89 protein-coding genes, 3 tRNA genes and 1 riboswitch (2 of these 93 cut by a window edge) are annotated in these 115,343 nt (G+C 41.1%); of the genes, 74 read left to right on the plus strand and 18 right to left on the minus strand.

Annotation, left to right across the window (positions count from 1 at the left end):
* From ABVC65_RS03500 to ABVC65_RS03515, 4 genes are all read left to right on the plus strand, one after another.
* A protein-coding gene (locus ABVC65_RS03500) for a hypothetical protein (RefSeq protein ID WP_353582607.1) crosses the window boundary here: on the plus strand, positions 1 to 805 show its 3' portion. Its footprint begins 452 nt before the window's first position; 805 of the gene's 1,257 nt are visible here — the last part of the coding sequence; the start codon falls outside the window, past its left edge; the stop codon is at positions 803 to 805.
* A 514-nt stretch (positions 806 to 1,319) separates the two neighbouring features.
* A complete protein-coding gene (locus ABVC65_RS03505; protein ID WP_116692690.1) occupies positions 1,320 to 1,793 on the plus strand; it encodes a helix-turn-helix transcriptional regulator in 474 nt (157 codons plus the stop codon).
* 39 nt (positions 1,794 to 1,832) lie between these two features.
* Positions 1,833 to 2,621: a zeta toxin family protein gene (locus ABVC65_RS03510; RefSeq protein WP_353582608.1), complete on the plus strand. Its 789-nt coding sequence runs from the start codon at positions 1,833 to 1,835 to the stop codon at positions 2,619 to 2,621.
* A gap of 803 nt (positions 2,622 to 3,424) precedes the next feature.
* Positions 3,425 to 4,669: a hypothetical protein gene (locus ABVC65_RS03515; protein WP_353582609.1), complete on the plus strand. Its 1,245-nt coding sequence runs from the start codon at positions 3,425 to 3,427 to the stop codon at positions 4,667 to 4,669.
* 680 nt (positions 4,670 to 5,349) lie between these two features.
* On the opposite strand, the gene ABVC65_RS03520 is transcribed toward ABVC65_RS03515, so the two are convergent.
* The 3 genes from ABVC65_RS03520 to ABVC65_RS03530 all read right to left on the minus strand — a co-directional run bounded on the left by ABVC65_RS03520 (position 5,350) and on the right by ABVC65_RS03530 (position 8,521).
* Positions 5,350 to 6,180, minus strand: coding sequence for a carbohydrate ABC transporter permease (locus ABVC65_RS03520; RefSeq protein ID WP_353582610.1), 831 nt, complete (start codon positions 6,178 to 6,180; stop codon positions 5,350 to 5,352).
* Entirely contained in the window at positions 6,180 to 7,124 is a 945-nt protein-coding gene (locus tag ABVC65_RS03525) for a carbohydrate ABC transporter permease (RefSeq protein WP_353582611.1), read from the minus strand. The genes ABVC65_RS03520 and ABVC65_RS03525 overlap by 1 nt, the downstream gene beginning before the upstream one ends.
* A 143-nt stretch (positions 7,125 to 7,267) precedes the next feature.
* Complete coding sequence (locus ABVC65_RS03530) at positions 7,268 to 8,521, minus strand: ABC transporter substrate-binding protein (RefSeq protein ID WP_019261463.1); 1,254 nt, start codon at positions 8,519 to 8,521, stop codon at positions 7,268 to 7,270.
* A 311-nt stretch (positions 8,522 to 8,832) separates the two neighbouring features.
* On the opposite strand from ABVC65_RS03530, the gene ABVC65_RS03535 reads away from it, so the two are divergent.
* The 7 genes from ABVC65_RS03535 (at position 8,833) to ABVC65_RS03565 (ending at position 18,111) form a co-directional block, all read left to right on the plus strand.
* The gene (locus ABVC65_RS03535; protein WP_353582612.1) at positions 8,833 to 10,464 is read left to right on the plus strand and encodes a glycoside hydrolase family 31 protein; all 1,632 of its coding nucleotides are present in this window, start codon (positions 8,833 to 8,835) and stop codon (positions 10,462 to 10,464) included.
* A 94-nt stretch (positions 10,465 to 10,558) separates the two neighbouring features.
* A complete protein-coding gene (locus ABVC65_RS03540) occupies positions 10,559 to 11,671 on the plus strand; it encodes a LacI family DNA-binding transcriptional regulator (protein WP_353582613.1) in 1,113 nt (370 codons plus the stop codon).
* A 46-nt stretch (positions 11,672 to 11,717) separates the two neighbouring features.
* Complete coding sequence (locus tag ABVC65_RS03545; RefSeq protein WP_353582614.1) at positions 11,718 to 12,452, plus strand: hypothetical protein; 735 nt, start codon at positions 11,718 to 11,720, stop codon at positions 12,450 to 12,452.
* Positions 12,439 to 15,240 carry an HAD-IC family P-type ATPase gene (locus tag ABVC65_RS03550; RefSeq protein ID WP_435528275.1) on the plus strand — a complete coding sequence of 934 codons (2,802 nt, stop codon included), beginning with the start codon at positions 12,439 to 12,441 and terminating at the stop codon, positions 15,238 to 15,240. The genes ABVC65_RS03545 and ABVC65_RS03550 overlap by 14 nt, the downstream gene beginning before the upstream one ends.
* Positions 15,241 to 15,394: 154 nt before the next feature.
* Entirely contained in the window at positions 15,395 to 16,897 is a 1,503-nt protein-coding gene (locus ABVC65_RS03555; protein WP_353582919.1) for an L-serine ammonia-lyase, read from the plus strand.
* A 260-nt stretch (positions 16,898 to 17,157) separates the two neighbouring features.
* Entirely contained in the window at positions 17,158 to 17,565 is a 408-nt protein-coding gene (locus ABVC65_RS03560; RefSeq protein ID WP_004112263.1) for an FKBP-type peptidyl-prolyl cis-trans isomerase, read from the plus strand.
* 66 nt (positions 17,566 to 17,631) lie between these two features.
* Positions 17,632 to 18,111 (plus strand): GreA/GreB family elongation factor, encoded by a 480-nt coding sequence (locus tag ABVC65_RS03565; protein WP_004112265.1) that lies wholly within the window; start codon positions 17,632 to 17,634, stop codon positions 18,109 to 18,111.
* Between the two features lie 165 nt (positions 18,112 to 18,276).
* Here the strand turns inward: ABVC65_RS03565 and lexA are convergent, their stop codons facing one another.
* The gene (gene lexA / locus ABVC65_RS03570) at positions 18,277 to 18,996 is read right to left on the minus strand and encodes a transcriptional repressor LexA (RefSeq protein ID WP_004112267.1); all 720 of its coding nucleotides are present in this window, start codon (positions 18,994 to 18,996) and stop codon (positions 18,277 to 18,279) included.
* Positions 18,997 to 19,167: 171 nt separating this feature from the next.
* Between lexA and ABVC65_RS03575 the strand changes: the two genes are divergently transcribed.
* From ABVC65_RS03575 to nrdR, 3 genes are read left to right on the plus strand one after another with little or no spacing between them, the layout of a single operon-like run.
* The gene (locus tag ABVC65_RS03575; RefSeq protein ID WP_016821296.1) at positions 19,168 to 19,536 is read left to right on the plus strand and encodes a LysM peptidoglycan-binding domain-containing protein; all 369 of its coding nucleotides are present in this window, start codon (positions 19,168 to 19,170) and stop codon (positions 19,534 to 19,536) included.
* Positions 19,537 to 19,581: 45 nt separating this feature from the next.
* On the plus strand, positions 19,582 to 19,773 hold the full coding sequence (locus ABVC65_RS03580) for a hypothetical protein (RefSeq protein WP_004122321.1): 192 nt from the start codon (positions 19,582 to 19,584) through the stop codon (positions 19,771 to 19,773).
* 53 nt (positions 19,774 to 19,826) lie between these two features.
* Entirely contained in the window at positions 19,827 to 20,276 is a 450-nt protein-coding gene (gene nrdR / locus ABVC65_RS03585) for a transcriptional regulator NrdR (protein ID WP_004116911.1), read from the plus strand.
* Positions 20,277 to 20,350: 74 nt separating this feature from the next.
* Here nrdR and ABVC65_RS03590 read toward each other — a convergent pair whose 3' ends face one another.
* Entirely contained in the window at positions 20,351 to 22,627 is a 2,277-nt protein-coding gene (locus ABVC65_RS03590; RefSeq protein ID WP_101887886.1) for a HelD family protein, read from the minus strand.
* Between the two features lie 229 nt (positions 22,628 to 22,856).
* Between ABVC65_RS03590 and mraZ the strand changes: the two genes are divergently transcribed.
* The 16 genes from mraZ (at position 22,857) to tuf (ending at position 43,375) form a co-directional block, all read left to right on the plus strand.
* On the plus strand, positions 22,857 to 23,630 hold the full coding sequence (gene mraZ / locus ABVC65_RS03595) for a division/cell wall cluster transcriptional repressor MraZ (protein WP_004122312.1): 774 nt from the start codon (positions 22,857 to 22,859) through the stop codon (positions 23,628 to 23,630).
* Between the two features lie 11 nt (positions 23,631 to 23,641).
* On the plus strand, positions 23,642 to 24,703 hold the full coding sequence (rsmH, locus tag ABVC65_RS03600; RefSeq protein WP_353582920.1) for a 16S rRNA (cytosine(1402)-N(4))-methyltransferase RsmH: 1,062 nt from the start codon (positions 23,642 to 23,644) through the stop codon (positions 24,701 to 24,703).
* Positions 24,703 to 25,335 carry a hypothetical protein gene (locus tag ABVC65_RS03605; protein ID WP_353582615.1) on the plus strand — a complete coding sequence of 211 codons (633 nt, stop codon included), beginning with the start codon at positions 24,703 to 24,705 and terminating at the stop codon, positions 25,333 to 25,335. Before rsmH ends, ABVC65_RS03605 begins: the two co-directional genes overlap by 1 nt.
* The gene (locus tag ABVC65_RS03610) at positions 25,335 to 27,428 is read left to right on the plus strand and encodes a peptidoglycan D,D-transpeptidase FtsI family protein (protein WP_353582616.1); all 2,094 of its coding nucleotides are present in this window, start codon (positions 25,335 to 25,337) and stop codon (positions 27,426 to 27,428) included. The genes ABVC65_RS03605 and ABVC65_RS03610 overlap by 1 nt, the downstream gene beginning before the upstream one ends.
* 28 nt (positions 27,429 to 27,456) lie before the next feature.
* The gene (locus ABVC65_RS03615) at positions 27,457 to 28,701 is read left to right on the plus strand and encodes a UDP-N-acetylmuramyl peptide synthase (RefSeq protein ID WP_353582617.1); all 1,245 of its coding nucleotides are present in this window, start codon (positions 27,457 to 27,459) and stop codon (positions 28,699 to 28,701) included.
* 93 nt (positions 28,702 to 28,794) lie between these two features.
* The gene (locus ABVC65_RS03620; RefSeq protein ID WP_353582921.1) at positions 28,795 to 30,525 is read left to right on the plus strand and encodes a UDP-N-acetylmuramoyl-tripeptide--D-alanyl-D-alanine ligase; all 1,731 of its coding nucleotides are present in this window, start codon (positions 28,795 to 28,797) and stop codon (positions 30,523 to 30,525) included.
* Positions 30,522 to 31,625: a phospho-N-acetylmuramoyl-pentapeptide-transferase gene (gene mraY / locus ABVC65_RS03625; protein WP_004112289.1), complete on the plus strand. Its 1,104-nt coding sequence runs from the start codon at positions 30,522 to 30,524 to the stop codon at positions 31,623 to 31,625. Before ABVC65_RS03620 ends, mraY begins: the two co-directional genes overlap by 4 nt.
* A gap of 95 nt (positions 31,626 to 31,720) precedes the next feature.
* Complete coding sequence (gene murD, locus ABVC65_RS03630) at positions 31,721 to 33,298, plus strand: UDP-N-acetylmuramoyl-L-alanine--D-glutamate ligase (protein ID WP_353582618.1); 1,578 nt, start codon at positions 31,721 to 31,723, stop codon at positions 33,296 to 33,298.
* Positions 33,285 to 34,613, plus strand: coding sequence for an FtsW/RodA/SpoVE family cell cycle protein (locus tag ABVC65_RS03635; protein ID WP_353582619.1), 1,329 nt, complete (start codon positions 33,285 to 33,287; stop codon positions 34,611 to 34,613). Before murD ends, ABVC65_RS03635 begins: the two co-directional genes overlap by 14 nt.
* 132 nt (positions 34,614 to 34,745) lie before the next feature.
* Complete coding sequence (locus ABVC65_RS03640; RefSeq protein ID WP_353582620.1) at positions 34,746 to 35,972, plus strand: UDP-N-acetylglucosamine--N-acetylmuramyl-(pentapeptide) pyrophosphoryl-undecaprenol N-acetylglucosamine transferase; 1,227 nt, start codon at positions 34,746 to 34,748, stop codon at positions 35,970 to 35,972.
* A gap of 2 nt (positions 35,973 to 35,974) precedes the next feature.
* Positions 35,975 to 37,486: a UDP-N-acetylmuramate--L-alanine ligase gene (gene murC, locus ABVC65_RS03645; RefSeq protein ID WP_353582621.1), complete on the plus strand. Its 1,512-nt coding sequence runs from the start codon at positions 35,975 to 35,977 to the stop codon at positions 37,484 to 37,486.
* 88 nt (positions 37,487 to 37,574) lie between these two features.
* Entirely contained in the window at positions 37,575 to 38,708 is a 1,134-nt protein-coding gene (locus ABVC65_RS03650) for a cell division protein FtsQ/DivIB (RefSeq protein ID WP_353582622.1), read from the plus strand.
* Between the two features lie 279 nt (positions 38,709 to 38,987).
* The gene (gene rpsL / locus ABVC65_RS03655; RefSeq protein ID WP_003813881.1) at positions 38,988 to 39,359 is read left to right on the plus strand and encodes a 30S ribosomal protein S12; all 372 of its coding nucleotides are present in this window, start codon (positions 38,988 to 38,990) and stop codon (positions 39,357 to 39,359) included.
* 3 nt (positions 39,360 to 39,362) lie between these two features.
* Positions 39,363 to 39,833 carry a 30S ribosomal protein S7 gene (rpsG, locus tag ABVC65_RS03660; RefSeq protein ID WP_004112309.1) on the plus strand — a complete coding sequence of 157 codons (471 nt, stop codon included), beginning with the start codon at positions 39,363 to 39,365 and terminating at the stop codon, positions 39,831 to 39,833.
* 42 nt (positions 39,834 to 39,875) lie between these two features.
* The gene (gene fusA, locus ABVC65_RS03665) at positions 39,876 to 42,005 is read left to right on the plus strand and encodes an elongation factor G (RefSeq protein ID WP_004112311.1); all 2,130 of its coding nucleotides are present in this window, start codon (positions 39,876 to 39,878) and stop codon (positions 42,003 to 42,005) included.
* 170 nt (positions 42,006 to 42,175) lie between these two features.
* On the plus strand, positions 42,176 to 43,375 hold the full coding sequence (tuf, locus tag ABVC65_RS03670; RefSeq protein WP_004122287.1) for an elongation factor Tu: 1,200 nt from the start codon (positions 42,176 to 42,178) through the stop codon (positions 43,373 to 43,375).
* A gap of 336 nt (positions 43,376 to 43,711) precedes the next feature.
* Here tuf and ABVC65_RS03675 read toward each other — a convergent pair.
* A tRNA-Lys gene (locus ABVC65_RS03675) sits at positions 43,712 to 43,785 on the minus strand.
* 147 nt (positions 43,786 to 43,932) lie between these two features.
* On the opposite strand from ABVC65_RS03675, the gene xseA reads away from it, so the two are divergent.
* The 6 genes from xseA to ileS all read left to right on the plus strand — a co-directional run bounded on the left by xseA (position 43,933) and on the right by ileS (position 50,172).
* On the plus strand, positions 43,933 to 45,279 hold the full coding sequence (gene xseA, locus ABVC65_RS03680; protein WP_353582623.1) for an exodeoxyribonuclease VII large subunit: 1,347 nt from the start codon (positions 43,933 to 43,935) through the stop codon (positions 45,277 to 45,279).
* Positions 45,280 to 45,380: 101 nt separating this feature from the next.
* Positions 45,381 to 45,689: an exodeoxyribonuclease VII small subunit gene (locus tag ABVC65_RS03685; RefSeq protein WP_004112318.1), complete on the plus strand. Its 309-nt coding sequence runs from the start codon at positions 45,381 to 45,383 to the stop codon at positions 45,687 to 45,689.
* Between the two features lie 49 nt (positions 45,690 to 45,738).
* Positions 45,739 to 45,811, plus strand: a tRNA-Arg gene (locus ABVC65_RS03690).
* A gap of 82 nt (positions 45,812 to 45,893) precedes the next feature.
* Positions 45,894 to 46,196, plus strand: a complete 303-nt coding sequence (locus ABVC65_RS03695) for a type II toxin-antitoxin system RelB/DinJ family antitoxin (protein WP_004124722.1) — start codon at positions 45,894 to 45,896, stop codon at positions 46,194 to 46,196.
* The gene (locus tag ABVC65_RS03700; protein WP_353582624.1) at positions 46,193 to 46,498 is read left to right on the plus strand and encodes a type II toxin-antitoxin system RelE/ParE family toxin; all 306 of its coding nucleotides are present in this window, start codon (positions 46,193 to 46,195) and stop codon (positions 46,496 to 46,498) included. Before ABVC65_RS03695 ends, ABVC65_RS03700 begins: the two co-directional genes overlap by 4 nt.
* A 263-nt stretch (positions 46,499 to 46,761) precedes the next feature.
* Complete coding sequence (gene ileS / locus ABVC65_RS03705) at positions 46,762 to 50,172, plus strand: mupirocin-resistant isoleucine--tRNA ligase (protein ID WP_353582625.1); 3,411 nt, start codon at positions 46,762 to 46,764, stop codon at positions 50,170 to 50,172.
* A 78-nt stretch (positions 50,173 to 50,250) separates the two neighbouring features.
* Here the strand turns inward: ileS and brnA are convergent, their stop codons facing one another.
* Positions 50,251 to 50,514: a type II toxin-antitoxin system BrnA family antitoxin gene (brnA, locus tag ABVC65_RS03710; protein WP_004122276.1), complete on the minus strand. Its 264-nt coding sequence runs from the start codon at positions 50,512 to 50,514 to the stop codon at positions 50,251 to 50,253.
* Complete coding sequence (locus ABVC65_RS03715; RefSeq protein ID WP_004112325.1) at positions 50,492 to 50,767, minus strand: BrnT family toxin; 276 nt, start codon at positions 50,765 to 50,767, stop codon at positions 50,492 to 50,494. The genes brnA and ABVC65_RS03715 overlap by 23 nt, the downstream gene beginning before the upstream one ends.
* A 465-nt stretch (positions 50,768 to 51,232) precedes the next feature.
* On the opposite strand from ABVC65_RS03715, the gene ABVC65_RS03720 reads away from it, so the two are divergent.
* From ABVC65_RS03720 to murI, 5 genes are all read left to right on the plus strand, one after another.
* Entirely contained in the window at positions 51,233 to 52,120 is an 888-nt protein-coding gene (locus ABVC65_RS03720) for an ABC transporter permease (protein WP_060787298.1), read from the plus strand.
* On the plus strand, positions 52,117 to 53,124 hold the full coding sequence (locus ABVC65_RS03725) for an ABC transporter permease (protein ID WP_353582626.1): 1,008 nt from the start codon (positions 52,117 to 52,119) through the stop codon (positions 53,122 to 53,124). The genes ABVC65_RS03720 and ABVC65_RS03725 overlap by 4 nt, the downstream gene beginning before the upstream one ends.
* Positions 53,125 to 53,266: 142 nt before the next feature.
* On the plus strand, positions 53,267 to 55,006 hold the full coding sequence (locus ABVC65_RS03730) for an ABC transporter substrate-binding protein (RefSeq protein WP_116692259.1): 1,740 nt from the start codon (positions 53,267 to 53,269) through the stop codon (positions 55,004 to 55,006).
* A gap of 16 nt (positions 55,007 to 55,022) precedes the next feature.
* A complete protein-coding gene (locus tag ABVC65_RS03735) occupies positions 55,023 to 56,645 on the plus strand; it encodes an ABC transporter ATP-binding protein (RefSeq protein ID WP_353582627.1) in 1,623 nt (540 codons plus the stop codon).
* A 53-nt stretch (positions 56,646 to 56,698) separates the two neighbouring features.
* A complete protein-coding gene (murI, locus tag ABVC65_RS03740; protein ID WP_353582628.1) occupies positions 56,699 to 57,481 on the plus strand; it encodes a glutamate racemase in 783 nt (260 codons plus the stop codon).
* 77 nt (positions 57,482 to 57,558) lie between these two features.
* Here murI and ABVC65_RS03745 read toward each other — a convergent pair whose 3' ends face one another.
* On the minus strand, positions 57,559 to 58,263 hold the full coding sequence (locus ABVC65_RS03745; RefSeq protein WP_353582629.1) for a vitamin K epoxide reductase family protein: 705 nt from the start codon (positions 58,261 to 58,263) through the stop codon (positions 57,559 to 57,561).
* 81 nt (positions 58,264 to 58,344) lie between these two features.
* Between ABVC65_RS03745 and ABVC65_RS03750 the strand changes: the two genes are divergently transcribed.
* A complete protein-coding gene (locus ABVC65_RS03750) occupies positions 58,345 to 59,232 on the plus strand; it encodes a PHP domain-containing protein (RefSeq protein WP_353582630.1) in 888 nt (295 codons plus the stop codon).
* Positions 59,233 to 59,240: 8 nt separating this feature from the next.
* Here the strand turns inward: ABVC65_RS03750 and ABVC65_RS03755 are convergent, their stop codons facing one another.
* On the minus strand, positions 59,241 to 59,465 hold the full coding sequence (locus ABVC65_RS03755) for a DUF3107 domain-containing protein (RefSeq protein WP_004112344.1): 225 nt from the start codon (positions 59,463 to 59,465) through the stop codon (positions 59,241 to 59,243).
* 82 nt (positions 59,466 to 59,547) lie between these two features.
* Entirely contained in the window at positions 59,548 to 61,101 is a 1,554-nt protein-coding gene (locus ABVC65_RS03760; RefSeq protein ID WP_353582631.1) for a phosphotransferase, read from the minus strand.
* A 151-nt stretch (positions 61,102 to 61,252) separates the two neighbouring features.
* On the opposite strand from ABVC65_RS03760, the gene ABVC65_RS03765 reads away from it, so the two are divergent.
* On the plus strand, positions 61,253 to 62,836 hold the full coding sequence (locus tag ABVC65_RS03765) for an ATP-dependent helicase (protein WP_353582632.1): 1,584 nt from the start codon (positions 61,253 to 61,255) through the stop codon (positions 62,834 to 62,836).
* Between the two features lie 114 nt (positions 62,837 to 62,950).
* Here ABVC65_RS03765 and ABVC65_RS03770 read toward each other — a convergent pair whose 3' ends face one another.
* Positions 62,951 to 64,777 (minus strand): zinc-dependent metalloprotease, encoded by a 1,827-nt coding sequence (locus ABVC65_RS03770; protein ID WP_004124765.1) that lies wholly within the window; start codon positions 64,775 to 64,777, stop codon positions 62,951 to 62,953.
* 219 nt (positions 64,778 to 64,996) lie between these two features.
* Here ABVC65_RS03770 and ABVC65_RS03775 point away from each other — a divergent pair, with 219 nt between their 5' ends.
* The 4 genes from ABVC65_RS03775 (at position 64,997) to ABVC65_RS03790 (ending at position 75,425) form a co-directional block, all read left to right on the plus strand.
* Complete coding sequence (locus tag ABVC65_RS03775) at positions 64,997 to 65,929, plus strand: S16 family serine protease (protein ID WP_353582633.1); 933 nt, start codon at positions 64,997 to 64,999, stop codon at positions 65,927 to 65,929.
* 621 nt (positions 65,930 to 66,550) lie between these two features.
* Complete coding sequence (locus tag ABVC65_RS03780) at positions 66,551 to 71,998, plus strand: Rib/alpha-like domain-containing protein (RefSeq protein WP_435528283.1); 5,448 nt, start codon at positions 66,551 to 66,553, stop codon at positions 71,996 to 71,998.
* A 275-nt stretch (positions 71,999 to 72,273) separates the two neighbouring features.
* Positions 72,274 to 73,992 carry a SpaH/EbpB family LPXTG-anchored major pilin gene (locus ABVC65_RS03785; protein ID WP_353582635.1) on the plus strand — a complete coding sequence of 573 codons (1,719 nt, stop codon included), beginning with the start codon at positions 72,274 to 72,276 and terminating at the stop codon, positions 73,990 to 73,992.
* 296 nt (positions 73,993 to 74,288) lie between these two features.
* On the plus strand, positions 74,289 to 75,425 hold the full coding sequence (locus ABVC65_RS03790; RefSeq protein WP_353582636.1) for a class C sortase: 1,137 nt from the start codon (positions 74,289 to 74,291) through the stop codon (positions 75,423 to 75,425).
* Positions 75,426 to 75,991: 566 nt separating this feature from the next.
* Here ABVC65_RS03790 and ABVC65_RS03795 read toward each other — a convergent pair.
* A tRNA-Val gene (locus tag ABVC65_RS03795) sits at positions 75,992 to 76,065 on the minus strand.
* 148 nt (positions 76,066 to 76,213) lie between these two features.
* Here ABVC65_RS03795 and ABVC65_RS03800 point away from each other — a divergent pair.
* From ABVC65_RS03800 to ABVC65_RS03825, 6 genes are all read left to right on the plus strand, one after another.
* Entirely contained in the window at positions 76,214 to 77,758 is a 1,545-nt protein-coding gene (locus tag ABVC65_RS03800) for a DivIVA domain-containing protein (protein ID WP_353582637.1), read from the plus strand.
* A gap of 46 nt (positions 77,759 to 77,804) precedes the next feature.
* A complete protein-coding gene (gene recO / locus ABVC65_RS03805; protein WP_353582638.1) occupies positions 77,805 to 78,539 on the plus strand; it encodes a DNA repair protein RecO in 735 nt (244 codons plus the stop codon).
* 110 nt (positions 78,540 to 78,649) lie between these two features.
* Positions 78,650 to 78,752, plus strand: a riboswitch (TPP riboswitch).
* A 35-nt stretch (positions 78,753 to 78,787) separates the two neighbouring features.
* Entirely contained in the window at positions 78,788 to 79,408 is a 621-nt protein-coding gene (locus ABVC65_RS03810; RefSeq protein WP_353582639.1) for an ECF transporter S component, read from the plus strand.
* Positions 79,409 to 79,598: 190 nt separating this feature from the next.
* Positions 79,599 to 80,522, plus strand: coding sequence for an ABC transporter substrate-binding protein (locus tag ABVC65_RS03815; protein WP_016827343.1), 924 nt, complete (start codon positions 79,599 to 79,601; stop codon positions 80,520 to 80,522).
* A gap of 159 nt (positions 80,523 to 80,681) precedes the next feature.
* The gene (locus tag ABVC65_RS03820; RefSeq protein WP_353582640.1) at positions 80,682 to 81,911 is read left to right on the plus strand and encodes a phosphotransferase enzyme family protein; all 1,230 of its coding nucleotides are present in this window, start codon (positions 80,682 to 80,684) and stop codon (positions 81,909 to 81,911) included.
* Positions 81,912 to 82,015: 104 nt separating this feature from the next.
* On the plus strand, positions 82,016 to 82,810 hold the full coding sequence (locus ABVC65_RS03825; RefSeq protein ID WP_004112377.1) for an isoprenyl transferase: 795 nt from the start codon (positions 82,016 to 82,018) through the stop codon (positions 82,808 to 82,810).
* Positions 82,811 to 82,837: 27 nt separating this feature from the next.
* Here the strand turns inward: ABVC65_RS03825 and ABVC65_RS03830 are convergent, their stop codons facing one another.
* A complete protein-coding gene (locus ABVC65_RS03830) occupies positions 82,838 to 83,236 on the minus strand; it encodes an MTH1187 family thiamine-binding protein (RefSeq protein ID WP_353582641.1) in 399 nt (132 codons plus the stop codon).
* A gap of 170 nt (positions 83,237 to 83,406) precedes the next feature.
* Here ABVC65_RS03830 and ABVC65_RS03835 point away from each other — a divergent pair, with 170 nt between their 5' ends.
* The 13 genes from ABVC65_RS03835 (at position 83,407) to ABVC65_RS03895 (ending at position 100,237) form a co-directional block, all read left to right on the plus strand.
* On the plus strand, positions 83,407 to 84,927 hold the full coding sequence (locus ABVC65_RS03835) for a glycine--tRNA ligase (protein ID WP_116692238.1): 1,521 nt from the start codon (positions 83,407 to 83,409) through the stop codon (positions 84,925 to 84,927).
* Positions 84,928 to 84,996: 69 nt separating this feature from the next.
* Complete coding sequence (dusB, locus tag ABVC65_RS03840; RefSeq protein ID WP_014554709.1) at positions 84,997 to 86,151, plus strand: tRNA dihydrouridine synthase DusB; 1,155 nt, start codon at positions 84,997 to 84,999, stop codon at positions 86,149 to 86,151.
* A gap of 226 nt (positions 86,152 to 86,377) precedes the next feature.
* Positions 86,378 to 87,580, plus strand: coding sequence for a cell division protein FtsZ (gene ftsZ, locus ABVC65_RS03845; protein WP_004124823.1), 1,203 nt, complete (start codon positions 86,378 to 86,380; stop codon positions 87,578 to 87,580).
* A gap of 24 nt (positions 87,581 to 87,604) precedes the next feature.
* The gene (locus ABVC65_RS03850) at positions 87,605 to 88,075 is read left to right on the plus strand and encodes a cell division protein SepF (RefSeq protein WP_004124825.1); all 471 of its coding nucleotides are present in this window, start codon (positions 87,605 to 87,607) and stop codon (positions 88,073 to 88,075) included.
* Positions 88,076 to 88,260: 185 nt separating this feature from the next.
* Positions 88,261 to 88,557, plus strand: coding sequence for a YggT family protein (locus ABVC65_RS03855; protein ID WP_004124829.1), 297 nt, complete (start codon positions 88,261 to 88,263; stop codon positions 88,555 to 88,557).
* A 173-nt stretch (positions 88,558 to 88,730) separates the two neighbouring features.
* Positions 88,731 to 90,047, plus strand: coding sequence for a DivIVA domain-containing protein (locus tag ABVC65_RS03860; protein ID WP_004115636.1), 1,317 nt, complete (start codon positions 88,731 to 88,733; stop codon positions 90,045 to 90,047).
* Between the two features lie 48 nt (positions 90,048 to 90,095).
* Positions 90,096 to 90,590: a signal peptidase II gene (locus ABVC65_RS03865; RefSeq protein WP_016808726.1), complete on the plus strand. Its 495-nt coding sequence runs from the start codon at positions 90,096 to 90,098 to the stop codon at positions 90,588 to 90,590.
* Positions 90,583 to 91,515, plus strand: a complete 933-nt coding sequence (locus tag ABVC65_RS03870) for an RluA family pseudouridine synthase (protein WP_353582642.1) — start codon at positions 90,583 to 90,585, stop codon at positions 91,513 to 91,515. Before ABVC65_RS03865 ends, ABVC65_RS03870 begins: the two co-directional genes overlap by 8 nt.
* A 52-nt stretch (positions 91,516 to 91,567) precedes the next feature.
* The gene (dnaE, locus tag ABVC65_RS03875) at positions 91,568 to 95,119 is read left to right on the plus strand and encodes a DNA polymerase III subunit alpha (RefSeq protein WP_004137938.1); all 3,552 of its coding nucleotides are present in this window, start codon (positions 91,568 to 91,570) and stop codon (positions 95,117 to 95,119) included.
* A 61-nt stretch (positions 95,120 to 95,180) separates the two neighbouring features.
* A complete protein-coding gene (locus ABVC65_RS03880) occupies positions 95,181 to 95,876 on the plus strand; it encodes a hypothetical protein (RefSeq protein ID WP_019261428.1) in 696 nt (231 codons plus the stop codon).
* 153 nt (positions 95,877 to 96,029) lie between these two features.
* Positions 96,030 to 97,367, plus strand: a complete 1,338-nt coding sequence (gene glnA / locus ABVC65_RS03885; protein ID WP_004112411.1) for a type I glutamate--ammonia ligase — start codon at positions 96,030 to 96,032, stop codon at positions 97,365 to 97,367.
* A gap of 399 nt (positions 97,368 to 97,766) precedes the next feature.
* Positions 97,767 to 98,723 (plus strand): nucleoside hydrolase, encoded by a 957-nt coding sequence (locus tag ABVC65_RS03890; RefSeq protein ID WP_004112414.1) that lies wholly within the window; start codon positions 97,767 to 97,769, stop codon positions 98,721 to 98,723.
* A 110-nt stretch (positions 98,724 to 98,833) separates the two neighbouring features.
* Positions 98,834 to 100,237: an MFS transporter gene (locus ABVC65_RS03895; protein ID WP_019261427.1), complete on the plus strand. Its 1,404-nt coding sequence runs from the start codon at positions 98,834 to 98,836 to the stop codon at positions 100,235 to 100,237.
* Between the two features lie 118 nt (positions 100,238 to 100,355).
* Here the strand turns inward: ABVC65_RS03895 and hrpA are convergent, their stop codons facing one another.
* Together hrpA and ABVC65_RS03905 are read right to left on the minus strand one after the other, a co-directional pair.
* Positions 100,356 to 104,423: an ATP-dependent RNA helicase HrpA gene (gene hrpA, locus ABVC65_RS03900; RefSeq protein ID WP_353582643.1), complete on the minus strand. Its 4,068-nt coding sequence runs from the start codon at positions 104,421 to 104,423 to the stop codon at positions 100,356 to 100,358.
* A gap of 28 nt (positions 104,424 to 104,451) precedes the next feature.
* Positions 104,452 to 105,153 carry a class I SAM-dependent methyltransferase gene (locus ABVC65_RS03905; protein WP_020761723.1) on the minus strand — a complete coding sequence of 234 codons (702 nt, stop codon included), beginning with the start codon at positions 105,151 to 105,153 and terminating at the stop codon, positions 104,452 to 104,454.
* A 169-nt stretch (positions 105,154 to 105,322) separates the two neighbouring features.
* Between ABVC65_RS03905 and hflX the strand changes: the two genes are divergently transcribed.
* From hflX to ABVC65_RS03945, 8 genes are all read left to right on the plus strand, one after another.
* Positions 105,323 to 106,792, plus strand: coding sequence for a GTPase HflX (hflX, locus tag ABVC65_RS03910; RefSeq protein ID WP_032838927.1), 1,470 nt, complete (start codon positions 105,323 to 105,325; stop codon positions 106,790 to 106,792).
* 133 nt (positions 106,793 to 106,925) lie between these two features.
* Positions 106,926 to 107,888 carry an L-lactate dehydrogenase gene (locus ABVC65_RS03915; protein WP_004112440.1) on the plus strand — a complete coding sequence of 321 codons (963 nt, stop codon included), beginning with the start codon at positions 106,926 to 106,928 and terminating at the stop codon, positions 107,886 to 107,888.
* 158 nt (positions 107,889 to 108,046) lie between these two features.
* Complete coding sequence (locus ABVC65_RS03920; protein ID WP_353582644.1) at positions 108,047 to 109,393, plus strand: SufS family cysteine desulfurase; 1,347 nt, start codon at positions 108,047 to 108,049, stop codon at positions 109,391 to 109,393.
* Positions 109,394 to 109,459: 66 nt separating this feature from the next.
* Positions 109,460 to 110,107, plus strand: coding sequence for a Fe-S cluster assembly sulfur transfer protein SufU (gene sufU / locus ABVC65_RS03925; protein ID WP_020761148.1), 648 nt, complete (start codon positions 109,460 to 109,462; stop codon positions 110,105 to 110,107).
* A 33-nt stretch (positions 110,108 to 110,140) separates the two neighbouring features.
* On the plus strand, positions 110,141 to 110,617 hold the full coding sequence (locus tag ABVC65_RS03930; RefSeq protein ID WP_004122133.1) for a metal-sulfur cluster assembly factor: 477 nt from the start codon (positions 110,141 to 110,143) through the stop codon (positions 110,615 to 110,617).
* A gap of 13 nt (positions 110,618 to 110,630) precedes the next feature.
* The gene (locus tag ABVC65_RS03935) at positions 110,631 to 111,293 is read left to right on the plus strand and encodes a hypothetical protein (RefSeq protein WP_004124857.1); all 663 of its coding nucleotides are present in this window, start codon (positions 110,631 to 110,633) and stop codon (positions 111,291 to 111,293) included.
* Positions 111,294 to 111,573: 280 nt separating this feature from the next.
* The gene (locus tag ABVC65_RS03940) at positions 111,574 to 112,200 is read left to right on the plus strand and encodes a type IV toxin-antitoxin system AbiEi family antitoxin domain-containing protein (RefSeq protein ID WP_004124866.1); all 627 of its coding nucleotides are present in this window, start codon (positions 111,574 to 111,576) and stop codon (positions 112,198 to 112,200) included.
* A gap of 187 nt (positions 112,201 to 112,387) precedes the next feature.
* Positions 112,388 to 113,047 (plus strand): DUF3800 domain-containing protein, encoded by a 660-nt coding sequence (locus ABVC65_RS03945; RefSeq protein WP_016828863.1) that lies wholly within the window; start codon positions 112,388 to 112,390, stop codon positions 113,045 to 113,047.
* A gap of 225 nt (positions 113,048 to 113,272) precedes the next feature.
* Here ABVC65_RS03945 and ABVC65_RS03950 read toward each other — a convergent pair whose 3' ends face one another.
* Positions 113,273 to 113,920: a DUF4125 family protein gene (locus tag ABVC65_RS03950; protein WP_032836473.1), complete on the minus strand. Its 648-nt coding sequence runs from the start codon at positions 113,918 to 113,920 to the stop codon at positions 113,273 to 113,275.
* On the minus strand, positions 113,920 to 115,343 hold the 3' portion of the coding sequence (locus ABVC65_RS03955) for a DUF4037 domain-containing protein (protein ID WP_020761178.1). The gene runs 637 nt beyond the window's last position; 1,424 of the gene's 2,061 nt are visible here — the last part of the coding sequence; its start codon lies beyond the right edge, outside the window; its stop codon occupies positions 113,920 to 113,922. The genes ABVC65_RS03950 and ABVC65_RS03955 overlap by 1 nt, the downstream gene beginning before the upstream one ends.

Genomic DNA, 115,343 nt, shown 5'->3' on the forward strand with positions numbered 1-115,343 from the left:
TCCAGTAGAGCCAACTTTGGCGGAGAAGCAGAAGAAGGCTATTGCTGATGTTTATACTGCTAAGCAGAAGGTTGATCAAACTAAGAATGATTTCGCTCATACTCATGAGACTTTTGTTGATGCTGCTAAGAAGTTGAAGGCTGCTAAGGCTGAGCTTGCGGAAGCTCAGGCTAAGTTGGATGCTGCTTTGGCTGCTGTGGAAGATTTCAAGGCTTCTGGTGTTAAGGATGATGCAAAGCTTGAGCGTCTTGTGACTGCTTACAATCGTGCTGTGGCTCATGTGAAGCGAGTTAATGATATTGTTCTTGCTGCCAAGAGCAAAGCTTACGGAGAAGCTCAGGAAGCTAACGATAAGGCTCAGGGTGCTTATAATAAGGCTGTTGAGGCTTACAAGGCTGCTTATAATCATGCTGTTGAGTTGAATGTGAATCCTGATCTTCTTCCAAAGATCACGCTTGTAGATCCAGCTTCTGATGCTTTCCCAGAGCTTTCTGAGGCTAAGAAGATTTATGATGATGCTTTGAGTGGTAAGTTTGGTGCTGCTGCTCAGAAGGCTGTTCAGAAGGCTGAAGCTAAGGCTAAGGCTGAGGCTGGTAAGAATGCTCCAGCTGCTGCTGCAAATGGTGCTGCTGCTCCAGCCGCTGCTGGTAAGGCTGCTGCTAAGGGTGAGCTTGCTAAGGGTGGCAATGGTCATGGTAAGGCTGGCGAGAAGCTTGGTAATGCTGGTGTTGGTGTTGCTTTGACTGCTTTGGCTGCTTCTATGCTTGCTGGTATGGGTGCTGCTGTTCGCAAGATGCGTCACTAAACTAAAAGCACGTTAAGTGTTATCGGTGAGCGTGCTGCGTATTTTTCAGTGCGCTCACTTCTATGATTTTGCTCTCAGCTGTGGTAGTTTTCTTTGATTTCTGTCGCAAGTTTTCTTACAGGATTGCATTACTGGTTTTTACTGTTTTGCTTAATTTCCTTTTTTCGCAGTGGATTCTGGTGATGCTGGTTTTGTGAGTTGACTGTTGAGGGTAATTAGCAGTGCTGTTTTTGCTAGGGACAGTAATAGTGCTGTGATTATTAAGGGCTTGGAGATAGATGCTACTAGGGGCGTCAACTCTCCGAGCCTTTTTGTTTTCTTTAAATCTTTTATTTTCAATTATTGAGCAATTTAATATTTTTGTACGTGTTGTGAGAGTTTAAAAATTTTGTAAAGAATTTGCACCAAAATTGGTGCCTAAATGTTTTTTGTTATATGCTTATATCATAAATAAAGCTTAAATCTTAATTTTGAATTAATTGTTATTGCAGATTTTTTATAAAAGGGCGTATATATGGTTTCTGTGAATATTCGAGCACTACGTCGCTCAAAAAAATTAACTCAACAAGAGTTAGCTGAAGCATTAGGAGTATCTCGTAATAGCATTGTGCGATACGAAAATGGTACAAGTGCTATTTCAACTAGGTTAATAGATAAGATTTGTAATAAATTCAAGGTTTCTCTTTTTGATATCGTACATGAAAAAGAATTATCTGCATCTGATAAATACGATTTGAATATGAAGATTGAAGTTTTAAAGGAGCGTGGCGCACTTTTACTGGCTCGTTTATATAAATACGAGGATAGTATGAATATACAATTTGATGATTCTTCTAATGCATGGATTGCAATTAGTGATGATTTATCAGATGTAATTAATACAAAGATTTATACATCTACAAATTTTGAAGATATAAATCGTTATATCGGATATTTAGATGGCATAGAACGCTTGCTTGAATACGTAAGTTGCAATAAAAATAGTTAACAATCGTATAGAAAAAATATGGGTAAGTGTGATTTTGCTATGGTTATAGAAGATTTTAGCGAAGAGTATTTTACTCACTGTTTGTTAAGAAATTTACGTTCTTTACAAATGTATAAGCATGCAGATTTGCATCCTAAGGCGGTTTTACTGGGTGGACAAAGTGGTGCTGGCAAAACGACCATTCATGTAATAAAACAAAAAGAATTTAACGGTAACATAATAATCCTTGATGCTGATAGCTATAGGACTCAACACCCTCATTATTGCGAGTTGCTTGATAAATACGGTAAAGAAAGTGTTAAATATACGAGTGCTTTTTCCGCAAAAATGGTGAGAAGCCTAATTGATGAGTTAAGTTCTAAAAAATATAATCTCATAATTGAAGGTACTTTGCGCAGTGTTGAAGTTCCTAGCAGTACTGCGAAAATGTTGATAGATCGTGGTTACCGTGTTTCTCTTGCTGTCATCGCAACAAAACCTGAATTGTCATGGATCAGTACGCTGATTCGCTACAGGGAAATGTATTTGGAAGATCCTAAAAGTGCTAGGGCAACTCCTAAGGATCATCACGACAATATTGTGAATAATATAGTAGATAACTTGTTGAAATTAGAAAAATCGAAAATATTTGACAGGATTCAGATTTACAAGCGAGACGAAAAATGTATATATGATTCTGATTCGTATAAAAATAGTCCAAATATTACAGCAGCTAGTGTTCTTAAGGAAGTACTTTTTGGCAAGAAAACTATTGATGAGCAGAAGTTGATTTGTCACGCTAAGGATAGGTTGAAGGAATTAGACAAGTTGATAGATAAAAATTTGTAGTATTTGCAGAAGCTTGCATTAGTGTGGTTGATTTGCGCTAGTGGTTATTTTGTAGTGTTTTTGTTTTATTGTGCGCTTGTGCGTAATTGGGTTGAATTTTGCGTAAGATGTGTTACGTTGTTTGCGCGGATTAGCCGCGCTCACGTCTTCGCCGCACGTAAAGTCCACTGGACTTTACGTTTAAGCGGCTCAGCGCTCCGAATTGCCTTCGCGCGCTACGCTTTAAGCGCGAAGTTGTAGATTCGCCCGATATTGTTTATTTTTGCCTGTGTTTGTGTATTTTTGCCCGCATTTGTTTCTATTTTGCTCAAAAAGGGAACAAACGCGGGAATCTAGTTGTGTGTGGGATTGCCTTGTAGCATGGCATTTCGTTTGATGTTGGCTTGACGTCGGTTTGGCGTGGTGTCGGCGTGTTGCGTGTGTGATGTGTGTGGAATGTTGATTTTTCAATGGTTTTATAGTGTTAGTGTTCTTGCTTGAGTAGTTTCCTGAGAAAAGTCTGGGAAAATTCTTTAAAAACCTTGAAACAATGTGTTTTTACGGTTTTATTAGTGTTAATCCACAAATATTATGGTGAAAATAGTTTTTATTGTGGATTAGTTTGTGTGTAACATTATTTTTTTCTGTTTGTTTTGTGTGGTTGCCTCTTGACTTTTTTAAACGGGGGGGGGGTATGTTAATAAGCAAACGCTAGCTGCTCCTAGTTTTGGCTGGTGTTTAAACCACTATTCACGTGTTGTGGATTGTGGAGCAAATTTTTCTCTGCGCCCCTAACGCAGAGGAGAAGAAGAAAGGAAATTAAAATGATGAATAAGAAGGCTATCGCTGCTTTCGCTGCTGGCGCTACTTTGCTTGCCGGCTTCGCAATGGCAACCCCAGCAATGGCTGCTACAACCTGCCCAGTGCCTGCACCACTCAAGAGTGCTGCTAAGACTGCTGCTGATGCTGCTTACACTGCTTACCATAATGCTCAGGTTGTTCTTGAAGGTATGACAGTTTCTCCAGCTCCTGCAAAGGATTCTGAGGCTGAACATTATACTGTTAAAGTTTTGGCTACTGGCTTGTTGAAGAATAATGCTGATTCATCTGAAGTCTCACATGATTTGTATGAGAGGGTTCAGAAGTATGTGGATGCTTACAATGCTCATTTAACTTCCAAGGCTGCTTATGATGATCAGAATACTAAGGTTGAGAACCTTAAGGCTGAGTGGATTAAGGCTAAGGATATTCTTGAGAATTGCGCTAAGCCAGATCCAACTAAGGATGAGCTTAATCGTGCTGAGATTAAGAAGGTTTACGACGCTAAGCAGGCTAAGGATAATAAGGAAGATATCCTTAATAAGAAGCAGAAGGCTTTCGATGATGCTTTCAAGGCTTTGAATGCTGCTACTGCTGAGGCTAAAGCTCGTCAAGCTGCTGTTGATGCTGCGCAAGCTGCTATCGATAAGTTTGAGGCTTCTGGCGTGACGGATTCTGCTACTCTCCAGAAGTTAAACGATGCTCTTAAGCGTGCTCAGGCTCATCGTGATCGTGCCTTTAAAGCCCTTGGAGATGCTCAGAAGGCTTACGATGATGCTTTGAAGGATGTTAAGAAGGCTGTTTCTGATTACAATGATGCTTTAGCTTATTACAAGGCTGTTTACAATGAGGCTGTTGCTATGGGTATTAACCCAGATGATTTGCCACCAGTTGTGACTGATGATCCTTTGGATCCAAAGTTCCCAACCGTTCCAGATGCTCGTGATCTTTACTCTAAGGCTTTGAGTGGTAAGTTTGGTAAGGATGTTCAGCAGGCGGCTCAGAAGGCTGAGGCTGGTAAGAATGCTCCAGCCGCTGCTGGCGCTCAGGGTGCTGCTGGTGCAGCTGGCGCTGCCGCTGGTAAGGCTGGTGCCGCTGCTGCTAAGGGTGAGCTTGCTACCAAGGGTGGCAATAGCCATGGTAAGGCTGGCGAGAAGCTTGGTAATGCTGGTGTTGGTGTTGCTTTGACTGCTTTGGCTGCTTCTATGCTTGCTGGTATGGGTGCTGCTGTTCGCAAGATGCGTCACTAAGTTAAAAGGCTTGCGTTGAGCGTGTGATACGCATGTTGTTTTTCTTCACGTGTATCACAAGCTTTCAAATAGTGGCTTGGGTTTCGTGTGGTTTGCCGAAAATTTCCTTTTCTTACCATATGGAGTTTGGGTTGCTGTTTGATTGTGCTTGATGCTTGTTGCTGGTTGGTGGTTTCCTGCTAGGGACGGGATTCTTCCTTCTGGTTTTAAGGGTTTGTTAGATTACTTCTAACAAACCCTTTTTATGTTTTGTGTGTTTTATGTAGTATTTTTGCTTCTTTTATCCCGCATTTGTTTCTATTTTGCTCAAATGGTAAACAAACTTGGGAAAATATTCCTTTAGGATGAACGTAAATTAGGTCAAATCTGGTATAAAGTGCGCAATAGTTCGCGTATATTATGAAACGCTTATTGTAATCAATGTTTTTGCTTATAGTCGAAAGCGCATCAATCTTTTAATATCTGATTTGGATCAAATATTAATAAGTACAGTGTCTCTATTCTCAAATGTACGGCTATGCTTAGAATTGATTTCTAAACTGTTTGCCACCGAAAACCAGTTACTTTGTACAACACATGTACTTATACATATAGCAGAAAATATGCACATGCACTTTTTATTAAAATTGATTATCTTCATTGATTATCCTAATTATGTAAAAACATTTAGCTATAAATATTTAGCCCTTTACTGATCCAGCTAAAAGACCAGAAACTATCCACTTCTGGCAGAAGCAGAAGAAAATAAACACTGGAATCAAAGCTAATACAGTCGTTGCCATGAACAAAGGCCAGTTTGTTGTAAATTGTTGTACAGCATTGTAAACCTGTAAGACAACAGTCTGTTTGTCTGTTGATGATAAGAACACGCTTGGTAAAAGAAAGTCATTCCAAGTGCCCATTGTTTGGAAAACAACTACGGCTACAATAATTGGACGTATAAGAGGCAGAACTATAGTCCAATATATTCGGAATGGTCCTGCGCCATCAATTTTTGCTGCTTCAAATAATTCTTGTGGAAGAGCTTTCATATAGCCAACAATAAGAAAATAGCAAAAGACGCAGCTACCCATATATAGCGCTACAAGACCTGTAAGAGTATCTGTTAAACCTATTGAAGATTCCATGCGGTATAAAGGCAATAAAGTCGCTTGTACTGGTATTGCAAATGTAATCATTAGGATTGACCCAATAATCATAGTAAAAAGAGATTTTTTCTGTACTACACCATAAGCTGCAAGTGATCCGATTAATACTTGCAAAATAACAGCAACAGTAGTCACAATAATTGTGTTTATAAATGCTTGAATGATTGTTCCATCTGCAAACGCATCTATGTAATTATTCCATAACCATTGTGTTGGTAGTTGCAATGGGTGTTTAATCATGTCGATAGGTGTTTTGAATGAACTAATTACAACGTAGTACAGGGGGACAGCGCATATTAGAGCAATTGTCCAAACAACTATAGTTCGAACTGTTTGAGATACGATTTTGTGACGCTTATTCATTATTGGAATCTCCTTGCAACTGTGCTTGATACCTTCATTTGGATTGCAATAACAATTACGCAAGCAATCGTGAATAATGTAGATAATGCTGATGCTAAACCAACGTCAGATTGTCCCATGCCGCGCATAATTATCGCTTGAGTTATGGTATTTGTGGAATGACCAGGACCTCCAGCGGTCAATGTGTATGGTAAGTCGTATATTTTCAAAGCAGTTGTCATCAATAAAAATGTTGAAACAACCATTCCTGGAATTAACTGTGGCAAAGTTATATGAACGAATCGCTGTAAACCATTCGCACCATCTACTCTTGCTTGTTCATAGAGATCTGCTGGAATTGCCTGAAGCCATGCGATGTATAAAGTAGCATGCCATCCAACTTGCATCCATACTGCTACGAACATTACGCAAAAACGTGCCCAGTTATCTTGAGAAAGCCATTGAATAGAAGGTAAGCCAAATGTGTGTAAAATTTGATTGGCGACTCCAGAATCTAAAGGAGAAAAAATGTATTGCCAAATTAGACCAATTACCGCTTGTGCTGGTACTCCTAGGAAGAAGAATAATGATCGCAAAAAACTCTTACCAATCATTGCTTGATTTAAAACAACGGCTAGAGGAATTGCCAGACATGTAACTACGATGGTAACGATGAATGAATACATCAATGTAAAAATTAATGCTGAAAGTAATGATGTGTCAGAAAAGACTTGTTGATACTTTTGCAAGCCGATGAAGTGAAAATTTAAATCATAGCCATTGAAATCAGTAAATGAGTAAAAAATTGATTGCATTAAAGGAATTAAAGTTAACACAATAAAAATAACCACTATTGGCAATAGGAACCAAAATGAAGTTAAATTATCTTTAAAGGCAGCTGAAGATACAGAAAACTTACGTCTTATTTGCTCAGAATTGCTGTTATTGTTTGGTGAACACCTCATAGTAATGCCCCCTCTATGATCTACAAATCTGCTATTGCTAACAGGATTACAGATGCAAATTACTCTCGTCAATGAAAACGGGTTGCACTCTGTAACAGATTTTACTGATTTAAAATTTCAGAGTGCAACCCATTCTGCTTATACTATTTCATCGAATTCCATTTATCGTCTAACAACTTAGTGAATTCTTTTGGAGTGATTTTTCCTTGAACTAGCTCTTGTTGACGAGATGCCATCTCTGTCATCATTGCGCTAGGAGACTTGGAGAAGTTCACCCAGTAGAATTTGTTATTTTGGAAATAATCTTTAATAACTCCGGCAAGTTCAGCAGGAGGATCTGCGCGATACTTATCAGATAATGACAAAGTTCCAGCATTCGTTGTGAACGTCTTAAGACCATCCTTGCTGTTCAAATATGCTAAGAATGTTTTTGCTGCTTCTTGCTGAGCTTTAGATGCTTTAGCTGCAATAGCGAATCCTTGGTCAGGACCACCATTAATCCACTGCTCTCCCTTCTGATAAGAAGGCATAGGAGCAACACCAAAATTAATTCCAGAGGCCTTAACATCTGCCAAATCCCAAGGACCAGAACGCATAACTGCAAGATTTCCAGTGACAAATTCTTGCTTTACCTGATCTGCTGTTAAGCCAATGCTCTTATGAGGAATGACTTTTGCGTCTATAGCTTTAGCCCATTCGCTCAATGCTGGAGTCCACTCTTTACTAAATGTTGAAGATCCGTTCCAGATTACTTCGTCTTGCTTATCATTTTTGTCAGAAGCATATTTACTTGCCAATAATGCCTCGAATGTGCCAGATGGTTGAGTGTTAAAATCTTCCAAGAAAGCGACTTTACCAGAATCATTAATCTTCTTGCCCATCGTAATAAAGTCGTCCCATGTCTTAGGGAATTCAGTGTATCCAGCTTGCTTCAAAATATCTTTGTTGTAAAACATTGCACCAACCCAAGCAGAAACTGGCATGCCATATGTTTTACCGTTATGTTGGAATAGCTTGAAGTTTGATTCATCAATTCCAGAGAAGAATTTTGATCCTGAAATATCCAGAGCTTGACCAGATTGCATTATGTCAGTGCGGTTATCCATTGTTAAATTGAAAATCGTCGGAGGAGTGCCGCCAGCTAGTCGAGTTTGCAGAGTTTGGATGTATTGCGTTGAATTTTGACCATATTGCGCATCAATCTTAATATTTGGATGTGCTTTTTGAAATGCTGAAATTACATTGCCTATCTGATTTTTCTTGAAGTAAGAATAAAACGAAATAGATACTTTTCCAGCAGAATTTCCATTGCCACATGCGCCCAATGGTAATAGCACTGTGGCGAGTGTCGCCAGTGCCACCGCCGTGCGCTTTAAATTTCGAAACCCACACCTCATTGTGATTTCCTTTCTTTGTGATAGCAAATTTTTTACCATCTTTTCAATACGTATTAGTACTGATAGGTACAGTATGGCACATATCTTATAAAAATGCAACTTAAATATAGTTATATGTGTTTTTAAAAAGATATATAACAAGCTTGAAAATAGTGATTTATTAAGGGATTTCGTTATTAATAATCAAGATGAATTTGTATGTATAAAGAATATTTTATATATATTAGACAATATCCATTATTAATATTATAGTAATAATACGTATTAGTAATAATTGAATGTATACAGATAATATTTTTTTAGGATGCAAGATGAACGTGGAAATTAGTCGCACAACGGATGTGCTAAATACAGCAGAGACAACAAAAACAAATGTAGTTTCAAACATGGCTTCAAACATAGCTGATAAATTTGTAACCACAATTAAACTGCTCGAAGGTGAGCGCTGGTGGGGTGGAACAGTAATTGATGGAATATATGAGCCGTTTGGAAAACAACTATTTACAAGAGATTTGTCTGAATGGACTCAAAAACTAAGAGAAGTTCCTGAAGCTTCAAATCAATCTTCTCCACTATTAATATCTACGTGTGGACGATATGTATGGTGCAAAGAACCTTTCAAATTTACATTTGAAGATAGAACTTTATCGATAAAACACTCTTCTTCATTAACTTTTAACAAAGTCGGGGATAAACTATCTGATGCTTATAAGTATGCTTGCAATAAATATTTTCCACCAAGCGATAGAAGTATACCTGCAGATCTTATTGATAAGCCGCAATATAATACTTGGATCGAAATGCCTTATGCTCCAACACAAGATAAAGTAGAAAATTATGCGCGTCAGATTCTTGAATCAGGAATGCCATCTGGAATCATTATGATTGATGACAAATGGTCACCTGATTATGGTGATTGGACATTTGATATTTCGCGTTTTCCAAAACCTCGTAAAATGATTGACTCATTGCACGAACAAGGCTTTCGTATAATGCTTTGGCTCGTGCCTTTCATTAGTCCTGATTCTGAAAATTTCCGTTATTTGGAAAAAGAAAATCTTTTATTGAGAAATGTAAATGGGGAAACAGCAATACGACGATGGTGGAACGGATTGAGTGCTGTTCTTGATTTGTCGCATCCAAAAGCAATCTCTTGGTTAGAAGAGAAGCTTGATGCTCTTAGACAAATAGGTGTTGATGGGTTTAAATTCGATGGTGGTGATTTTTATGAGTGTCATAACGATGACATTTCATACGAATCAATGACGTCTGCAGAATTTTGTGAGCGATGGGCGAAATTCGGGTTGCGCTACTCTTACAACGAGTTTAGAGCATGTTGGAAAATGGGTGGTCAGCCTTTAGCGCAGCGCTTACGAGATAAGCCACAATCGTGGGGGGTTGAAGGTCTACAATCGCTTATTCCAGAAATAATAGCTCAAGGTCTTATTGGTCACGCATTCACATGTCCAGATATGATTGGTGGAGGCGAAATTGAATCTATGCAAAATGCTAATAGTATAGATCAAGATTTCTTTATTCGGTATGCACAGATTGCAGCATTATGTCCTATGATGCAATTCTCTACTTTACCTCACCGTGTTTTAGATAAAGAGCATATGAAAGCTCTAATTTGTGCTATAAGAACAAGAGAAGCATATTTGCCGACGATACAAAAGTTTGCATTAAATGCTGCTAATACTGGTGAGCCAATAGTACGACCAATGTCTTACCACTACGATCATTGTGAAGATATAATTGATCAATTCTTACTTGGAGACAGAATTATAGTGGCTCCAGCTCTTAATAAATATCAAAAACAGCGTTCTGTTTATATTCCTGATGGAAGTTGGGAAAGTGATGATAAAATTATTTTTAATGGACCAACTACTATCATTGTTGATACGCCGTTGGATCGAATTCCAATATTCACAAAAAAAATGTAGAGTATATTTTGTATATAGTATATATTCTGTATATTTTGGGATTGATGGCAAGTAGTACAAAGGTTGTAATTGCTTAGCGATAGGTTGTAATGCAATGAGAATTTCACAAGACGGTTTTGCCTACAAAGCTCCTACAAGTAAAGATGTAGCGACTTTAGCCGGAGTTTCGCAAACAACTGTTTCGTTTGTTATTAATGATAAAAACGGGATTGCTCCTGAAACACGTAACCGTGTACTCAATGCAATGCGCACACTTAACTATCATCCTAACGCTGGCGCTCGCATTCTTCGAACATCTAAGACGAACATTATTGCACTATTTGCAGAGATGCGTAGCAATAAAGATGCAAATGAAACTACTCCTTACATAGATACCATAGTTCGTTATGCTGAAGAACATGGATATGATGTTATTCTTAACACAACTGCACATGATTCAAAGAGTATACAAAGATTAGCTAATAAGACACTTTGTGATGCTTTTATCCTTATGGATATTGAGACTAATGATCCTCGTATACCAGTAGTTTGCCAATTGACTCAGCCAACAGTGCTAATTGGAAGACCTAGAAATGCTCAGGGCTTGGATGTCGTAGATTTAGATGCTCGTATTGCAGGACGTATGGCAGTTGATGAACTATATGAGACAAATCATCATCATATTGCTGTAATAGGGGAGCCTGTGAGTAACCCGTACTCTATAGACTTTGAAGAGCCTGAAAACATGTTCTTTATTCACGAGTTCCATATGGCTATACGTCAAGAATGTGAAAAGCTTAATATTCCGTATTCTATAGTCCCAAGAAAATCTCCAGACTGGACAGGTTTTGTTGAATGCGCTGACAGATTATTGAAGTACAAAGATGATAGGCTTGGTATTATTGTTCGTCAGCCTAGTGTAGCTCAGTGGTTGTTATGGTATTTGAAAGAACGAAATATTCAGCCTGGGAAAGATTTATCGGTTATTGTGCATTGTTCTGATGATTATGCAGAGAGTTTCCCAACGCCTATTACTAATATTTCAACTGTTCCAAGAAAAGTTGCAAAGACTGCGATTCAACTAGTACTTCAGAGACTAGATAGTGAATCCAATCAACAGCATTCTGAATTTAAACAAAATAAGATTATTCCTAATTGCACTAATCGTGAGATACTTGTGGCTCCATCTAATATACATAGGCGAGCAACGACTGTTACATCATGGTAATACGCCTTTTAAGTATTTCATATGCAATTTGTGATATAAAAGTCTTATGTCTCTTATGCGCAAAACAAAGCACGTGCTTATGAATAAACTTAAACGCGTGATATGTTTATGTGCAGCTGCGTCGATTTCTCTATTGGCGGTAGCGTCTTTGAGTGGGTGTGAGCCTAAGAATCACGCGGTTGGGGATACGGGTAAGGCAGACGACATAGTTCACGATGGCATTGACGTAGAAGATATCAAGCTACTTATAGTTGGGTCAAAATCCGCATCTCTTGATTCCAAACTCCTTCATTTATGCGAAAAATCTGGTTTGAGTGCAGCTTATGCTTCTGTGTCTGATGTTAAGAACGCTAATGAGGCTGCAAGTGATGCGATTAAGTCTGCTTCCGAGCAGCCTGTTTCTATGATATTGATTAACAGCATCAATATTGATGCTTCAGATTCTACAGATTTAGGTGTTAAAAGCAATGCTGGTGGAGCACATGTAGATTTAAAGGCTCGTGAATCTTGGATTGATGCGCTTAAATATGCTCGTTTTGCTGGAATACCAGTAGCTCTTGTGAATCCTAAAAATCCTCCGAAGGATTCAACTTTGTATGCTGCAAAATTGTATATTTTCAAGGATTTAGACAATCAAGCTTTGTTTGAGTTTAATAGGGATAATAGGTCGAATGTAGATAAATTGGGAAAAATTCAACATTCATCTCTTCTAAAAATCGTTCAATCGTTAATAGATAATACGCCTCACAGCAGGGATGTGATTATAAATGACAAGAACTAGCGTAATTAAGAAAGATTTGCCAGAGACTTCGCGGAGGCTGCAGATGCGTGATTTGGATAATTTGCGTGACATAAGTGACATGTCTGATTTGCCTGATTTGCCAGAAGTTAACGAATCTGGTTTAAATGCAGATGAAGTTTCTTATGCTGTGGAAAATGGCGACGTTAACATTACGACTAATCGAACATCTAGGTCTGTGCTTTCTATTGTGCGTGCAAACGTGTTTACACTTTTTAACGCAATTATCTTTGTAGCAATGGTGGTTGTTCTCGCTACTGGATCTTGGAAAGATGCCGTTTTTGGTTTTGTTATTTTGATTAACACTGGTATTGGCGTTGTTACTGAGTTGCGTGCAAAACACACGCTTGATAGGCTTTCGATTCTTGTGGCTTCGCGATCGATTGTGCGACGGGGCGGCAAGAACGTTTTTATAAACCATTGCGATATTGTGCTTGGTGATTTGTTATGGGTTCGTGCTGGAGACCAGGTTCCTGCAGATGTGCAAGTGCTTGAATCTTGGGGTTTGGAGATGGATGAGTCAATGCTTACGGGCGAATCTGCAACTGTACGTAAAGCTGCAGAGGATCGCGTATATTCTGGCTCTACCGCTGTTTCTGGTGTTGCTTTGACTCGTGTTACGGCTGTGGGTGGCAACAGTTATGCTGCTAAATTGGCTGCTCAAGCAAAGGTTTACACTAAAACAATTTCGGATTTGAGCCGCGGAATTAACACGATTTTAAAGTGGATGACGATTGTTGTTGTGCCTCTTTGCGTCTTGCTTGTATGGTCTCAGATTAGTAAGGTTGGTGGTTTTGCGCTTGCGTGGCAAACTGGCCATTGGCGTAGTGCTGTGGTTTCTGCTGTCGCTGGTGTTGTTGGCATGATTCCAGAAGGTCTTGTGCTTTTAACTTCGCTTAATTTTGCTGTTGCTGCTATGCGCCTCGCTCGAAAGAAGACTCTGATACAAGAGTTAGAATCTGTGGAAACTTTGGCGCGAGTGGATTGTTTGAATTTGGATAAAACTGGCACTATTACGGATGGTGGAATCGCATTCGTAGGCGTGGATTTGCTTGATGACAATTTAAGTGATGTTGCAAAGCAGAGCAGCGCGGATGCTTTCGACTTGAATGATGGTTTGCGCGGTTTTGTAAATCAAGCTTTATTTGATTTGTCTAATGAAGAAAATCCAAATGCTACTGGTATAGCAATTATGGAAGGTCTTGGTAGTAAAGATACTTTTAGCAAAGGTCTTAATGATAAAAACGTTGAAAATCAGGGTGTTTCTTCTGGTTGCGTAATAAATAATCGTCTTCCGTTCTCGTCTTCTAGAAAATGGAGTGCTATTAATTACAAGCATAAAGATGGTAGTTTTGAAACTTGGTACATGGGTGCTCCAGAAGTTTTGGTTAGTGCGATTCGTGAGTTTCGTGATTGTTCTGACGGCAATTCTGATTCTAACTATTCTAATATGCGCTCGCATGAGCAGTTTGATCGTATTTTGCATCGCGTAAATGAATATGCTCAAAAAGGTGAGCGTGTGCTTCTCCTTGCTTTAGATGACAGCGATTCATGTGATTCTACTTTTTCTGATTCTCCTACTATTTCTTCTAATGCACGTCCTGTTGCCTTGGTTCGCTGTTCGGAGAAAATTCGTTCGGATGCTAGACAAACGCTCGCATGGTTTAGGCAGCAGGGAGTTAGATGCCGTGTTATTTCTGGCGATAATCCTATAACAGTTGCTGCAGTGGCTGAAAAAGTTGGATTAACTGGCGATTCTAAGCCTATTGCTATGGATGCTAGGAATCTTCCTAAAGATGTTAATCAGCTTTCTCAGGTGCTCGAGAATGTTGATGTTCTTGGTCGTGTTTTGCCAGATCAAAAGAAGGCGATTGTTCAGGCTCTGCATGCTAAGGGTCATGTTGTTGCTATGACTGGCGATGGTGTTAACGATACTCTTGCGCTTAAAGAAGCGGATTTGGGTGTAGCTATGGGGAATGCTGCTCCTGCAGCTAAGGCTGTGGCTCAAGTTGTGCTTGTTGATTCGCGTTTTTCGCATCTTCCAGACGTGGTTGCTAGGGGTCGTCAGGTTATGGCAAATATGGAGCGTGTTGCAGGATTGTTCCTTGTTAAAACTGTGTATTCTGCACTTATTTCGGCTGGTGTTGTTCTTCTTGGTCTTCACTTCCCGTATTTGCCTCGTCACATAACTTATATTGGCTCGTTAACAATTGGTATTCCAGCGTTTTTGCTGGCTTTGGCTCCTAATTCAAGACGTTATATTCCAGGGTTTTTGCATCGTGTTGTGCGTTTTGCGCTTCCTAATGGTGTGGCTGTTGCTATATCTGTGTTGGTTACGGCTGTTTTTGCTCCTATGATGTTGGCGCGTGGTTTAGATGCTTCTGGTGTGAGTGCTTCCAAGCTTATTGTTGGTGCAGCCAAGTCTTTGGGTGTGACTCGTAGTATTTGTGCGGTTGTTGTTTTTGCGCTTGGTGTAGTGGTTTTAGCTACTGTTTCTAAACCTATTTTTTCTTGGCGTGGAATAATGGTGTTGTGCTTTGCGCTGGCTGGTGTTGTGGGCGCGTTTATACCGTTTGTCGCTCATTTCTTTGATTTGCACATTCCAACTAATGGAAACGATATGTTTGTTATGATTTGTGCAGTAATGTTTGCCCTTGTTGTGTGGATGCTTTTACACTTATTTAGCAGACTAATCGTAAGTTGGTTAGATAACAGTCATTCTTCTGATATTTCTGCTGCAGATATTTCTATGGATGAAGATGCTGATTAGCTTTTATTAACTTTTATCAACTTTTATCAACTTTAGTTGGTTTTTGGGCTTTGTGTGCATTTTATTTTTATGTTGTATGCAACGTATATCGAATCGCTGCGTGTCGTGCCTTTGAAATTATGCTTACAATGTATATGTGTTCAGTATTTTAGAAATGTTTTCGATTGGTGTAGGACCTAGTTCTTCTCACACTGTTGGTCCTATGCGCGCTGCGAACGCTTTTGTTACCTCGCTGAAGGAAAGCGGAAAGCTTAATAGTGTTGCGCGAGTTCATGTTACATTGTACGGTTCTTTGTCTCTTACAGGTTTGGGTCATGGCACGGATCGTGCTTCTGTTGCTGGCTTGGAGGGTAATTTACCTGACGATGTTGATACAGAACACATGATGACTATTCGTGAATATTGTAAGAAAACTGGTACTTTGACTCTTGCTCATAGTCATACTATTGAATTTGATTACGATTCAGACGTGATTTTTGAAAAGTGGAAGCGCATGGTTGCACACCCTAATGGCATGAGGTTTGTGGCTTTCGATTCTCAAGGTGATACTGTTGACGAGCAAGTTTGGTATTCAATTGGGGGTGGTTTTATTCGCAAAGGTAACGCGAATGATGCAATGGTTGGGTTGCATGATCGCGTTTTAGATGATGCGAATAATGTTGATGATTCTAAGTCTGACTCGACAAATGATTCTGTAAATAGCGATTCTACGGCGGCTGGCGATTCTTCCGTAAATTCTTCCAATGATTCAACTGTTCCTTATCCTTTCTCGACTTGTAAAGAGCTTATTTCAATTTGCAAAAAAGAGCATAAGAATATAAGTGATATTGTTTGGCAAAATGAGCTTGCTTTGCATGAGGGAGATGCGCATTACGTTCGCTCCTATTTGCTACATGTGTGGAAGGTTATGAGCAAGTGTGTGGAAAATGGTTGTAATTCTAAACAGGAGATTCTCCCTGGAGGACTTGATGTTCCTAGGCGTGCTCCCAATATGTATGCGCGTCTTGCCGCTAATTCAGATATGCTTCGTCAGAATCATCGCAGGTCTGATTCAGTTTTAGAAAGCTCCGATTCTGCGTGGGTTAATCTTTTTGCACTTGCTGTTAGTGAGGAGAATGCTGGTGGTGGTCGTATTGTTACGGCTCCTACTAATGGTTCTGCCGGAATTATTCCAGCTGTTTTACAATATTATTGGCGGTTTGTAGATAGTGCTAGTGAAGATGGAATTGTAAGATTCCTTCTTGCTTCTGGCGCTGTTGGATACCTGTTTAAACGTAATGCTTCGATTTCTGGTGCAGAAGTTGGATGCCAGGGAGAAGTTGGTTCTGCGTGTTCTATGGCTGCTGCTGGATTATGTGAGGTGCTTGGCGGCACTCCTGAACAGGTTGAAAATGCTGCGGAAATTGGTATTGAGCATCATCTTGGTTTGACTTGTGATCCTGTTGGCGGTTTGGTACAGATTCCTTGCATTGAGCGCAATGCTATGGCTGCTAATACGGCGATTAATGCTGTAAGAATTGCTCTGCTAGGTGATGGTTCGCATATTGTTAGCCTTGATAATGCGATTAAAACAATGAAGGAAACTGGTCAAGATATGATGTCTAAGTACAGGGAAACATCTAAAGGTGGACTCGCCGTAAACGTTGTTGAATGTTAGATTGAATTTTAGATTGAATCCTAAATTAAATTTTGGATTAGATTAGGATTTAACTTAGGATTTAACTTTATATTATTGGCATAGGTAGCGGTTGAGTGCTAATCTAAATCACGCTATAAGATTACAGAACTGTTATAATGTTCGAATATAATGTTCGAAGTTTTTGGATAATGCTATTAAACATTAGTTGATTTTTGCAAATGTTTTAAGCATTTACATATGGCTGTAAGGGATTGGAAAAGGTTATAAAGGAGGGCAATATGGCACAGGATATGCCAGAAGTAGTTGCGGAATTTGGTACTACGCCAACGGTGACGTTCCCAGCGTCTGAGCCGCCAGCGGGGCTTAAGGTTGTTGAGTTAGTAGAAGGTAATGGTCCTTTAGTTCGCGCTGGAGATACTGTGACTGTTAATTATCATGGTGTTGTTTGGGGCGCGGATAAGCCGTTTGATTCTAGCTTTGATCGTCATAGGCCAGCAAGTTTTGGCATTGGTGTTGGTCAGGTGATTCAGGGGTGGGATCGTACTGTTCCAGGTCATAATGTTGGCTCTAGGCTTCTTGTTTCTATTCCGCCTGAGTATGGTTATGGTTCTCGTGGAGTTCCTCAGGCTGGAATTGGTGGTTCAGACACTCTTGTGTTTGTGATCGATATTATTTCTACGCGATGAATATTGCGTGTGATTGATTTTTAATTTGCTGTTTTATTCTTTGTTCTTTATTAAGGAGATTACAAAATGGCTGAAGAAAAAACGATTTTGTTGACTAAGGAAGCTTACGATAAGCTCAAGGAAGAATTGGCTCATCGCGAAGGCGAGTATCGTGATGAAATTACTGAACGTATTGCTGCTGCACGAGCTGAGGGTGATTTGTCTGAAAATGGCGGTTATCAGGCTGCTCGTGAGGAGCAGGGCAAGAATGAGGGTCGTATTAACGAGCTTATTGTTAAGCTTCGTAATGCTAAGATTCTCGAGGCTCCAGAAGCTGGCAGTGTTGGAAATGGTTCTCTTGTAACTTTGGAGCTTGCTGGCCGAGAAATGACTTATGTACTTGGATCTCGCGATATTGCTGTTGCTACAGATTACGATGTTATTAGTCCAGAATCTCCAATTGGTGCTGCAATAATGGGTGCTAAAGCAGGTGATACTGTTAGCTATTCTGCTCCAAATGGTCGTGAGATTTCTGTAACTATCAAGGATTCTCATCCTCTTGCATAATAAATTTTATGTGACAGGAAAGTTCATTTTTTAATCGCTGTGATTTTAAAGCTCTTATAGCTGCTAATCACAGCGATTTTTTTTTATTGTTTGTTTTACATATTGAGAGAGTATTTGTAATGTTTTGCGTTTGCTAGAAATTTAGTTCTAGTTCTGCTTAAAACGTTAAATTTTTCTTAAGATAGTAACAACTTTACCCATTATTTTTGCATGTGATCCATCAATAGGTGAATACGCTGGATTGTGTGGCATAAGCCAGACGTGACCATTGTCTTTTCTAAACGTTTTTACAGTAGCCTCATTATCTAGCAGTGCGGCAACTATATCTCCATTTGTTGCTTCATTTTGTTCTCGTACAACAACGTAATCTCCATCGCAGATTGCTGCATCGATCATTGAATCTCCATGCACTTCTAGCATAAATAGATTTCCGCTTCCAGTAAGTCTTTCTGGCAATCTCATAACATCTTCAACGTGTTGCTCTGCTGTTATAGGTGTTCCAGCTGCAATTCTCCCAACAAGTGGTACATCGTGTGAGTGAATCAATGAGTCGTTGTTGTATATGCTCACGTCTACTGCTGATTTTGTAATCAGTGTATGAGCTTTCTCCTTATTTTTCTTTAAGAAATCTCCAATAACCTCAATGGCACGCCCTTTATTGGCGCTTATTCTTATTAGTCCTTTCATTTCTAAGGCTCGCAATTGATGTTTTACGGAAGAAGGACTTCTTAAGCCTACAGCTTCGCCTATTTCTCTAAATGATGGAGGAAATCCATGTTCTTCAAGGCAATTTTGTATGGCATCCATGATTTTGCGCTGACGATCTGTTAGCGGTTCTGTGTTGTGCGCCGCGGAATCACTAATCTCGTTTGTGTTGATATTCATGGGGTCTCCTTTCGATGATTTTATTCTATGACAAACTCGCAAAAAAATCAAACATATGTTCGACACGCCGTTGCATCTTTAGAACAGATGTGTCAAGATTGATACACCTGTTCGATAGAACAAATGTTCATACGGATTTATATTGATTTAAATTTGTGAGAAAGGGTAATTATGTATAAGAGATCAAAAGCAACTGGTGCTTTATATAGTCAGTTTGCGAACAACGGTACTTGCGTAGATAAAACCTGTTTAAAGCGAAATAAGCATAGTAAATCTTTTATTAGATTTATTGTTTTTGTTGCTTTAGTGTGTTTTGCGTGGATTATTTTTACTCCAAAGCCAGCAGTTTCTGCAGTGTCAAAATCTTTTGTAACATACACTGTTCGTCCTGGAGATACTTTATGGAGTTATGCAAAAACTATAACAAACAAAGACGGTAATATTTCTGATTCTGTAGATTATCTCATGCAAATTAATAATTTAGATTCAGCAGATTTAGAAATAGGTCAGTCTATAAAAGTGCCGTTTATAGACGATTAATCAATGTAGATAATTTTATTCGATAGTTAAAATATGGAGGTTTATATGGATTGGACTTGCGAATGTGACTCGTATGATGAAGATTATAACAATGTTGTATTTATGGCTTCGTCGATATATGAAACAAGGGTACGAGTAGTTGCAGATATGGTTTTATATCCATCAATTCAGGTATTTATTGGTAAAATTTATCAAGAATATGGACAAAAATATGAAAAAATCGATTTATTTATATAACAAATATTAAAGCATATATAACATATTTTAATAATTTTTAGTATGCTAGATGTATGCATTGTCCTTTTTGTAAGAATTCCGATACTAAGGTTATCGATACGCGAATTAGTGAAGATGGATATTCGATTCGTCGCAGACGTGAATGCCAGATGTGTGGCAACCGCTTTACGACAGTTGAAACTACTCAGTTGCTCGTTATGAAACGATCTGGTTCAATTGAGCCATTCGACCGAGCAAAGGTGGTTGCTGGTGTAGGAAAAGCTTGCCAGGGTAGACCTATAGACTCTGAAGCTTTAAAGACGTTGGGAATGGAAGTTGAAGCTGATTTGCGTGCTCGCGGATTAGCGCAGGTTACATCTGAAGAAGTTGGAAAAGCAATATTGAAACCATTGCGAGAACTGGATGAAGTAGCTTATCTTCGTTTTGCTAGTGTATATCAGAACTTCGCTGGCTTGAAAGATTTTGAACAAGCCATTGAGGATCTTAAAAAGAGTAAGCAATAACCCTTCTTGTTTGACCCATATATTTCAATAGGTCAAACAATGTACTAGGTTATTCGGGTTTAGTGTTTTTATGTTTATTTTGAAAAATCAGCATCATCTTGTGTGCGCAAGATGACTAATCGCTGTGTTGGTCTTGTCATAGCAACGTACAGATTTGCTGCTGCTGTAAGCATAGATGCTGCCTCTTGTTCTATTTTAGAAGGTTGCATCAGAATTACGGCATCGTATTCTAATCCTTTAACGTCTTCAGGCGTGCAAACGCTAATCTGACTATCGTCTGAATTCTGTTGAAGTATACGATTGTATTCTTTATCGGAAAGATTTTTACGAAGAGTATCTTTAACGATTTTATCAGTATGGTCTAATAGTTCATTAGGAACTATTATCGCTACGCGACCACTTCCATCTTCTGATACGAATTCTTTAAACAAATCAATGCAATATTTTGAAAGTGTTCTATCTAGTTCATCTTGATGCTTAAGTGTATGGGTAACAAGAGAATCAGGAACAGATCGTACAGCATTAACTGTGGAAATGTACAATCCAGAGTTGTTTGCCACTTTTCCTGCAGCATCTGAAACTTCTTTAGGGTTACGATAATTAATGGTCAACTCGTAAAGATCCCAGTTTGCGTCTCCAAACAGTGAGCTCATATTCTTTTGCCAATGATGCGTTCCACCTAAAGCGGATGTTTGAGCAACATCACCAACGATTGTAAATGATCTAGAAGGGCAGCGGCGGATTAGCATTCGCCAATCCATTGCTGTAAGCTCTTGAGCTTCATCTACAACCACATGACCATAAGTCCACTCTCTATCTGACGCAGCAAGATTGGCTACCATGCTTGTATCGTCACCTTGAATGTTCTCTATGAGCATATCTGCGGTAACGATTCCATTTCCAATGCCATTTTGAGCAAGTGTTTCAGAAGCGTATTGCTGCTCCTCGAGCTTTTTGCGAGCATTTGCAGCATTTTGTGCCTCAACTTTTGGATCTGCACCTAGAAGCTCCATAGCCTCATCAAGAAGCGGTATATCAGAGCGAGTTAGAGGACTACCTTTTGGTCTAGTTAATACACAAATATCGTCTTCACTTAACCAAGGAGCATATATGCGAAGTTGTTCAGGTTTAGAAAACAGCTGGTCAATAAGCCACGTGGCAGTCATAGGGAGCCAAGCAAGATTCAGAGTAATCTTAAGTTTCTCTTCCATACGAAGCTGCGATGTAATATCGGATATTTCAGACTGCGAAGGAGTGTAATCTAACTGTTCTAGGTATCTATTTCTAAGTGAACTTATAACTGACTTTACGAAAGTTTTGCGAGCCTGATTATGAGGTTGGTGTGTTCGTTGAGCATCTGATTGTGCAAGCTCAATATCCTCTTTTTTGAGTTGCACAGCAAACCCGTTTATGCGTAGCGTTGGTAAATCTTTAGGAACACGTATTCTTGCACAAACAGCGTTCTGAATAACGTTTTTCATGCGATACATTCCCTTAAGCTTTGCCGCATGTGGAGTATCTTCTGCAACAGCATGAACATTTGGGATCAAATCAGAAATTGTTCTACTTACAACACCAGTTTCACCCAAAGAAGGCAAAACTTGATCTATATATCTTAAGAATGCCGAGCTTGGTCCTACAATCAGAACGCCTGATTTTTCAAGTTTTCTACGATGTGTATAAAGAAGATATGCTGCCCTGTGCAATGCTACAGCGGTTTTGCCAGTACCAGGTCCACCTTGTACAACAATAGTATGGTCAAGAGGAGCGCGAATAATGCGGTCTTGTTCAGCTTGAATAGTTGCAACAATATCCGTCATTTTTCCAGTTCTACGAGAACCTAGTGAAGCTAGTAAAGCACCTTCGCCTGTTAGAGTTCCCTGCTTAGAAGCCTTGTTTACCTCGTCTGCATGAATATCAAGAATCTCGTCTTCAACTCCAACAACCTCGCGGAATTTAAGAGTTATATGCCTACGCATAACGATGTTTCCATGGTGACGTGGCGTCGCCTCATAGAATGGTCGCGCAGCTTCTGCTCGCCAATCTGTAAGAATAGGATCGTGATTTTCACTGAGTAGACCAATCCTACCTATGTAGTGTCTTGTTCCTTCGCGATCGTCAAGTCTTCCAAACACAAGCCTGTCTTCTACGGCTCTAAGTTGAGTTAACCGATCCTCATACATTGTTGCAAATGAATCACGTTCGGTGCGCTGAGTAGGCGAACCGTGTGATCCTGCAGCTCGTACAGCGTCAAGTCTTGTACGAACCGTAGAGCGCAAGTCATCTAAGCGTCCGTAAGCGCAATCAACTGCTTGTTGTTCTTCGCTAAGTTGTGAGGAGTACGTAGACATTTGTGTCCGTTCTTCTTAAATGTTGAGCTAAAAACTAGGCGTTTAAGTATATCTCGAGGCTTATACACGGTATTTTCTAAGAAAGTTTTTGCGACGAATGCATAAAGTGGCACTTTTATGAAAAAAAATATTATTTTTTTATAAAAAGTGGGGATTTTTGGTGAGGAATGGGGTAAAATGGTGAACGATGTGCAAGTGGCATATTGCATGTTGAAAAGGAGGTGGAGTTATGGCTCGTAATAATGCGGATGATAATGCGCAGAATAAAGCCAATTCCTCCTTTATGCATGCTCAAAATCTCTCTGACAGTGATTCACAAAATATTGCTCAAGCTAATGCTCAGGAAATGCATATGCCAATGCAAAATCCTCAAGCGTACGCTCAGCCTTATTATGTGATGCCACAGATGTATCAGCCACAGCAGATTCCGCCAATGCAGCAGATTCCTTTTGCGCAACCCATTAGCCAGGCTCCATATTCGGCTTTTAATTCCACTCCTTTACCGAATAATGAAGATTCTCGTGGTAATGGCATAAGCAATCAGAATCAGCAACAGAATCAAACCCCAATTCTTCTTGGTACATATGCTCCAAAAATTGATGGAAAAGGTCGTGTAGCTTTACCAGCGAAATTTAGATCTCAATTAGGGAATGGTTTTGTTATGGCGCGCGGTCAGGAACGTTGCGTATACGTACTGCCAATGCAAGAGTTTCAACGTATTACAACGCAGATTCAGCGCACATCTATGAGCAATAAGTCTGCAAGAGACTATTTGCGAGTGTTTCTTTCTGGCGCTGTAGATCAAGAACCAGATAAGCAGGGACGCATAGTAGTTCCACCAATGTTAAGAGATTACGCAAATCTTGGAGACGAGATTGTTGTAATTGGTGTTGGCACTCGCGCAGAAATATGGAATAAGTCTGCTTGGAACGAATACCTTGCAGATCGTGAGCAAGATTATGCAGATATTGCAGATGATGTTCTTCCGGCGGTGATCCAATGAAAGGTGATCCGATGAAGGACTTATCTACAATACACGCACCAGTATTGCTCGACGATTGTGTAAATCTAGTATCTCCAGCGTTAAACCACAAGAATTCTGTTGTTGTGGATTGCACGCTGGGTCTTGCTGGTCATGCAACAGCTTTTCTTAAAGCGGCTCCTCTTGCAACGCTTGTAGGCATAGACAGAGATGGCGAAGCTCTTGAGCTAGCTACGAAAAGAATGCGTGAAGAAGGATTAGACGAACGTTTTATTCCAGTACATGCAGCATTTGATGAAGTCGACAAAGTTCTTGAAGATTTAGCAATCTACCATATTGATGCAGCATTTATGGATTTGGGACTTTCTAGCTTGCAAATAGACGAAGAAGATAGAGGATTCTCATATTCTCACAACACTGCATTAGATATGAGAATGGACACTACACAAAGCATAACAGCTGCGACTATTCTCGCGACTTATGATTCGCATAAGCTTGCGAATATTTTCCGAGAATATGGTCAAGAGCGTTTTTCTGGTCCAATAGCTCGCAAAATTGTTCAAGTTCGTGAAGAGACTCCGATTACCACATCTGGTCAGCTGGTTGAATTAGTTGATAACGTCATTCCTCGTTCTCATCGTGCTCCAGGAAACCCAGCTAAGAGAGTTTTCCAAGCTCTTCGCATTGAGGTTAATGGAGAATTAGACAAGCTTGCTAGGACACTACCAAAGTTGGCTCTGCGTTTAAATCAAGGTGGCAGGATTGTTGTTGAATCTTATCATTCGCTAGAAGATATTGCGGTTAAAAGATTCATGAACAATGGCTTAGAAGTAGATGTTCCAGCGAATATGCCTATTATTCCAGCAGATGCACAGCCTTTCTTTAAGTCGCTAACTAGAGGAGCTGTAAAAGCATCTAAGGAAGAAATAGCAAATAATACTAGGTCTTCGTCTGTTCGCTTGCGTGCAGTGGAACTGATTCGAGATATTCCAGAACGTTGGATTAAGGAATTTGAATCTATTTCTAAAGGTATTGAAGAATCATCTAATTCTTCGACTATACGATTTGCACATAAAAAAGGGGGTAGGTTCTAATGATTAAGCCATTAAAAAACCGTGCTCCTGGATTGTCTACTGTTACTGCAACAGCAGCTCCTGCAGGTCGTGTAAAAGAAAAAGTTGTTGGAGATTCAAGGAAAAATCGTGTTCTAAAATCCCTTCCATTGGTATTTAGCGCATCAGACCGCAGATCTTACACAGTAATGAACCGCTTGCATAAGGTTATAGAGTGGAGCAATACTCGTAAAGCGCCTCTTTTTAATGTGATTATTGTTGTTTTGTTCTTAGTAATCACTCCTACAACATCTCTATTGTTGCGCACAAAAATGGCAGAAATATCTTTTGAACAAGCTGCTACACAATCGAGTATTTCTAGGCTTCGTCAAGATGTAGAAACAGCTCAAACAAAATTAGATACTTTAGAGGCGGATCTTCCAGCAAAAGCGCAAACGATGGGAATGGTTCCGCAGCAAGGTGCAATAACCGTTGATTTAAGCGATTATGCAAATAAAAAGAAAGCTGAAAAAGCAATGCTTGATGCTAAGAAAGCTCAGACACAGGATAATGCTAAGAGTCAAAAGTCGCAGCCCAAACAGCAGACGAATGATTCACAACAATCTAAACAACAATCTAAACAGCAAAAACCAAAGGATAAGGAGAAACATTGATGAGCCGCCAAATCAAGCAACGTTTCGCCAAATATTCAGGCAAAGTTAATGGAGTTGTTAATTCTATTAAAGACAAAGTTAATAGAACAAGCAATTCCAGTGGATTTTCAAAAACCAGTAAGTCTCTAAAAGATGGTATTAGTCGCGTTTTTAGCTTACTGAAGCTGATTAAAAGAAAATCGCAATTTACAAGGTTTAAAAAGGCCAGCACATACAATGCGAATTCTTATGAGGCTTACGGATCCTATAATCGGTCTGCTGCTAATAAGACTGCTGCGATGAATAGCACAGTTTTTGCAAAGAAGTGCGTAATTGTTGCAATTATTTTTGCGTTTGTTGCAACATGTGCAATAGTAAAACTTAGTTTTATACAGCTTATTAATGCTCGTTCTACTGCTCAGGCGGCTCAAGCAGAACGTATTAGGACAAAACCAATTCTTGCTAGAAGAGGTCGTATTTTAGATACAAACGGTTCAGTTCTTGCTCAAAGTGTTGAAAGATACAATATAATTGCTGATCCTATGAATGCGCAGGCGTTTAAACCTACTCCTTGCACAAAACAAACTGCTGGTAATTGTCATTCGATTAATGGTAAGGATGTTGAAGGTACTGGTGCCGTGGCGGTGGCACGTCTTTTAGCTCCAATTCTTCATATGAGCTCTGTTGAAATCGGCGGAAAGATTTCTGGATTGGGTCGTTACGCAGTTATCAAGAGGAATGTGAAGCCTTCTGTTAAGCGTGCAATTGACAAACTCAACCTTTCTGGTTGTGTTTATGCAGAAAACAGTAGTGAACGAGTGTATTCAAGTGGTCCTATTTTGGGTGCCCTAATTGGTTCTGTCAAAGATGCCGAAGAAAGCTCTAGACCAGAGGCAAAGGGTAGAAGAGGCGAAATAGGTGAATCTGGATTAGAGCTTTCGCAAGATAAAGTTTTAACTGGTACAGATGGATATCAAAAGTATCAGGGAAACAATGTTGGAAATGAGAAAATTCCTGGCACTGTTAGCGAATATAAAGATGCTGTAAATGGTAATGACATAAAGTTAACCATTGACAGCGATGTAGATTGGTACGTTAAAAAAGTTCTTCTTGACGGAATGAAGCAGTACAAAGCTGGATGGGGAATTGCTGTTGTTCAGGATATTCGCACTGGTGAGATTCTTGCGTTAGAAGATACTGACGATATTAAAGCTGGTTCTTCAGCTGCTAGAGCATCTGTTTCTAAAGCGGTTGGCCAGATCTTTGAGCCAGGTTCTATAGGCAAAGTGTTTGCCATGGCTGGAATGGTTCAATCTGGTGCGCGTCAACTCAGCGACAAATTCTCAGTTCCAGGGACAATAGACAAACAAGGTCAGGTTTTCCATGATTCTCACAGTCATGGTATTGAACGTTTAACATTAGCTGGAATTTTAAAGGAATCTTCTAATGTTGGCATGATTTTAGCTGGCGAAAAATATCCTAATAACAAGCGTTATGAGTTTTTGTCTAAGTTTGGAATTGGGCAATATACTGGTTTAGGTTTACAAGGTGAATCTCCTGGTCTTCTTCCAAGCGTACAAGCATGGGATGGTCGTAAGCAAAACACTGTTTTGTTTGGTCAGGGTTATGCCACTAACGCTTTGCAAATTACTAATGCTATTGCGACTATTGCGAACAAGGGTGTAAGGCTCCAACAGTCAATAATCAAATCTGTAATAGATCCTCATGGACGTGTTTCAGAGCACAAGAGACCTCAGGCAACTCGCGTTTTGGATGAACATGTAGCATCGCAAATGTTGAATGCTATGGAAAGCACAGCGGAATCTTACAAGAACTTTATATCAATTAATGGATACCGTGTTGCTGCTAAGAGTGGTACTGCAGAAGTAGCGGGATTCGGTGGAGGATTAAGTTCTATCGTTGCAGATTGTGCTGGAGTCATTCCTGTGGATAATCCACGATTTGCTATTACAGTGGCATTAAGTAATCCTCAGGGAACTTTCGGCGTTGTTGCAGCAGCACCTCTTTTGAAAGCAATTGGAGAATTCTTGATGCAAAAGTATGATGTTCCAGTTTCTACTCCTCGTAGCAACCCTATTGCTGTAGAATGGTGATATACAACAAATAAGGGCGAGTGCGAGTATGAATGCTGTTGATGAATTTTCCAGAACCAGAGTGACGCTTGGTTTTGCTGCTGAACAGTATGGTTTTGAGGTAATTCCTTCCTTTGCATCTGGTGTGACTATTACATCATTAGCTTGTGATGTTAGAAGTGTTAAAACAGGTTGTCTTTTTGTTCCTTCATCTCGAGTAGATAAGAGACAATTAGAGGCTGCTAGAGATGCTGGAGCGTATGCTGCAATGGTTCCTCCAGAGTTTAGATCTGAAGCAATGAGTGTAGGCATTCCTCTGCTGGTATCTTCTAATAATCCAATAACTCTCGGTAAGCTAGCTTGTGATGTTAATTGCGATCCGTCATCTTTTATAGCAACTTTTGCAGTTGCAGGAGATAGTGATGATGAGATTTACGCAAATGTTATACGTTTGGCTGATTTTCTTCATATGCTCGGCAATCCAGTTGGTATTATTAGTGCAGCTGGGTCTAGCTCTCTTCAAAGAGAGTTAGATTTAGAGTATCCTATGGGAATAATTGATATACAGCATAACTTGTCTGTGTGTGTAGAAGATGGCGCTGCAGCTGTTGTAATAGCATTAAATTCTGCAACTCTTAGTAAAGATGCATTGCAGTCTGTTAACGTTGATGTCCTTGGAGTTGAAAGCAATAATGCTTTAGCAATGGCTGGAAGCCTTGACTTATATGCAAGCGACTCTTCTTATTCTGATCCTTACTCTAATACTTCAAAATTTGATAGTCATGCAAATCATGCAAGTCATGCAGATGATAATGCAGATAATCATTCATATAATAAAAAGAAGTATGATTCTGATACTACATTAAATCAGAATTCAAAATCGCAGCAAAAAGTCGAATCACTTAATTCCGATAGTGAATCTCATAGTGAATCCGATAGCGTATCTGATATTTCTTCTTATAGAACTTCTGCTAATAAATCTGATAAACATTACGAAAATAGTTTTATCAAAAATCAAAATGATGATTCCGCTATAGATGAAGAAAGTATGAAGTCCGCGCGACCAGTAATAAGTTTTTATACTCTTCAACAACGTTATGGGTTTGTAAGTCATGAAAGATCTTATTGCGTTATGCGTTCCCGTGAATCAGATGAGTTAGCTGCTTTAGCAGATCAGATTGGTGGCAAGGATGTTCACAAACATCTTTCTCTTTCAATAGCGATGGTTCTTGCAGCTGGAGTTAGAAGAGGAACTATTAAAAGCGCGTTACGAGTGTCTCATGAATTAAAGTAGTGTTAATTAAAGTAGTGTTCAGAAACGTGTTGATGATTAATAGATTTGTTGCAAAGCAAATGAAACCAATGTTGGGAAAATAACGAGGTTATGATGCAAAATAAGACTTTGGGCAATAATACAACGACCAATAATATGCGTATGATGCCTATGAGTGTTAGAGAAGTAGCTGCTGCGGTTAATGGCAGACTTTTTATAGGTGGTTGTTTAGTAAAAGAAAACCATAGTATTACTTCTGAGAAATTTTGCATAACAGATAATGATGTTGTTATTTCAGATAATGATGTTGTTATTTATGCAACAAGTGATTCTCGTAAAGTTGTGGATTCTTCCATATTTGTAGCAATACCAGGCGATCGTGTTGATGGTCATGATTTTGTTCAAAAAGCTGCAGAACTTGGTGCAAAAATTGCAATAGTGGAGCATTTTGTAAAGTTAGATGAGTCTAATAATAGTAAAATTGCTCAAATAGTTGTTAAAAATTCGGTTGAAGCTCTTGGACTTTTAGCAAAACACAATCTTGAGCGTCGCCGCGCGTTAAATACACCGTTTAGTATTATCGGCATAACTGGTTCAGTAGGAAAAACCACTACAAAAGATATGCTCAAGGCTCTTCTTTCAACGCTCGGTAACACTGTTGCGCCAATTGGATCTTTTAATAATGAAATTGGTTTGCCATTAACATCTTTGCAAGTAAATGAAAACACGAGATTCCTTATTGCAGAAATGGGAGCAAATCATGTTGGCGAAATCGCAAAACTGACCACAATAGCTCCTCCTGATTTAGCTGTTGTATTGAAGGTGGGTGTTGCGCATTTAGGTGAGTTTGGTTCTGTAGAAAGAATTGCTCAGGCAAAAAGTGAGATTGTTAGAGGTCTTGTTGCACACGGAATAGCAATTTTAAATGCTGATGATTTTCGAGTATCTGCAATGCGTTCTTTAGCTGATCAAGATAAATTGCGTTGGTTTGGTAAAAACACCAATACGGAAGGTGATTTTGACGCATCTAACAATGGCAATTACCAATTGTCTGCAAGTGATATTTCATTAGATGAAATGGGTTGTGCAGAATTTGTTCTTAATGAGAAGAATGAGGATAAGTTTAAAAACTCAGTTAGAGTCCATCTTGCTATACAGGGACAGCATAATGTTATGAATGCAATGGCTGCTTCTAATGTGGCAAGATATTTTGGAATGAATCTTGAGAGTATTGCTAAAGTTTTGCATGAAGTTTCGCATATTAGTCCGCATAGAATGCAGCTTTCTAAAATTTCTAACAATAATAATGTTTTTACGCTTATTGACGATTCATTCAATGCAAACCCTGATTCCATGAAGGCTGGAATTGATGGATTGTGTTCTTATGAAAATCATGACTTACATGATTTAAACGTTAATGCTGAAGAAGATCTAACAAGTAAAAAGAATAATATTTTTAGAATAGCAGTTCTTGGATCTATGTTAGAGCTTGGTTCTAATGAGAATAATATGCATGAATCAATAGGCGAATATGTTGCAAAGCATAATATTGATGCGCTAATAGCTGTTGGTTCTAAGTTTGATAAAAAATTAGATGAACTAGCTGGTTGCATTTATAAAGGTGCTAAAGATAATTGGCAGAATAAGAGCCTTGATGTTGAAAATGGCGTATATTTTGTTCATGATTGCACTGAGGCGGATAACGTTGTGTGGAACCTTGTGGCCGCGCATTCGAGTAGTGTTGTGTTATTGAAGGGGTCTCATGCTTCAGGCTTGAGCGTGTTAGCTGAACGCTGGTCTAAACTTAATGAGAGTCTTAATGAACATACGGAGGTTAACCTGTGATTGCGCTTATCGTGGGAATCGTGGTATCGCTGATTGTTACTATTGTCGGTACGCCGCTTTTAATCCGCTTAGTACACCGTTTAAATTACGGTCAGTACATTCGTCAGGACGGTCCACAATCTCATTTAGTTAAACGTGGAACTCCTACAATGGGAGGCGTTGTTATAAACCTTGCTGTTGTAGTTGGTTGGGCTGCTTCTGCTCTTTACAGATACTTCTCTGTTGGGCGTACTCCATCCTGGTCTGCGGTTCTTGTGCTTTTTGCAATGCTTTCTATGGGTTTCCTTGGGTTCATTGATGACTTTGCAAAAGTTCGTAAAAAACAGAATCTTGGTCTTTCGGTTCGTGCAAAGCTGATTGGTCAAATTATTTTTGCAAGCATTTACGCGCTTTTGGCTCTAATGCTACCAACTCAGTCTGGTATTGCTAGTGCTCAGGCTGGTATGAGCTTTATTGAAAAACCATTTCTTGATTTTTCAATGTTTGGGCAAGTCGTAGGAATTGTGGTTTTTATTATTTGGGTTAACTTCTTGATGGCGGCTTGGTCTAATGCTGTAAATCTTACAGATGGTTTAGATGGTTTAGCTTCTGGCTCTTCAATGATTGCTTTTGCTGGTTACGCTATGATTGCGTTCTGGGAAAGTTACCACGTTAAAGGTGGCGGTCATTTTGGTTTCTCGTACGCAGTATCTGACCCTCTTGATTTGACTATTATTGCTGTTTGCGCAGCTGTTGCCTGCTTTGGATTCTTATGGTACAACTCAAATCCTGCTCAGGTATTTATGGGAGATACGGGATCATTGGCATTAGGTGGTCTTTTTGCTGCTCTTTCTATAGCTACTCATACAGAGTTCTTAGCTGTTATTTTGGGCGGATTATTTGTTATAGAAGCATGTAGTGATGTAATTCAGGTTGGATGTTTTAAGCTTACGCATAAGCGAGTGTTTAAAATGGCTCCTATACACCATCATTTTGAGCTTGTTGGCTGGGCAGAAGGTAAAGTCGTTGTCCGTTTTTGGATGATTGAGCTTATGTTTGTACTGTCTGCATTGATGATGTTTTATGCGGATTGGGCTGGTCATTCTGGGTTACTGATTTAACGATTAGTTCTGACTTAACGATTAGTTCTGACTTAACGATTAGCATTGACTTAGTAATTGAGTATCTACTTGGTAATTGGTGAGGGTTAAATAGTATGAGCAGCGTTGCAGAAGATTGTTTGCTTAGGGAATTGTCGTTCCACAAGAAGTTCCCATTCAATAATGTTCTTGTGGCGGGTCTTGGTGTTTCTGGCATTGGTGCTGTAGAAGTGCTTAAATCCGTTGGTGCTACAGCGATTACTGCAGATGAGCGTAAGGAAGAGGCTCAGGTACACGATTTTTCCAAGATTGATTGGGATAATATAGATGCTGTTGTAACATCTCCTGTTTTTAATCCTCGTACACCTTTTATTCTAGAAGCGCAGAAGCGTAATATTCCAGTTATTAGTGAAGTGGAGCTTGCTTGGCTTGTTCGTGTAAACTCAGATAAAACCAATAATCCTGCACCTTGGGTTGGAATCACTGGCACGAATGGAAAAACTTCCACTACAGAGATGACTTCCGAAATGCTAACTGCTTGTGGTTTTGATGCTCCTGCAGTAGGAAATATTGGAAAATCGGTTTCTCACGCTGCTATGGAATCAGAACATGATGTTTTGTGTGTAGAATTAAGCTCCTTCCAGCTTCATTTTACTGATTCTATTAGATTGGATTGTGCAGCTATTACTAATATTGCTGCAGATCATTTAGATTGGCACGGTGGGCTTGAAGCTTACGCAAAAGACAAGTCTAAAGTTTTTAATGGGGTTAAAAAGGCTCTTGTTTATAATGCTCAGGATCCTAGAGTAAGTGAACTTGCAAGTAACGCTCAAGTAGAAGATGGTTGTAAGAAAATTGGCTTTACACTTGAACCTCCAGAATCTGGAGAAATAGGTATTGAAAATGGTTGGATTGTAGATAAGAGTGGTGTTGCTGGCGGAAAAGTTGGAGATCCAGTTAAATTAGTGGAGCTAAGGGATCTTAAGCATTTATGCGAACCAGATGGAAGCGTATATCCTCATCTTCTTGCAGATGCTTTGACTGCTTTAGCTCTTACATTAGGGTTGAATCCAGATGTTGAAAATGCTGTAAAAGCTTTGTGTAATTTTGCTCCGGGAGGTCACAGGATTCAAACTGTTGCAACTTTAAATGCTGACGATAATCTTCCTGAACACTCGATTCGTTTTGTAGATGATTCAAAGGCTACTAACGCTCACGCTGCAGCAGCATCTATTTCTAGTTTTGGTAAAAAATCTGTAATTTGGATCGCTGGGGGGCTTGCAAAAGGCGGTTGTTTTGAAGATCTAGTTAAAGATAATAGAAGTATTATAAAGGCTGCTGTTGTGATTGGTGTAGATCAAAAACCGATTATAGAGGCTCTTAATGCTAATGGAAAAGATATTCCAGTAACTATTGTTTCTCCAGATGGAACAGGTTGTGAGTCTTTTGATTATGCGGATGATTCTGTTCTTAAAAAAGTGGAAAACGATAAGACTATTAGCCCAGATTCTTCTCTAGGTCAAAAAGTTATTTCTACAGCAGTTGATGCTGCTGGATGCTATGCAAAACAAGGAGATGTTGTGTTGCTGGCTCCAGCGTGTGCATCAATGGATCAGTTTGTGTCTTATGCGGATCGCGGATCTCGTTTTGCTAAAGAATCTGAGCGATGGGTTAATAGTCATGAACGTGAATAGCAAAAAATCTAATACTAACAATGCTAATAAAAAGCCTTTGCGATTGTTTTCTTCTAGTAAAAAACAGCGTTCTACTAAATCGTCAAGAGCGTATGAAACTTTTAATGAAAACAGTCATGCTTTTAAACAATACGTTGGTATTCGTAGCATATTTAACCCATTATGGTGTTTGTATGGTTTAAGAATATCTGTTGCAATGCTTTCCGTTTTCGGCTTATTTATGGTTTTTTCAAGTTCCTCAGTGACGATGATTACTTATGGAGCAGGTCCTTGGGGTTCTGGAATAAGTCAATTAATTTATTGCATTATTGGATTTATTGGTTATTTGATTTTTTCTCGTCTTCCAGTCGATTTCTATAAAAGTAAGATTATTGTTATTTACGCAATATCTGTTTTTATGCAATTTTTGACTTTTGTGCCAGGAATTAGACATGAGGTTAATGGTAATGCTAGCTGGATTAAGATAGGTCCTTTTACAATGCAGCCTGCAGAAATAACCAAGTTAGCTATATGTATTTGGCTTCCTATGGCTCTTATATTGGCTAAAAAAGCTTATGAGCGTGTTCAAATGCGCGCATACATTCCGTCTGTAGCGGCTCTTGGAGTTTCATTGCTTCTTGTTGTTGCTGGTAAAGATCTTGGTACTGCGTTGATTATTCTTCTTATAGCCGTAGTCGCATTTTATATAGGAGGATTCCCTACAAAGTGGCTTGTTGTAGCTCTTGTATCTGCGTCTGCAGCTGTTTTATTGTTGGTTGTTACTAGTCAAAATCGTATGAGGCGTATTCTTGCGACTATCCATGGTTGTGATGCTAAGTCTATAAAAGGCGTGTGCTTCCAAGCTATTCATGCGCAATACGCTATGGCTTCTGGTGGTCTTATGGGTGTTGGCATAGGTAATTCTCGAGAAAAATGGAATTATCTACCTTATGCTCATAATGATTTTATTTTTGCGATTATCGGCGAAGAAATGGGATTCTTTGTAGCGTCTTGTGTGATTCTTCTTTATATTGTTATTGGATGGTGTTTGTTAACTTCCGCATTGCAATCTCATAGTAAGTTTGTTTCGATATCTCTTATAAGTATTGCTACATGGATTGTAGGTCAGGGTTTAATAAACATATTGGTTGTGGTTCAAGTTCTTCCTGTTATGGGTGTTCCTATGCCGTTTATTTCTGCGGGTGGTTCGTCTTTAGTTATGTGCTTGTTGAGTATTGGTGTTGCGGACTGTTTTATTAGAAGTAACCCTTATATTAAGCCTAGTGTTAATAGCAATATTAAGTCAGTTTCTAGTGAGGATGACAATAAACGTTAAAGTCTGGTTATTGTCTAATTGTTTAGTCTTAGATTAAAGTTTTAGATTAGGTTAGAAATTATTATAATTAGTGGTTTTAGATTGATTTAAATTTATTTTAGATTCACTCTAGCTTGAATGTAGGTGGTTTATATGGAAGATGTGAACTCTGATTCCTCTGTCGATAATGTCGATGAAGATTCTTTGCATGTTGTTTTAGCAGGGGGCGGAACAGCAGGTCATGTTAATCCTCTTCTTTCTGTAGCTAGCGCATTAAAAGATTTAGATGAATCTGTAAAAATTAGTGTTATTGGAACTAATGTTGGATTAGAAAAAACTCTTGTTCCACAAGCTGGTTTACCGCTTGATGTTATTGAGAAAGTTCCTTTTCCTAGAAAACCTAATTTATACATGTTTAAGTTTCCTTTTAAATGGGTTCGTGAAAAGAATAAGGTTCGTGAAATACTGAAAAAAAGACGCGCTGATGTTGTTGTTGGTTTTGGTGGTTATGCTTCTGCTCCTGTTTATTCGCAAGCTCACAGCATGAGACTGCCTATTGTTATTCATGAGCAGAATGCTCGTGCTGGAATGGCAAATAAACTTGGTGCGCGTTGGGCTAACATGATTGGTTGTGTTTATGATGGCACTGGTTTATGCTCAAAATTAGGTTCGTGTACAAAAGCGTTACGAGTCGGTTTGCCTCTTAGAAAAGCGATATCTGATTTATGCGCACAAATTACACAAGATTCTGATTTAGCCAGGGTAGAAGGTGCTAAAAAGCTTGGATTAGACCCAAGTAGACCTATTGTACTTGTTACAGGTGGGTCTTTAGGTGCTAAAAGTTTGAACGATTCTGTTTCTGTTGCTGCTGGCGATTTGCTTAAGTGCGCTCAAATAGTTCATCTTACGGGTTCTGGAAAGTCTAAAGAAGTTAAAGATAATGTTGCGCGAGTGGCTGGTCTTAATCAAATAAACGACGTTAAGCCAGAGCATGCAGGTTTAGGTGATTATCATATTTGTGAATATTTGGAGAGGATCGACTGGGCTTTTGCTTGTGCAGATTTGGTGATTTGTAGGTCTGGCGCTGGTACTGTTGCAGAAATATCTGCTATTGGTCTTCCTGCAATTTATGTTCCGCTGCCGATTGGTAATGGTGAGCAGCGTTTTAACGCACAGCCTGTTGTGGATGCAGGAGGAGCGATTATGGTTAGCGATTCTGATTTTACTGTTGATTGGATTCGTGACAATGTGTTGGAACTGATTGACAATACAAATCGTCTTGAACAAATGCGTGAAAAATCTTGGAAATATGGCATTCGTGATGCTGCGAGTGTAATGGCAAAATATATTCTTGATATTGCAAAAGAAAGCAGAAGATAATTATGGATATTAATATGAATCCTATGCGCTCAGCATTTGAAGCAGACCAGACTATATCTTCGTTAGGCTCTGTTCACTTTATTGGAATAGGCGGAGCTGGAATGAGCGTTTTGGCAGAAATGCTACACGAAGAAGGGGTAGAAGTAAGTGGATGTGATTGTCAAGAAAATGACCACACAAGACGCTTAGAAGAACTTGGGATAAATGTAAAAATAGGTCAAAGTGCAAGTCATGTAGAAAATGCCGATATTCTTGTGTATTCTAGCGCGATTAAGCCGAGTAATCCTGAAATTATTGCTGCTTATCAAAATGGTGTGAAACTTGTACACAGAAGTGACATCTTATCATTGCTTTTAAGTGCTAAAAGGGGAGTAACTGTTGCTGGAGCGCATGGCAAAACTACAACAAGCTCACTTTTAGCACATATTTTGCGAGTTTGTGGTAAAGGTGATCTAGCAGACCCGAGTTATGCGATTGGTGGATCTATTCAAGCACAAGATGGTGGTGAAATAGACGGAGGGCATGCTGGTAGCGGAATCGTTATGGTTGCGGAGGCGGATGAATCCGACGGCAGCTTTGAAAAATATAATCCGTATATTGCAATTGTTACAAATGTTGAAGCGGATCATTTGGATCATTATGGGAATGCGCAAAATTATCGCTCGGCTTTTGTTGAACATTTAAGCCATGCTCTTGGGCATATTGTGATTTGTGCAGATGATGATGGCGCTCGTGCCGTTTTAGATGCTTTAAGCGATGATTCTCTTAAAAAAACAATCGTTTACGCAAGTAATAAAGATAATGTTTCTTTGTTGAATGATCGAGTGAAAAGTTTTGTAAAATTTGCTTTTATTGAGCATGAAAGTGAAAAAACGGGTAGCGGAAGTGAATCGTTTGTTATTGAATTTAATGGCGATTTTATAGACGTTAATCTTATAATTCCAGGATTGCATAATGCTAGGAACGCATGTGCTGCTATTATTGCTGCGATGCTTTTAGGCATGAGCTCTAAAGATGCGGCAGATGGTGCTTCTAGTTTCCGTGGGGCTTCTAGGCGATTTGATATTCGTGGGTGTGTTAATGGAGTAACGGTTGTAGACGATTACGCGCATCATCCTACGGAAATAGATGCTCTTTTGCGCGCTGCAAGAAGAAGATATCCGAATGCTAGTATTCGTGTTCTTTTCCAGCCGCATCTGTTTTCTAGAACTCGCTCTTTTGCGCACGAATTTGCATCTGCATTATCTCTTGCAGATGACGTGATCGTCACTGGAATTTTCCCAGCTAGAGAAAAACAGGAAGATTTCCCAGATATTCACGCGTCAACTATTGTTGATGTAGCTAGGAAAGATGATATTACGTCTAATATCGAGGCAGTGGAAGATATGCGTGAAGGTGCTCTAAAATTGGCTAATCGAGCAAAAAATGGCGATGTGCTGTTTACTGTTGGAGCAGGAAGTATCACAGCTATGACATCTGTTATGCTTGAAGCATTGAGTTCCAAAAGTTTGTGAGTTTATAAGAGTTTATAAAACTTTATAAGTAAGAGTTTATAAAACTCTAAAGCAGATAAAAGTCGTAAGCTGATTTAAGAGGTAGTGTATGGGGCGTGTGATTTTTAGCAAGTCTGAAGGTCGTACTGTATCTAGTACGACTGGAAACGATGCGGAAAATCGTAACCTGATTTCTAAAAAATCATTGCGCAAAAAAGGTAGAACAGCAAAATCGAATTTAACTACATCTGATAGTTCTATTGAGTTTGTTACATCTTCCGTTCCTACAACTGCATCTAAATCTTCTGCGTCTTCTGTAACTGCAGAGTTTTCTGTATCGGGTGAATCTACAAAAAATAATACTTCTAAAAACACTTTTGTAGATGCTAGGAGACTTTCTGTAGTTGATTTTGTAAAACAGACTTTGCGTTCAACTAATGGACCATTGGGTATTGTTTCTAGGCCTAAAGTTATAGATTTCAGTGCTAGAGAAAAAGAAAAAAAGTTCGCTAGTTTACGTACGATTCTGTTGAGATTACTCTATAGTTTTCTGATAATTGCATCTATAACATTGCTATGTTGGATTCTATTCTTTTCTCCTGTATTTAGACTTAAGTCTGAAAATATTAGTATTCTTGGCTCTAACGAATGGGTTAGTGAGCAAAAAATTTCGTCTATTGCATCTAATCAGGTAAATAAATCGCTGTTTTTAGTGTCATCTCAAGAAATAATTGAGCAACTTAATAACATACCTGGTGTTACGGAAGCTAAGGTTTCAAAAAAATTCCCTCAAGGATTGCAAATAACGGTTAGGGCGCAAAAGCCTGCTGCGATGCTTAAATCTCACGGTAGTGAAAAATTAACAGCTGTTGACGTTAAAGGTAGAGTGCTTAATGCAGTTGAAAATGTTCCTACTATAGGCATTCCAGTTATTGAAGTTACAGACGTTCACAAGAGTTTGAGCAGTAAGGCTGTACGTGAGGCGTTGAAAATTGTAAGTTCTTTGTCTGAAGATTTTCGTTCACATGTAACGCGAGTTAGTGCCAGAACTCAGGATTCTGTTGAAACTGAGATTTCTTCCACTGTTTCTAATGTAGAAATTCATCGTGTAATTGTTTGGGGTGATTCTTCAGATTTAGATCTTAAAAAGGCGATTGTAGACGTGATTATCAATGATCCTAGCAAAATTGGAAACAGGCAACGTCTTGATGTTTCTGCTCCCGCGAGACCTATTTTAAAGTAGTTCGTTTAAGCGGATCTTATTTAAGCGTATTCTAATTGTCAAGCAAGGATGTATAATAGTAATTCGTGTGTGCCAACGGTGCGCCTTATGTTATAGGTGTTCTCGTTGGGATATCCCAAGTGCCAAGGATAGCGCGCAGTAATGCGTGGCTGGAGGCATGAGGGCCATCGGGCCGGTGGACTGTGGCTTTTACTCTTTTAACCGATTCATGGTTTAAGGTGTGCTGCAGTGTGGCGGTTTTCACCAAATAGAAGATAACAATGAATCGGAGAACTTAAGTTGCCTACGATTGAACAACTCGTCCGTAAGGGACGTCAGGCCAAGCCTAAGAAGTCAAAGACTTTGGCCTTGAAAGGTAGCCCGTTGCGTCGTGGCGTGTGCACTCGTGTGTACACCACCACTCCTAAGAAGCCAAACTCTGCGCTTCGTAAGGTTGCTCGTGTGCGCCTCAGCTCGGGTATTGAAGTAACCGCCTATATTCCAGGCGAAGGTCATAACTTGCAGGAGCACTCCATTGTGCTCGTGCGCGGTGGCCGTGTGAAGGATCTCCCAGGTGTGCGTTACCACATCGTGCGTGGTGCTCTCGATACCCAGGGTGTTAAGGACCGCAAGCAGGGTCGTTCCCTGTATGGAGCAAAGAAGGCGAAGTAAAACATGTCACGTAAAGGACCTGCAAAAAAGCATCAGCTGCTTCCTGATCCAATCTACGGCTCGACCGTCGTGGCTCAGTTGATTAACAAAATTCTTCTCGATGGCAAGAAGTCCATCGCAGAAAACATCGTCTACACTGCTCTTGAGCAGGTGAAGGCAAAGACCGAGCAGGAGCCAGTTTCTGTTTTGAAGCGCGCTCTCGATAACATTCGTCCAAGCCTTGAGGTTCGTTCCCGCCGCGTCGGTGGTGCAACCTATCAGGTGCCAGTCGAAGTTAAGCCTGCTCGTGCAAACACTTTGTCCTTGCGCTGGCTTACCGACTTCTCCCGCCTTCGTCGTGAGAAGACTATGGCTGAGCGTTTGGCTAACGAAATTCTCGATGCCTCCAATGGCTTGGGTGCTTCTGTAAAGCGCCGCGAGGATACCCACAAGATGGCAGAAGCAAACAAGGCTTTTGCTCACTATCGCTGGTAATCCACAAGATAATCGGTATCTTAAAGAGCTAAGGATATTAATATGGCACAAGATGTGCTTAACGACCTGAATATGGTTCGTAACATCGGCATCATGGCGCACATCGATGCTGGTAAGACTACTACCACCGAGCGTATTCTTTACTACACTGGTAAGAATTACAAGATCGGTGAAACTCACGATGGTGCATCCACCATGGACTTCATGGCACAGGAGCAGGAACGCGGTATTACTATTCAGTCTGCTGCAACCACTTGCTTCTGGCAGCGTCAGACTCATGACACTGATGATCGCTACCAGATCAACATCATCGATACGCCAGGACACGTTGACTTTACCGCAGAGGTTGAGCGTTCTTTGCGTGTTCTTGACGGTGCTGTAGCAGTGTTTGATGGTAAGGAAGGCGTGGAGCCTCAGTCTGAAACCGTTTGGCGTCAGGCAGATAAGTATAGCGTTCCACGTATTTGCTTCATTAACAAGATGGATAAGCTTGGCGCAGATTTCTACTATTCTGTTAAGACCATTAAGGAAAAGCTTGGCGCTAAGCCTCTCGTTATTCAGCTTCCAATCGGTGCTGAAAACGACTTCCTTGGTGTTGTTGACTTGATTCGTATGAAGGCTTACGTCTGGAATGACGTTAAGGACGATATGGGTGCCCACTACGACACCGTTGACATTCCTGCAGACTTGCAGGAGCGTGCAGAAGAATATCGTGCCGAGCTTATGGATCAGGTTGCAGAAGCTGACGAAGAGTTGCTTGAGAAGTACCTCGAATCTGGAGAGCTTTCTGAAGAAGAAATGCGCGCCGGTATTCGCAAGCTTACTATTGCTCGCGAAGCCTTCCCAGTAACTTGCGGTTCTGCATTCAAGGATAAGGGCGTTCAGCCAATGCTGGATGCTGTTGTTGACTTCCTTCCAAGCCCAGAAGATGTTCCATCTATTAAGGGCTTTGATCCAAGCGACGAATCCGTTGAAATTGACCGTAAGCCAGTAAATACAGATCCATTTGCTGCATTGGTCTTTAAGATCTCCACCCATCCATTCTATGGAAAGCTTGTGTTCGTGCGCGTTTACTCTGGTGAAGTTAAGCCAGGCGATTCTGTGTACGATTCCACCAAGTCCAAGAAGGAACGCGTTGGTAAGATCTTCCAGATGCACGCAGATAAGGAAAATCCTGTAGATTCTGCAGAAGCTGGAAACATTTACACCTTTGTCGGTTTGAAGAATGTCAGCACTGGTGATACTTTGTGCGACGAAAAGAACCCAATTTCTTTGGAATCCATGACATTCCCAGATCCTGTTATCGAGGTTGCTGTGGAGCCAAAGACGAAGGCAGATCAGGAAAAGATGAGCTTGGCTTTGGCTAAGCTTTCTGACGAAGATCCTACCTTCCAGGTTAAGACCGATGAAGAGTCTGGTCAGACTTTGATTTCTGGTATGGGCGAGCTTCAGCTCGACATTATTGTGGATCGTATGCGCCGCGAGTTCAAGGTTGAAGCGAATGTTGGTAAGCCACAGGTTGCTTATCGTGAAACCATTCGTAAGGCTGTTATGAACCAGGAATACACCCACAAGAAGCAGACTGGTGGTTCTGGTCAGTTCGCAAAGGTTTTGATGAACTTCGAGCCAATCGATCCAGAATCTGGCGAAGTCTATCAGTTCGTTAACGAGGTCACTGGCGGCCACATTACTAAGGAATTCATTCCTTCCATCGACGCAGGTGTGCAGGAAGCTATGGAATCTGGCGTTTTGGCAGGCTTCCCAGTGGTTGGCGTTAAGGCAACCGTTACCGACGGTCAGACTCACGACGTTGATTCTTCGGAAATGGCCTTCAAGATTGCAGGTTCCATGTGCTTCAAGGAAGCTGCTCCTAAGGCTCACCCAGTAATCCTCGAGCCAATTATGGCAGTGGAAGTTCGTACTCCAGAAGAGTACATGGGCGACGTTATGGGCGATTTGAACTCCCGTCGTGGAAACATTCAGTCTATGACAGACGCCACTGGCGTTAAGGTTATTGACGCTAAGGTTCCACTGAGCGAGATGTTCGGCTACATTGGTGATCTTCGTTCCAAGACTCAGGGACGTGCAATGTTCACCATGCAGATGGACTCTTACGCGGAAGTTCCAAAGGCTGTTTCGGACGAGATTATTAAAGCCCAGCGCGGCGAGTAAAAGCGCACGCTACTTCGGTGTTTTGTGTCCCTAGTCAACGCTAGAATTTCGTACGTTGACTGGGTTCTGGCACCGAAGTGGCACCTAACCCAGAAACCCAGTAAATATGTAGCGAGAGGCTTCACATAAGATTGTGAAGCAAACTACGAGACGTCCAGGAGGACAAACACATGGCAAAGGAAAAGTACGAGCGTACTAAGCCGCATGTTAACATTGGTACCATTGGTCACGTTGATCACGGTAAGACTACCTTGACCGCGGCTATTTCTAAGGTGCTGCATGGCGAGTATCCAGATCTGAACCCTCAGTATGACTTCGATCAGATCGACGCCGCTCCAGAAGAGAAGGAGCGCGGCATTACCATTAACATCGCCCACATCGAGTATCAGACGGATGCACGTCACTATGCTCACGTGGACGCCCCAGGCCACGCTGATTACGTTAAGAACATGATCACTGGTGCCGCTCAGATGGATGGCGCAATCCTCGTGGTTGCTGCTACCGACGGCCCAATGGCTCAGACCCGTGAACACGTCTTGCTTGCTAAGCAGGTCGGCGTTCCAAAAATTCTTGTTGCTTTGAACAAGTGCGATATGGTTGACGACGAAGAGCTTATCGACCTCGTTGAAGAAGAGGTTCGTGACCTCCTCGAAGAAAACGGCTTCGATCGCGATTGCCCAGTCATCCGTACTTCCGCTTACGGCGCTTTGCATGATGACGCTCCAGACCACGACAAGTGGGTAGAGACCGTCAAGGAACTCATGAAGGCTGTTGATGAGTACATTCCAACCCCAACTCACGATCTTGACAAGCCATTCTTGATGCCAATCGAAGATGTGTTCACCATCTCCGGTCGTGGTACCGTTGTCACCGGTCGTGTTGAGCGTGGTAAGCTCCCAATCAACACCCCAGTGGAGATCGTTGGTTTGCGCGATACCCAGACCACCACCGTCACCTCTATCGAGACCTTCCACAAGCAGATGGATGAGGCCGAGGCTGGTGATAACACTGGTCTTCTTCTCCGTGGTATCAACCGTACCGACGTTGAGCGTGGTCAGGTTGTGGCTGCTCCAGGTTCTGTGACTCCACACACCAAGTTCGAAGGCGAAGTTTACGTCTTGACCAAGGACGAAGGTGGCCGTCACTCGCCATTCTTCTCCAACTACCGTCCACAGTTCTACTTCCGTACCACCGATGTTACTGGCGTTATCACCTTGCCAGAAGGCATCGAAATGGTTCAGCCAGGCGATCACGCAACCTTCACTGTTGAGTTGATCCAGGCTATCGCAATGGAAGAGGGCTTGACCTTCGCAGTTCGTGAAGGTGGCCGTACTGTTGGTTCTGGTCGTGTGACCAAGATTCTTGCCTAGTATTTTTTCTAACTGAAGATATTAGTTAAGTCCTAGAAAAGACCCCATGAGGAAACTCGTGGGGTCTTTTTGTATTTTCTGTTGAAGAATTACACATAGATCGTTTGGTGTTGTTTGGTGTTGTTTGGTGTGTTTTTAATTTTTATTTTTTTTTTTATAGTTATCACAAAAATTATCACAACATTGTGTTTTAAATGTTATTGTACAAATGCTGAAAGCGTGTCTGAGATTCAGGCTTTTGTGGGAATATTGGGATAAATCGTATAAATCATATGTGAATAATGAAAAATCTAAATACGAAAAAACCCAAGCCGTAAAGCTTGGGTTTTCAACAAGTGCCCCCTCAGGGATTCGAACCCTGGACACGCTGATTAAGAGTCAGCTGCTCTAGCCAACTGAGCTAAAGGGGCGTTGGCGTTTTTCTTGAGCCGAGTAATAACTATACTCAGAATCACTTTATTTGCAAGTCACGGCGTGTCGTGTTTTGCGTATTTTTTCGGCATTTGTTTTGCGTATTTTAAACTCTTGTTGTCCATCTTCTAAAAGAAACTTAGTGTATGCCTTTGCTAAATATGACGCTTTTCAATCAAGATTCTGGCTATCCTCACAATGACAACGTTAGTCAAAATGAAGTTAGTCAAAATAGCTACGATAGTCAAAACAGTAGTGCTGCGCGCACGCTACCTTTGCGTGCAAGTGAAACAACTGCTGAAAATCCTTGGCCAGTAAGCGTTATAAGCCAAAAGTTCCATGGTGCTGTAGAAAAGTGGCCTGCGGCTTGGGTAGAAGGTCAGATTGTTGAAATCAATATGCGAAGGTCTACGTCTGGATACATAACGCTCAGAGACAGTAATGAAGACGTTTCAATCTCAATAATGGGCTTTAGCAAGTTTGTTCAGCAAGCTAAAGATTTGCGGCAGGGCGATAGAGTAGTTGTTCACGGCAAGGCGGATATTTGGGTAAAAGCCACTAGATTGAGCTTTGTTGCCGACGAAATTAGACGTGTTGGCGCTGGCGACTTAAAAGCGCAAATAGATGAGTTGCGTAAAAAGCTTAAAGGTGAAGGCTTGTTTGACGCGGAAAATAAAGTGCAGCTGCCTGAGTTTCCAAAGTGCATTGGTTTGGTGTGTGCGCCTCAAGCTCGCGCAGAGGGCGATGTTATTACAAACGTGAATTTGCGCTGGCCTGTAACGCGATTTAAGGTGGTTCACGCGCATGTTCAGGGCGTGCAATGCCCAGCGGACGTTATTGCGGCAATTAAGCAGCTAGACGCCGATCCAGAGGTTGATGTGATTATTGTTGCGCGCGGCGGTGGTAGCTTTGAGGATTTGATTGGGTTTTCGGACGAAGGCGTGGTTCGCGCTACGGCTGCTTGCGTAACTCCGATTGTTTCTGCGATTGGTCACGAAGATGATTGGACGCTTATTGATTTGGCTGCAGATATGCGAGCCTCTACGCCTACAGACGCAGCAAAGCGCGTTGTTCCAGATGTTAACGAGCAATGGCAGTTGATTGATAACGCTTTGCAACACGCGCGCATGAGGATTTCTGCGCGAGTGGACAATGAGATTCGACTTGTTGAAGGCTACGCGAACCGTCCTAGCCTTACTAGACCGAGCACTATGCTGGAGCCGCATGAGTTGTTTGTGCAACAGGCTGTTGAACGAATGAGGCATGGTTTGGTGCGGCTGCTTGACGACGCTAGTTTGACTGTTGAAAAGGCACATGCCAGTATTACGGCTCTTAGTCCGCAATCAACGCTTAATCGCGGTTACGCAGTCGTGCAAATTAGCGGCGGAAAAGTGCTTGACGATTCTAGTCATGTAAAAACTGGCGACGATATAACAGTTACTCTTAAAAGTGGCTTGATTACAGCTAATGTTACGTCTGTAGAAAAGTCGTAAAGTATAAAGCTGTAAAGTCGTAAGGTCTAAAGCTTTTAAAACTAAAAACGCAAAAATCTTAAATAAAAAATCTTAAATAAAAAATTAGAAAAAGGATGATTATGAGTGACGAAACAAAAGACGCAGGTGCAAAAGTTGACGCTATTAGCACGCTTAGCAGCGAAGAGCGAGCTGCGATTAACGCAATGCCTTACGAAGAGGCGCGCGAAAAGCTTGTGCAAGCTGTTAAAGCACTTGAGGCTGGCGGTTTGACTTTGGATCAGTCTATGCATCAATGGGAGCTTGGAGAGGCACTAGCAAAGCGTGCGCAGGGCTTGCTTGCATCGGTTCGCGCTAAGTTGGACGCTGCTCAGGCGGAGCAGTCTGCTACGGCTGCAACCGCTGGAACGCAATCAAATCTTGAATCTTGAGCATGTTATAGCGTGTAAACCACGCTATAGTGTATAATTGCCATTTGTTGCCTCGGTAGCTCAGTGGATAGAGCACCACTCTCCTAAAGTGGGTGTCGTCAGTTCGATTCTGATCCGGGGCACTTTTCTTATTTATTGCAAGTGTCATGCGTGTATATAATAGACATATATTGTATGTAATTATGACAATGGATGGTGTTTTTTATGGTTGTTTCAGCGGTCGCAAGAATTAATTTCAGAACAGATGAGAAAACTAAGCAAGATGCAGAAGTCTTATTTGATGCTTTAGGTCTTGATATGTCTACTGCTTTAAACATGTTTCTTAAGCAGGCAGTACGTGAACAAGCTCTACCTATTAGTCCGTCGCTCGTTACGTCTGTTCCCAACGAAGCAACGCTTAAAGCTATGAATCACGCTAATCAAATTATAGATGGCAAAATTTCTGAAGACGGCATTGTCTTTAGCAATGCTAATGAAGCTAAAGCATTTTTGGATAATATGTCATGAAAATTATTTTTGATACTCAATTCCAAACAGATTTACGGAAGTTGCTTCGAGAGAATACATCAATTAAACACGAATTAGAGGACTTAATTGACAGTATTTATGAATTTGAAGAAGTTCCTGAATCTTACAATCCTCACCAATTGAGCCATCCTCGTGGGATGTACAGCGGATATTGGGAATTACATTTGCAAGAAGGAAAATTTGATGTAATTCTCATTTATAATTATCGACATAATGTGCCTGTTATTAGGTTTGTGCGCATAGGATCTCATAATAATTTATTCCATAATGGGCATAAATGAGATTTTGAAAGTTGCTAATGTTAGGGGATAGTGTTAGATTGTTTCTAACTTAAGCGATGATCCGTTATCGGCGGGGAGTTTTCGGAAGAACGGCGAGTGTTCGTAAGATTCTCGCTTATTAGAACCGACGGGGTTGGCCCGTATAGCCAAACACGAGAGGCTGCAAGAGTTGCGTAAGCATCTTGTAGCAAGCGAGGTGGTACCGCGGCAATAACTGTCGTCCTCGCAGGGAAATATTCACCCTGTTGAGTGAGGAGAGCACAGTGAGCGAATCCACTAATCCAGCAACTAGCGCGTGCGCAAATACGTCTGCAAATCACGTATATCCGAAAGCAAATGTAACTGCATCAACGCAAGAAAATGCCGGCACGCAAGTTGCACCAAATCCTTCCTTCCCAAAGCTTGAAGAATCAGTTCTTCAATACTGGGATGCAAATAACACTTTCCGCAAGTCAATCGAATACCGCCCGTCCGGCAAAGGTAGCCAAAACGAGTTCGTGTTCTTCGACGGCCCTCCATTCGCAAACGGTCTTCCTCACTACGGTCACCTTCTCACAGGCTACGCAAAAGACGTTGTTCCGCGCTATCAGACTATGCGCGGTCGCAAAGTAAACCGCGTTTTTGGCTGGGATACTCACGGTCTTCCTGCAGAGTTGGAAGCGCAGAAAGAGCTCGGCATCGAGTCTGTTGATCAAATCGAAAAAATGGGCATCGCAAAGTTCAACGATGCTTGCCGCGCCAGCGTTTTGAAGTACACAAACGAGTGGCAAAACTACGTGCATCGTCAAGCGCGCTGGGTTGATTTTGAGCGCGGCTACAAGACGCTGAACATTCCATACATGGAATCCGTAATGTGGGCATTTAAGCAGCTTTACGATAAGGGCTTGGCTTATAAGGGTTACCGTGTGCTTCCGTACTGCCCAAAGGATCAGACTCCGCTCAGCGCACATGAGCTTCGTATGGATGCGGACGTTTACCAGAATCGCCAGGACACCACTGTTTCCGTGGCCGTTAAGCTTCGCGACGAAGCCGATGCTTACGCAGTATTCTGGACCACCACTCCTTGGACAGTTCCAACAAACTTTGCAATCGTAGTCGGCGCAGATATCGACTACGTGGAAGTTCGTCCAACTGAAGGCAAGTTCGCTGGCAAAAAGTTCTACATTGGTAAGCCTTTGCTTGGCTCCTACACTAAGGAACTTGGCGAAAACTACGAAGTTGTGCGCGAACTTAAGGGCGCTGAGATGGCCGGCTGGCGCTACTACCCAGTATTCCCTTATTTTGCAAGCGATTCTGCGCTTTCCGAGGGCGGAACTCCTGGTCCTAACGCTTTTACGATTTTTACAGCAGATTATGTTGATACCGCTGAAGGTACTGGTCTTGTTCACCAGGCTCCTTACGGCGAGGACGATATGAACACGCTTAACGCGCACGAGATTCGCAGCGTTGACGTGCTCGACGCAGGCTGCAAGTTTACAAGCGACTGCCCAGATTACGAAGGCTTGTACGTTTTCGACGCGAATTTGCCAATTTTGCGCAACTTGCGTGCAGGAGACGGTCCGCTTGCTCAAATGCCAGAAGATCAGCGCGCGTTGCTATTCCAAGAAAAAAGCTACGTGCACAGCTATCCTCACTGCTGGCGTTGCGCAACTCCGCTTATTTATAAGCCTGTTTCTAGCTGGTTTGTGTCTGTTACAAAGATTAAGAAGCGCTTGCTAGAGCTTAATCAGGAGATTAATTGGATTCCTGGAAACGTTAAGGACGGCCAGTTTGGTAAGTGGCTTTCTAACGCTCGCGACTGGTCGATTAGCCGTAACCGATTCTGGGGCTCGCCAATTCCAGTGTGGGTGAGTGACGATCCAAAGTATCCTCGCGTAGACGTTTACGGCTCATTGGATGAGCTTAAGGCTGATTTTGGCGATTATCCTCGCGACGACGACGGCAATGTGAATATGCACCGCCCGTATATCGATCGCCTCACGCGCTCAAATCCAGACGATCCTACTGGAAAGTCGCAAATGCACCGTATTACGGATGTTCTCGACTGCTGGTTTGAGTCTGGTTCTATGCCTTTCGCGCAGTTCCATTATCCGTTTGAAAATAAGGACTTCTTCGAAGAGCACTTCCCATGTGATTACATCGTTGAGTATATTGGTCAGACTCGCGGCTGGTTCTACACGCTCCACATTATGGCCACGGCTTTATTCGACCGTCCAGCTTTTAAGAACGTGATTTGCCACGGCATTGTGCTTGGTTCCGACGGTCAGAAGATGAGTAAGCATTTACGCAATTACCCAGATGTGAACGGCGTTTTCAACGAGTACGGTTCGGATGCTATGCGCTGGTTCCTTATGTCTTCGCCAATTTTGCGCGGTGGCAATTTGATTGTTACTGCAGACGGCATTAGGGATACGGTTCGTCAAGTTATGCTTCCAGTTTGGAGCTCGTATTACTTCTTCACTTTGTATGCGAACGCTGCAAACGGTGGTAAGGGTTACGATGCTCGCAGGCTTCGTGCGGATGAGGTTGCAGGACTTTGCAACATGGATCGTTATTTGCTTGCTCGTACGCGTTTGCTTGTTGAGCGCGTAGAAAAATGCTTGAACGAGTTTGCGATTAGCGATGCTTGCGCGGCAGTAAGTGATTTTATTGACGTGCTTACTAATTGGTATATTCGCGGCAGCCGCGACCGATTCTGGAATGAAGACGAGACCGCTTTCAACACGCTTTACACTGTGTTGGAAGTGTTTATGCGCACGATTTCTCCTCTTGCTCCTATGGAAGCAGAGGCTGTGTGGCGTGGTCTTACCGGTGGTGAATCTGTGCATTTGGCTGATTGGCCTTATTTGGTTGAGCCGCAAATGCTTTCGGATGGTGAGAAGAACCCTAAGGCTGGAGAAGTGACTGAGCTTGGAGCGGTTCTTGCGCACGACGATGCTTTGGTTGCTGCTATGGATAAGGTTCGCGAGGTTGTGTCTTCTACGCTTTCGTTGCGTAAGGCGGAACAGTTGCGTGTGCGCCAGCCGTTGGCAAACTTGACAGTTGTTGCAGAAAATACTGCTGCTGTAGAGCCTTACGAGCAAGTGCTTGAGCGCGAGCTTAACGTGAAGAATGTTACATTCTGCACTTTGGAAGACGCTAGCAGCCACGGTTTGAAGATTGTTCACGAGCTTAAGGTGAACGCTCGCGCGGCTGGTCCTCGTTTGGGTAAGCAAGTGCAGTTTGCTATTAAGTCTTCTAAGAGTGGCGATTGGCGAGTTGATGAGTCTGGTGCTCCTGTTGTTACGACTCCAAACGGCGAAGTTGCGCTTGTTGAGGGCGAATATGAGCTTGTGAATCGCGTTGAGTCTTCGGATGCTCAAGCGGCTGCGAATACGGCTTCTGCTGCAATGCCAACTGGCGGCTTCGTTATGCTTGACACTGCTTTGACTAGCGATTTGCTTGCGGAAGGTTACGCTCGCGATGCTATTCGCGCTGTTCAGGATGCGCGTAAGGAGAACGGTTTGGATATTAGCGACCGAATCTCTTTGACTTTGAGCGTGCCTAGCGCGGACGTTGCTAAAGTTGAGCAGTTCCGTGATTTGATTGCTAACGAAACTCTTGCTACAAGCTTTGAAGTTACAGAGGCTGATTCTAGCGCAACCGAGCTTAGCGTAAGTCTTAAGCGTGCGTAAAACACAGCTAACAGCTAATTAACTAAACAAAAACGTGCCGTTGTATGATTCAATACTTCGGCACGTTTTGTTTTATCTCTAGTTTTGCTTCGAACTTTCTAGTTTTTCTGCAATGAGTGTATTGACGACTGCGTTTCTGCTAATAGCAAGAATTTCTGCACGTTTATCAAGTTTTTCAATAATCCATTCTGGCATAGTAAATGTGACGCGTTTTTGCACATTTGAGCGGTGCTCTATAGTTGGATGCTCCAAATCAAAGTACTCAAGTACATCTTCGCCGTTATCGAATTTTTTATCGAGTTCTTTGCCGCTTATTTCCTTACTCGTTGTAGTGCTCTTCATAATATTGCTCCTCATTTTTACGCGATCTTCTTACAGAAATAATACGAATTCGATTATTCCTTTTTGTTATTATTGCCGTCCAATGCTTATTGTTTATTTTTCCAAAAACTAAGTAGCGAGAGTTGTCGTTTCCTGAATTTTTGGATTCTAATGTAATTGTCGTATTCTCCCAAAGTAATTGGGCTTTTTTGAAACTGATACCGTGTTTAGCTAAATTTTTTAAGCTTTTTGCAGGATCGTGTTCAAAATCCATTCTCACCTCCTAGTGTGTATTTTACATCAAAACAACATCAATATGAAGCAATTTTTTAATGATTGTTGTTTTGTATTAGGTATCGTAAGTGATTTAAGTTAGCTTTCCTAGATTTTTTACGCATTGTGGTTAGAGGCTATTTATAGAAGCAAGCGCTATCGCATCGATTTGTTTTGTTATGTGCGTTTTGCTGGTCTTCGGATTTCGCCTAAGTGTAGGCGAAATCGGGGTCGCGCTTGCGTGGAAAGCGTATTAGCTTTCCACTTTGAGCAAGCGCTATCGCATTGAGTCGCTTTTCGCGCTACGCTCTAAGCGAAAAGCGAAGCAATGCGACACTCCGATTTATTTTCTTCCACACCTTCATATAAATTCGTTATGACAACAATACAAATTTATTCATGTTTGTATTTGTTAGTTTTATAGAAAAATTGCAATACGAAAGTGCAGGTAACGAAATGAGTGGCGATGAAAAGGGGCGGTGTATTTTATTCGCGTAGTAAGCGCGACTTATCAAGTGTTACCGCAATTGTTGGAATTGCAATAATATCACTGTTTGTTTTATTGGCGATTTTTGCCGACCTTTTTACTCTTATTACAGGTAATGATCCATATAGCGAAAATCCCGATGTTTTGTCGGATTCTTCGTTGCCTACAGGCATAGGCGGAATAAGCTCAAAACATTGGTTTGGCGTAACGCCATTGCGCGGAATTGACTTATTTGCAATCATCTCTCACGGCGCAAGAATCTCTCTTGGAATTGGCTTAGCTTCTACTGCAATCTCCGTTGTTTTAGGCGTTGTAATTGGCGTTATTGCTGGTTATTTTGGTGGTTTTGTTGATTTTGCAATTTCTCGCATTATGGACGTGTTCTTTGGGTTTCCGTTCCTAATCTTTGCGATTGCGCTTTCTGCGATTGTGCCTCAAACTTTCCCGCGTCCGCTTCTTTTAACTCTTGTAATCGGCTTTTTTGGTTGGCCTAGCATGGCGCGATTGGTTCGCGGCGAAACACTTAGCCTTAAAAATCGCCATTTTGCCGTGGCTTCTAGAGTTATGGGCGCTAGTGCTTTTCATGTTTTGCGCAATCAGATTTTGCCAAACATGCTTCCAATAATCATTGTTAATACAACACTTTCTATACCAGGCCGTATTGCACTCGAAGCGGCACTTTCATTTCTTGGCGTTGGCATGAATCCGCCTTCGCCTTCGTGGGGACGCTCAATATCCGACGCAGTGCAGTGGGCATTGGTAGACCCGTGGTATTTAATATTCCCAGGTTTATCTTTGTCCCTGCTTGCGCTCGGGTTTAATATGCTGGGCGATTGGCTTTCTTCAAAAATGGAGATAGCAGCATGAGCGTTTTTCTTTACATTATTAGGCGCGTTGCAAGCGCTTTGGCTGTTATTGCTGTTATTGCAATGGCAATGTTTTTGATTTTCTTTATGACTCCAACAAATCCTGCTCAGCTTATGTGCGGCAAACCTTGCACGCCTGAGCGTTTAGCACAAGTTTCTGCGTTTATGGGAACTGATTTGCCTTGGTATAGTCAGCTTTTTAACTATTTGCAGGGTATTTTTGTTGGCCGTACTTTTGGCGATTCTGCATCTGCCAGCGCAATTGTTTGCGCGGCTCCTTGCTTAGGATGGTCTTTTGCGCTTAATGAGCCTGTTACTGGTTTGATTTTTAGTCGTTTTCCAGTTACAGCATCAATCGCCATTGGTGCTGCTGTTTTGTGGATGATAATTGGCGTATTTGCAGGCGTTTTGCAAGCGGTTAAGCGTGATTCGTGGATTGACCGCTTAATTGTAGCAATATCTTCGATTGGTATTTCGTCTCCTACCTACTTAATTGGTTTGCTGGCGATTATTGCTTTTGCGGTTTACATTCCCGTTTTTCCTACGGGTGGATATGTTAGCTTCTTTGCTAATCCTTTTGACTGGGCTTGGCATCTGCTACTCGCTTGGATTGTTTTAGCGTTGATAAATGGCGCTTTTTATGCGCGCATTACTCGTTCTACAATGATTAGGGAATTTGGTAAAGATTATGTGCGAACTGCAAGAGCAAAGGGCATGCACGATTCACATGTTGTAGTAAATCATGCTTTGCGAAATGCGATTTTACCAATATTTACAATGTTTGGTTTAGATCTTGGCGGTCTTCTTGGTGGAGCGGTTATAACTGAGCGTGTGTTCTCTATGCACGGGTTGGGTTCGCTTCTTTTAGACGCTGTTAAGACTTTTGATTTGCAAGTTTTGGTTGGAGTTACGCTGTTTTCGGCCGCTCTTGTAATAATTGCAAATCTTATTGTTGACGTCTGTTATTGTTTGCTTGATCCTAGAGCGGCTAAAGTCGCCCTTTAAAGTGGTGATTAGTGAGCGATTAAAATCGCCAACAAAATCGCCATTAAGGTTGCAACTAAAGTCGCTACTAAAGTCTTCTTTAAATCACAATAATAAAAATTTTTAATAACTTTATAACTTTATAAAAAATTAAGGAAAAATCATGCAAAATACACAAAATTCTTATCAAATCATCAAAAAATTTAGTCGTGGTTTTGCTCTAAATACATTAAGAGCAATTGCTGTAATTCTAGTGTTTTCGCTGATTTATGCATTTTCTGCTTGCGGATCTGCTGTGCAAAGTGGTCAGAACCTACAAAAAAGACTACCAAATGCTTCTGTGCTTAATAGTAATCCAAAAAAGGGAGGAACGCTTACAATTCTAAGCTCTGAATCAAAAATGGATTTTGATCCTGCAAGAAGTCAGGGTTTGCCAATAACCTCTAATAGCCTAGTTTTCCGCGCTTTAACAACGTGGAAAGTAACGCCAAGTGGCAAAACGCGTGTTGTTGCCGATTTAGCAACAGATACGGGAACTGCTTTAGACGGCGGAAAAACCTGGAAGTACACTCTTAAAAAAGGCATTAAATACCAGGATGGAAGCCCAATAACGTCTAAAGATATTAAATATGGTCTTGAGCGTTCTTTTGCAAACTCGCTTACAGGCGGATTCGGTTACCACAAAGCGCTTTTGGAAGGTGCTAAAGACTATGCCGGTCCGTTTAGTGGCAAATCTTTGGATTCGATTGAAACTCCAGACAATCAAACAATCATTTTTAAACTAAATGCTGCTTTTGCTAATTGGCCTTGGGTTGCGTCTTTGGCGGCCTTTGCTCCCGTTCCGTTAAATTCTGGGAATGCGCAGGATTATGGTAAAAGCCCAGTTGCTTCTGGACCGTACAAAATTGTTGAAAACGAAGTTGGCAAGCAAATTGTTATGGTTAGAAACACTAATTGGGATTCCAGCGCGGATTCAATTCGAGCTAATTACCCAGACAAGATAATTTGGAAGCTTGGTGTTGATCCTTCTGTTGCTGCCCAATCTATGATTCAAGGCAATTCTGGCGCAGACAATGCTATTCTTGCAGATTTTGTGCCTCCAGCTCAACGCGCACAAGCTAAAGCAAGCTACAAGTCGAGCAATCTTTTAGTTACAAGCGGTGACGGAGCGTTGGAATATTTGGCCATGAACAATCGCCGTATTAAAGATGTTAAGATCCGAAAGGCGATTCAGTACGCTGTAGATAAGCAGTCGTATCAGCGAGCAAAGGGCGGTGCGGTTGCTGGCGGTTTTGCAACAACGCTTATTACTCCAGGCGTAAGCGAGCGCAAAGTCTATAATCTCTATTCTGCAAATCCGCGTGGGGACGTAGAAAAGGCTAAACAATTATTAAAGGAATCGGGTAAATCTAAACTAAAGTTTAGTCTTATTGCTCGCCCAGATCAGGCGCAAGTGGCATCTTCTATTCAAGCAAGCTTAAAGCGCGTTGGAATTGATGTTTCTATACGAACTGTGGATTCGCAGATTTTTACCGATATGATTACTGGCGATTCTGGCGACTACGATTTAGCTTTGTCTAAATGGCAGCCTGATTTTCCTTCTGCGTATGCAAATATTGGCCCGCTTTTTGACTCTTCGCAAATAGGCGGCGGCAATTGGAATATATCTCGCTACTCGAATCCAAAAGTGGATTCCTTGATTCGCCAAGCTGTTGGCGTTATAGATAAGTCGCGTGCAGATTTGCTTTGGCAGCAGGTTGATAAAGAGATTATGCGCGATTCTCCAATCGTTCCGCTTATTTACTCTAAGAACACTTATATTCACGGAAGCAATGTGGAAAACTTCTTTGTTGGGTCTTTCCCGGCTTATCCAAACTATGCGCGAGTTTCGCTTAGAAACTAGAAAAGGATTTAAGAAAATGTTGGAAAATCGCGAAAACCCAGTGCTTAGCGTTAGTAACTTGTCTATTGCGATTGGCAAAAATCAGATTACGCATAACGTATCTTTAAACTTATATGCGGGCAAAATTAGCGCGCTGGTTGGCGAATCTGGTTCGGGAAAGTCATTAACTTCGTTGGCGTTAATGGGTCTTCTTCCAGGCGATTTTAGTGTTTCTGGCAAAGCGGTTATTAATACAAGCGCTAATGACAGTTTGGATTTACTAAGCAATAATGCTCCGTATTCTTATATTCGTTCGGGGCTTATTTCAATGGTGTTCCAAGAGCCATCTACTGCATTTAATCCCGTTATGCGTCTTGGCAAGCAAATTGAAGAGGCGTTAAAATATCATCCCGAAAAGTTTGGCAAGATGAGCGCTCACGCTAGAAAATCGCGAGTTCTTGATTCCCTTAGCGAGGTTGGCCTAAAGGATGTAAATCGCGTTTATAGGTCTTATCCGCACGAACTTTCTGGTGGGCAGCTTCAGCGCGCAATGATTGCAATGGCAATTATTAATCGACCTTCTTTGCTTATTGCAGACGAGCCTACAACAGCTTTGGATGTTACAACTCAGCGTAAGATTTTGCAGCTTTTGCGCGATTTAGCTAAAAAGCATAATATTGCGGTTTTGATTATTACGCATAATATGAGCGTTGTTAAGGCTGTTGCAAACACAGTTTATGTTATGAACAGTGGCAGTATTGTTGAAAGTGGACTAGTTAAAGATGTGTTTTCTAATCCTAAAAACAGCTATACGCGCTCTCTTTTAGACTCTATTGTTGATTTTGATATTAATAATTTAGCTAGCGAATCAACTAGCTCGGATGCTTGCGATTTTTGCGTAAACATTCAAAATGTTTCTGCCACATATGCTAAGTCTTCTAAAATTTTCAACTTTTCCAAATCCGCAATAAGTGATTTGAACCTTAATATTTTAAAGGGGAAGACGCATGCGCTGGTTGGAGAATCTGGTGCTGGAAAAACAACGATTGCAAAGCTTATTTCTGGTCAGCTTAAGCCAGAATCTGGCAGCATAAGCATAGAGGGCCTTAATTTATACTCCGATTGCAAAAAGCGCGCAAATCGCAAGATTTTAAGCAATATTGGATTCATTTTCCAAGATTCTGGCTCGGCGTTAAATCCTTTAAAAACAGTAGGCTGGAGCATTGCCGAGCCTCTTCTTGCCAATAAAAGTCTTAGCGAAGAAGAGCGCAAAAAGCGCGTGGAGTTTGTTCTTAATCAAGTGCATTTGCCATTAAGCTTAATAAACAGGTTCCCGCACGAGCTTTCTGGCGGCCAAAAACAGCGAGTTGGCATTGCACGAGCGTTAATAAATCGTCCTTCTTTGATTATTGCAGATGAGCCAACTTCGGCGTTAGATGCAAACCATTGCCTAAAAATCCTAAATCTTCTAAGTAGCTTGCAAAAGCAGTACAACTTTTCGTGCTTGTTTATAACGCATGATTTGGCTTTAGTAAGCCGCATTGCTAGCCAAGTTAGTGTTATAAAAGGCGGAAGGATTGTTGAGCAGGGAAGCGTTAAAGATGTATTGCGTTTCCCTAAGAATTCCTACACGCAAAGCCTTATTGATGCTGTTTTGTAAAGCTTATGTTTGTGCTAAAAAGTACCATTGTAAGAGTTTATTAGGAGGTTTTTATGTCTTCGTGCGCTCCAATAGGTGTATTTGACTCTGGGTTAGGTGGTATTTCTGTAGTTCGTGAGCTTAGAGAAGCAATGCCAAATGAGCGAATTATATACTTTGGTGATTCTGCCAATGCTCCATATGGCGTAAAAACTCCGCAAGAAGTGCGTGAGCTTAGTTTTAAGATTGTTGAGCATTTTGCAAGTCTTAATGTTAAAGCTATTGTTATTGCTTGCAATACTGCCACTTCTGCTGCTGTTAAAGATTTGCGTGAGCATTATAGTATGCCGATTATTGGCATGGAGCCTGCTCTTAAGCTTGCTTGCGACTTAGGTGGCGGCAAGCCTCAGCGCGTGATTGTTGCGGCTACTCCTTTAACGCTTAAAGAGCGCAAGTTTGCGGAACTTATGAATCGTTTTACGCAAAATCACCAAATTTTTTCTAGACCGTGTCCAGATTTGGTAGAAATTGTGGAAAATGGTGATTTAGGCAATAAAAATATTGTTATGAGTGCTTTGCATAAGTATTTTGATTCTTATGATTTAAAAAATGTTGATTCAGTTGTTTTAGGCTGTACTCATTTTGTGTTTTATAAAAGTTATTTTCGCGAGTTTTTGCCTGATTGCGTGAAGATTGTAGATGGTAATGCTGGCACTATTCATCATCTTAAAAGCGTGTTGGATTCAATGAATCTTCTTGCGGATATAGATGACGAGGGGAGTGTTGTGCTTACTAACTCCGATTCAAGCGATCGTATTGCTAAGCTATCGCAATCGCTGCTTAATAGTGACTGCTGATTATAACTTTAATTTAAATTGCAGCTTATAAATATGTGATGAAATATGTGATGAATTTAGTTGTATAAGCTTTTGATTCAACTAAATATAGCATGACCGTATTTGCTTAAAATTAGTAGCACGATTACGAATATCCATAGTGAGTCTACGATTAAATCGTAGTTAATTCTGTAGTACGCGTTTAGAATTTTATTTTTTAATCCAATTCCTTGCGCGCTAACTGTTGCGTGGCTAAGTGACATGAATTGTAGAGTAGTGCAAAACATTAGTACTAAGCACCATGGGCAAAGAACTTGTATTACGAACATTGATTGAGAAAACAGCCAATACGCGTACAAGAGTGCGCATAATCCGCCTACCCAACTAAATATCGCTAGCCATTTTGGAAGTTTTACTTTTGCTATTCCAATTACAGCAAGTGTTACAAATACGCTTTCGGCTGCTATTCCAAAGAAGGCGTTAGGGAAGCTTAGTTCGCCAAATCGTATGAATTCTGCTTGCCATGTTTGAGCTACTTTAGAGCATGATACGAGAGTGTTTATATCGCATCCAAGCGCTTTGTGCGGTGTGCGCGCAAGAGCTAAAGTCTCAGAAGATAATATTAGAGATGTTAGAAGGGCTATTGCAGAAGTAACTAGCATAATAGCGTAAACCCAAGTAGCAGAATGTCTCCAGCCTTTTAATGAGTTTGTTTCGTAAAGTGTTTTTCCGTCTACATCGTTTTCCGTTTTAGATAGCTCATTTATATTAGTGAGTTCTGTTTGTGAATTACAGCTATCCATAAGTACTCCTGTAAACGCTAATAATGTAGGGATTAATCGTTTATAAGATAAACGTTACATGCCACAGTTTACGATAATTGTATGACTGTAACTAGCACTAGCGCTGATATTGATTTTTTTGCAAACCCTGATGAGAATAATTCTGGTTGGGATTTGCATTGTCATACCTTTTATTCCGATGGCACAAAGTCGCCAGAAGATTTGGTAAATGAAGCTAAAACTATTGGTCTTAAAGGTGTGGCTATTACAGATCACGATACTACTGCTGGTTGGAGTGATTTTAAAGAAGCTGCTAAGATTGCGGATTTTCCAGTTATTTTTGGATCCGAAATCACATCTGTAGAAGGTAATATATCGGTTCATATGCTTGCTTATCGTTATAATCCAGACGACGAGTGCATTATTGAAATGTTTGATTTAACAAGGAAACGTCGTTTAAATCGTACGCGTAAAATGGTGGAGCTTATGTCGCACGATTTTCCGATTACTTGGCAAGATGTTCTTGATCAAGCAGGCAAAGGGAATCTGACTACGATTGGCAGACCGCATATTGCCGATGCATTGGTTGCTGCAGGTGTTTTTGAAACAAGATCTCAGGCTTTTGCAGGGCCGGTAGCGCCTCATGGACCTTATTACATTCCTACGCCTTCTCCCAGCGTTGATGAAGTTATTAAAGTTATTAAACATGCTGGAGGAGTGAGCGTTATTGCACATCCTGCGGATTATAGTAGGAATCCTGTTATTCTTTCAGACTCTCAAATTGCTTATTACGCTAGTTTAGGTCTCGATGGTTTAGAAGTGTATCATCGTGGTAATTCTTTAACGCAAAGACAAAGACTATTTGGATTAGCAAAAGACTTGGATTTGCTTGTTACTGGCGGCTCTGATTGGCACGGAAGCGGTAAACCAAATAGTCTTGGTGAAGAAACAACTAGCGACGAAGTAGTGAGTAAAATCCTAAATCGCTAGTTTTGTAATTACAATGCGTTGAAACCAACAGTGTGTGTTGGGGTATCTCCGATTATTGCATAGGCAAAAGAGTTGCTAGGTACAACAATTTTCCTGTTATTTTTATCTGTAATGGTGATTAATTTTTCGTCTTTAATTGCATTGGTTATAATATTCTGCACGTCTTCTTCGCTTTGTTCTGATTCAAAGCTGATAGTGTCGTTTACGTGTTTAACTCCGATTGTTACCTTCATTTTGTTTCCTTTAATACTTTTGATACTTTTAATACTTGGTTTCTTCGATTTTACTTAATATTTAGCATCTAATATTTAGCATTTACGAATTACTCAGTTTGTCTTTAGCATCTTTAATAGCTTGATCTGCATCTTTTAGCATTGGGATAATAATAGTTGCTGGCTTATCTAAATCTTCATTATTATTTTCGCCAGTATTTTCTACATTGTTATCTTTACTTTCTATGCTGTTATTGCTCTCGATCTTGCTTTCGACGCTTCCGTCACTATTCTTGTTGCTATTATCGGCGTTATTGATAATGCTATTTATAACTTGTGTTTCTAGATTATCAGCAACAGATGTAGTTTTAGTAGCATTCGTATTATCAGACTCTTTGTAAGAATCTTCTTGTGCTTGTGAATTTGAATAGTTCACTTTTGTAGGGTTTTCACTCGTGCTGTCGTTATTGCTGTTTAAAGCAATTGTCTGACTTTTAGCACTTATATTGCTCTCATTTGTGGCATCAGAAGATTCAATAGTATCGTCTTTAACTATATCTCCTACTGTTAGAGAAGACGCAGGATTTGTGCTTGAATTGTTGTTTTGATTAGCGTTTGCGTTTCTAGAATTGTTTATACGCGTAAGCTCGTGAGCAAGACGTTCTACTTGTGCTTTAAAGCGCATGATTCCAGTTGTATCTGCACGCTGCAAAGCTTGAACGAAGTCGCCAACCTGTTCCATTTGAAGCCATAGGTTTGCGCGAAGCATAATCATGCTGTCTAATCTGGCTCCAAGCATTCTTCCGTAAGCGCTAAGAAGTGCATTCCTATGCTGTTCATTAAGTTTTGCAAAAATCCACGCTAAATCTCGCGCAGGATCGTTGATTTGCATGCTCTGCCAATTGGTTATTGCAGTAATCGTAGATCCAGAAAATAGAAAATCTCCATCTTTAAAACCGCCGTGAACAGGGCAAGTGTCAAATGCCCACAATCCATCGGTTTCAAGCACTCTGGACCAGTTATCTGTGATTTCAGTAGGAATGTGACCAGCTTGACGTAGCCTTTTAATCCAAGATGTTAATTGTGCCCGAATCTGACCAGTAGTAAAAGTCGGGTAGCCGCCTTTTGTTAAAAATGCTGGGCTTAGTCGGTGAATTGCGCCCATGGCTGTGCCAGCGTTTACGCAATCGTCTGTTGTAAGAAGGCTTAATTCTCTAGCGCTTCCGTTTAAATGCGGGCAAATCAATACTGTTGGATTATTAAAATCTGCCTGCCCAAGTTTTTCGCCATATAAGCTGTTTGAATCAGATTGGTTATTTTCTTGAGCAGATTGTGCAGATTGTACAGATTGTGTAGATTGTGTAGCTTTTGTATTTTGCGTATTTTGATTGTTCTGGTTTGAAAGAGAGCCAGGAACAAACTTAAGCATTTCTTCGTGTGCAAATCCAAGAGCTGCAAGTCCTTTGGTTTTTTGCAGCACCCATGCTGCTCTTGCTCTGTCGTGTAAGCGTTTTTGCCCTTTTTCCTCGGAGCTTACAAAAATGTCATAAAGGTTACCAGAAACGTCTTGAATAACGGCATGAGATATTCCCGCAGCGGCATCGGTGGCGTTTGCCTGCTCACTTTGGCGGGTTCCGGCGAATTGTACTTCTGGCATGACCGATGAGGCCAGCGCTACCAACTTGAATCTGCTTATCTGTGTCACAGTTCAACAGTAATACAAAGCAGCGAGATATAGTCAAATAACCTTTAACCACATTTGTGTTTTAATCTTTTATTTTCTCTTTGTTTGCTGTAACAATAGAAATATGATTTCTTCTCCAGAGTCATTATTGAATGATTTAGATGATTCACAGCGTGCAGCAGCCATGGCGTTAAATGGTCCTGTTCGCATTGTGGCATGCGCTGGTGCTGGTAAAACTCGCACTATTACACGCAGAATAGCGTATGCGTGTGCTAAAGGAGAATGGGATGAAAATCGCGTTTTGGCGGTAACTTTCTCTGTAAAGGCTGCTAAAGAAATGCAAGAACGTCTTAAAAAATTAGGTGTTAATAATGCGACTGTTGCAACTTTTCATTCTGCAGCCTTAAAACATTTACGCAAGGTATGGGATTCGGTGTGCTCAGCTCCTTTTCCAAGAATAATGGATGATCCTAAAGAAGTCACAGAGCAAGCATTGATTCATTACACAGATCTTGCAAATATGACGTCTGTGCAAATAAGAGATATTATTTCAGAAATTGATTGGGCGAAAGTTTCGCTTATTGCACCAGATGATTATGCGAAAGCATATGCTTGTGTTCATAGAGAACTCCCTGCGGGCTTAGATGTTAAACAATTCGTAGAAGTTTATAAAGCGTACGAGATTGAAAAAAATACGCGTAATCTTATTGATTTTAACGATTTGCTCCTTTTAACCTGTCATATTTTAAGATCTTTCCCTAATGCTGCTAAACAGATTCGCAGTTTAATAGGTTGGGTTACTGTTGATGAATATCAGGATGTTTCGCCATTGCAACATGAGCTTCTTGTACTATGGTTGGGCGATAACCGCAATATTTGCGTTGTTGGAGATCCTGCGCAAACCATCTATTCTTTCGCTGGCGCTAGTAGTTACGATTTACTTGAGTTTCCAAACGAATTCGCACCAATCTACGCGGATATTAGTTTGAATACGGATTACAGGTCTACAGAACGTATTGTTGGTCTTGCTAATCGTGTTCTTTCACAATCTGCGTGTAGGCGTGATTATTTAAAATTAAAATCAAATATTAAGGGTGGCGTTCGCGTTTCCAAAAGTATTTATAATACTGATTACGACGAGGCTCTTTCTGTTGCTCAGCAGATTTCTAAAGCTGTTAAATCTGGGGATGCGCTTCCTACGGATTTTGCTATTCTTACGCGCACTAATGTTCAGCAGAATATGTTTTGTAGAACATTAGGTAGCTTGGGCTTACATTTTTCTGTTAAAAAAGATGCTGGTCTTCAACCTGATGTACTTGATAATAATATAGATAATACAGAAGCAAGCAATTCCAATTCATCGGTTGCTGGCGACTTATCCTTTGTTGATACAGATAATAAGTTTGTAGATAATGTTTCCGAAAAGAAGCATGTTGATTTAATTAAGAAATCTTTACTCCCTGTAACTATATCTACAATTCACGCGTCTAAAGGTTTGGAATTTAAACACGTTTTTTTGGTCGGCTGTTCTGAAGGTCTTCTTCCTTTTGGATCTTCTGTTAGTAGAAGTGAAGATGAGGATGAAGAAGAACGCAGACTTATGTATGTTGCAATAACAAGAGCGGAAAAAACCTTGCATATTTCTTACGCTCTTTGCAAGGATTATGGAAGTGGTATGCAAAGAACTGTAAGTCATTTCTTGGAATAATTTGTTTAAAATAATTCTAAGAAAATCGCAAGTTTTTCCGCTCTGTTTTATTATTTCTATTCATTTATTATTTAGTTGTTATTCATTTATTATTCTTTATTTGTTATTCATTTATTATTTATTTATATCTGAATCGGGATTTGAATCAGAATCAGTTTCACCGTTATCTGAATCTTTATCAGCATTGTTGTTTGCGTCATCAGATGCATTATCAGATGCGTCGTCAGATGCTAACAGTTTGCTTAATTCATCGTCCCAATTCACATCTTTGAGTTTCTTTTCTAAATCTTCACTATTCTTGAAGTCTTCCAAATTAGGCATATTTATGCTTGATTCTTTTGACTCTTTATTTGTTTCAGTTTCTGATTCAGAATTAGACTCAGCATTAATTTCAGCATTAGCCTCAACATTATCATCTTTCTTATTTTCATAAGAATTTTCATGTTCAGACTCGTCGTTATCAATCTTAGAAGCTGGCGACTCTTCGTTATCTGTAGAATCAGCCTCATAGGATTTGCTTGACTCATCTTTGTTTTTAGAATCTGCAGAATCTATTTGCTTATTATTATCTGTGCTATTTTCATCTGTAGTATTCGTTTTTTTATCACTTGCGCTTGCCTCATCCTGAGACTCTGGCAAATCAGGCAAAAGATCAGGATGATTCCACATAGAGTCTCGCTCCTCAATGCCTTTTTCGCTTGTGATCGAATCCCATAATGCTGCAGCTTCTCGCATTCTACGCGGTCTTAATCTCAATCCAATAAGGGATTCAAAAGTTACTTCCGAAGGTCCACCTGCAGCGCGCTCGCGTCTCATCATCTCTCTAAGTTGATCGATGTGTGGAATATGTGCCATTCCAGCACGCCAAATAACGCAATCGACCCAGCCTTCTGTAAGAGCAAGAAGTGTTTCCAGTCCTCTAAGAGCCTGTTTTTGACCCTCTGTTTCTGTATCTGCAACTTTAGAAATATCTACCGCTCCAGAAACAGCTTCTGGATCCATTTCTTGAATATCTCTAAGCTGGTCTTCTACAGCATCTAAGTCAATAGAAATACCATCTGCATACTTTATAATCAGAGCTTCAAAACGTGGCATAAGCCATGGTACAGACGCAAACAAGCGAGCGTGTGCAAGTTCGCGTAAGGCAAGATAATTCATAACTTCTGTTACGTCTAATCCCCAGGTTTTTGCATAATCTATGCAATTGTATGGAATAAGACCTCCAGCTGGATTGTTAAGTAGTGCTATACCTTGATCGAAGCTTCCATGAACCTCGTGAGATAATGCTCCAGCAGCGTATCCTAGTTGCATCGCAAAAGATGTATTTCCGAGCAATCTCATAAACTGGTCAGGTTGTTTTACCTCATCTGGCATAGGAATTGGCATGATTCCATCGTATATGCCATCTACTTCTGTATCTTGCGAATCGCCGAATTTTGCGGATATTACGCTTGTAAAAGCCTCTCCCACAGATTTTGCAACAGGGTTTGCAAACTTAACCCACGAATCTATTGTTCCTTCAATCCAATCAGATCTAGAAAGAATATCTGGTGTTCCTGGCGCAGGATTTAAGTTGCAACTTGTGTCTAGCCACAAGTTTGCTTGGCTAAGTGCTCTTCTGGCACAGTCCGCAACTTCAGCGTTTACGGTTCCTCCGTCGCTTGTTGATCTTTGAATAGCGATAGATTGTGCAAGCTTTTTGTTTATTGGACCGTCTTCGAGTGTCACTCTCATTTCAAGAGGATTGTTTAACCCTCCTGTAGAAAAAGCTTGCATCATGGCGTGAACTTCGCCTGGTGTTGGAAGTCCTCCAATTCCACACCTTTCCTTGATGTGTTCGCGTATGTCAAAAGGAAGGTTCTCAAAGTTGTGCCATGCTCTTTCGCCTTGTTCAGAACCAAAGCAGTCGACGAGCCACTGGTGAATTTCTTCTTCGCTCATAGTTAAGTCCTTACAGTCTTAGTTAAAAGTCATCTAATATTTTCTACGTTATTTCGTATTCATCTATTAGCGTGACTTTTTGCAGCTTATTACAGATTCTACCTGATATACGGCAATTTTCATTCAATAAATCAATAATTTAAGTAACTTTTTTAATTTAATATTTTAAATGAATCCTAATTCCGTTATGCGTATGGCTTGAGTATAGAATTATTTCTTATGACTAATAAGATATTTGCTGTTTTTAACAATGGATGTATGACTGTTATAAGTTTTATGAGTAGGGTTTTTAATTATTTTGTTAAATATTTTTCTTCAAAATCCGTGCAGTATTTTATTGGACTAATTATTGGTATTCTTGCGATTATTGTGCTTTTTCTTCCTAGCGCATATGTTGTTGAAGAACCAGGACCAACTCAAGACGTTTTAGGAAAATCTTCTGGAAAATATGTGATAAACGTAGATAATCCTAATAATCCTAATAAAAAAGCTGCTTCATCTGCTTCGGGCTTAAAATCGCATTCAAAAAGTGGCAAATTGCTTTTAGTCACAGTAAATACGTCTGGAGTGCCAGGGTATGAGATTCCAAATATTTACGCTGTTTTATCTTGGTTTGATTCAAAAAAGCAGATTTTGCCGCGTGAGGTGTTAGTACCTGTAAATCAAAATGCAAGTGATTATAAAAAAGAAACAAATAAGCAGATGACTTCTTCGCAATCTTCTGCGCAAGTGGCGGCTTTGGATTATGCGAAGAAACATCTTAATGTGAATGTAAAAAACGTAAAAGTTAAGATTCATATAGACGATATTGGCGGTCCTTCTGCAGGAATGATGTATGCTTTGGGTATTTTAAACAAGCTAACTGGCGTAGATTTGGCTGGCGGCAAAACAATAGCAGGCACGGGAACCATTGATAATAATGGGAAAGTTGGGGCAATCGGCGGAATTCGTTTAAAGATGATATCCGCTAAAAGAGATGGTGCAAGATGGTTTCTAGCGCCAAATAGCAATTGCGATGAGGTGGTTGGCAATATTCCGCAAGGTTTAAACGTAGTAAGCGTTAAGACTTTAGATGATGCGTATAAAGCGTTGGAGAAAATTAAGGCTGGTAAAAGTATAAAGTCTTTTAAAACGTGTAATGCGAAGATGTAGAAGATTTTGCATCATTTTTAACTCTTTATTTCTATTATCAAAAATCCTATATTTAGTATGTTTTATTATGCAAAGTGCTGCATATTGTGTTTTAAGACACGCCGAGTGTGATAATTTCGATGCTAAAAAGCGAAAAATATAAAGTTTTCAATATATTTTTAACGTATTTTATGGTGATCTTTATAGAATCTAGGAATTTTTACGAATATTAAAAAAATGTGTAGATTTTCCTTGAATTTTCTATGGGGGGGGGGGTACAAATGTATACGTGCTTTGCAGTAGTGCACTGTATTATTTTGCATTTGAGCGTTTGGCGCGAATTTAACTACTGGTTTTGGGGAGGCTAGGTGTGCTTACGTTTATTTAACGCTTGCACAATAGTTTTCATCAATAGTTTCGCGTTGTTTGCGTAGTCGGCTTACGTTTGTTTACGTAGCTGGAATGCACGCTTTTTTGCTTGCAATGCAGTGGATTACACCACGGGCAATGCTTGTTGGCTTTAAGGTTGGGTTGCTTTAGAGTTGATGGGCGTGAGTATACGAGTAACTTGAGATTTTGAGAAATTGGTGCGTTAGAATGTTACGGCTTCATGACTTATTGAACTTGCGTAAGCAGTTTAGAATGCTTAATGCTTCTTCTTCAAATAGTTGCATCCGTATTCTTTCATCACACACTCTACGCCGCGCTCTTCTAGCAATGCTCGTAGCCGCCGCCACCATAGTAACCATGCTCATCGTGCCGCCAGTACAAGAAGCTAAGGGTTATGCAGATGGTAAAGTACCGATTCACGCTTGGTGGAATAGTTTTGGTACAGGTTTTGTGTCTGGTTCTGGCTTTGGAATAGGGGATGCTCCTAGTCAAATTGCTTCTAATGTTGAAGTTGTTCGCAATGTTTATGACTCTTCTACTGGTAGAAATAGAACTCAGATTAAATGGGAAGTGTTCTTCAATACTTACTCTCAAATGTACGAGAGTATTGTAACAGGTGAACCTTATAGCGGTAAGAGAGAAGATAAAGCGTTTGGTGGTAAAAGACCTCTTCTTATGGCTTGGCTTCCAAAAGGTATTGATAGAAAGAGTATAAAAATTAGTAGAAGGAAGTCTGGTAATAGAACTGGTTACCGTAACTATGGCTGCTGGCCTGAAACAGACAAGTGGTATAGCGCGTTTCCAAAAGATAAACAGTTTGATAAAACTGATAACGGTCGTGGATGTAGAGCAATCCAGTATCAAGAGCCTATTGTTACAATTAATAAAACATTAGATGAGTTTGTTAACAGTAGTTCTAGATGGGCTCATTCGTTCGATGGTAATTTGTATGAAGGTAAAGCTGGTAAAGAGGGTGTTGGTAAAGACCAACAGCTATTTAACTCTTATTGGGATAATGCTTTAGGTACTTCTAGACTTACATCGTATTGCAATTCGAACGATAAGCATGACATGTGCGAAATTAGAAACTGGAAGAATGATTTCTCTACGGTTCTTGCTGACTGGGAAGTTTCAGGTAATACGGCTTTTCAGTGGAATATCACTGCGTTTGTTGATGAAAGTATGGAAAATCGCTCAGATTTAGTATTGAAGAATCTTCCGTTCTCAGCTGGATGGAACTCTGGCAAAGGTAAATATTCTGAAAGTGATTTCGGAGATTTAGAAACGAAGAAAAATGGTACAGTAGAAGTTAGAAGTAAGTGGACTTTTATTGGACCTTTCGATAGTGATGGCGATGGTATTCCAGATTCTATGGAAGGCTATGACCATAAGAATCCTGACGCTTTGCCTGATTTTAGTAATAGTGATCAGCCGCATACTGTTTTGAATAATATTACTGATCCAAATGGTAAGACTGAAATAAAATATCCTCAATATTCGTCTAGCATGATGAATGATTATGTAAAGAAGTTAAATAATCAGAATTTAAGCTCGGATACTACTTATGGTGGCGTGGAGAATGTGCCTGTTACTACGTATGGTGCGCCTGTAACAATTAAGCCGTACGTTAATACTGGTTCTTGGCAGGGATGGGATTTAGGCGACTGGGATGGTCAATATTCTCTACAAAACCATTATGGCGGTCGCTATGTTGCAGGAAAAGATACTGATACTACTACTAATATTCCAACGGATTTTCCTAACGGCTCTAGCATGAAGTATGAGCTTACTGAAGTGCCGAAAGGTGTTACGCAATCTAGTAGTTGTAATACTGGTAATAATAATTCTGATAAAGGTTGTGTGAGTATAGATAGTAAAACTGGTTATATTACTTATAATCCAGGAAAGTTGGATCGTAAGTCTGATGGTATTACTTTTAAGGTGAAGATTACGCACCCAACTCCTAGTGTTTACCAATACAACTGTAAGTATACGACACCGATGGTTCAGGAAAATGTGCCTATAAAAATCAAGGTTGTTTCTAACGCCATGTTGTACAACCCGCATTACGAAACGACTACTGTTGACTACAATAAATCTACGAATAAGTTTAATTCTGCTACCAGCGAAGAGCCTAAGAGCGTACGAGCTAACAAAAAGCCGTGGGTTAGGGTAGGTAGTCTTCCTAAAGGTTCTACTTTTAAGCTAGAGAAGTATGGTAACTACGGTTCTGACCTGCTTAACTGGTCTAAGATTGATGCACAAAATGCAGGAAACGGCAAGGTGACGTTTACTCCGTCTAATGCTGAAGCTGGTGCGAACACTAAGACTCCTGTTGTTGTAACGTACCCGGATGGTTCTACGTCTAAAGATAAGGACTCTGGTAATAGTGGTGATCCTGTGTACGCTCCTGTTACAGTGGGTGATTTGCCAATTTCAGGTAGTGACTTGAATCTTGGATTGTACAACGGAAAGAAAATAGATAATAACGCGTTTGGCGGTTTTTCCTTTGGACATAAAAGTAATCCGCACGAGATTGATAAGGGCAAGAAAATAGGTGCGAAAGATAAAGATAACCCTAACCCTAATAATGGTATTGTATTCGATTCTTGGGCGAACCATGGTAAAGGTCCTATTACTTTCCGCGTGATATGCCATAGGACGGATGTTGATAATTCTCCGTTCGCGTTACTTAAGCCTGCAGAGGGCAAGGAGAAAGCTAGCGGAGAGATTAACGGCTTGCATTTTGAGGATTTCCGCCAGTGGATTCGAGATAACGACAAGCGTTGCAAGGGCATGGATTGCAGTAACAGTAATCTCTTCCTTCACTCTAACGAATACAACAGAGACACTATGGAGCGTTCGCGCGCGCTGATTGGTGGCACGCCTAAGGAAGGCGGCTCGTATGAGTGTAAAGTGTTCGCTTTCCACCAAAAGCCTGGTGATAAAGACAGTAAAGATTATAGTGCATCGCTTACAGCATTTGATAATGCGTCATCAGGTGGTTCTATTGCGCTTCAATCACTTTTTACTAACTATGAGACTGTTAAAAAAGACGCAAAAGGCTCAGAGTGGGTTGCTGGTAGTTTCTACTTTAAAATCAAGCTTAAAGACAACCAAAAGTACAACCCGACTTATGTAAAGATGCCAACTATTCAAGCGGGCAAGTCAATTAAGGATAGTAGGTATAGTAGTCCGACAAAAGACAATATCAGCACTGATCAGCCAAAGAGCACTAAAACTGGAAATGGTGTTCCGGAGAAGGAACGAGCTAGCATTCTTGTTGGTGACCTTCCTGATGGCACGTGGTTTGAGATTAAGCGCTTTGTTAAGGCTGGCGATATTAAAAACTCGAAAGCAAACAGTTTGCCTTGGGCTAACTTTGAAGACGGCGAAGACAATGTTAAACGAGATGAGCACGGCAATACTGTTAAGAACAACGGCAAAGTAGTTACTTTAGATCAGTCTAGTCGCGAATACGGTTCTGTAACTTTCCACCCAGATAAGTGGCAGTCTGCTGGCGAGTATTGGGCGGAAGTTAGAGTTCACTACCCAGACGGCTCGGTTTCTGACGGCGAAGGCTCTGTGAACAAGGATCACCCTGTGTATGCGAAGGTGACGGTTACGCCTAAGCAAGACAAGAATAAATTTGGTCTGGATTTGTATAAGACTCAATCAATTTATGGTGGGTTCCTTAGCGTTAAAGATGGCATAAACCTTCATCCAGGAGATTTACTTTCTGGCAACGATCGCCCTATGTTTGATTCTTACTTAACGAATGCTGTTGGCAATCTTCACGAGCATATGATTTGCTCAAAGCAAAGCAAGGATGGTAAGAAGCAAACCGATTACACGTATGGCATTCTTCCTGGTCATGTTAATAATGAGAAGTCGAAGAATGAGAACGAAAAAGATGGATTACGTCTTTTGGAACCGCAGACGATTTGGAAGCATTCATCGCTTAAGGATCAGCTTGAGTGCAATGCAAATAGCAAAAAGTGCAAGTCTGATACTCATTTATATGATGACTGGGTTGATAGTGATAAAAGCTTTAACACTTTTGAGCGCACGCATGGATCTTTTGGCGGCGTGGCGCAGAAGACTGGCGACTATGTGTGCAAAGTCTACGTTATAAAGGGCGATAAGAAGTCTGATGAGTTTAAGAAGGCTGTTGAGGCTAATATCGCTAAGAATAAGAAAGATAATAAGAACGCTGACCCAGTTGATGGTGTTCTGAAGACTAAGGACAATAAGTATCCATACGGCACAGAAGGCGAAGGCTACAAAACTGGTTCATTCTCTGTGCATATTCATAAGGACAATCAGCTGTATAACCCGACTTACACGAAGATTCCAGAAATTCAGGCTGGTAGTACTTTTGACAAGAATCTTAAGAATCACAAGGATGACATAAGCTCGGGCGCGCCGCAAAGCAACAATAAAACGTCCAGAAATAGTGAGGGTAAAGAAGTTGGCGCTAATGGCGTTCCAAAAGAAGATTTAGTGAACGTTAAGGAAGGCGCTCTCCCTGCTGGCACTTGGTACGAGATTAAGCGCTTTGTTAAGGCCAGCGATATTAAAAACTCGAGAGTAGGCAATTTGCCTTGGGCTAATTTTGAAGACGGCGAAGACAACGTTAAGATGAAAGACGGCAAGAAGCAACCAGCCAGCGATGACGCCACCGGCAAAGGCTCCGTCACCTTCCGCCCAGATAAGTGGCAGGATGCTGACGACTATTGGGCCGAGATTAGGGTTCACTACCCAGACGGCTCTGTATCAGACGGCGAAGGCTCTATTAACAAGGATCACCCTATCTACGCAAAGGTGAAGGTTACTAGATTGCCTGTTAACAAAGGTGATTTGCATCTTAATGTTTACAAGCAGTATGAAAATGGCAAGTTTACTGGGGATGTAGATAGCACAAACGGAATTGTTGTTATGAAAGGCGTTGGCTTGCTGAAGGATATGGGCATTGACTCGTGGTCCACGGCCAAGCCTGAAGGCATTACGCTTAGAGCTTTGTGTAGAGACGACAGTGATGAAGCTAGAAAGAAGCAGCCTCAGGTTTGGAGTGAGAATCTCGATAATCTGTTCTTCAAGCTTAATTGGCAGCAGGCGTGGAAATATCCAACCTTTGCTCGTCAGGAAGCTTGCCGTAAGAGTAGTAATAATGGTGATGGCTGCAATACTGGCGATGAGCATTTCCTGTTCGATAGCACTGGCGGAACGATGGAGCGTGCGCGCGGAACTATCACCAGCGACAAAGCTCCTACGAAGTCTGGCAAATATTATTGCGTTGTGCTTGCGATGAAGACTGATGCTATGAGTCAGTATAATAAAGCTCTTTGGAGGAAGAGCGGCAAGATTAGTGTTGCTAATAATGACTTTGCTAAGGCTATAGGCTTTAACGGCATTAATGGCATTGATTGGACTGCAAAGTTCTTCCCAGTAACTGTGGTCGATAAATTCTCGCTGCCGAAGACGGGCGGAGAAGATTGCGTGAACTGGAACATGCTGCTGAGCGTGGTGTGCGTGATTGGCACGGGCGCTATGGCGGCTGGGTTCTTCCTTGACCAGACGAAGTGGGGGCGCGCGATGCTTGAGGCGTTGCTGTGTAAGACACTGATTAAAGATTTTATCTGCAAAACTGCCAAAAAGCTTTGCGCTTTAAGGCGACGTAGCGAAAGGTGGCGATGCTGATGAAAATTTTCTGCAGCTTAAAAACTGCAGTATCAACGTTCCATGTGCTGGCAACGGTATTACGCGTTACATAGTGACGTTACACAGTTTCGTTACACAGTAACGACAATTATGCCGAAGCATGGTTCGGATTTAATCTTGCTGCGCGCGGCGCAAATCGTAGCCGCCGACAGAGTTCATGCGGCTTTGCGATGACTCCGCCGACCGTGCGCAACACAAAACATAACATATATCTCTCAAAGTGTTCGCAAGAACAAAACAAACAAGGAGAAATTATGAATAAGATAACAAAGCAGTGCGTGGCCGCGGTGGCCTCGCTCGCGATGGCTGGCACGCTGTGCGTTGCTGGCGCCGTGGTTGCTGGCAGCTCCGCGTGGGCTGCTGGGTGCGATAATGGTGCGCCTTGGTCTGAAGCTTGCAAGGCTCAGACTGGTAAAATCACCATCAATAAGTGGAAGTATGAAGGCGATAACGTAACGAGTACACACGTTAAAGCTAAGTTTAAGGTTACCAAGGTAACGCAGATTACTAAATCTGGCACCAAGCAAAACCTTAATTTAACATCAAAAGATGATTGGTTAGCACTCGCTGCTGCAGTGCCAGCTCTTAATACAAATCCAAAGGATACAACTAATATCACTTTAGATACTAATTCAACCGAAAAAGATACTACTAACGGTATTGCAGAGTTCGACAATCTTGGTATCGGCTTGTATAAGGTTGAAGAAGAAAGTGTTGAGGATGGCTACCAAAAGCTTGCTAACCCATTCTTCATGACTATTCCAGAAATCACTCGTAAAGATAATAGCAAGGATAACACCTACACGTATAACGTAAAGGTTGACCCTAAGAACGCATACACTAAGGATGCTGTTAAGAAGACCGTTGATACTAAAGGCATGGTTGGTGTAGGCGATGAGGTGCCATACACGATTTCTGCTTCTGTAATAACTACCAGCCAGACCGAGGCAAGCAAGTATACGAGTGCTGACTTCCAAGATTTTGCTGTGTGGGATGATGTGCCAACTAAAGCGTATGATGCTGCAACAACTGCCGTAACTGGTGTTAGTGTTGTAACTTATACAACTGCTGGTGGTAAAGAGACTGCTTCTACTACTACGCCTCTTAAGACTACTGACTATACAGTTAATGAACCAGTAGTTGGTAATGCAACAAATGGCATAGGAGAAAATTATTCTCGTTTAAAGATTACATTTACAGATTCTGGTCTTGGCGAGATTGCTAAGCAGCGCAAAACTAGCACTAACGTGAAAGTAATTGTTTCGCTTAAGTTTACACTTAAGAAGGATACTACTTTAACTGATGTTATTAACCAGTACGGTTTCCAGCAGGGTCATAAGACTGGTGATCCAACGCCAGAGCCAACGCCAGATCCAACGCCAGATCCAAAGTCTAAGGTAACTCTTGTTAAGTTCAACATTAAGAAGGTTAACGGAACTGACGGTACAACTCCTCTTGCTGGCGCTAAGTTTGCAATCTTCGCTAGTGAAACAGAAGCAAAGGCTTGCGCAGCGGATCCTGCTCGTTCTGATGCTAATTGCAAGAACAAGTCTGCTAAGGGCTTTGAGAATGATGAGAATGGAACGCCTGCTACTACTGTTGCCAATAAGCCTGCTGCTGGTGAAACTAACACATTTAAAGTAAAGGTCACAGATGCTCAAGAGCCATTCTACGTTGTTGAGACCGCGGCTCCAAAGAACTTTGCTTTGTCTCCAATAGTTGAGAAGGTTGTTGCTCGCAATACAGCAGATGCTGCAGGTGTCAACGATGGTGGTCATTATGATGCTGACAAAGCTACCTTCACCTACACCTTTAAGGATGTTCCAACTAAGGACGACGGTTCTTGGTTCAAGCTTCCAAAGACTGGTGCTGCTGGCGTGATTATCTTTGCGCTTATTGGCCTCGGTCTTGTTGGCTCTGGTATGTTCGTATTCCTTAAGAATCGCAAGAAGGAAGAAGAGCAGGCTGCGTGATTTGCTCAGATTGATTAGCAAATCATAAAGATTGAGTCTATAAAGATTAAATCTATAAACGATTGAGTCTAGGAGTAAAATCCTAGACTCAATCCTATGTAGTGCGTTTGCGCTCCGACCTGCCTTTTCGTTTAGAGCGTAGCGCGTCATGATCAACTATTCCGCTTTTTGTACGTGATTTGGGTCGAATGTGGTACAAAGTGCGTCAATTGGTTCCGCTTTTTGTACCTGATTTAGACCGAATGTGGTACAAAGTGCGGAGTTATTTAATTCAATAGCTTGAGCTTGGAGGAGTTATGAAGCTAGCCGATATTAGCAATTGGTGCCACTCGTTAAGCGAGCGAGCTGTTGCTAAATTGTTCAAGAATAAGGCGAAGCGTACCTCCAGTGTTGCTGGCACGAGCAATGTGGCTGGTGCGAGTGATTTGCTAGAGGATAAGTCGCCAGCAACCGAAGAGCAAACTCCGAGATCCAACTCAAGCAAAAATATAAACCAAAATACACTTAAAACTAAAAAAATAACTAAAAAGAAAAGCGCGCTGATGCGCATTCTAGAGCCGATTGCGCTGGTTCTTGCAGGCATTCTGTGCTTTAGCTACCCTGTGTGCTCAACGCTGTGGAACAATCACGTTTCCAAGGAGATTTCCACTGCGTACGATAAATATAATCACGACCAGGCTGGCGACGTGCGGCGCGCGCACATTCGCGACGCAAAGCGCTACAACGCAACGCGCAAAGATATGCTCACGCGAGACCCGTACGGCGGCGACGGTCAGGAAGACATAACTAACACGCCTGGATACAAGCGTTATCTTAAAACGCTTGAGGAGCCGATGGGTATTATCGGCATTGTAAAAATCCCGAAGATTGGCGTAAAGCTGCCGATTTACCACGGTACAAAGGAAGACACGTTGGCGCGAGGCGCGGGGCACTTGTACGGCACGGATTTGCCAGTGGGCGGCAAAAACAGGCATACTGTGATTACGGCGCATACTGGTTTGGCGAATGCAACCATGTTCGACTCGCTAACCGACCTTAAAAAGGGTGACTACTTTTATCTTGACGTGCAAGGTGAGACATTGCGATACAAGGTGTTTCGCATAAATGTGGTGGATCCGCATGATATAAGTTTGCTTCAGCGCGAGAAGGGGCGCGATTTAGCGACTTTGCTTACGTGTACGCCGTATGGTGTGAACTCGCATAGGCTTTTGGTAACTGGGTATCGTGTGCTGCCTGACCCGGTTGCGGCGCCAGAGGACCATGTGCAGTGGCCGCTCTGGATGACGCTGTTTGTTATAGCGATGATATTCTCGGCGGCGATTCTTGCCATGATGATCGCTGTGGTTGCTGGTAAGAAGCGGCGCAAGTGGGATATTCGCGGCAAACACATACTGTGGGTTGGACGCGGCGAGATTAAGTTACGCGCAAAGTGACGAGCGGCGACATGTCTTCGCGCGTCACGCTTTGAGTGTTCAGTCAGGTCGTCGCGCTCGTGTTTGTTTATCATTTGAGCAAATATGACAACAAACTCGGGCAGAAATAAACAAACTCGGGAGTTTGATCTAATCTCGAAATCGTCGATTCGCGCCTCAGAATGTGAATAAAAACAACTGAGCTCTTGTCCTAAATGAACAAGAGCTCAATGAAATCACGTGTAGGAGCAACCCACACAGGTGAAATAATTCTATCACACTCCATAACGATTTGTTATATTTGTCTCACTCATGATGCATTTGTAACGTTTTTTGGTCAAAAAGTGTTACAAATGTCTCGCGGATGATGCAAATCTAACGGTTTTTGCCCTAGATTCGTTACATTTGTCTCATCAATGATGCAAATCTAACAAAAATCACTAATAGCCGCGGCGAGATTGAGTTACGCAAGAAGTAAGAGGCATAGGTATTCCCGCATTTGTTCCCTTTTTGAGCAAATACGTAAACAAACGCGGGAAAAAATAAACAAACACGCGAGAGATACGCTAATCAAGAAAAGCGGAAAGTGGGCGATGAGGGACTCGAACCCCCGACATCCACCGTGTAAAGGTGGCGCTCTAGCCAGCTGAGCTAATCGCCCGCTTGAAACAAGATACAGTATGGTATGTACTAGATGCGTGATTCGCGATTTGCGTGTGTCTTTCGGCGCTTGCGTTTTGCGTTTTGAAGCGTCTTAACAATCGCGTAGAGTATATTCAATAATGATATGTTCAGGAGGTCTATTGTTTATGGCAAGTAAACCCGATACTGCGCGTAATTCTTCTGGTATTGAGCGCGTAGGTAAGCGCAAGAAGGGTTACAGCGTAGAGCAAGTTAATGATTTTCTTGAGCGTGCCCATTCTTTGTACGAGTCCGACGACATTCGTCTTACACAAAAAGATATTCAAGACGTGTCCTTCGATTTAGAAGATGAAGGATACGCTATACCTCAAGTTGATGCGGCTCTTTCTAGGTTGGAACGTGCTGTTGTAGATAAAACAACTGAATACGAAATTTCTCATCGCGGTAGAATCGTTTGGAAAGCACAAGCCGATAGTGAATACCGTGTTTTGCTTAATCATTCTCAGCGTGATTACAAGATGCGTTTTGATTCTGGTCAATCACGCAAGCCTTCGTATGATAAAAAACAGGTCGATAATGTTGTTAATAAGACCTTAGATAAGATTTCTATTCTTCTTGGATATAAACCAACGTGGGGTAATACTTCAAGCGATCTTGATGGCATTGACGCAATGTTTGTTTCCAACGTGTTGTTTACACAGCGTTCTGGTAAACATGGATACGATGAGCGTCAAGTGGATTATTATTTGAACGCTTGCATACGATTGCTTAGTAGGCTTGAATCTTACGATCGTGTTTCTAAGTACCTAGATTTTGATTCTAATGGTGCTGCCGCATCTTCTGTTAACGCAGCATATAGTCAGCCGACGCCACAGCCTGTGCAATCTGCAAATCCTATGCCTCCATCTATTCCTGTTGAGCATAATGCGGATTCTTCTGTAGTAAATCCTGTTCAAAATATTGTTGAAGCAGATAGTGCAGATAATCCTGTTGCAAATGATATTTTTTCTAAAACTACAGTTGATGAAGTAGATTCGCATCATATTAGTGCGGATAGTGTGCCAGTCGTTGAGCATGTGGCAGGTAGTGATAATAGTTCTGCACAGCATGTTGAAGATATGACTCAAGATAGGCAAAGCATTTTCGCACCTGTAGACAACAGTGTTGATAACAATAGTGGTGCTTCTCTTAACGATTTGCACCATGGGGATAGGGCTATTTTTACGCCTCATTCTGCTAATGTAGAGCCTAATGATGATACTGATGACGAAATGTCTCAGGCTTCTACTGTTATGCCTCCTACGTTCCCACCATCGTATGCTCCGAAAGATTCCTATTCGCAGACTTATACAAGAGACAGTGCTATTCCAGCTGCACCTAGCCAAGATTCTTATAGTCAGAATCATGTTAATGCTGCTAATGCTGTTAATGATAATGCTGTTAATGCTAAAGATGATGATAAGAATGATTCAAAGAATAGTGCTTCAAACCCTGTTGGTGATTTGAATTTGTCTCTTCTTGCATCTCCTAAATTTGAGCCGTCGCAAAGTCTCAATTTAGATATTCCAGATCTTTCATTCCCAGTTATGAATCATTTTAATTCTTCTTCTGAAGATTTTAATGCTAACAATGCTGGCAATAATGATTCAGATGATTTGGATGATACTGGCGAATCTAATTTCGGTGGTTTTGTGAATCCAAGTCACAACTAATCTATAAAAATACTTTGGATTAGCAGATTAAGAGTTTTTGATTTTCATGCCGTTGTATAACGATGAGGCTGTAGTTCTTAAGACTTTTCCTTTAGGAGAAGCGGATAGAATTGTAGTTATGCTTACTAAAAAGCATGGTAAGATTCGTGCTGTTGCAAAAGGTGTTAGGAAAATAAAATCTCGTTTTGGGGCGCGTTTAGAACCTTTTATGCGTGTGAATACACTTTTTGCTACTGGAAGAACTTTTGATGTTGTTTCTCAAGCAGTTTTAGTTTCTGCTTATGCTGAGAGCATTTGTGCTGATTATGATTTGTATAGTCGCGCTAGCATGATTGCGGAAATCGCAGATGATTTGGTTTCGTCTTCTGCACAGTATCAGGATTCTTGTATGCAATACAATCTGCTTGTTGCAGCCTTATCTGCTCTTTCTAGGGGATTGCATAGTGCTGATTCAATTGGATTCTCATATGTTTTAAGAGCATTAAAACTAGCCGGCTGGTCTCCTATGCTTAATGAATGCGTAGTTTGTGCAACTAAAAATGATTTATCATATTTTTCCTCTTGTTCTGGAGGAGTTATGTGTTCTAAAGATCATGATTTGCAGTCAATTAAGTGCAATGATTTAGCACGTTTTCAAATGATTTCTTTGATTAATGGCGATTGGAAGAATATAGACGGAACAGATATTGATTATTTAACGTATAGATGCGTTGAGCAGTGGTGTGAATATTATCTTGAGCGTCCAATTAAATCAATGCATTTATTAGAAAATAATATGTGATTTAATATAGCTTTTTTAGCGTCTTGCTTTAGCGTTTTAGTGAGCGTTTTTGTTAATTTTTTGTTTGAATTTTATAATAATTGTCCTCGCTGTCTGATGCAATAATGATTGATATCAGACACGGGTGCTCTTTCAAAGAGCTGAGAAGATTACTGTCTAACCGTTTAACGTGATTCGGTTAATGCCGACGTACGGAGTTTTCTGCAGGGTCGCCTTTGTTTGATAACTGATAATGAAAGGAGACCCTAATGGGTACATCTGATGAGAAAGAAATCGTTCGCCCATCTTTGCGATGGAATGTAGCTGACGTTACACTAACGGTTGTTGTTGCTGTAGTTTCTGGTATTATTTTCTGGGGCGTTGCATTAGCTGACGGTCCTATTTCTGCCACTCTTAAGCTTATTCCAGTTCCAGGCGTCAGCGCATTGTCTTACGGTTTGTATTACTTTGCTGGTCCTTTAGCTGCTATTTTGGTACGCAAGCCAGGTGCAGCATTATTCAGTGAGCTTATTGCTGCAATGGTTGAGTTGACTATTGGCAGCCAATGGGGTGGCATTGGTACCATTCTTCCTGGATTGGTTCAGGGCTTGTTTGCTGAATTTGCATTCTTGTTCTTCATGTATCGCAAGTGGAATGTTGGCTTAAGCGCACTTTCTGGCGCATTAGCTGGTTTGGGTGGAATCATAATAAGCTACCCATTCTACTATGCAGGTGTTCCAATCTTTGGTGAATACATGATGATTCACACTATTTGCAGCATGATTTCTGGTGCTGTAATTGCTGGTGTTTTGATGTGGTACTTGTACAAGGGTATTGCTGCCACTGGCGCATTGAGCCGCTTTGCTTCTGGCAAAGAAGTGCGCGCCTGATTTTACGGGTAAGATTACAAGTAAAATCAACTTATAAATTTGATTTGTGGGCGGGGATTAATTACCTCGCCCATTTTTGTAAAGTCGCAAGTAAAGTCGCAAGTTAAGTCGCAAGTTAAGTCGCAAATAAAAGTCAAAATAAAATCACAAATAGTAAAATCACAAATCACTATAAAACAAAGGAGTTAATATGCTAAGAGTACGTCTTGAATATGTGCATCCATGGACGAATCACGCAGGTATGTATCTTGCAAGAAAGCGCGGATTGTATGCGCAATACGGATTAGATGTAGAGTTTACAAGCACAGATACAGAGCGCGGCGATGTTCCAGCATGCTTGGAGCGTGGAGAAGTAGATATAGCTCTTGTTCGTTTAAATCAGCTTTTGGCTCATCAAAATGGTGCAAATAAGCTGACGTCGTTTGCTGTAATGAATCAATCTCAAATTGGCGGAATCATAACAAATAAAAACACGGGCATTACTCGATTTAAAGATCTAGAAGGAAAGCGCGTAGTAATCCCTATGGGCGTTAAGCGCTTGTATACGGAGCTTCAGCAGGCTGTTGCTGCCGACGGCGGCGATTTTAGCAAGCTGATTACAATTGACCCAGGCCCATGGGAGCCAGACATTCGAGCCGTAGAACGCGGAATGTGTGATGCGTTTATTAACGTAGCTTGGTGGGAGCCATATCAGGGTTCGCTTCCGTTTGATCAAGTTGTTGTTCTTCCATTCGATTCTATTGGCGTGGCGCCGCATCATTCTTACTATGTTTGCGCTCGCCAAGAGATGATTGAGCGAAATCCGCAATTAATACGCAACTTTGCAAGCGCAACAGTTAAGGGCTATGAGATGGCAGGAAAAGACCCTCAGGCTGGCGTTGATGCTTTGCAGAATGCGCTTTGCCATATTAGCCCAGAGGCTTTGCGTGCCTCGCTAGACGAAGTGATTCCGTCTTGGTACGACAAGAATGGTCGTTGGGGTACGGCAGACATGGCTTTGGTGGAAAACTACACTCGTTGGATGAGTGAAAATGGCCACTTAAGCGTGCCTCTTGATTGCGCGCTAAAAAGCTTAGAAAACGGGTGCGTAACAAACGAGTATTTGCCAGAATAATCGTTAGTTTTGCAATCGTTAATTTTGCAATAGTTAGTTTTGCGAGAGAAAAGTCGCCAGCAGCCGCGCATGAGCTAGTTGGCGTCAAATAATTCTGCAAAAAAATGCGTGAAAAACAATGAACCTGTAGTTAAATATTTGTGTAAATATGGAGCGAATATGGAAAACGAAAGCAACGACCCTCAACTAGATATTGTTGCTCAAAGATGGGCAAATGTTGATTTAGATGAGGCAAATACTGTGTGCTCACTTTTAGAGGAGCCGCTAGAAGCAGATTGCGTTTTAAGCCATAGTTTGCGCCCAATGGCTGCAGGTTCATTGGTTCATGCGCATTACAAAGATGATTCGTCAAAGCAATCTAAAAGTTTGGACGTTTATATTAAAAGATGCAACACAAAAGTGAGACAAGCAAGCACAATTAGACCGTATCATCGTTTTGCTGAGCATCTTTTAAAAAACAAAATAAGCACACCAAAGTACTTGTATTTTAATAAAAATAGCGAGTCTTTAGGTTTAGAAAAGAATATTTGTGGCGATACTTGTGGCGACATTTACGTAGACGGCACTCTTCTTGTAGTAGGCGATTGTGCTTACGAAGTGACTTTAAAAGCTAGTGGAGAAGACCGATACAAAGACGCGTACACTTGGGATCCGCCTAAAACGTGTGAAGGAGCCAAAAATCTTGGAGCAATGATGGCAAAAATCGCCTTAGCTTCACAAAGTTTTGACGAGCCAAATCCTAAGGAAATCAACGCTTTTCAATCAAGATTTAGTCTTTGTGCAAGCGAAGACGTGCAAAGTGATGCCGAAGTTTGGTTAAAAAATAGACCCGATTTAGCGAAATTCTTAAAAGAACAGAATCGTGATTTTGTAAAAGATTTAAGCGAATTTGCTCCAACATGCAAAAAAATTTACGATTTGGGGTACGCGAATCTAAAAACGCAGTGGACTCATGGAGATCCGCATATATCTAATTTTATGTGGGAAGGTAGTGCTCCAAGCTCAGTATTTGACTTTGGGATGGCGTATAGAAACACAGCAATCTACGATTTAGCAATGACTTTAGAACGCAACACAATTCAGTGGGTAGATATTGCGAATGGCAAAAAAGATTCATTTAGAACGGATTTAGTTAAGTCAATTTTGCAAGGATATGCTAGCGTTCGGCCATTAACAGATGTTGAAAAAGAGTTGCTTCCGCTTGTTTTATCTGTAAGTCAAATTGAGCAATGCGTAGAATTTGTAGACTATTATTTAAAGTCAAATGGATCTTACGACTTTAAGATTTGGGGATACGATACTGGATTCTTAGAGCATGCTAGATGGTACAAATCTAGTTACGGAGAGCAATATTTAAACGCTTTAATAGAGATTTTGCGAGAAATATAAATATAGAGGATTTTGGCGGATTTTTTATCTGATTTAGCTGGCTTTTATTAAGCTTTGCAAAACGGGTTTAAGTATTCGTTCAATGGGGTTGTTAGATTTTAACTATGAGTTTTGAAAACGTTGACTACACTTCGTTAAATATTCCAGCAGCTCCATTTAGTGATCCTAGCCGCGTGCCAGATTTTCCTAAAGGTAAAGTTCCTCGCCATGTAGGCGTGATTATGGACGGCAATGGCAGATGGGCTAAAGAGCGCGGAATGATTCGCACCGAAGGGCATAAAGCGGCGGAGCCAGTGGTTTTCGACACTATTGCAGGAGCCATAGAAGCAGGTGTTCGCTACTTGAGTTTGTACACGTTTTCTACAGAAAATTGGAAGAGATCTCCTCAAGAAGTGCATTTTTTGATGGGATTTTCTAGAGATATTATTCACCGCAGGGTTGCGCAAATGAACGAGTGGGGAGTGCGTGTGCGCTGGGCCGGAAGACGTCCGAAATTGTGGAAGTCTGTTATTGACGAGTTGGAAAAAGCTCAAGAAATAACGAAAAATAACACTACGATTGACGTTGTTTTTTGCTTAAACTATGGTGGTCGCGCGGAAATCGCAGACGCTTGCGCAGCAATTGCTAGGGAAGTTAAAAGCGGCAAAATTAAGGGCGATCGTATTAGTGAGAAGATGATTGCTGAACACTTGTATAACCCAGATATTCCAGATTGCGATCTTGTGATTCGCACTTCGGGAGAGCAGCGCACTAGCAACTTTTTGCCTTGGCAAGCGTCTTATGCTGAGCTTGATTTTGTGCCAGAACTTTTCCCAGATTATGGTCGCGAAGCGCTGTGGAGGTCAATTGACCGTTATGCGCATCGCGACCGCAGGTTTGGTGGCGTAAAAAACGCTTAAACTGCTTAAACGCTTAAATACTTAAGCTTACTTGTTTTCGCGTTCTTCGAGAATCTTGTCTACAAGAGCAGCTTTTGCGTCGATTTGATCGCTAAAACCAGGGCGAATGTCTAACTTTAAAATAACGCCTGTGCGATAGCCTTTTTCAACAAGAACCATAGTTGCGTCTTTTACAACGCGCATAACGTCGTCGAATTCGCCTTCGATGTTTGTAAACATTGCGTTTGTTTCGTTTTTTAAGCCAGAATCACGAATCACTTTAACGCAATCTGCTACATATTCGCTAAGTTCTTCGCCGACTCCGCTAGGAGCAATGCACAATGCTGCAACTGTATTAGTTTTATGGCAATTCTTGTTATCGCAAGTATCGCAAGTATCACAAGTATCGCAAGTATCGCAAGTATTGTTATCAGTGTTTTCGCTCATTTTAAATCCTCTCAAAGTGAAAAATATGTGTTGCAAAATTATGCTTACACTTTATTGTATTCGTTTAGCTTATATATGATGCTTATATATGTTGCTTTAGCGTCACAGGGTTTTTCTATAATAAACACCGTTTTCACCCAAATTTTCTAGATTTACGAAAAAGGTGTATTGTGGCTGTTTCAAAGCTTGATGAAGTCGTATCCTTGGCTAAGCGTCGAGGATTTGTGTTCCCAGCTGGCGAGATTTATGGTGGTACGCGTTCTGCTTGGGATTATGGTCCTTTGGGAGTTGCGTTAAAAGACAATATTAAGCGCGAATGGTGGCGTTATATGGTCACTACGCGTGGCGATGTTGTTGGAGTGGATACTTCTGTTATTTTGCCTTCCCAAGTTTGGGTTGCGTCTGGTCACGTTTCTGTGTTCAATGATCCTTTGATTGAGTGCTTGAATTGCCATAAGCGTCATCGTGCAGATAAGCTCGAAGAATCTTATGCCGAAAAGCACGGCGATAAGATGCCAGAAAATGGCTTGAAAGACATTGCTTGCCCAGATTGCGGCACTCGCGGAAACTGGACGGAGCCTCGCGATTTCAACATGATGCTTCGCACGCATTTAGGACCAGTTGAAGACGAAAACAGCTTGCACTACTTGCGCCCAGAAACAGCTCAAGGCATTTTCGTTGACTTTAAGAACGTTATGACTGCTACACGCCAAAAGCCACCATTTGGCATTGCGAATATTGGTAAGTCTTTCCGTAATGAAATCACTCCTGGAAACTTCATCTTCCGCACTCGCGAGTTTGAGCAAATGGAAATGGAGTTCTTCGTAGAGCCTGGAACAGACGAAGCTTGGCATCAATATTGGATTGATACTCGCGTAAATTGGTATGTTGATTTGGGCGTAAAGCCTGAGAATTTGCGTATGTATGAGCATCCTAAAGAGAAGTTAAGCCATTATTCAAAGCGTACTGTAGATATTGAATACAAATTCGGCTTCCAAGGATCGGATTGGGGAGAGCTTGAAGGTATTGCAAACCGTACCGACTACGATTTGTCTGCTCACGCTAAGCATTCTGGCGAGGATTTGAGCTACTTTAATCAGGCTACTGGCGAAAAGTATGTGCCTTACGTTATTGAGCCTGCTGCTGGCCTTACGCGTTCGCTTATGGCATTCTTGGTTGATGCTTACGACGTTGACGAAGCTCCAAATACTAAGGGCGGAGTTGATAAGCGCACTGTTCTTCGACTTGACCCTCGCTTGGCTCCTGTTAAAGCTGCAGTTTTGCCATTGAGCAAGAAGCCAGAATTGCAAGCTGTTGCTCAAGATTTGGCTGCAGATCTTCGCCAGCACGATTGGGTTATCGATTACGATGAGGCTGGTGCTATTGGTCGCCGCTACCGTCGTGAGGACGAGATTGGTACTCCTTTGTGCGTAACAGTTGATTTTGATACTTTGGAAGATCATGCTGTAACAATCCGCGAGCGCGATACTATGCAGCAGGAGCGCGTTTCCTTAGACAAGGTTGCGGATTACGTAGCAAGCCGCATTAACGAAAAGCGCGTTAAGTATCCGCAAGGTCCTGTAGAGATTGTTGGAGCTCGCGCTGCAGACGGTGGTGTGGATGTTTCTAAAGAAAACGGTGTTGATGAATCGCAGCCTGTAAAGATTGCTCAGGCTGGCGGCTTGTATTAATACGCGTATAGTGAAAAATCGCTAATAAACAAAAACAAAATATATTAAAGTGAATGGAGTTAAAGCAATATGGATTTTTCTATTAAACCAGTAGATTTAGGGAAAATTCATATTGCAACTCCTGTTGTTTTATCTCCAATGGCTGGTATTACTAACTGGCCTTTTCGAGTGATTTGCCGCGAATATGGTCCGGACGGGCTTTACGTAGCAGAAATGATTACAGCTCGCGCATTAGTTGCAAGGAATCCTAAAGCCTTGCGCTTATGCCGTTTTGCGCCTAACGAAAAAGTGCGTTCTTTGCAACTTTACGGAGTAGATCCTTCTATTGTAGAGCTTGCTGCTCGAATTGTTGTTGATGAGAACATGGCGGATCACGTTGACTTAAACTTTGGATGCCCAGTTCCTAAAGTTACAAGGCGCGGCGGCGGTTCTGCTCTTCCTTGGAAAACAGATTTGCTTCAAGAGATTTTGCATCGTGTTGTTTCTGTTTGTGATCCAGCAGGAATTCCTGTTACAGCTAAATTCCGCGTTGGTATTGACGAAAATCACGAGACTTTTATGCAAGCTGGTCATATTGCGCAAGAAGAAGGATGTGCTGCTGTAACTTTGCACGCGCGTACCACTGCAGAATATTATGGTGGTCATTCTGATTGGAGCCGTATTGCTGAGCTTGTAGATGCTTTGGATATTCCTGTTTTTGGTAATGGCGATATTTGGGGTGCGGATGACGCTCTTGCAATGTTTAAAGAAACGGGATGCGCAGGCGTTGCTATTGGGCGTGGATGCCAGGGGCGTCCTTGGATTTTTGCTGATATTCGTTCTGCTTGCAATGGAAGTAATGATCGCGTTAATCCAAGTCTTGGGCAAGTTTGCAAGGTGATTTTAAGACATCTTGAGCTTTTAGTCGAGTTTTATGATGGCGACGAGCGAATGGCTGTTCATGACTTGCGCAAGCATATTGCTTGGTATTTAAAGGGTTTCCCTGTTGGAGGTGGAACTCGTAAGAGTTTTATGGAATGTGAGTCTATTGAGGATGTTCAGCGTAATATTGATGCTTTAGATTCTTCACTAAAACTCCCTGAGCAAGTTTTAGACACGCCGCGTGGGCGAGTTCGTTTTGCGAAAAAAGTTCATTTGCCATATGGGTGGTTGGATTCTCGAATAACATCTCATAGTGAGCGTGAGGAGTTGTTTGGCGATGATCCAATGGATGCAAGTTACTAGGTTTTACTAGTGTTTTCTAGGGTTTTTGAGTATACAAAACATAATATAAACTATTGCTTAATCTTTTAAACTTTTGTTAATAAAACGCATTAATGATTTGCGTATAGCACGGTGTATTATCGAATCGGTGACATTTTTTCAGTTTTTATTCATAAAACGTCGCCATTATCGAGCGTTTTGCGCTAAAGTAATGCGTAAACGTGCGTGTGAGTGACAGGAGACAACGGTGAGCGAGATTGCCCAGACTGACAATTTCAACGACAAAACCATAATCAAGGTAGTCGGCGTCGGTGGAGCCGGTGGTAACGCCGTCAACCGAATGATCACCGAGGGTTTGCAGAACGTAGAATTTGTGGCTATTAACACTGATGCCAAGGATTTGTTGCGTTCTGATGCTGACGTGAAGATTTCATTATCTGACGCTTCGAGTCGAGGATTAGGAGCAGGTGCTGACCCAGAAAAAGGCGCTAAGGCTGCTCAAGATCATCAATCTGACATTGAAGAAGCATTAAAGGGCGCCGATATGGTGTTCGTAACTTGCGGAGAAGGCGGTGGAACAGGTACGGGTGCAAGCCCTATTGTTGCTCGCGCTGCACACCAGCAAGGTGCTTTGACAATCGCAGTAGTTACGCGTCCATTCGGTTTTGAAGGACCTCAGCGTGCTGCATCAGCAAAACTTGGTATTGAGAATCTTCGTAAAGAAGTCGACGCTTTGATTGTGATTCCAAACGATCGTTTGTTGGAAATTTCAGATCGAACCATCGGAATTATTGAAGCTTTTAAGACTGCAGATACCGCATTGCTTGCAGGCGTTCAGGGTATTACAGATTTGATTACCATGAATTCTTATATTCATGTTGATTTCTCTGATGTTACCGCTGTTCTTCGCGGTGCAGGAACTGCGCTATTTGGTATTGGTGCAGCGAAGGGTGAAGACAGAGCTACGCAAGCTGCAGAAATTGCTATTAGCTCTCCATTGCTTGAAGAAAGCATTGAAGGTGCTCATGGTGCTTTGATCAATATTGCTGGTCCAAGTGATTTGAAGCTTCAAGAAGCAAGTGCTGCAACAGAGCTTGTTCGTAAGGCAATACATCCAGAAGCGCAGATTATTTGGGGTCTTTCTTTGGACGATTCTTATGGAGACGAGGTTCGTGTTACTGTTATTGCAGCTGGTTTCGATTCTCATCCTAAGTCTGAAGACAGCAAAGCAGGTGCTTTCGTAGATATGCAGGCAGGAGTCGATCCTGTGGCTCCAGCTCATTCCACTACTACTGCTCCTTCTAAGCCTGTGGACACTGTTGAAACCGCGGAACCTGTTTCTTCTATGTTTGATTCTGTTGATTCAGTTAAGCAATATCAAACACAGGCTACTCAAGTGAAGCCTCAAGACGAACCAGACGAGCTGGATATTCCTGATTTTCTGCGTTAAGCATAACTAGGGGAGGGCATCTTAATGGCTGGTTTTATGAAGAACATGATGTCTTATGTAGGCATGAGTGATGTTCAGGACGACGATGATTTCGTTGATTCTCAGACACAGGATACTTCGTTTGACAACGACCACAGCGTTGCTCCTATGAGCCTTCATAATGGTGATGCTGCACCACAATCTGGTAATGGTGCTTCTACTCGATCTAATGCAGGTCGTATGAGTCGCATTACTACGATTCATCCAAAATCTTATGAGGATGCGCAATTAGTTGGAAGAGCTTTAAGAGATGGAACACCAGTGGTCTTGAATCTTACTGGTGTTAGCGAATCCGTTGCATATCGCATAGTTGATTTTTCTGCTGGCGTTGTGTTTGGTGTTCGCGGATCTATAGAAAGAGTAACTCCTAGAGTCTTCCTTTTAAGCCCTTCTCAAGTAAATATAAAAGTTGAAGATGCTCCTAATGGCGGATCTGCTCGCGACTTATTCTCCTAAAGCTAAATAACATGAGACTAGTCGCCAGCGACCGAACATTAGATTGCTACGCTTAGCTTGTATTTAAGGCAGATATCTTTTAGGTATCTGCCTTAAATTTATACTTATCCTGTACTTATATTTTGGTTTACGATTAACTTAGCTATTGTGTAAAATTATTGAAAATAGTTTAAAGGAAAAGCTTAATGGATTTTGTAATACGCTTAATACTAATTTTGAATATTTTCATAAACGCTTATCTAGTAATACTGTTTATTCGCGCAGTTTTAGATTGGATTCCGTTTATATTCCATTCTTTTAAACCAAATGCGATTTTGCAAAAATTCACTCAAATCATATATTTTATGACAGAACCACTTTTAAGATTTGCGCGAAAATTTATACCACCAGCAAGATTAGGTAGCATAAGTTTAGACGTGAGCTTTATGGTAGTGTACTTTTTGTTACTAGTTTTACAAATGTTTTTGAATATGCTTTACTGATGCTTATTAATCACAATTTTTAATGAAGCGACACGATAGTTATTAATTTAGAAAAATATTGGTAGATTTCGTAAAAAAATAATCGCTTTTTACACAATTTTTTCTATAGACGTGATAGCATCGAATAGATATATCAAAAGGGCTGCGCGCCCAAAAGTGAGGTGTAATGCATTATGGCTCTGTTAACGCCTAAAGACATTCGCGAGCATACCTTCCAAATCGTTCGATTCAAGGGAGGCTATGATGTTGACGAAGTTGATGACTTTTTGGATCAGGTTACAGAAACAATAGAAGCGCTTGGTCAGCAGGCAGTGCAGGGGCTTGGAGCTTCCACGCAGTCTCTTGGCGCCGATGTTGCTAGCTTGAACAATAAGATTTCTGATTTGACAAAACAAGTTGAATCTTTAACAAAAGAAAATAATGATTTACGTGAAGCATCCAGCAGCGCGAACAAGAATGACAATGATCTTGCAGCAAAGCTTAAGGAAGCTGAAGAAAATAATCGTGCATTGAGCGAGCAGAATCAGCAGCTCAAAGAGCAGCTGGATGGTTTAGGTGCTCAGGTAGATCAGCTCACAGCACAGGCTGCAAATGCTGATAATGCTAAGGCAGACGCTGATAAGAAAGTCCATGAAGAGCTTGAAAACGTTACTCGCGAACGCGATGACTTTAGAGCAAGTAGCGAGAATTTGGGTCGCGAATTGGAAGAAGTCCGTCAACAACTTGTTGTAACACAGCAGGAAAATGCAAAGGTTCAGGATTTGGCTCGTCAGCTTGAAGAATCTCATAAGCGTGAAGAGCAGCTTCGTGAGCAGGTTGCTAAGATGGAGCCAAGCACGGAAACAGGTAGCTTGCAAAAGATTGCAGGTGCTGGTGCAGAAGTGGGCGGTTCTGAGCCAGAACGCGCTACAGCAATGTTGACTCTTGCAATGCAATTGCACGATCAGTATGTAGATAAGGGTAAGGCTAAGGCAAATCAGATAGTCGAAGAAAGCCAAGCTCGATATAACGAGATCGTTACTAAGGCAGACGATTATTCTAATCGTACTCGTAGCGAAGCTGATGAATACAATAAGCAGACTCGCGGGGATGCGGATGATTACTCTGTTCGTACTCGTAGCGACGCAGACGCTTATGCAGCTCGCGCTCACAACGAGGCAGATGCTTATTCTGGTAAGGTTCGTCAGGCTGCTGATGATTATTCTAAGCAAACTCACGATCAGGCTGATCAATATGAGTCTGAAGTTCAGCATAGAGCAGCGGATTATGATTCCACTACTCGTACTGCTGCAGATGCTTACGCTCGCCAGGTGCGTGAGAATCTTGAAAAGCAGACTAAGGTTATTGAAGGAAACATTCAAAGCCTCAAGCAGTTTGAAACTGAGTATCGTACTCGCTTGACTGACTTCCTTGGTCAGCTTGTTGCTCAGGTTTCCGATGAGAACACTTACAGTTCTATGGAAAATCAGGATCAACAGGATCAAAAGTAGTTATACTAAATCCAGTTAGATTGGAAAAATACATTGACGCATTGTGATATGCGTGTAGAACGGCTGCGTAATCGCGCAGCCGTTTTTGCACTGATTGCTTTTATTGGCGTGGTTTTAGACCGAGTAACAAAAGTTTGGGCTTTAGCAGCGCTTAGTGGTGGAAAAAACATTGAGATTCTTCCACACTTGCTCTCTTTTACTCTTGTTAGGAATCCTGGAGCATCTTTTGGCTTAGGCTCTTCTTTTACTTGGGTTATTAGCGTGTTAGCTTGCGCTGCTTGCGGTGCTATGACTGCTGTTATTAAGCACACAAAATCCTTATATTGGACTATTGCGCTTGCTTTAGCTTTTGCTGGAGCTTTTGGAAATCTTATTGATAGAGCGCAATATGCTCAGGGCTTTTTGAACGGAAAAGTCGTAGATTTTATAAACTACGGATGGTCCGTTGGAAATGTTGCAGATATTGAGCTTATGTTTGCAGGAATCGCAGTTATATGCCTTATTTTGATTGGGATTCCTCTTATAGAGCGCGCTGATGAGTGACATTCGTTTTACAGTTACTAGTCAATTTGCTGGATGCAGGTTCGACGTATGCTTGTCGAACCTTATGGGAGTATCGCGTGCAAACGCAATATCGCTAATCGATAGTGGCAAAGCAAAAATCTTAGATAAAAAATCACAAAAATCCTCAACTTTGCAAGATGGAGATGTGATTGTTATAAATCAAGAGGAAGTTGAGAATCAAAAAGAAAAGTCAACTAGCAAATCCACTATATGCGATATTCCAATAGTTTATAACGATGAAGATATTGTTGTAGTAGATAAGCCTGTTGGAGTCGCAGCGCATTCAGCAAAAGGCTGGGATGGCCCAACAGTGCCAGAATGTCTAGAGGCAAGCGGTGTTGAAATAAAAACAACCGTGTGCGATGAATCACGAAAAGGAATCGTAAGCCGATTAGACGTTGGAACAAGCGGATTAATGCTGGTTTGCAAAACAGATTTTGCGTATGAAGAAATGAAAAAACAGTTCGCAAATCATAGTGTGAAGAAAATATATCACGCTTTAGTCCAAGGAAATCTTAAACAAAATAAAGCTACAATTGATGCACCAATTGGGCGAGCAAAAGTTTCAGATTTTCGTTTTACAATAACTAAATCAGGTAAGCCTGCAATTACGCATTGGGATGTTATAGAGCGTTTTAAGGGAGCGACTTTAGTGAAAGTCAATCTGGAAACTGGCAGAACACACCAAATTCGTGTGCATTTTTCGTCAATAGGACATCCGGTAGTGGGCGATCCTATGTATGGCGCAAATCCTCAATTAAGTGAAAAATTAGGGCTTTCTAGACAGTGGCTTCATGCAATGAGTCTAAAATTTAAACATCCTCGAACGGGAGAACTTATTAAAGTTGAATCGAAGTATCCGTTAGATTTGCAACACGCTTTACACGCCATACAAGAATTGTAAAAGTAGAGTTATTTAGTAAAACAGGTCATATTGCATCTATAGAATAGCCACTATGGCTAGGTTGGAAACAAACTTCGTACACTTACATAATCACACGCATTATTCGCTCTTGGATGGTGCTTCGAAGATACCAGACCTAGTTGCACGTGCAAAAGAATTAGGTATGCCAGCTGTGGCTATTACAGACCACGGAAATATGCATGGTGCATACGAAATGTGGAGTACTGCTGTAAAAGCTGGAATTAAGCCGATTATTGGAATCGAAGCTTATGTGACCCCTGAAACAGCCAGACAAGACAAGAGCAGAGTGCATTGGGGAACTGAAGCGCAAAGAAGCGACGATGTTTCTGGCGGCGGTTTGATTACGCACATGACAATGTGGGCTGAAAATGATGAAGGCTTAACAAATCTACTCAAAGCGTCTTCTATAGCCAATTTGGAAGGTCGCGTAATGCGATACCCTCGAATGGATAAAGATGTGTTATCAAGGTATTCTAAAGGGGTTATAGCGTCTTCTGGATGCCCATCTGGAATTATTCAAACGCGTCTTCGTTTAGGTCAATTTGATGAGGCTTTACGCGCTGCAGGCGAGTTTCAGGATATTTTTGGGCGCGATAATTTCTTCATAGAATTAATGAATCATGGGCTTTCTATCGAAACGCGCGTTACTAAAGATTTGCTTGAGATTGCTAAGCGTCTTAATGCGCCTCTTCTTGCTACAAACGATTTGCATTACGTGCACGAAGAAGATCGTGAAGCGCAAGATGCAATGCTATGCATTAATTCAGGATCGCGTTTGGATGATCCAGACCGTTTTAAGTTTGATGGCTCTGGATACTATTTAAAATCTGCCGAGCAGATGCGTGAATTGTTTAAAGAGTTTCCAGAGGCTTGTGACAATACGCTAGAAATTGCCCGTCGTTGTAACGTTATGTTCGACGATGGTGAAGATGGCGCTTTTATGCCGCAATTTGATTGCCCTGAAGGTTGGGATGAGACTTCGCTATTCCTTAAAAAAGTTGAAGAAGGATTAGAGCGTAGATATAACAACAATGTTCCTATGGAAGTCTTAAAACAAGCAGACTACGAGTGTGGTGTTATATGTCAAATGCAGTTCTGCGGATACTTCCTAGTTGTTGCAGACTACATAAATTGGGCAAAAGCACATGGTGTTATGGTTGGTCCTGGACGTGGTTCTGCAGCAGGCGCAATGGTTGCGTATGCTATGGGAATTACTGAGCTTGACCCAATGAAGCACGGTCTAATTTTTGAACGATTCCTAAACCCAGAGCGAGTATCTTTACCAGATATTGATGTTGACTTTGACCCAGATGGTAGAGCCAAAGTTTTGGAATACGTCGGTGAAAAATACGGTAGAGATAAAGTAGCTCAATGCGTGATTTATGGAACGATTAAAACAAAGCAAGCATTGAAGGATTCAGCTCGAATAATGGGCTACGAGTTTTCCGTTGGAGAAAAAATTACAAAAATCTTGCCTCCTCCAAAAAACGGAAAAGATATGAGTTTCCACGATATTTTTGATGAGAAATCAAAGAGATACGCGGAGGCGCGCGAGTTTCGCGAAATGTATGACACTGATCCAGATACGAAGCGAATTACCGAAGAGGCAAAAGGTATTGAAGGTTTGATTCGCCAAACTGGTGTTCACGCTTGCGCAACAATCATGGGCTCGGAGCCGATTACTGATACTTCGCCTCTTTTGGAGCGTACTGATGGAACAATAACAACAACGTTCGAGTATCATACTTGCGAAACGTTGGGCTTAGTGAAAATGGACTTTTTGGGTCTTTCCAACTTAACAGTTATTAGGGATACGCTTAAAAATGTTGAGCATAATGGTAAAGAGCCTATTGATTACACTAAAATTCCGCTTGACGATAAGGAAACATATCAGCTTCTTGCTAGGGGAGACACTTTAGGAGTTTTCCAGCTTGATTCCGACGGTATGCGTGCCCTTCTGCGCACACTTAAGCCAGATAACTTTAACGATATTTCGGCTTTGATTGCACTTTATAGACCAGGCCCTATGGATATGGATTCTCACACTAATTACGCCAAGCGTAAGAATGGTTTGCAAGAGATAACGCCTATCCATCCTGAAGTTGCTGAGCCGCTAAAAGATGTTCTTGGCGAAACATATGGTTTGATTGTTTACCAGGAGCAGGTGCAGTCAGCTGCGCGTATTTTAGCTGGGTATAGCCTTGGTAAAGCAGATGTTTTGCGTCGAGCAATGGGTAAAAAGAAGCCAGAAGTGTTGGCTAAAGAAAAAATCCCGTTCTTTAAAGGTATGAAAGAACATGGTTATTCAGAAGAAGCTGCCCAAGCTGTTTGGGATGTTCTGGTTCCTTTCTCTGGTTACGCGTTTAACAAAGCTCATTCAGCCGCATACGGTTTGATTTCATATTGGACTGCGTATTTGAAAACGCATTATCCTGTGGAGTTTATGGCTGCATTATTGCAGAACGAGCGCACGAATAAGGATAAGACAGCGCTTTACTTGGGTGAAGCACGACGTATGGGTATTCGTGTTTTGCAACCAGATATTAACGAGTCTGTTCTTGAATATTCTGCAGTTGGAGATGTAGTTCGTTTTGGACTCGGAGCTGTTAGGAATGTTGGTGATAAAGCCGTTAACGATATTATTAGCGAAAGGGAAAGCGAGCGCGGAAAGTTTATTGATTTTAAGGATTTTGTAAACCGTGTATCTTTTGCCGCTTTGAATCGTAGACTTGTTGAATCTCTTATTAAATCTGGTGCTTTCGATTCAATTAATCCTTGTAGAAGAGCTATTTTTGAAATTTGTGAACCACTAATTGACTCTGTTATTTCTATTAAGCGCAGACAGGCGGGCGGTCAGTTTGATCTTTTTGCTGATCTTGATGATTCCGATAGTGATCTTGGAGATGCTCAAATCAACATTCCAGATGTTGAAGAATGGGATAAAAAAACGAAGCTAAACTTTGAGCGAGAAATGCTTGGGCTTTACGTTTCGGATCATCCTTTGAGTGGTCTTTCTGCTGTGTTGGCTGGTCTTAGGGAAATGTCGATTGCTCAGCTTTTAAATCGCGCTAAAACTATGGGCGAAAATCAGCAGGTAACTCTTGCAGGCCTTGTGACTAGCGTAGATAGACGAGTATCTAAAAAAGGTAATGCTTGGGCGATTGTAACTATTGAAGACATGGAAAGTTCAATACAATGCATGTTCTTTGGTAAGGTCTATGAGTCATCTGCTGCAGAACTTGCGATTGATCAAGTTGTGAGAATTAGGGGACAGGTAGAGGTTCGAGACGAAACAGTATCTTTAAGAGCAACTGAGTTTGAAGTTCCAAGCTTAGAGGCGGAAGATGCTCAGCCTGTTACAATTGTTCTTCCTTTGCAAGCATTAGAAAAGTCACGTATAAAAGAGCTTGAAAATATTGTTACAAGACATCCTGGTTGTTGTGAAATGAATCTTGCTTTGATTGATTCTAGAGGATGTGCAAAAGTATTATCCTTTGGAGATAGATTTAGAGTTAAGCGAGATACGTCACTTTTTGCAGAGATCAAAATATTGTTTGGTCCTAATTGTTTGCCAAGCGCGTAGATTATGCTTAAAGTATTTTTAAGTGGCGTTAACTAGCTGTTTAATAAGTTAGGGGTACAAAATGTGTGCAGATCATGAAGGTTTGAGTGAAGATAGTAGCGACAAAAACTTTGCGAATAATGGGAAAAATTCCAATAATTCTTCTAATTCCAAAGAGTCGAAAGAAGTTCGCACATCTTTTACTGATAAAGAGCTTGAAGATGCGTTACTTGGATTTGAAAAAGAATTTAGCGAAGAGCAAAAACATGATTCTGTCGATGATGTTGTAAACAAGATTGAACAAGCAAACTTTGAAGAAGATTTGGAAGGTTTGCTGGGCAAAAAAGCCAAGTGTGCTCTGTTTCTAACTGTTATGGAACCAGGGGAGCTTCTTGCTGCTTTTTGTAAAATGGCTGGTATTAGAGCTAAATGTTTTAGTGATGAAAACGGTGGAGTCGCCGTTTTATGCGATTTAGACGAGGATAATCCAGAAAAATCTGTTAAACGATTCACAGAGTATTTTCGCGGCATTCCAGCGATTTTAATGGTGAATCGAGCTAATAAAATTGATGCAAAAGTCTACGAATATAAAAAAGAAGTACAGGATGCTATTCCTCCAATGGTTCTTACCATGTCTGCTAGATGTGTGGAAGATCTTATGATTTGTTATGCGACAGTTGAAGATCTTAAAGAGTCTGGGATTGAGGTTACTTATACGGATGATTTAAGTGATGAGCAAGCTAAAGAGATTTTTTATAAATATGGCAAAAAAATGTGAGCCTAATCTTGCAAATACGCTAAATTAAAAGTAAGTAAATTCATTGCTATATTTCTAAATAAAAACTAAATATAAGAGATAATATAGTCATTGCGTTTTGTTCTAAAAACATGTTGAAAAATATAAGACTTGAATACTGATTGGACTGTAGATATGGATAGACAACAAGAGTTCGCTTTGCGTACGGTTGAAGAGCGTGATGTCCGTTTTATTAGACTATGGTTCACGGATGTACTTGGAACTCTTAAATCGGTTGCTATTGCTCCAGCAGAGCTTGAAGCTGCGTTTGAAGAGGGTATTGGCTTTGACGGGTCTGCGATTGAAGGCATGACTCGCGTTTTAGAAGACGACATGATTGTTAAGCCAGATCCTTCGACTTTCCAACTTTTGCCATGGCATGGCGGCCCAGAGGGTACGGCACGCATGTTTTGCGACGTTCTAACGCCAGACGGGGAGCCGTCTCTTGGAGACCCTCGTCATGTTCTTAAAACTGCGCTCGCAAAAGCTAAAGAAAAAGGCTTTACTTTTTACGTTCATCCAGAAATTGAGTTTTACTTATTTGAAACGCAAGACGATTGGTCTAAAGCACCTGTTCCTATTGATGAAGGTGGGTATTTTGACCACGTTCCAAGAAGTTCGGCAATGGACTTTCGTCGTAGTGCTGTGAGCATGCTTGAACAGATGGGTATTTCTGTTGAGTATTCTCACCACGAAGGCGGCCCTGGTCAAAACGAGATTGACTTAAGATATGCAGACGCTCTTACTACTGCAGATAACATTATGACTTTCCGCACTGTTGTTAAGGAGATTTCTCTTGAGCGTGGAATGTATGCGAGCTTTATGCCTAAGCCTTTAACGGATCAGCCTGGTTCTGGTATGCACACGCATTTAAGCTTGTTTGAAGGAGATTCCAACGCTTTCTACGAGGCTGGGCAAGAGTTTAATATGTCGCTTATTGCGCGCCAATTTGCGGCTGGTATTTTGCATCATGCTGCGGAAATTTGCGCTGTTACCGATCAGTATGTGAACTCTTATAAGCGTTTGTGGGGTGGAGCTGAGGCTCCTAGCTATGTTTGCTGGGGTCATAGCAACCGTTCTGCGCTTTTGCGTGTGCCTCAATATAAGCCAGGCAAAGGTAATTCTTGCCGTATGGAGTTTCGCGCGCTCGACCCTGTGGCGAATCCGTATCTTGCATACTCTGTTTTGTTGGCTGCTGGCTTAGATGGTATTGAAAAGCAGATGATTTTATGTGAGCCTACGAGCGACGACGTTTGGGAGCTTACGGATGCTGAGCGTCAGGCTATGGGCATTCAGCCACTTCCTGAGTCTTTGGATGAGGCTTTGAAGATTATGGAGAAGTCTGATTTTGTGGCTAGCGTACTTGGTGAGCATGCTTTTGAGTATTTCTTGCGTAATAAGCATCAGGAATGGGAAGAGTATCGTCGTCAGGTCACTCCTTTTGAATTGCAGAAGTATTTGCCTAGACTTTAGTTTTCTTTTGCATTGCTTTCGCGCGTGTCAAATCTAAATTTTTGAATATTTTTGAATATTTTTCAAATGTTATTATTTGTGATTGTTGACACGCGTTTTAATTTTTTGTATTCATATGTTTAGTTTGTGGCTGAGCTCACAGCTATAATCTAAACATATGTTTATATATATTAACGTTTGTTGAAAATTATAACATTTTATAACAAAATTCGTGAATATTAACAATTAAAGCAACATTATGCCTTCTTGCTTCTATTTAAATATGCCATTGCTTTTCGAGATTATAATAATAAAATTTTTAAATTGGTGATACTTAAATATCAAGTTAGATATTCAATTACACCCATGATTTACAACGACTGTAAGCCATGCCTAAATATAAGAAGGAAGGTAACTCAAGTGAAGAAGCTAATTCTTGATCTTGATACTGGTGTTGACGATACTCTCGCTATATCTTATGCTCTTGGAAGCCCTGAAATGGAGCTTATTGGCATAACTGGCACATACGGTAATGTTTTAATGGAGCAAGGTGTTCGTAACGCGCTTGCAATCACAGATTTACTTGGGCATCCAGAAGTAAAAGTTTATAAAGGTCTTTCACACGCAAGCACAAAAGATTCGTTTGAAGTGCTTCCAATATCTGCTTTTATTCATGGTGACAATGGAATTGGCGATGTTGAAATTCCAGATTCTCCTCGCAAAGCAGAAGATGAATCCGCTGTTGATTTCATTATTGATTCCGTAAAGAAATATGGCAAGGACTTAGTGTATGTTCCAACCGGTCCAATGACCAATATTGCTGCTGCATTGAAGAAAGCTCCAGAAATCAAAGACGAAATCGGAAAGATTGTTTTGATGGGTGGAGCACTCACCATTCATGGAAACGTAAACGCTTGGACTGAGGCGAATATTTCCCAAGATCCAGATGCTGCAGATATTTTATTCCGTTCTGGTGCTCCAGTGACAATGATTGGTTTGGATGTTACCTTACAGACTTTGCTTACTTACAAGGAAACAAAGCAATGGCGTGATCTTAACACCAAGGCTGGCAAGTTCCTTGCAGACATGACTGATTTTTACATCAAAGCTTATGAAACAACTGCTCCGCACCTTGGTGGATGTGGTTTGCATGATCCTTTGGCTGTTGCTGTTGCAGTTGATCCAACGCTTGTTACAACGCTTCCAATTAACATGCAGGTTGATGTGGAAGGTCCAACTCGCGGTCGTACTATAGGTGATGTTACGCGCTTGAATGACCCTGTTAAGACAATGCAAGTTGCTGTTGGCGTAGACGTTCCACGATTCTTGAACGAGTTTATGACGCGTATTTCTGGCTTGGCAAAAATCGCTGGCTGAGATCATGTTGTTTGCGTTGTGCAACATTTTGCGACCTTCTACGCTTCTTGTTGCACAACATGCTTTATGCGTAAATGTAAAAATTAAAAATATTTATTGATCGGATTATTATGACTGAAATTGCAAAATCTACTGCGGTAGATCCATACGAGGATCCAAAAACCCGCGACAAAGTGGCGATTTACTCGCTGATTTTGTTGCTTATAACCTTTATTCTTGGAACATTATGTTTGCAGGGATTTAATCTTGTATTCGACCAGATTGGCAAGGCTGTTGGTGCCCCTGATCAAGCTTCGCTTATTACAAGCTTGCCAATTATTGTTCTAGGTATCGTGTGCTTTATATACGGTTCTCTAGGTGACTTTGTTTCTCTTCGCAGACTTATAACAATCGGTCTTGTAACACTGTTTGTTGGTTCCTTGTTTGGTTTTATTGCAAACTTCTTCTTTACTCCAAATTTGTGGACTGTTATTATTGCTCGCATTATGCAAACTGCTGGTGAACAGGTAGCAGGTTCTTCCTTCCTTGTTATTGCAACTAAGTATTTGCGCAATGATTTGAAAGTTATTTTCTTTGGACTCTTTACTGCCGCATATCAGCTTTCTGCTTCTATCGGCGTATTTGCTGCTGGTCTTTTAAGCTCTATCGCTTGGCAATATTTGTTCCTTATTCCTGCAGTAACCATTCTATTCCTGCCAGTACTCGTTAAATGCTTACCGACTAAGAATGGTATTGGTGGAAAGATTGATAAACTCGGCTTTACCATATTCGGTATTGCTGTGACATTGTTGACTTTGTTCTTCTCTTACAAAGTTTGGGGATTGTTACTTGGATCCATCGTGCTGTTTGTTGTGTTCGCTGGATACATTATGAAGGCAAAGAACCCGTTTGTGACTCCTGCATTCTTTAAGAATAAGCGTTGGCTTTCGGGCATTGTTTTGATATTCATCTTCTACTTTACTAACTATTGCATGCCTCCAATTTACAATGTAATTGGCGGTGCTTTATACAAGATGGATACTTCTCAGGTTTCTTCTTACCTTGTATGGGCATTCGTCGTAGCAGCAGTGTTTGGCACTTGCTCTGGAACAATCATCGGTTTCATTGGACGTAAAGCTGGTATTATTACAGCTGCTGTTCTTATGATTCTTGGATGGGTTGGTGCTGCTGTATTCATCAATTCTGGGTTCCTTACATTAACACTGTGCGCATGCGTTTACTACGCTGGGTGCGGACTTATGTATTCACCAATCGTTTCTACTGTTCTTAGCGCATTGCCTGTTGAAGAGTCTGGTCGTGGCTGCGGCATGAACGATTTGGTTATGAACGTTACAGCTTCTATTGGTATTTCTATTTTCAGCGGATTCTTTGCTGGAAATCTGTTCAAAGGATTCTCCTTTGCGAATATTCAAGGATTAGCTGCAGGATACTCAAACTTGCTTATGATGGGCGCTATTGTAGCCTTCATAGGTTTGGTGGTTTACATAGTTCGTAGCGTTATGGTTAAAGAGTAATTAATCTTTACCCAATATATTAGTGGTCACTATCTTGCAGTCATCTTTGGCTGAGTGGATAGTGGCCACTTTTTTGTAGTCTTATGCCGCGCATTTTTACACTAACATAGTTTTTACGCTAACATAGTTTTTTCATACGCTGAATACTAATCGGGTATGCTGTTCCAAGTTCTTGTGCCCAAAGAGAAACGTAGAATTCTTCGCACATCCACTTTAGTTTTTGAGCTTTTTCTTGAGCTTCATCTCTATTAGGTCCAGCAGGCAAGCTTTCTGCTCTATTTTGAGCTTCTAGCACAAGCTTATGAGCTTCATCTGCTTGCCAAGCCCATCGTACATCTCTATCCTTATTTGTTTTAGCTTTATCAAGTCTAATTAAATCAGCATGCAAGTAGCGTTCTATTGAACTAAGTGCGCTAGAATCTGCTTTTGCAATAAATCCAGGAAAAACAAGTGAGGCTGCGTGTTCTCTAATCGATTGAAGAACGCTAAGCATTGGCAAGTCGGCTTTGCCGCCAACAGCAGTGCTAACTTTAGCAAAACGCTTCAAAATAGCAATCACATCGTGCGCAATACCATAAACTGTGTCTTCGTATACTTCGGCAATATTTCCAACAGCTTCTTTAAGCTCAACATCGTTAGTAATTTTTTGCGTATTTGGTATAAGTCGCTTAATAGCTGCCATTTGCAAATCTTGGGCCAAATCTTTAGAAGACTTATAAGGTGCAGAAGCAAGTATCAGAGCCTCACTTCCGAGCCATCTAGATGTAATACGTTTATCATCTAAAATAAGCATATTGAGCGCGCCCTGCCAAACCATTTGAGATCTAGAAAGATTAGTTGCACCAGACTTGTGTAACAAATCTGCTCTCTCAACAACATTTCCAGCTTGTGCAGCTTTAATCGCTTTGCTATTAACAACATTTAATGCACACTCTTGAGCTGATTTTGCAAAGCGATGCTGAAGACTTATTAGCGATTTATCTGTTCCTAAAACAGTAGGCTTAATGCGCTTTTTGCTTTGATTATGGGAATTGTTTGATTTATTTTGATTAGCTTTCTTTTGCTCAACGCTAAAAGTTATGCGCAAATAAGGAGATAGCCGTTGCAACTGTTCATCGCTTAAAACTTCTGGGTGGATTTGTGCTCCAACAACACTAATCGCAGCTTTAGTAAAGACTTCGCTAAAATCTTGCCAAATAAAATCTTCTTGTGGATTTTCGTTTATTCCTGGAAGATAGTCATAATTGTCATCTATCCACTCACGGATTTTACGAGCAGTATCTGGAGCTGGAACGAATTGTACTCGCAAAGTCTTAGGAAGAGACTTAATCATGCCAATAATAAGCTCGTCTAATAAGCCTGGCACATTCCAAGTAAACTCTTGAGGCTTAAGTCGCAAAAGCGCATGAAGTGGAACGTGCACAGTTACACCATCTAAAGGATCATGCGGATCATAAATGTAGCTTAAACGCAAGTTGATTTTCTGACCGTCTGTTCCAATCGTATGCCAAGTGTCGGGGTAGTCTGCCAAATCAGTGTCATTTGCGTATTGCAAGCGCTCAACACAATCTGGGTTAAAATCAAGAAAATGCGGGTCTTGGAGCCTGTAATTTTTCCACCATTTAGCTAAATCTGCAATAGTCGTAGCTTCTTGAGGGAGTTTATTATCGTAAAAAGTAAACAAATCCTCGTCGTTTACAGTTTCGCTCGCTTGCCTAGTGCGATTTGTTTGATTATCGGCATCGTTTAAAATGTTAATATTTGAGGAGATAAAATCGTTGAATGGAAAACGCTGCTGAACGTTTCCTTCGACTAAGCCTTGACGAATCATTAACATTCGAGATTCGTAAGGGTTGATTTTAGACCATTGAACAGTGCGATTTTGCACAATAGGCAAGCCGTACAAAAGCACCTTCGATTGGGCGATTGCCGCACCTTTGCTTGCGCTCCAATGAGCATCTGAATATGTTACGCGAGTAAGATTCTTAGCTAAGGACTCTGCCCAAGCAGGGTCTATTTGCGCGCAATACCTTGCCCAAAGTCTAGAAGTTTCAACTAATTCCGTACACATAATCCAAGAAGGAGTTGTTTTAGAAACAGATGAAGCTGGAAAGATTGCAAACCTTGTGCTTCTAGCACCCTGATAATCGTTTTTTGCCATTTTTTGAGCACGCTTAATAGCGCGAATTTTGGCTGTTCCGCGAAGACCTGCAAAATCCGAAGCCTTAGGCTCGCGAATAACTTGCATGCCAATCATAGAAAGCAAACCAGAAAGCATAGAAGCGTGGATTCCTTGATAATCCCAAGTGCAGCAAAGACTGTGAGCAGCTTGCTGATTATTTGGTAATTGGCGGATTTGCAAAGGTGCGCGCTTAAGTGGCAATGCTTCGCCAACATTATAATGAAGTTCTTTGCATAGATCTTTAAGCTGATTAACTAAATCTTTCCACTGTTTTAGGCGTAAAAAGTGGAAAAATTCCTCTTTGCAAAGTCGCCTTAGCGCGTTATTGCTTATTTCGCCATCCGCTTGGAATATGCGATCCCAAATATTCAATGCCGTTAAAAAGTCACTTAACTCGTCTGCATAACGATTGTGTAATCTATCTGCTTCATCGCGTTTATCTTCCGGACGTTCGCGAGGATCTTGCAAACTCAAAAACGCCACAATTACCAGCACAGCAGCAAGAGTATTAGGAGTGGTTTTACGCGCAGCTTCAATAATCATGCGTCCAAGGCGAATGTCAATCGGTAGTTTAGAAAGCTCGCGTCCAATATGAGTTAAAGTGATGAAGCCTGATTTTCTGCTTATTGCACCAAGCTCACTAAGCTCGTTAAAGCCGTTGCTTACAGCCTTAATATCTGGAGGATCAATGAATCCAAAATTCGTTATATCTTCGCCAGTTTTAGCAACACCAACAGAGAGCATGTGTAAAACAACAGCGCCGAGTGAAGTGCGTAAAATCTCGGGGTCGGTAAAGCGCGGGCGAGTTTCGTAATCTTCCCTAGAATACAAGCGAATAGCGATGCCATCTGCAATTCGCCCACAACGACCAGAGCGCTGATCTGCACTTGCTTGAGAAATAGGTTCTATAGGAAGACGCTGAACTTTAGCAGACTTAGAATATCTAGAAATTCTAGCAAAACCAGGGTCTACAACGTAGCGAATCGAAGGCACTGTAAGAGAAGTTTCTGCAACATTAGTGGCGATTACAATGCGCTGATGCGTGTGGTGTTCAAAAACGCGATGCTGGTCTTTAGAAGAAAGACGTGCAAAAAGTGGAACAATCTCAATGGCGTCACTACGATTCATGTCGCTTGCACGCGCACCGAAATAAGAACGCAACGATGCTTCAAATTCTCGAATATCGCGCTCGCCAGAAGCAAAAACCATAATATCGCGCGCGCCTTGAGTGTGGTTTGAATGAATCACAAGTTGAGCACATGCACGAGTTACAGCAGAAGCAATGTCTTCGTCGCAAATATCGCCGCTTTCCGAAAGACTTTGGCTTTGCGCAACGCTTTCATCATCCATAGCAATATCGGCAAAACCTGGAACGTGCCTCATAAGTGAAGGCGCGCTTCCAAGCGGCTCGTAAAGTACGCGCACGGGGTATGTTCGCCCCGAAACCTCTATAACAGGCACCTTAATGTGCAGCGCTTGCTCAAAATGGTCTTTAAATTTTGCAGAATCTATTGTTGCAGAAGTAATAATAAGTTTTAAGTCTTTGCGCTTTGGCAAAAGAGTTGTTAAATATCCAAGCAAAAAATCAATATTTAGGCTACGCTCGTGAGCTTCATCAATGATAATAGTGTCATAGCGTGTAAGAAGTGGATCGCGTTGAATTTGAGCGAGTAGAATACCATCCGTAACTATGCGAAGCTTTGTTTTAGATGAGCTTTCGTCGTTAAAACGCACCTGATAGCCGATTTCTTCGCCAAGCTTAACACCCATTTCGCTTGCGATTCGTTCGGCAACTGTGCGTGCAGCAAGTCGTCGAGGTTGTGTGTGAACAATTTGCTTTCCTCGACCACCTCTGCCAAGTTCCAAAGCCATTTTTGGGATTTGAGTGGTTTTGCCAGAACCAGTTTGACCAGATACGATTATAACCTGCGACTCTTTAATGGCTTCAATAATCTGGTCGTGTGCAGCACAAATCGGCAGTTCACTAGGATAGTCAAAGTTCATATTCAATCCTGTTAAATTTTGCTAAATCTTATTTTCTTAAGACTTCTATAATCCTGTATCCCTTAGAGCTTGCGTATTTTTCAACGCTAAAATCTTCCCCAAGAGTTTTAGAAAGCCAAGTGATTAAGGAATCGGAGCCAAGATTTTTTTGAACAACTAAATAAGCAGCTCCACCAACTTTTAGGCGAGGAAGCCAGGTGATCAAAATATTGTGCAAAACGTCTTTTCCAACGCGGATTGGAGGATTAGACCAAATGAGATCAATGTCTTTTAGTGCATCTTCTTTTAATGCATCTTCTACAAGATAAGTGTGAATGTTGTTTAATCCAGCATTCTTGGCATTAATACCAGTAAGATCTAGAGCACGTTCATTAACATCTACAGCATAAATTTGCGCATTAGGGGATTCAAAACCTAAAGCCAAACTAATAGCACCCCATCCGCAACCGATATCGAAAAATCGCCCATTTTCTGGAGGCTGTGGAGCGTGTTTAAGTAGAACTGCAGTGCCTAAATCAAGTTTAGAAGAGCTAAAAACTCCATTAGAAACCTGCACGCTAACCTCGTGACCGCGCAAAACAACATGCAAAGTTCGTCTTAAGTCTAAAGAGTTTGGATTAGCGGAAAAATACTGTTCGCCGCCAGTTTTAGCTTCTTTAGTATTTTTGTTTGTTTTAGTAGCATTAATGCTGCTCGTCTTTTTAGTTTTATTAAAAGTGTTAATAGCCATTTTAGTGTTGCGTTAAAAATTATGTCTTCTAGATTCACAATAATAAAACAAACGTTGTAAATCGTGTATTAACAGGGGATTTAGCGTTAGTAGTTAAAGCAAAATAGCAAAGGGCATAGTTTTGGTAGATACTTTAGCAAACAGCAATTTGGCGAGTGGTGATAATAATATGCCTGAGCATAAAAATGAGCATAAAGACGTTCTTTCAGGACATTCCGAAGTACTACTAGATTCCACAAACACTGGATCAAGCTTAGAGAGTAACGATGAAGCTTGGCAAGAGCGAGAATCAAGAAACGCCTTAAAACGAGTTGCGGGTCTTGGAGAATTACAAGACGTAACCGAAGTAGAATACAGAAAACTAAGACTAGAGCGCGTTGTTTTAGTAGGAGTATGGTCTAGCGCTCGCGGAACTTTAAGCCAAGCAGAAGAGTCCCTTAGAGAGTTGGCGGCGCTTGCTAAAACAGCTGGCGCAGTAGTATGCGACGGCATGTTGCAGCAAAGATACAGACCAGATGCAGCAACGTATGTTGGTTCTGGAAAAGCGCGTGAACTTGCAGCGGTTGTGGCGCAAAATGATGCGGATACGATTGTGGTAGACGACGATCTTCCACCAAGCCAGAGAAGAGCTTTGGAAGATGCCACTAAAGTCAAGGTTGTAGACAGAACGGCTGTTATTCTAGACATTTTCGCTCAGCATGCAACAAGTAGGGAAGGAAAGGCACAAGTTGAGCTTGCTCAGCTTCAATACATGCTTCCGCGACTTAGAGGTTGGGGTGCTGCTCTTTCTAGGCAGGCTGGCGGTCGCGCTGCAGGAGACGCAGGAATAGGCTCTAGAGGTCCTGGCGAAACAAAAATCGAGATGGATAGGCGCGCAATTAGGAATCGAATTTCAAAATTGCGTCACGACATTGAGCAAATGGCACCAACTCGAGAAACAAAGCGTGGCTCTAGGCGTCGCCAAGATATTCCAACTGTTGCAGTAGTAGGGTATACAAATGCTGGAAAATCTTCGATTATAAATAGGCTTACAGGATCTAAAGAACTTGTAGAAAACGCGCTTTTTGCAACTTTGGATACTGCTGTTCGAAAATCTTTAACTAAAGATGGTCGCGCTTATACACTTGTAGACACTGTTGGCTTTGTTCGAAGGCTGCCGACTCAGCTAGTAGAAGCGTTTAAATCAACTTTGGAAGAAGTTGGTAATGCAGATGTAATTTTGCACGTTGTTGACGGTTCTCACCCAGACCCTGTTTCTCAAATTGAGGCAGTTAACGAGGTTTTAGCTCAAATTGACGGTGTGGAAGATATAGCGCAAATTATTGCTTTTAATAAGTCGGATGTTATGCAAGAACCAATGCGTTTACGCTTGCAATCGTTGTATCCTGATTCTTTAATTGTGTCTGCTGCAAGTGGAACAAATATTGACCGTTTAAGAACGCGTATAGAAAATTTGTTACCTTCACCACATGTTCATGTTAAAGTTACATTGCCTTATAGTGATTATTCTGGATCTTTGCTATCTAGAGTTAGGGAAAACGGTATTGTAAAATCGGCGGAATATAAGGATTCTGGTGTAGAATTAGATGCTTTTGTTGGCGATTCTTTGGCTGCAAAACTTATGCAAATTGCACTTTAAACAAAATTCCGGTGGTGTGATTAAAGTAAAAACTGTTTATACACATATAGCTCTTAATGTGAGAGCAGCCCTTGTATTTTTCTATTTATAAGTTATAAGGGTCGACTCGGTTTGTGGAAAAGGGGTTTTTCTAATGGTGAGTTCTCAGGTTAAGCCAACTAAGCTTGCGATTATTGGTGCTGGTGCAGTAGGTTCCACGCTTGCGTTTGCTGCAGCTCAGCGCGGTGTTGCTCGTGAAATTGTGCTTGAGGATATCGCTAAGGAACGTGTTGAAGCGGAAGTGCTCGATATGCAGCATGGTTCTAGCTTCTATCCAGCCGTTTCTATTGATGGCTCAGATGACGTTGAAATCTGCCGTGACGCAGACATGGTTGTTATTACTGCTGGTGCTCGTCAAAAGCCTGGTCAGACTCGCTTGGAGCTTGCAGGTGCAACCATCAACATTATGAAGTCGATTATTCCTAATGTTGTGAAGGTCGCTCCAAACGCTATCTACATGCTTATTACAAATCCTGTGGATGTTGTTACGCATGTTTCTATGAAGCTTTCTGGTCTTCCTGCTAATCAAATGTTTGGATCTGGTACAAACCTTGATTCTGCACGTTTGCGCTTCCTTATTGCGCAGCAAACTGGTGTGAATGTTAAGAATGTTCACGCTTATATTGCTGGCGAACATGGCGATTCCGAAGTTCCTCTTTGGGCTTCTGCAACTATTGGTGGTGTTCCAATGTGCGAGTGGAACGCTCTTCCAGGTCATGAGCCATTGGATGAAGCTAAGCGCGAAGAGATTCATCAAGAAGTTAAGAACGCAGCTTACAAGATTATTAACGGTAAGGGCGCTACAAACTACGCTATCGCTATGTCTGGTGTTGATATTGTTGAAGCCGTTCTTCGCGATACTAACCGCATTTTGCCAGTATCTTCTCTTCTTGACGATTTCCATGGAATCTCAGACGTCTGCATGTCCGTTCCAACTTTGTTGAACCGTAATGGCGTAAACTCTCGCTTGAACACTCCAGTTTCGGATCGCGAGCTTGCTGCTTTGAAGCGTTCTGCGGAAACTCTTCGTCAGGCTGCTGCAGAGTTTGGATTCTAATTAATATTAGCTGTTCATAAAACGCTAATTATTAAAATTTAAATTTTGAAAGTCGTTCCTTCAATCTTTGTTTTGGGGGAGCGACTTTTAAATTATGAATAAGATTTATAAAATTTGATTGTATAGGTTGTATAAATTTGCTTAAAAGGGGATTTTGAATGTTTAATCATAAAAATCTTGAGACAGATACTGTGTTAATGCACAAGTTTGAAGATTTGAGATCTCAATTTCCAATTTTAAGTCGCAAAGTACATTCAAAACCCTTGATTTACTTAGATTCTGCAGCTACTGCTCAAAAGCCGCAGGTTGTAATCGATGCAGAGAGCGAATTTTATAAGACTATTAATGCTGGCGTGCATAGGGGGGCGCACGAGTTGGCGGCGCTTTCGACAGTTGCCTTTGAAGAAGCGCGTGCAAAAGTTGCAAAACTCGTTGGTGCTTGTAGTGAAGAAGGAAACGAAGAGATTATTGTTACGCCTGGTGCTACTGGCGCTCTAAATCTTCTTGCCACTTCTATTGGAAATGCCACGATTAACGCTAGATTAAATCGCACTGGTTTTGCGGAAGATAACTTAACTTTGCGCCAGCATTTTGTGATTAATGAGGGAGATAATATCGTTGTTTCTCGCGCAGACCATCATTCCGTTTTATTGCCATTCCAAGAGCTTGCGATTCGATCGGGTGCGGAACTTCGCTGGATTGATGTAACTGAAGATGGTCGAGTGCGGGCAGACGCGGATTATTTGAGAACTATTATTGATGAGCGTACGAAAATCGTTGCAGTTACGCATATTAGCAACGTTACTGGCGCTATTACGGATGTTTCGCCGATTTGCGAGCGTGCGCATGAGGTTGGGGCGATTTTTGTTCTTGATGCGTGCCAGTCCGTTCCGCATATTCCAGTTGATCTTCACGCGCTAGATGTTGATTTTGCAGCTTTTAGCGCGCATAAAATGTATGGTCCTACGGGTGTTGGGTTCTTGTATGGTCGTCGTGAGTTTCTTCAAGCTCTTCCACCAGCCAATTTTGGCGGTTCAATGGTAGAGCTTGCGTGGCTTAACAAGCCGGCGCAATACATGGATGCACCTTATCGTTTTGAGGCAGGAACTCAGCCAGTTGCGCAAATGGTTGCGGCAGGAGTGGCAGCGGATTGGCTGCGCGCGTTGGGCATGAACCGAGTTGCAGAGCACGAGCAGGAACTTGCTGCAGAATTGTTGAAATTACAGGATGTTCCAGGAGTTCGCGTGCTTGGGCCGCTTGATTTAAACAACCGTATTGCAACGGTCTCTTTTGAGGTTGAAGGAGTGCATCCGCATGACGTTGGACAGTTTTTGGATGCGCAAGGAATTGCGATTCGCGTTGGACATCATTGCGCTCAGCCGATTCATCGTCATTTTGGCTTGTATGCTTCAAATCGCGCATCTGTTGGAGTTTATAACACAATCGAAGAAGCTCGCGCGTTTGTTGAAGCAGTTTCTCACGTTCGCGCATACTTTGGCGCATAGTATTGTCAAATAGAATTCAAATAGAATTCAAATAAAATATTGTTTAATAACAAATAAGGAGAGCATATGTTTGATATGAGTGTTGATGACGGTAGCGGTTTAGAAAGCATGTATCAAGAAGTGATTTTAGATGCTGCTAGAAATCCGCACGGAAAAACACATTTTTCAAACACAGAAAGTCTTTCTAAAGCAGAAGAGCAGGAAGAGAAAGTTGAGGAGGCTTCGGATAAGTCGCCAGCAACCGATGAGTTTAAAAACGATTCTAATATAACAATTACAAATCATCATGAAAATTGTGCTGTAGAAGCTAATAAAGATTATGCATTAGGAAAATCTCATCAATTTAACCCAACTTGTGGAGATGAGGTTACGATGCATGTGGAACTCGCTAAAAATGCTGACAATTCAAGCAATGCGCTTGTTAAAAGTATTAAGTGGGATGGCCATGGTTGCTCAATTTCGCAAGCTAGTATTTCGATTATGGTTGATTTAGTTGAGGGAAAAACTGTTGAGGATGCATTGCGATTGGCTGCGCTTTTCCACAAACTTATGGAATCTAGGGGAGCAGGATTAGAAAACGAGCAAGACGAAGATGAGTTGGAAGATGCAATGGTTTTTCAAGGCGTTTCTAAATATCCAATGCGAATCAAGTGCGCATTGCTTGCATGGGAAGGATTAAAAGACGGTATTGCAAAGGCTATTGAGGCTTTATAAAATCGTAGTGTAACACTAAAAATAAGGAATATTATGGCAGAAAATCAGGCTCAATCTCAAATCGACGTAAATAGCATCGGTCGCGTAACTGAGGAAGACATTCAGGATGCTTTGCATGATGTTGTAGACCCAGAGCTTGGAATTGACGTAGTGGATTTAGGTTTGGTCTACGGGATTGAAATTGACGAGCTTGGACGTGCGATTATTACGATGACGCTTACAACGCCTGCTTGTCCTCTTACAGATTTGATTGAAGACGAATGTGCGAGTGCGCTGGTTGGACTTGTAGACGAATTTAGGATTGATTGGACTTGGAAACCGCGTTGGAGTGTTGAAAATATTACGGAAGATGGGCGCGCGCAGCTTGAGGCACTTGGTTATAATTTGAACAATTTGCCTGCTAGCTTTGGTTCTGGAATTGGTGTTGGAGCAGGTGTTGGAGCAGGTGTTGGAACAGGTATCGGGGCTGCTTCTTCCATAGATGTTGGTGGAATATCACCAACTATGTGAATTAAGGCTTTTAATGATTAACATAGAAGATTTTTCGCATGATTATGATGATCGTAATAATTGTGACGATTATTGCGATTTATGCGCGCAAAAAATTATTGAAAACGGCATAACAGATGTTGTTTTTGACTTGCATCTTCTTGTTGATTGGGATGCGCGCCGCACTTTGGAATCAGATTACCCAGATTATATTGGCGAGGTGCTGTTTAGCTATGAGTCAGAATGGGGTTTTGAGTTTCACGAGGCTTTGCGTGAAGCAGGATGGAGCATTGAACGCGCGCTTGAATCGTTTAGCGAGCATCATGGTCCTGCCGTAACTTGGCTTTATCGATTGTATTTTGAGAATTTTTCACACGGATTTTTAGGGGAGCGAACGCGTTTTGCGGCTGTTTCTCGCGATTTGATTGCAACAGGTGTGCGCGTTTGGGCGTTGGGAAATGCTTCGCAAGACTGGATTGATTGCGCGCGTGAAACTTGCCCAATACTTGGCGAGATAAATGGCGTTAGTGCATCTTACGAATCTCATTTACGCAAGCCGAATATTATGATTTATCGAGATTTTTTGAGCAAAAATGGTTTGCGTGCATCTTCTACTGTTTTTGTTGAATCTGATTTGCGTAGCCTAAAAACTGCGCAAAGAATTGACCGTGCATCTGCAAAACTATTCACACTGTAATAAAACTATTCACGCTATAGTTGCCTCAACATTTGTAAATATTTATCAATAGTTATCTGAATTTGTCAATGTTTGTCAATGTTTGCCAACACTGTCAATACTTGACTTATAAACATTTGTTATTTTTTACGTTTTTCAGTCATAAATAATCACCTATATGCAACTTTTTAGCTGTATTTACTTGCAATTGTGCGTTATTTATATAATAATAAAGCACAAAAGCAAGTTTTTTATAAGCGTTTATTATCTATAAATTGATAATTCTTTAATAGGTTGGTATGTGACGGTGAAAGTAAAGTCGGATAAAAAGAGAACAAATATTAGTGAAATTAAAAGAATTGTTAAGAAAAATAACGGTATTATCACGGCAAAAGAAGTTTCTTCCGCAGGAATTGACTCTTGGTATCTAACTAGCATGGTCAAAAATAATGATTTGGAAAGAGTTGCGCGCGGCGTGTATTTCGATAGCAATTCAAATAATTATGATGAACTTTATTTTTTCCAGCTTCGTAATAAAGCTTGCATATGTTCTTACCAAACTGCCTTGTATTTGCATAATCTTACAGATCGCATGCCGTTTATAAACGAAGTTACGGTATGTCAGGGATATAACACGTGGCGCATAAAAAATGATGTTGAAGTGCATCAAATTAAAAAAGAATGGTATAAAATTGGTATCACTCAAGTGCGTACGGTTATTGGTAATTATGTGATGGTTTATGATATGGAGCGCACTATCTGCGATTTGGTTAGGAATCGTAGGCGTCAGGATTCAGAGATATTTGTTAAGGCTTTGCGTGCGTATGTGAGAAATCCTAAGAAAAATGTACATAGATTGCGCGAATATGCCAAAAAATTTGGTATTCTTCGGCAAGTTGACGATATTTTGGAGATTCTCGATGAATAACAGTAGTAATAAAAGTATTGCAATTAGAGATAGTGTTACGCGGCGTTTGCGTAATGCACAAAAGCAGTGTCAGTGAGCGTAAAAACCAGCATGAAAGTGTGCGATAACCCGATTAAAACTGCGAAAGCTATTTTAAATTCATAAATTCATAATCTACAATTCATGTACATTTTGTATAGTTTAATTTATGTTTGCTTATATAGACGATTCTGGTGACTCTGGGTTTAAATACAACAGAGGTTCAACTAGGTATGTCGTGATAGCAGCATGTATTTTCGATACTATTGAAGATATTACTCATACTTGGCAGTTGATTGAAACAGCAAGATGTGAGGAACAAAATGGAGAATTCTTTCATAGGTATGATCGCGAATTTAAATATAATAAAACGCACCCTAAGCTTAAAGACGTGTTTTTTGATCGCATGAAATCAGCTAATTATCACGTACGAGTAATTATTGCAGATAAAACTAAAATTCGTAGTAAAAATTTATTAAGTAAACCTAAGCTACTAAAAAGTTATATGATACGTCAACTTTTTACGCACACATTTGGAGCGGTCAGGGAATGTGTTTTGTATATTGATGGGCAGGATACTCGCGCTTTTTCTATTCCTGATACAGATTATCTAATGAATATAGTTAATAAAATATGTCCAGGAACATTACGCAAGGTTAATTTTGTTGATTCAAAAACAAATCCAATGATTCAATTGGCGGATATGACCGCTGGAGCTATTCATGCAAAATTAGAAACTGGCAATCCAAAAGCATTAGCGCATTTTAATACTTTTGCTTATAGAACTGATAAGCCGTTGGGAACGTATTGGATGTTTACAGATGACTAAATACTTTGTTGTTTGGCGAAAATTCTGTCAAAAATAACGAGTAAAAATTATAGCCCCTCTATTCATTACGTTGTGTAAAGAAACGCGCACCAGCGGGTGACTATTCGAGGGACTTCTTAAAATTCTATCAAACTAGAATGATGTTAGCAACATACTGTAGTGCTTGTCGTTTTTAATCTGCGTGAAATCGGCAACCTTAAGCAAGTTTTTTTATAAGTGAGATAGCTAGCGCGCGCATTCGGCCGATTCGAGCGAGTCGTAGTTATACATGCGCACGGTATTCGTAATAATCATTTGCGTAAGATTTAGATTTTCCGCGCGCAAGTTATTTACAAAACGCTGGTATTTAGCGAAAGTATCGTCAGAATACGTGCTTAATTCTCCTCTCAAATACGTTTCAAAAGACGTATTTTCTGCTGTATCTTCGCTTGTTTTTAGAACGCGCATTGCAAGACCTAAATGAGGGTAGTGATTTCGAAAATCATCTGCCCACTTAACTTGCGTTAAAATAATCTGCTCCTGCGCACTTTTTCTAGGTTCTAAAATCGGCTTAATATAAGGCTTAATTGTGCGTTCAAAAATTTCCGGCGCAGTAGACTCCATCATTCGCGCATACTTTTCTGTAATCAAATTGCTGCCATCACTATTTGCACGCTCAAGATCTTGCTTATAAGACTTTTGCAAATCAAGAGGCCAAGTTAAAAATTGGCTCATGCGCATAATGTGGAACGTTTGCCAGTCTCCCTGACAATTTGCGCGTCCACCTTCGTTTTCTGTAAGCTGAAATTGCTGCCATTCTAGTTTTGTAATTTCTTCTGCAAGATTTTGCGTTTTTGGATTTTGCGTTTTTGGATTTGATAATGAATCGCACATCATAAGCTCCTTAAGCACGTTGCGCGCGAATTAATATGTGCTTCAACATACGGGCGTTGCCATTCTAAAAATGTTTCATTGCAATTGCTCAAGCCTTGATATTTAAGCTCTTCCACGACTTCGTTGCACACGTTTTGAATGATTTCGTTTATTTTAGATTCGGCTTCACTGCTTCCTTTTCCGCCTTCGCCAAATCCGCTTCCACCAAAGCATGTTGCGGAACTTAGTCGCATAAGCGATTCAAGTTTATTACACACGTTTGAAAGCCTAGACGCCATTCGCACGCTGAGCTTGCGTAAAGCTGCAAATTGCCACTTATAATATGGCAAATATCCTGCGCTTATTGGGTTATTTAGCAAAAATACGATTGACGCGCTTGCGTGCACAAACTCGTTTATAGAAAGCCATGCTGCAGCTCCGTCTTTTCGCGCTAGCATTCGTGGAACATTGTATTGACCTGCTTGAGCCATCATGCCGAGTCTTCTAGAGATTAGTGAGATTCGCACATCGTCTGGCATGAGTTTAAAACTTTGACGCGTTTTGCTAAATTCTCCAAGTGGGTCTGCAAAAATTTGACCGTTCGTAGCTGCCGCCAATGTTGGCTCGCTTAGCGAAAGCCACAGATGCGGCTCGTTTTGATTTGGGGCGGTAGCAAATCCTGTTATGTTTTCAAAAAATTCGCTTATGCTAAATACTCCGACTCGCTTGCTGCTTTCGCATGATTTAGCGCGTGGAGTTTCTTTTCTAGAGCCAAATCCAGCGTATTCTTGTGGAAGAGAATCGTAAGCTGCTTGCAAATCCTCGCCAATTTCCGCATAGTCTTCATCGGTAAGCCATAAGCAGAATCCTGGTCCAAAATCATGATCGCGAGAAATCTCGTCGTCAAATCCGTAGCATTCTGATCCGTGACCGACTAATCCCGATGCAATTCGGTTTTTATATTTTTTAAATTTTGGTAATTCTAGTAGTTGCTTTCCGTAAGTTTGCCAATATAATTTTGCAAGCTGCATGCCGTTTTTTATTTTTGGATTATCTTCTGTTTTTATAATTTTATTTGACTCTGGATGCGACTCATCGGTTGCTGGCGACTTTTCCGAATCGTATTGAATCGCATTCGCCTCGCTTGTAGCTGTAAATTTTTCTGCTGCATCCTGTGCTTGCTGCAGATTCTCCAACGTTATAGCGTATGACTCGCTATCTTTTCCGTAACATTGTGCTATTAAATCTAGAGCTTCACTGTATGCTTTTACAGCGTCGGAATACTCTTTTCGTGCGTATTGAACTTGCGCATATCCAGCTAAAGCAGATGCATAATGCGGTTGATTTTGGTTATTTCCATCTTTGTATATTTTTAAACTCATTTGTGCGTGTTCAAAAGCAGAGTTAAGAGTAGCAGATTTGCTGTTAGTGCTTACGTTAGGCT

Origin of the sequence: Gardnerella vaginalis (assembly GCF_040427915.1) — a bacterium.
GTDB lineage: Bacteria > Actinomycetota > Actinomycetes > Actinomycetales > Bifidobacteriaceae > Bifidobacterium > Bifidobacterium vaginale_C.

Coding starts and splice junctions, on each gene's coding strand:
- ABVC65_RS03735 (WP_353582627.1), top strand. CDS start 55,023: ATGTTGGAAAATCGCGAAAACCCAGTGCTTAGCGTTAGTAACTTGTCT.
- ABVC65_RS03765 (WP_353582632.1), top strand. CDS start 61,253: ATGATTTCTTCTCCAGAGTCATTATTGAATGATTTAGATGATTCACAG.
- sufU (WP_020761148.1), top strand. CDS start 109,460: ATGTTTGATATGAGTGTTGATGACGGTAGCGGTTTAGAAAGCATGTAT.
- ABVC65_RS03930 (WP_004122133.1), top strand. CDS start 110,141: ATGGCAGAAAATCAGGCTCAATCTCAAATCGACGTAAATAGCATCGGT.
- ABVC65_RS03935 (WP_004124857.1), top strand. CDS start 110,631: ATGATTAACATAGAAGATTTTTCGCATGATTATGATGATCGTAATAAT.
- ABVC65_RS03780 (WP_435528283.1), top strand. CDS start 66,551: ATGCTTAATGCTTCTTCTTCAAATAGTTGCATCCGTATTCTTTCATCA.
- glnA (WP_004112411.1), top strand. CDS start 96,030: ATGGATAGACAACAAGAGTTCGCTTTGCGTACGGTTGAAGAGCGTGAT.
- ABVC65_RS03505 (WP_116692690.1), top strand. CDS start 1,320: ATGGTTTCTGTGAATATTCGAGCACTACGTCGCTCAAAAAAATTAACT.
- ABVC65_RS03825 (WP_004112377.1), top strand. CDS start 82,016: ATGAGTTTTGAAAACGTTGACTACACTTCGTTAAATATTCCAGCAGCT.
- ABVC65_RS03605 (WP_353582615.1), top strand. CDS start 24,703: ATGATTAAGCCATTAAAAAACCGTGCTCCTGGATTGTCTACTGTTACT.
- ABVC65_RS03850 (WP_004124825.1), top strand. CDS start 87,605: ATGGCTGGTTTTATGAAGAACATGATGTCTTATGTAGGCATGAGTGAT.
- murI (WP_353582628.1), top strand. CDS start 56,699: ATGTCTTCGTGCGCTCCAATAGGTGTATTTGACTCTGGGTTAGGTGGT.
- ABVC65_RS03725 (WP_353582626.1), top strand. CDS start 52,117: ATGAGCGTTTTTCTTTACATTATTAGGCGCGTTGCAAGCGCTTTGGCT.
- ABVC65_RS03525 (WP_353582611.1), bottom strand. CDS start 7,124: ATGAGGTGTTCACCAAACAATAACAGCAATTCTGAGCAAATAAGACGT.
- ABVC65_RS03790 (WP_353582636.1), top strand. CDS start 74,289: ATGAAGCTAGCCGATATTAGCAATTGGTGCCACTCGTTAAGCGAGCGA.
- ABVC65_RS03860 (WP_004115636.1), top strand. CDS start 88,731: ATGGCTCTGTTAACGCCTAAAGACATTCGCGAGCATACCTTCCAAATC.
- xseA (WP_353582623.1), top strand. CDS start 43,933: ATGCCTTTGCTAAATATGACGCTTTTCAATCAAGATTCTGGCTATCCT.
- ABVC65_RS03580 (WP_004122321.1), top strand. CDS start 19,582: ATGGATTGGACTTGCGAATGTGACTCGTATGATGAAGATTATAACAAT.
- hrpA (WP_353582643.1), bottom strand. CDS start 104,423: ATGAACTTTGACTATCCTAGTGAACTGCCGATTTGTGCTGCACACGAC.
- ABVC65_RS03635 (WP_353582619.1), top strand. CDS start 33,285: ATGAACGTGAATAGCAAAAAATCTAATACTAACAATGCTAATAAAAAG.
- ABVC65_RS03870 (WP_353582642.1), top strand. CDS start 90,583: ATGAGTGACATTCGTTTTACAGTTACTAGTCAATTTGCTGGATGCAGG.
- rpsG (WP_004112309.1), top strand. CDS start 39,363: ATGTCACGTAAAGGACCTGCAAAAAAGCATCAGCTGCTTCCTGATCCA.
- ABVC65_RS03750 (WP_353582630.1), top strand. CDS start 58,345: ATGACTGTAACTAGCACTAGCGCTGATATTGATTTTTTTGCAAACCCT.
- ABVC65_RS03785 (WP_353582635.1), top strand. CDS start 72,274: ATGAATAAGATAACAAAGCAGTGCGTGGCCGCGGTGGCCTCGCTCGCG.
- ABVC65_RS03555 (WP_353582919.1), top strand. CDS start 15,395: ATGTTTTCGATTGGTGTAGGACCTAGTTCTTCTCACACTGTTGGTCCT.
- recO (WP_353582638.1), top strand. CDS start 77,805: ATGCCGTTGTATAACGATGAGGCTGTAGTTCTTAAGACTTTTCCTTTA.
- lexA (WP_004112267.1), bottom strand. CDS start 18,996: ATGAATATCAACACAAACGAGATTAGTGATTCCGCGGCGCACAACACA.
- hflX (WP_032838927.1), top strand. CDS start 105,323: ATGCCTGAGCATAAAAATGAGCATAAAGACGTTCTTTCAGGACATTCC.
- ABVC65_RS03640 (WP_353582620.1), top strand. CDS start 34,746: ATGGAAGATGTGAACTCTGATTCCTCTGTCGATAATGTCGATGAAGAT.
- ABVC65_RS03895 (WP_019261427.1), top strand. CDS start 98,834: ATGACTGAAATTGCAAAATCTACTGCGGTAGATCCATACGAGGATCCA.
- ABVC65_RS03855 (WP_004124829.1), top strand. CDS start 88,261: ATGGATTTTGTAATACGCTTAATACTAATTTTGAATATTTTCATAAAC.
- tuf (WP_004122287.1), top strand. CDS start 42,176: ATGGCAAAGGAAAAGTACGAGCGTACTAAGCCGCATGTTAACATTGGT.
- ABVC65_RS03730 (WP_116692259.1), top strand. CDS start 53,267: ATGCAAAATACACAAAATTCTTATCAAATCATCAAAAAATTTAGTCGT.
- ABVC65_RS03520 (WP_353582610.1), bottom strand. CDS start 6,180: ATGAATAAGCGTCACAAAATCGTATCTCAAACAGTTCGAACTATAGTT.
- ABVC65_RS03610 (WP_353582616.1), top strand. CDS start 25,335: ATGAGCCGCCAAATCAAGCAACGTTTCGCCAAATATTCAGGCAAAGTT.
- ABVC65_RS03715 (WP_004112325.1), bottom strand. CDS start 50,767: ATGGATTTTGAACACGATCCTGCAAAAAGCTTAAAAAATTTAGCTAAA.
- brnA (WP_004122276.1), bottom strand. CDS start 50,514: ATGAAGAGCACTACAACGAGTAAGGAAATAAGCGGCAAAGAACTCGAT.
- ABVC65_RS03700 (WP_353582624.1), top strand. CDS start 46,193: ATGAAAATTATTTTTGATACTCAATTCCAAACAGATTTACGGAAGTTG.
- ABVC65_RS03615 (WP_353582617.1), top strand. CDS start 27,457: ATGAATGCTGTTGATGAATTTTCCAGAACCAGAGTGACGCTTGGTTTT.
- ABVC65_RS03545 (WP_353582614.1), top strand. CDS start 11,718: ATGTCTCTTATGCGCAAAACAAAGCACGTGCTTATGAATAAACTTAAA.
- ABVC65_RS03575 (WP_016821296.1), top strand. CDS start 19,168: ATGTATAAGAGATCAAAAGCAACTGGTGCTTTATATAGTCAGTTTGCG.
- ABVC65_RS03565 (WP_004112265.1), top strand. CDS start 17,632: ATGGCTGAAGAAAAAACGATTTTGTTGACTAAGGAAGCTTACGATAAG.
- murC (WP_353582621.1), top strand. CDS start 35,975: ATGGATATTAATATGAATCCTATGCGCTCAGCATTTGAAGCAGACCAG.
- ABVC65_RS03695 (WP_004124722.1), top strand. CDS start 45,894: ATGGTTGTTTCAGCGGTCGCAAGAATTAATTTCAGAACAGATGAGAAA.
- ABVC65_RS03510 (WP_353582608.1), top strand. CDS start 1,833: ATGGTTATAGAAGATTTTAGCGAAGAGTATTTTACTCACTGTTTGTTA.
- ABVC65_RS03530 (WP_019261463.1), bottom strand. CDS start 8,521: ATGAGGTGTGGGTTTCGAAATTTAAAGCGCACGGCGGTGGCACTGGCG.
- ABVC65_RS03810 (WP_353582639.1), top strand. CDS start 78,788: ATGGGTACATCTGATGAGAAAGAAATCGTTCGCCCATCTTTGCGATGG.
- ABVC65_RS03560 (WP_004112263.1), top strand. CDS start 17,158: ATGGCACAGGATATGCCAGAAGTAGTTGCGGAATTTGGTACTACGCCA.
- rsmH (WP_353582920.1), top strand. CDS start 23,642: ATGAAGGACTTATCTACAATACACGCACCAGTATTGCTCGACGATTGT.
- ABVC65_RS03815 (WP_016827343.1), top strand. CDS start 79,599: ATGCTAAGAGTACGTCTTGAATATGTGCATCCATGGACGAATCACGCA.
- ABVC65_RS03685 (WP_004112318.1), top strand. CDS start 45,381: ATGAGTGACGAAACAAAAGACGCAGGTGCAAAAGTTGACGCTATTAGC.
- ABVC65_RS03620 (WP_353582921.1), top strand. CDS start 28,795: ATGCAAAATAAGACTTTGGGCAATAATACAACGACCAATAATATGCGT.
- ABVC65_RS03590 (WP_101887886.1), bottom strand. CDS start 22,627: ATGTCTACGTACTCCTCACAACTTAGCGAAGAACAACAAGCAGTTGAT.
- ABVC65_RS03905 (WP_020761723.1), bottom strand. CDS start 105,153: ATGGCTATTAACACTTTTAATAAAACTAAAAAGACGAGCAGCATTAAT.
- ABVC65_RS03945 (WP_016828863.1), top strand. CDS start 112,388: ATGTTTGCTTATATAGACGATTCTGGTGACTCTGGGTTTAAATACAAC.
- ABVC65_RS03830 (WP_353582641.1), bottom strand. CDS start 83,236: ATGAGCGAAAACACTGATAACAATACTTGCGATACTTGCGATACTTGT.
- ABVC65_RS03650 (WP_353582622.1), top strand. CDS start 37,575: ATGGGGCGTGTGATTTTTAGCAAGTCTGAAGGTCGTACTGTATCTAGT.
- ABVC65_RS03920 (WP_353582644.1), top strand. CDS start 108,047: ATGTTTAATCATAAAAATCTTGAGACAGATACTGTGTTAATGCACAAG.
- dnaE (WP_004137938.1), top strand. CDS start 91,568: ATGGCTAGGTTGGAAACAAACTTCGTACACTTACATAATCACACGCAT.
- ABVC65_RS03775 (WP_353582633.1), top strand. CDS start 64,997: ATGACTAATAAGATATTTGCTGTTTTTAACAATGGATGTATGACTGTT.
- ABVC65_RS03865 (WP_016808726.1), top strand. CDS start 90,096: ATGCGTGTAGAACGGCTGCGTAATCGCGCAGCCGTTTTTGCACTGATT.
- murD (WP_353582618.1), top strand. CDS start 31,721: ATGAGCAGCGTTGCAGAAGATTGTTTGCTTAGGGAATTGTCGTTCCAC.
- ABVC65_RS03950 (WP_032836473.1), bottom strand. CDS start 113,920: ATGTGCGATTCATTATCAAATCCAAAAACGCAAAATCCAAAAACGCAA.
- ABVC65_RS03550 (WP_435528275.1), top strand. CDS start 12,439: ATGACAAGAACTAGCGTAATTAAGAAAGATTTGCCAGAGACTTCGCGG.
- ABVC65_RS03800 (WP_353582637.1), top strand. CDS start 76,214: ATGGCAAGTAAACCCGATACTGCGCGTAATTCTTCTGGTATTGAGCGC.
- ABVC65_RS03915 (WP_004112440.1), top strand. CDS start 106,926: ATGGTGAGTTCTCAGGTTAAGCCAACTAAGCTTGCGATTATTGGTGCT.
- mraZ (WP_004122312.1), top strand. CDS start 22,857: ATGGCTCGTAATAATGCGGATGATAATGCGCAGAATAAAGCCAATTCC.
- ABVC65_RS03535 (WP_353582612.1), top strand. CDS start 8,833: ATGAACGTGGAAATTAGTCGCACAACGGATGTGCTAAATACAGCAGAG.
- ABVC65_RS03760 (WP_353582631.1), bottom strand. CDS start 61,101: ATGCCAGAAGTACAATTCGCCGGAACCCGCCAAAGTGAGCAGGCAAAC.
- ABVC65_RS03515 (WP_353582609.1), top strand. CDS start 3,425: ATGATGAATAAGAAGGCTATCGCTGCTTTCGCTGCTGGCGCTACTTTG.
- ABVC65_RS03720 (WP_060787298.1), top strand. CDS start 51,233: ATGAAAAGGGGCGGTGTATTTTATTCGCGTAGTAAGCGCGACTTATCA.
- ABVC65_RS03755 (WP_004112344.1), bottom strand. CDS start 59,465: ATGAAGGTAACAATCGGAGTTAAACACGTAAACGACACTATCAGCTTT.
- nrdR (WP_004116911.1), top strand. CDS start 19,827: ATGCATTGTCCTTTTTGTAAGAATTCCGATACTAAGGTTATCGATACG.
- ABVC65_RS03880 (WP_019261428.1), top strand. CDS start 95,181: ATGTGTGCAGATCATGAAGGTTTGAGTGAAGATAGTAGCGACAAAAAC.
- ABVC65_RS03540 (WP_353582613.1), top strand. CDS start 10,559: ATGAGAATTTCACAAGACGGTTTTGCCTACAAAGCTCCTACAAGTAAA.
- ABVC65_RS03745 (WP_353582629.1), bottom strand. CDS start 58,263: ATGGATAGCTGTAATTCACAAACAGAACTCACTAATATAAATGAGCTA.
- ABVC65_RS03820 (WP_353582640.1), top strand. CDS start 80,682: ATGGAAAACGAAAGCAACGACCCTCAACTAGATATTGTTGCTCAAAGA.
- ABVC65_RS03770 (WP_004124765.1), bottom strand. CDS start 64,777: ATGAGCGAAGAAGAAATTCACCAGTGGCTCGTCGACTGCTTTGGTTCT.
- dusB (WP_014554709.1), top strand. CDS start 84,997: ATGGATTTTTCTATTAAACCAGTAGATTTAGGGAAAATTCATATTGCA.
- fusA (WP_004112311.1), top strand. CDS start 39,876: ATGGCACAAGATGTGCTTAACGACCTGAATATGGTTCGTAACATCGGC.